The sequence below is a fragment of the Salinibacterium sp. ZJ450 genome, assembly GCF_011751885.2.
Classification (GTDB): Bacteria; Actinomycetota; Actinomycetes; order Actinomycetales; family Microbacteriaceae; genus Ruicaihuangia.
The window spans coordinates 1023343-1136957 of record NZ_CP061771.1 but is presented as its reverse complement, the minus strand read 5'-3'; the positions used below and the strand labels follow the sequence as shown (position 1 = coordinate 1136957).

Annotated in this window: 110 protein-coding genes, 1 pseudogene and 1 riboswitch (1 of these 112 running past the window's edge); of the genes and pseudogenes, 47 read left to right on the top strand and 64 right to left on the bottom strand. The window is 67.6% G+C overall.

Annotated elements, in window-relative coordinates; translation table 11 throughout:
* Positions 1-127 carry the final stretch of an SDR family oxidoreductase gene (locus HCT51_RS05435; RefSeq protein ID WP_166871083.1) on the top strand. Its footprint begins 746 nt before the window's first position, so the window shows 127 of its 873 coding nt (coding positions 747-873); its start codon lies off the left edge, out of view; its stop codon occupies positions 125-127.
* Between the two features lies 1 nt (position 128).
* The gene (locus tag HCT51_RS05430; RefSeq protein WP_166871080.1) at positions 129-395 is read left to right on the top strand and encodes a DUF7218 family protein; all 267 of its coding nucleotides are present in this window, start codon (positions 129-131) and stop codon (positions 393-395) included.
* A 33-nt stretch (positions 396-428) separates the two neighbouring features.
* Here HCT51_RS05430 and HCT51_RS05425 read toward each other — a convergent pair whose 3' ends face one another.
* Together HCT51_RS05425 and ku are read right to left on the bottom strand one after the other, a co-directional pair.
* Entirely contained in the window at positions 429-1142 is a 714-nt protein-coding gene (locus HCT51_RS05425) for a DUF6766 family protein (protein WP_370626932.1), read from the bottom strand.
* A 7-nt stretch (positions 1143-1149) separates the two neighbouring features.
* Positions 1150-2142, bottom strand: coding sequence for a non-homologous end joining protein Ku (ku, locus tag HCT51_RS05420; protein WP_166871076.1), 993 nt, complete (start codon positions 2140-2142; stop codon positions 1150-1152).
* 59 nt (positions 2143-2201) lie between these two features.
* Here ku and HCT51_RS05415 point away from each other — a divergent pair, with 59 nt between their 5' ends.
* The 4 genes from HCT51_RS05415 to HCT51_RS05400 all read left to right on the top strand — a co-directional run bounded on the left by HCT51_RS05415 (position 2202) and on the right by HCT51_RS05400 (position 7536).
* Positions 2202-4649 carry an ATP-dependent DNA ligase gene (locus HCT51_RS05415; RefSeq protein WP_166871072.1) on the top strand — a complete coding sequence of 816 codons (2448 nt, stop codon included), beginning with the start codon at positions 2202-2204 and terminating at the stop codon, positions 4647-4649.
* A gap of 3 nt (positions 4650-4652) precedes the next feature.
* On the top strand, positions 4653-4817 hold the full coding sequence (locus HCT51_RS05410) for a hypothetical protein (protein WP_166871068.1): 165 nt from the start codon (positions 4653-4655) through the stop codon (positions 4815-4817).
* Between the two features lie 111 nt (positions 4818-4928).
* On the top strand, positions 4929-5990 hold the full coding sequence (locus HCT51_RS05405) for an LLM class flavin-dependent oxidoreductase (RefSeq protein WP_166871064.1): 1062 nt from the start codon (positions 4929-4931) through the stop codon (positions 5988-5990).
* Positions 5991-6054: 64 nt separating this feature from the next.
* A complete protein-coding gene (locus HCT51_RS05400; RefSeq protein WP_166871060.1) occupies positions 6055-7536 on the top strand; it encodes a SulP family inorganic anion transporter in 1482 nt (493 codons plus the stop codon).
* A gap of 40 nt (positions 7537-7576) precedes the next feature.
* Here HCT51_RS05400 and HCT51_RS05395 read toward each other — a convergent pair whose 3' ends face one another.
* Positions 7577-8995: an aspartate ammonia-lyase gene (locus HCT51_RS05395; protein WP_191413775.1), complete on the bottom strand. Its 1419-nt coding sequence runs from the start codon at positions 8993-8995 to the stop codon at positions 7577-7579.
* 193 nt (positions 8996-9188) lie between these two features.
* Between HCT51_RS05395 and HCT51_RS05390 the strand changes: the two genes are divergently transcribed.
* Positions 9189-9650 carry a nucleoside deaminase gene (locus tag HCT51_RS05390; RefSeq protein WP_224760688.1) on the top strand — a complete coding sequence of 154 codons (462 nt, stop codon included), beginning with the start codon at positions 9189-9191 and terminating at the stop codon, positions 9648-9650.
* Positions 9651-9683: 33 nt separating this feature from the next.
* On the opposite strand, the gene HCT51_RS05385 is transcribed toward HCT51_RS05390, so the two are convergent.
* Positions 9684-10094, bottom strand: coding sequence for an ester cyclase (locus tag HCT51_RS05385; protein ID WP_224760687.1), 411 nt, complete (start codon positions 10092-10094; stop codon positions 9684-9686).
* A 229-nt stretch (positions 10095-10323) separates the two neighbouring features.
* Here HCT51_RS05385 and HCT51_RS05380 point away from each other — a divergent pair, with 229 nt between their 5' ends.
* Both HCT51_RS05380 and HCT51_RS05375 read left to right on the top strand, forming a co-directional pair.
* The gene (locus tag HCT51_RS05380) at positions 10324-10947 is read left to right on the top strand and encodes a DedA family protein (RefSeq protein WP_166871047.1); all 624 of its coding nucleotides are present in this window, start codon (positions 10324-10326) and stop codon (positions 10945-10947) included.
* A 90-nt stretch (positions 10948-11037) separates the two neighbouring features.
* Complete coding sequence (locus HCT51_RS05375; RefSeq protein ID WP_166871043.1) at positions 11038-11694, top strand: Rho termination factor N-terminal domain-containing protein; 657 nt, start codon at positions 11038-11040, stop codon at positions 11692-11694.
* A gap of 47 nt (positions 11695-11741) precedes the next feature.
* Here the strand turns inward: HCT51_RS05375 and HCT51_RS05370 are convergent, their stop codons facing one another.
* From HCT51_RS05370 to HCT51_RS05360, 3 genes are all read right to left on the bottom strand, one after another.
* Positions 11742-12161 carry a DUF1761 domain-containing protein gene (locus HCT51_RS05370; protein WP_166871040.1) on the bottom strand — a complete coding sequence of 140 codons (420 nt, stop codon included), beginning with the start codon at positions 12159-12161 and terminating at the stop codon, positions 11742-11744.
* 75 nt (positions 12162-12236) lie between these two features.
* Complete coding sequence (locus HCT51_RS05365; RefSeq protein ID WP_224760686.1) at positions 12237-14165, bottom strand: multicopper oxidase family protein; 1929 nt, start codon at positions 14163-14165, stop codon at positions 12237-12239.
* Positions 14166-14184: 19 nt separating this feature from the next.
* Positions 14185-14640, bottom strand: coding sequence for a DUF6220 domain-containing protein (locus tag HCT51_RS05360; protein ID WP_166871038.1), 456 nt, complete (start codon positions 14638-14640; stop codon positions 14185-14187).
* A gap of 258 nt (positions 14641-14898) precedes the next feature.
* On the opposite strand from HCT51_RS05360, the gene HCT51_RS05355 reads away from it, so the two are divergent.
* Both HCT51_RS05355 and HCT51_RS05350 read left to right on the top strand, forming a co-directional pair.
* Positions 14899-15369 carry a type II toxin-antitoxin system Phd/YefM family antitoxin gene (locus HCT51_RS05355; protein WP_166871035.1) on the top strand — a complete coding sequence of 157 codons (471 nt, stop codon included), beginning with the start codon at positions 14899-14901 and terminating at the stop codon, positions 15367-15369.
* Positions 15366-15638 (top strand): acylphosphatase, encoded by a 273-nt coding sequence (locus HCT51_RS05350; protein ID WP_166871032.1) that lies wholly within the window; start codon positions 15366-15368, stop codon positions 15636-15638. Before HCT51_RS05355 ends, HCT51_RS05350 begins: the two co-directional genes overlap by 4 nt.
* Before the next feature lie 2 nt (positions 15639-15640).
* On the opposite strand, the gene HCT51_RS05345 is transcribed toward HCT51_RS05350, so the two are convergent.
* Positions 15641-16054, bottom strand: coding sequence for a hypothetical protein (locus tag HCT51_RS05345; protein ID WP_166871030.1), 414 nt, complete (start codon positions 16052-16054; stop codon positions 15641-15643).
* Between the two features lie 106 nt (positions 16055-16160).
* Positions 16161-16562 carry a four-helix bundle copper-binding protein gene (locus HCT51_RS05340; RefSeq protein ID WP_166871027.1) on the bottom strand — a complete coding sequence of 134 codons (402 nt, stop codon included), beginning with the start codon at positions 16560-16562 and terminating at the stop codon, positions 16161-16163.
* A 156-nt stretch (positions 16563-16718) separates the two neighbouring features.
* Between HCT51_RS05340 and HCT51_RS05335 the strand changes: the two genes are divergently transcribed.
* The 4 genes from HCT51_RS05335 (at position 16719) to HCT51_RS05320 (ending at position 19239) form a co-directional block, all read left to right on the top strand.
* Positions 16719-16895 carry a hypothetical protein gene (locus HCT51_RS05335; RefSeq protein ID WP_166871025.1) on the top strand — a complete coding sequence of 59 codons (177 nt, stop codon included), beginning with the start codon at positions 16719-16721 and terminating at the stop codon, positions 16893-16895.
* 70 nt (positions 16896-16965) lie between these two features.
* Positions 16966-17517 (top strand): helix-turn-helix domain-containing protein, encoded by a 552-nt coding sequence (locus tag HCT51_RS05330; RefSeq protein ID WP_166871023.1) that lies wholly within the window; start codon positions 16966-16968, stop codon positions 17515-17517.
* A gap of 1 nt (position 17518) precedes the next feature.
* Positions 17519-18199 carry a hypothetical protein gene (locus HCT51_RS05325; protein WP_166871021.1) on the top strand — a complete coding sequence of 227 codons (681 nt, stop codon included), beginning with the start codon at positions 17519-17521 and terminating at the stop codon, positions 18197-18199.
* Between the two features lie 68 nt (positions 18200-18267).
* On the top strand, positions 18268-19239 hold the full coding sequence (locus HCT51_RS05320) for a CPBP family intramembrane glutamic endopeptidase (RefSeq protein WP_166871019.1): 972 nt from the start codon (positions 18268-18270) through the stop codon (positions 19237-19239).
* Here HCT51_RS05320 and HCT51_RS05315 read toward each other — a convergent pair.
* Together HCT51_RS05315 and HCT51_RS05310 are read right to left on the bottom strand one after the other, a co-directional pair.
* On the bottom strand, positions 19236-19799 hold the full coding sequence (locus HCT51_RS05315) for a GNAT family N-acetyltransferase (protein ID WP_166871016.1): 564 nt from the start codon (positions 19797-19799) through the stop codon (positions 19236-19238). The genes HCT51_RS05320 and HCT51_RS05315 overlap by 4 nt on opposite strands.
* A 304-nt stretch (positions 19800-20103) precedes the next feature.
* The gene (locus tag HCT51_RS05310; protein ID WP_166871015.1) at positions 20104-20445 is read right to left on the bottom strand and encodes a hypothetical protein; all 342 of its coding nucleotides are present in this window, start codon (positions 20443-20445) and stop codon (positions 20104-20106) included.
* A 372-nt stretch (positions 20446-20817) separates the two neighbouring features.
* On the opposite strand from HCT51_RS05310, the gene HCT51_RS05305 reads away from it, so the two are divergent.
* From HCT51_RS05305 to HCT51_RS05290, 4 genes are all read left to right on the top strand, one after another.
* Positions 20818-22464 carry a RecQ family ATP-dependent DNA helicase gene (locus tag HCT51_RS05305; RefSeq protein ID WP_166871013.1) on the top strand — a complete coding sequence of 549 codons (1647 nt, stop codon included), beginning with the start codon at positions 20818-20820 and terminating at the stop codon, positions 22462-22464.
* 72 nt (positions 22465-22536) lie between these two features.
* Positions 22537-22782: a hypothetical protein gene (locus HCT51_RS05300; RefSeq protein WP_166871011.1), complete on the top strand. Its 246-nt coding sequence runs from the start codon at positions 22537-22539 to the stop codon at positions 22780-22782.
* A 15-nt stretch (positions 22783-22797) separates the two neighbouring features.
* Positions 22798-23157, top strand: a complete 360-nt coding sequence (locus HCT51_RS05295; protein WP_166871009.1) for a hypothetical protein — start codon at positions 22798-22800, stop codon at positions 23155-23157.
* Between the two features lie 166 nt (positions 23158-23323).
* Positions 23324-23737 (top strand): four-helix bundle copper-binding protein, encoded by a 414-nt coding sequence (locus HCT51_RS05290; RefSeq protein WP_224760685.1) that lies wholly within the window; start codon positions 23324-23326, stop codon positions 23735-23737.
* A gap of 66 nt (positions 23738-23803) precedes the next feature.
* Here the strand turns inward: HCT51_RS05290 and HCT51_RS05285 are convergent, their stop codons facing one another.
* Positions 23804-24178: a hypothetical protein gene (locus tag HCT51_RS05285; protein WP_166871005.1), complete on the bottom strand. Its 375-nt coding sequence runs from the start codon at positions 24176-24178 to the stop codon at positions 23804-23806.
* 264 nt (positions 24179-24442) lie between these two features.
* Between HCT51_RS05285 and HCT51_RS05280 the strand changes: the two genes are divergently transcribed.
* Both HCT51_RS05280 and HCT51_RS05275 read left to right on the top strand, forming a co-directional pair.
* Positions 24443-28381: a Pls/PosA family non-ribosomal peptide synthetase gene (locus tag HCT51_RS05280; RefSeq protein WP_224760684.1), complete on the top strand. Its 3939-nt coding sequence runs from the start codon at positions 24443-24445 to the stop codon at positions 28379-28381.
* Positions 28378-29739 carry a M1 family metallopeptidase gene (locus tag HCT51_RS05275; RefSeq protein ID WP_224760683.1) on the top strand — a complete coding sequence of 454 codons (1362 nt, stop codon included), beginning with the start codon at positions 28378-28380 and terminating at the stop codon, positions 29737-29739. The genes HCT51_RS05280 and HCT51_RS05275 overlap by 4 nt, the downstream gene beginning before the upstream one ends.
* A gap of 34 nt (positions 29740-29773) precedes the next feature.
* Here the strand turns inward: HCT51_RS05275 and HCT51_RS05270 are convergent, their stop codons facing one another.
* From HCT51_RS05270 to HCT51_RS05260, 3 genes are all read right to left on the bottom strand, one after another.
* Positions 29774-30385 (bottom strand): 4'-phosphopantetheinyl transferase family protein, encoded by a 612-nt coding sequence (locus tag HCT51_RS05270; protein ID WP_166871003.1) that lies wholly within the window; start codon positions 30383-30385, stop codon positions 29774-29776.
* A 112-nt stretch (positions 30386-30497) separates the two neighbouring features.
* Positions 30498-31877 carry an FAD-binding oxidoreductase gene (locus HCT51_RS05265; RefSeq protein WP_166871001.1) on the bottom strand — a complete coding sequence of 460 codons (1380 nt, stop codon included), beginning with the start codon at positions 31875-31877 and terminating at the stop codon, positions 30498-30500.
* Positions 31878-32103: 226 nt separating this feature from the next.
* Entirely contained in the window at positions 32104-33732 is a 1629-nt protein-coding gene (locus HCT51_RS05260; protein ID WP_224760682.1) for an MDR family MFS transporter, read from the bottom strand.
* A gap of 9 nt (positions 33733-33741) precedes the next feature.
* Here HCT51_RS05260 and HCT51_RS05255 point away from each other — a divergent pair, with 9 nt between their 5' ends.
* Positions 33742-35832 carry a RecQ family ATP-dependent DNA helicase gene (locus HCT51_RS05255; RefSeq protein WP_166870999.1) on the top strand — a complete coding sequence of 697 codons (2091 nt, stop codon included), beginning with the start codon at positions 33742-33744 and terminating at the stop codon, positions 35830-35832.
* Positions 35833-35906: 74 nt separating this feature from the next.
* A complete protein-coding gene (locus HCT51_RS05250) occupies positions 35907-38048 on the top strand; it encodes a beta-glucosidase family protein (RefSeq protein ID WP_224760681.1) in 2142 nt (713 codons plus the stop codon).
* 186 nt (positions 38049-38234) lie between these two features.
* Here the strand turns inward: HCT51_RS05250 and HCT51_RS05245 are convergent, their stop codons facing one another.
* From HCT51_RS05245 to HCT51_RS05225, 5 genes are all read right to left on the bottom strand, one after another.
* A complete protein-coding gene (locus HCT51_RS05245) occupies positions 38235-39479 on the bottom strand; it encodes a M18 family aminopeptidase (RefSeq protein ID WP_166870997.1) in 1245 nt (414 codons plus the stop codon).
* Between the two features lie 45 nt (positions 39480-39524).
* Complete coding sequence (locus HCT51_RS05240) at positions 39525-40025, bottom strand: glutathione peroxidase (protein WP_166870995.1); 501 nt, start codon at positions 40023-40025, stop codon at positions 39525-39527.
* Between the two features lie 64 nt (positions 40026-40089).
* On the bottom strand, positions 40090-40461 hold the full coding sequence (locus tag HCT51_RS05235; RefSeq protein WP_166870993.1) for a VOC family protein: 372 nt from the start codon (positions 40459-40461) through the stop codon (positions 40090-40092).
* A gap of 52 nt (positions 40462-40513) precedes the next feature.
* Complete coding sequence (locus HCT51_RS05230) at positions 40514-41314, bottom strand: ABC transporter permease (RefSeq protein WP_166870992.1); 801 nt, start codon at positions 41312-41314, stop codon at positions 40514-40516.
* Positions 41311-42366 (bottom strand): ATP-binding cassette domain-containing protein, encoded by a 1056-nt coding sequence (locus HCT51_RS05225; RefSeq protein ID WP_224760680.1) that lies wholly within the window; start codon positions 42364-42366, stop codon positions 41311-41313. The genes HCT51_RS05230 and HCT51_RS05225 overlap by 4 nt, the downstream gene beginning before the upstream one ends.
* 61 nt (positions 42367-42427) lie before the next feature.
* Here HCT51_RS05225 and HCT51_RS05220 point away from each other — a divergent pair, with 61 nt between their 5' ends.
* Complete coding sequence (locus HCT51_RS05220; protein WP_166870990.1) at positions 42428-43405, top strand: helix-turn-helix transcriptional regulator; 978 nt, start codon at positions 42428-42430, stop codon at positions 43403-43405.
* A 9-nt stretch (positions 43406-43414) separates the two neighbouring features.
* Here HCT51_RS05220 and HCT51_RS05215 read toward each other — a convergent pair whose 3' ends face one another.
* The 5 genes from HCT51_RS05215 to HCT51_RS05195 all read right to left on the bottom strand — a co-directional run bounded on the left by HCT51_RS05215 (position 43415) and on the right by HCT51_RS05195 (position 49946).
* A complete protein-coding gene (locus HCT51_RS05215) occupies positions 43415-44086 on the bottom strand; it encodes a TMEM175 family protein (RefSeq protein ID WP_166870988.1) in 672 nt (223 codons plus the stop codon).
* 40 nt (positions 44087-44126) lie between these two features.
* Positions 44127-44417 (bottom strand): hypothetical protein, encoded by a 291-nt coding sequence (locus HCT51_RS05210; RefSeq protein ID WP_166870986.1) that lies wholly within the window; start codon positions 44415-44417, stop codon positions 44127-44129.
* A gap of 31 nt (positions 44418-44448) precedes the next feature.
* Positions 44449-45363: an AAA family ATPase gene (locus tag HCT51_RS05205; RefSeq protein WP_166870983.1), complete on the bottom strand. Its 915-nt coding sequence runs from the start codon at positions 45361-45363 to the stop codon at positions 44449-44451.
* A gap of 65 nt (positions 45364-45428) precedes the next feature.
* On the bottom strand, positions 45429-48887 hold the full coding sequence (locus HCT51_RS05200; RefSeq protein ID WP_166870982.1) for a TM0106 family RecB-like putative nuclease: 3459 nt from the start codon (positions 48885-48887) through the stop codon (positions 45429-45431).
* A 9-nt stretch (positions 48888-48896) separates the two neighbouring features.
* On the bottom strand, positions 48897-49946 hold the full coding sequence (locus HCT51_RS05195) for a Gfo/Idh/MocA family protein (protein ID WP_191413773.1): 1050 nt from the start codon (positions 49944-49946) through the stop codon (positions 48897-48899).
* 63 nt (positions 49947-50009) lie between these two features.
* Between HCT51_RS05195 and HCT51_RS05190 the strand changes: the two genes are divergently transcribed.
* Positions 50010-50294 (top strand): GNAT family N-acetyltransferase, encoded by a 285-nt coding sequence (locus HCT51_RS05190; RefSeq protein ID WP_166870980.1) that lies wholly within the window; start codon positions 50010-50012, stop codon positions 50292-50294.
* Between the two features lie 29 nt (positions 50295-50323).
* Positions 50324-53647, top strand: a complete 3324-nt coding sequence (locus tag HCT51_RS05185; RefSeq protein ID WP_166870978.1) for a DEAD/DEAH box helicase — start codon at positions 50324-50326, stop codon at positions 53645-53647.
* A 248-nt stretch (positions 53648-53895) separates the two neighbouring features.
* On the opposite strand, the gene HCT51_RS05180 is transcribed toward HCT51_RS05185, so the two are convergent.
* From HCT51_RS05180 to mftA, 12 genes are all read right to left on the bottom strand, one after another.
* Positions 53896-55383 (bottom strand): NAD-dependent succinate-semialdehyde dehydrogenase, encoded by a 1488-nt coding sequence (locus HCT51_RS05180; RefSeq protein WP_166870975.1) that lies wholly within the window; start codon positions 55381-55383, stop codon positions 53896-53898.
* 126 nt (positions 55384-55509) lie between these two features.
* The gene (mftF, locus tag HCT51_RS05175) at positions 55510-56880 is read right to left on the bottom strand and encodes a mycofactocin biosynthesis glycosyltransferase MftF (RefSeq protein WP_224760679.1); all 1371 of its coding nucleotides are present in this window, start codon (positions 56878-56880) and stop codon (positions 55510-55512) included.
* 20 nt (positions 56881-56900) lie between these two features.
* Complete coding sequence (gene mftE / locus HCT51_RS05170) at positions 56901-57641, bottom strand: mycofactocin biosynthesis peptidyl-dipeptidase MftE (RefSeq protein WP_166870971.1); 741 nt, start codon at positions 57639-57641, stop codon at positions 56901-56903.
* An 18-nt stretch (positions 57642-57659) separates the two neighbouring features.
* Positions 57660-58937 (bottom strand): pre-mycofactocin synthase MftD, encoded by a 1278-nt coding sequence (gene mftD, locus HCT51_RS05165; RefSeq protein ID WP_166871372.1) that lies wholly within the window; start codon positions 58935-58937, stop codon positions 57660-57662.
* A gap of 28 nt (positions 58938-58965) precedes the next feature.
* The gene (locus HCT51_RS05160) at positions 58966-59895 is read right to left on the bottom strand and encodes a vWA domain-containing protein (protein WP_166870969.1); all 930 of its coding nucleotides are present in this window, start codon (positions 59893-59895) and stop codon (positions 58966-58968) included.
* A 54-nt stretch (positions 59896-59949) separates the two neighbouring features.
* Entirely contained in the window at positions 59950-60894 is a 945-nt protein-coding gene (locus tag HCT51_RS05155; protein ID WP_166870967.1) for an AAA family ATPase, read from the bottom strand.
* 47 nt (positions 60895-60941) lie between these two features.
* A complete protein-coding gene (locus tag HCT51_RS05150) occupies positions 60942-61775 on the bottom strand; it encodes a mycofactocin-coupled SDR family oxidoreductase (protein WP_166870964.1) in 834 nt (277 codons plus the stop codon).
* 73 nt (positions 61776-61848) lie between these two features.
* Positions 61849-62682: a mycofactocin-coupled SDR family oxidoreductase gene (locus HCT51_RS05145; protein WP_166870962.1), complete on the bottom strand. Its 834-nt coding sequence runs from the start codon at positions 62680-62682 to the stop codon at positions 61849-61851.
* 36 nt (positions 62683-62718) lie between these two features.
* Positions 62719-63552, bottom strand: a complete 834-nt coding sequence (locus tag HCT51_RS05140; protein ID WP_166870960.1) for a mycofactocin-coupled SDR family oxidoreductase — start codon at positions 63550-63552, stop codon at positions 62719-62721.
* Positions 63553-63582: 30 nt separating this feature from the next.
* Entirely contained in the window at positions 63583-64821 is a 1239-nt protein-coding gene (gene mftC / locus HCT51_RS05135) for a mycofactocin radical SAM maturase (RefSeq protein WP_166870958.1), read from the bottom strand.
* Complete coding sequence (gene mftB, locus HCT51_RS05130; RefSeq protein ID WP_166870956.1) at positions 64818-65093, bottom strand: mycofactocin biosynthesis chaperone MftB; 276 nt, start codon at positions 65091-65093, stop codon at positions 64818-64820. Before mftB ends, mftC begins: the two co-directional genes overlap by 4 nt.
* A gap of 5 nt (positions 65094-65098) precedes the next feature.
* Positions 65099-65212 (bottom strand): mycofactocin precursor MftA, encoded by a 114-nt coding sequence (gene mftA, locus HCT51_RS05125; RefSeq protein ID WP_166870954.1) that lies wholly within the window; start codon positions 65210-65212, stop codon positions 65099-65101.
* Between the two features lie 93 nt (positions 65213-65305).
* On the opposite strand from mftA, the gene mftR reads away from it, so the two are divergent.
* The 3 genes from mftR (at position 65306) to HCT51_RS05110 (ending at position 67976) form a co-directional block, all read left to right on the top strand.
* The gene (gene mftR, locus HCT51_RS05120) at positions 65306-65932 is read left to right on the top strand and encodes a mycofactocin system transcriptional regulator (protein ID WP_166870952.1); all 627 of its coding nucleotides are present in this window, start codon (positions 65306-65308) and stop codon (positions 65930-65932) included.
* Complete coding sequence (gene mftG / locus HCT51_RS05115) at positions 65929-67455, top strand: mycofactocin dehydrogenase MftG (protein WP_166870950.1); 1527 nt, start codon at positions 65929-65931, stop codon at positions 67453-67455. Before mftR ends, mftG begins: the two co-directional genes overlap by 4 nt.
* A 161-nt stretch (positions 67456-67616) precedes the next feature.
* Positions 67617-67976, top strand: a complete 360-nt coding sequence (locus tag HCT51_RS05110; protein WP_166870948.1) for a YciI family protein — start codon at positions 67617-67619, stop codon at positions 67974-67976.
* Here the strand turns inward: HCT51_RS05110 and HCT51_RS05105 are convergent.
* The 6 genes from HCT51_RS05105 to HCT51_RS05080 all read right to left on the bottom strand — a co-directional run bounded on the left by HCT51_RS05105 (position 67973) and on the right by HCT51_RS05080 (position 74326).
* Positions 67973-69070 (bottom strand): DUF998 domain-containing protein, encoded by a 1098-nt coding sequence (locus HCT51_RS05105; RefSeq protein WP_166870946.1) that lies wholly within the window; start codon positions 69068-69070, stop codon positions 67973-67975. The two genes, HCT51_RS05110 and HCT51_RS05105, sit on opposite strands and share 4 nt — an antisense overlap.
* Positions 69071-69133: 63 nt before the next feature.
* Complete coding sequence (locus HCT51_RS05100) at positions 69134-69586, bottom strand: nucleoside deaminase (protein ID WP_166870944.1); 453 nt, start codon at positions 69584-69586, stop codon at positions 69134-69136.
* An 81-nt stretch (positions 69587-69667) separates the two neighbouring features.
* Positions 69668-70567 carry an ABC transporter permease gene (locus tag HCT51_RS05095; RefSeq protein WP_166870942.1) on the bottom strand — a complete coding sequence of 300 codons (900 nt, stop codon included), beginning with the start codon at positions 70565-70567 and terminating at the stop codon, positions 69668-69670.
* Entirely contained in the window at positions 70564-71625 is a 1062-nt protein-coding gene (locus tag HCT51_RS05090; RefSeq protein WP_166870940.1) for an ABC transporter permease, read from the bottom strand. Before HCT51_RS05090 ends, HCT51_RS05095 begins: the two co-directional genes overlap by 4 nt.
* Complete coding sequence (locus HCT51_RS05085) at positions 71622-73244, bottom strand: ABC transporter ATP-binding protein (protein ID WP_166871370.1); 1623 nt, start codon at positions 73242-73244, stop codon at positions 71622-71624. The genes HCT51_RS05090 and HCT51_RS05085 overlap by 4 nt, the downstream gene beginning before the upstream one ends.
* Before the next feature lie 8 nt (positions 73245-73252).
* Positions 73253-74326: a BMP family ABC transporter substrate-binding protein gene (locus HCT51_RS05080; protein WP_166870938.1), complete on the bottom strand. Its 1074-nt coding sequence runs from the start codon at positions 74324-74326 to the stop codon at positions 73253-73255.
* A gap of 159 nt (positions 74327-74485) precedes the next feature.
* Between HCT51_RS05080 and HCT51_RS19065 the strand changes: the two are divergent.
* The 3 genes and pseudogenes from HCT51_RS19065 to HCT51_RS05070 all read left to right on the top strand — a co-directional run.
* Positions 74486-74941 (top strand): annotated as a pseudogene (locus HCT51_RS19065) (RNase H family protein); the annotation flags it as partial.
* A 484-nt stretch (positions 74942-75425) separates the two neighbouring features.
* Positions 75426-75560 carry a hypothetical protein gene (locus HCT51_RS18840; protein WP_255523547.1) on the top strand — a complete coding sequence of 45 codons (135 nt, stop codon included), beginning with the start codon at positions 75426-75428 and terminating at the stop codon, positions 75558-75560.
* Between the two features lie 5 nt (positions 75561-75565).
* Positions 75566-76423: an SRPBCC domain-containing protein gene (locus HCT51_RS05070; RefSeq protein WP_166870934.1), complete on the top strand. Its 858-nt coding sequence runs from the start codon at positions 75566-75568 to the stop codon at positions 76421-76423.
* 4 nt (positions 76424-76427) lie between these two features.
* Here HCT51_RS05070 and HCT51_RS05065 read toward each other — a convergent pair whose 3' ends face one another.
* Both HCT51_RS05065 and HCT51_RS05060 read right to left on the bottom strand, forming a co-directional pair.
* Entirely contained in the window at positions 76428-77447 is a 1020-nt protein-coding gene (locus tag HCT51_RS05065) for an LLM class flavin-dependent oxidoreductase (protein ID WP_166870932.1), read from the bottom strand.
* A 46-nt stretch (positions 77448-77493) separates the two neighbouring features.
* Positions 77494-78138: a cob(I)yrinic acid a,c-diamide adenosyltransferase gene (locus tag HCT51_RS05060; RefSeq protein ID WP_166870930.1), complete on the bottom strand. Its 645-nt coding sequence runs from the start codon at positions 78136-78138 to the stop codon at positions 77494-77496.
* Positions 78139-78233: 95 nt separating this feature from the next.
* On the opposite strand from HCT51_RS05060, the gene HCT51_RS05055 reads away from it, so the two are divergent.
* Together HCT51_RS05055 and HCT51_RS05050 are read left to right on the top strand one after the other, a co-directional pair.
* Positions 78234-79898, top strand: a complete 1665-nt coding sequence (locus HCT51_RS05055) for a BCCT family transporter (protein ID WP_166870928.1) — start codon at positions 78234-78236, stop codon at positions 79896-79898.
* A gap of 300 nt (positions 79899-80198) precedes the next feature.
* Positions 80199-80765, top strand: a complete 567-nt coding sequence (locus HCT51_RS05050; protein WP_166870926.1) for an OsmC family protein — start codon at positions 80199-80201, stop codon at positions 80763-80765.
* 123 nt (positions 80766-80888) lie between these two features.
* On the opposite strand, the gene HCT51_RS05045 is transcribed toward HCT51_RS05050, so the two are convergent.
* Complete coding sequence (locus HCT51_RS05045; RefSeq protein WP_166870925.1) at positions 80889-81179, bottom strand: hypothetical protein; 291 nt, start codon at positions 81177-81179, stop codon at positions 80889-80891.
* Between the two features lie 176 nt (positions 81180-81355).
* On the opposite strand from HCT51_RS05045, the gene HCT51_RS05040 reads away from it, so the two are divergent.
* Positions 81356-82108 (top strand): hypothetical protein, encoded by a 753-nt coding sequence (locus tag HCT51_RS05040; RefSeq protein WP_166870923.1) that lies wholly within the window; start codon positions 81356-81358, stop codon positions 82106-82108.
* Between the two features lie 6 nt (positions 82109-82114).
* Here HCT51_RS05040 and HCT51_RS05035 read toward each other — a convergent pair whose 3' ends face one another.
* The 4 genes from HCT51_RS05035 to HCT51_RS05020 all read right to left on the bottom strand — a co-directional run bounded on the left by HCT51_RS05035 (position 82115) and on the right by HCT51_RS05020 (position 86456).
* The gene (locus HCT51_RS05035; protein ID WP_224760678.1) at positions 82115-82414 is read right to left on the bottom strand and encodes a hypothetical protein; all 300 of its coding nucleotides are present in this window, start codon (positions 82412-82414) and stop codon (positions 82115-82117) included.
* Positions 82411-83121: a DUF2306 domain-containing protein gene (locus tag HCT51_RS05030; RefSeq protein ID WP_166870921.1), complete on the bottom strand. Its 711-nt coding sequence runs from the start codon at positions 83119-83121 to the stop codon at positions 82411-82413. Before HCT51_RS05030 ends, HCT51_RS05035 begins: the two co-directional genes overlap by 4 nt.
* 119 nt (positions 83122-83240) lie before the next feature.
* The gene (locus HCT51_RS05025; protein WP_166870919.1) at positions 83241-86009 is read right to left on the bottom strand and encodes a winged helix-turn-helix domain-containing protein; all 2769 of its coding nucleotides are present in this window, start codon (positions 86007-86009) and stop codon (positions 83241-83243) included.
* Between the two features lie 36 nt (positions 86010-86045).
* On the bottom strand, positions 86046-86456 hold the full coding sequence (locus HCT51_RS05020) for a DUF7715 family protein (protein ID WP_166870917.1): 411 nt from the start codon (positions 86454-86456) through the stop codon (positions 86046-86048).
* A 265-nt stretch (positions 86457-86721) separates the two neighbouring features.
* A riboswitch (SAM riboswitch) is annotated at positions 86722-86836 on the top strand.
* Between the two features lie 29 nt (positions 86837-86865).
* On the opposite strand from HCT51_RS05020, the gene HCT51_RS05015 reads away from it, so the two are divergent.
* Positions 86866-87456: a hypothetical protein gene (locus HCT51_RS05015; protein WP_166870915.1), complete on the top strand. Its 591-nt coding sequence runs from the start codon at positions 86866-86868 to the stop codon at positions 87454-87456.
* Positions 87457-87559: 103 nt separating this feature from the next.
* On the opposite strand, the gene HCT51_RS05010 is transcribed toward HCT51_RS05015, so the two are convergent.
* On the bottom strand, positions 87560-88195 hold the full coding sequence (locus tag HCT51_RS05010; protein WP_166870913.1) for an alpha-hydroxy acid oxidase: 636 nt from the start codon (positions 88193-88195) through the stop codon (positions 87560-87562).
* A 24-nt stretch (positions 88196-88219) separates the two neighbouring features.
* On the opposite strand from HCT51_RS05010, the gene HCT51_RS05005 reads away from it, so the two are divergent.
* From HCT51_RS05005 to HCT51_RS04980, 6 genes are all read left to right on the top strand, one after another.
* Positions 88220-89413, top strand: a complete 1194-nt coding sequence (locus HCT51_RS05005) for an ROK family transcriptional regulator (protein ID WP_166870911.1) — start codon at positions 88220-88222, stop codon at positions 89411-89413.
* On the top strand, positions 89410-90360 hold the full coding sequence (locus HCT51_RS05000) for a carbohydrate ABC transporter permease (RefSeq protein ID WP_166870909.1): 951 nt from the start codon (positions 89410-89412) through the stop codon (positions 90358-90360). The genes HCT51_RS05005 and HCT51_RS05000 overlap by 4 nt, the downstream gene beginning before the upstream one ends.
* The gene (locus tag HCT51_RS04995) at positions 90353-91177 is read left to right on the top strand and encodes a carbohydrate ABC transporter permease (RefSeq protein ID WP_166870907.1); all 825 of its coding nucleotides are present in this window, start codon (positions 90353-90355) and stop codon (positions 91175-91177) included. Before HCT51_RS05000 ends, HCT51_RS04995 begins: the two co-directional genes overlap by 8 nt.
* 37 nt (positions 91178-91214) lie before the next feature.
* The gene (locus HCT51_RS04990) at positions 91215-92468 is read left to right on the top strand and encodes an ABC transporter substrate-binding protein (RefSeq protein ID WP_166870905.1); all 1254 of its coding nucleotides are present in this window, start codon (positions 91215-91217) and stop codon (positions 92466-92468) included.
* A gap of 72 nt (positions 92469-92540) precedes the next feature.
* Positions 92541-93644 carry a glycoside hydrolase family 15 protein gene (locus tag HCT51_RS04985; protein WP_166870904.1) on the top strand — a complete coding sequence of 368 codons (1104 nt, stop codon included), beginning with the start codon at positions 92541-92543 and terminating at the stop codon, positions 93642-93644.
* Positions 93641-95887 (top strand): glycoside hydrolase family 31 protein, encoded by a 2247-nt coding sequence (locus tag HCT51_RS04980; RefSeq protein WP_166870902.1) that lies wholly within the window; start codon positions 93641-93643, stop codon positions 95885-95887. Before HCT51_RS04985 ends, HCT51_RS04980 begins: the two co-directional genes overlap by 4 nt.
* Here HCT51_RS04980 and HCT51_RS04975 read toward each other — a convergent pair whose 3' ends face one another.
* From HCT51_RS04975 to HCT51_RS04955, 5 genes are all read right to left on the bottom strand, one after another.
* Entirely contained in the window at positions 95888-96265 is a 378-nt protein-coding gene (locus HCT51_RS04975; protein ID WP_166870900.1) for a DUF805 domain-containing protein, read from the bottom strand.
* 9 nt (positions 96266-96274) lie between these two features.
* Positions 96275-97522, bottom strand: a complete 1248-nt coding sequence (locus HCT51_RS04970; protein ID WP_166870898.1) for a hypothetical protein — start codon at positions 97520-97522, stop codon at positions 96275-96277.
* A gap of 68 nt (positions 97523-97590) precedes the next feature.
* Positions 97591-98043 (bottom strand): type II toxin-antitoxin system VapC family toxin, encoded by a 453-nt coding sequence (locus tag HCT51_RS04965; protein WP_166870896.1) that lies wholly within the window; start codon positions 98041-98043, stop codon positions 97591-97593.
* Positions 98040-98285 carry a FitA-like ribbon-helix-helix domain-containing protein gene (locus HCT51_RS04960; RefSeq protein WP_166870894.1) on the bottom strand — a complete coding sequence of 82 codons (246 nt, stop codon included), beginning with the start codon at positions 98283-98285 and terminating at the stop codon, positions 98040-98042. Before HCT51_RS04960 ends, HCT51_RS04965 begins: the two co-directional genes overlap by 4 nt.
* Positions 98286-98421: 136 nt before the next feature.
* Positions 98422-99630 carry an aminotransferase class I/II-fold pyridoxal phosphate-dependent enzyme gene (locus HCT51_RS04955; RefSeq protein WP_166871368.1) on the bottom strand — a complete coding sequence of 403 codons (1209 nt, stop codon included), beginning with the start codon at positions 99628-99630 and terminating at the stop codon, positions 98422-98424.
* Between the two features lie 594 nt (positions 99631-100224).
* On the opposite strand from HCT51_RS04955, the gene HCT51_RS04950 reads away from it, so the two are divergent.
* Positions 100225-100485 carry a hypothetical protein gene (locus HCT51_RS04950; protein ID WP_166870892.1) on the top strand — a complete coding sequence of 87 codons (261 nt, stop codon included), beginning with the start codon at positions 100225-100227 and terminating at the stop codon, positions 100483-100485.
* Between the two features lie 80 nt (positions 100486-100565).
* On the opposite strand, the gene HCT51_RS04945 is transcribed toward HCT51_RS04950, so the two are convergent.
* Complete coding sequence (locus HCT51_RS04945) at positions 100566-101432, bottom strand: G5 domain-containing protein (protein WP_224760677.1); 867 nt, start codon at positions 101430-101432, stop codon at positions 100566-100568.
* A 133-nt stretch (positions 101433-101565) separates the two neighbouring features.
* Positions 101566-102693 carry a glycosyltransferase gene (locus tag HCT51_RS04940; protein WP_166870890.1) on the bottom strand — a complete coding sequence of 376 codons (1128 nt, stop codon included), beginning with the start codon at positions 102691-102693 and terminating at the stop codon, positions 101566-101568.
* A 155-nt stretch (positions 102694-102848) separates the two neighbouring features.
* Here HCT51_RS04940 and HCT51_RS04935 point away from each other — a divergent pair, with 155 nt between their 5' ends.
* Positions 102849-103442: a flavin reductase family protein gene (locus tag HCT51_RS04935; RefSeq protein WP_166870888.1), complete on the top strand. Its 594-nt coding sequence runs from the start codon at positions 102849-102851 to the stop codon at positions 103440-103442.
* A 65-nt stretch (positions 103443-103507) separates the two neighbouring features.
* Here HCT51_RS04935 and HCT51_RS04930 read toward each other — a convergent pair whose 3' ends face one another.
* Together HCT51_RS04930 and HCT51_RS04925 are read right to left on the bottom strand one after the other, a co-directional pair.
* Positions 103508-103891: a YciI family protein gene (locus HCT51_RS04930; protein ID WP_166870885.1), complete on the bottom strand. Its 384-nt coding sequence runs from the start codon at positions 103889-103891 to the stop codon at positions 103508-103510.
* 8 nt (positions 103892-103899) lie between these two features.
* Positions 103900-104550 carry a dihydrofolate reductase family protein gene (locus HCT51_RS04925; RefSeq protein ID WP_166870883.1) on the bottom strand — a complete coding sequence of 217 codons (651 nt, stop codon included), beginning with the start codon at positions 104548-104550 and terminating at the stop codon, positions 103900-103902.
* A gap of 274 nt (positions 104551-104824) precedes the next feature.
* Between HCT51_RS04925 and HCT51_RS04920 the strand changes: the two genes are divergently transcribed.
* The 3 genes from HCT51_RS04920 to HCT51_RS04910 all read left to right on the top strand — a co-directional run bounded on the left by HCT51_RS04920 (position 104825) and on the right by HCT51_RS04910 (position 109247).
* The gene (locus HCT51_RS04920; protein ID WP_224760676.1) at positions 104825-106933 is read left to right on the top strand and encodes a nuclease-related domain-containing DEAD/DEAH box helicase; all 2109 of its coding nucleotides are present in this window, start codon (positions 104825-104827) and stop codon (positions 106931-106933) included.
* A 101-nt stretch (positions 106934-107034) separates the two neighbouring features.
* The gene (locus tag HCT51_RS04915; RefSeq protein WP_166870881.1) at positions 107035-108480 is read left to right on the top strand and encodes an NAD-dependent succinate-semialdehyde dehydrogenase; all 1446 of its coding nucleotides are present in this window, start codon (positions 107035-107037) and stop codon (positions 108478-108480) included.
* A gap of 77 nt (positions 108481-108557) precedes the next feature.
* The gene (locus HCT51_RS04910) at positions 108558-109247 is read left to right on the top strand and encodes a FadR/GntR family transcriptional regulator (protein ID WP_166870879.1); all 690 of its coding nucleotides are present in this window, start codon (positions 108558-108560) and stop codon (positions 109245-109247) included.
* Positions 109248-109313: 66 nt separating this feature from the next.
* On the opposite strand, the gene HCT51_RS04905 is transcribed toward HCT51_RS04910, so the two are convergent.
* The 4 genes from HCT51_RS04905 to HCT51_RS04890 form a co-directional block, all read right to left on the bottom strand.
* Entirely contained in the window at positions 109314-110312 is a 999-nt protein-coding gene (locus HCT51_RS04905) for a DUF2804 domain-containing protein (protein ID WP_166870877.1), read from the bottom strand.
* A gap of 20 nt (positions 110313-110332) precedes the next feature.
* Positions 110333-111184, bottom strand: a complete 852-nt coding sequence (locus HCT51_RS04900; RefSeq protein ID WP_208322628.1) for a carbohydrate ABC transporter permease — start codon at positions 111182-111184, stop codon at positions 110333-110335.
* Complete coding sequence (locus HCT51_RS04895) at positions 111181-112038, bottom strand: carbohydrate ABC transporter permease (RefSeq protein ID WP_208322629.1); 858 nt, start codon at positions 112036-112038, stop codon at positions 111181-111183. The genes HCT51_RS04900 and HCT51_RS04895 overlap by 4 nt, the downstream gene beginning before the upstream one ends.
* A 149-nt stretch (positions 112039-112187) precedes the next feature.
* Entirely contained in the window at positions 112188-113555 is a 1368-nt protein-coding gene (locus HCT51_RS04890; RefSeq protein ID WP_224760675.1) for an ABC transporter substrate-binding protein, read from the bottom strand.
* Positions 113556-113615: the final 60 nt, after the last annotated feature.

Sequence of the window (113615 nt, the reverse complement as noted above, 5' to 3'; positions counted from 1 at the left end):
GGACACCCCGCTCGGCCGGGCGGGTCAGCCGGCGGAGTTGGCGCCGGCCTACGTGTACCTCGCCAGCGACGCCGCGAGCTACGTGTCGGGCGCCGTGTTGCCGGTCACCGGCGGAAAGGGGTTGTGACATGCCACGCGGAAAAGACTCCCGACTGAAGGATCCCGAACTCTATGAGGAGTTGCGCGACGACGGCGCTTCGAAGGAGAAGGCCGCGCGAATCTCCAACGCGGCGGCGAAGCAGGGCAGGTCGAAGGTCGGCCAGAAGGGCGGCGAGTCCGGCTCGTACGACGACTGGACGGTCGACGACCTGAAGAAGCGTGCCAAGGAGCTGGGGCTGAGCGGCTATTCGAAGCTCACGAAGAGCGAGCTGGTCGACAAGCTGCGCAACCACTGAGTGGCCCAGACCCTCGATCGGCGGTTGTTCGGGTCAGCCGCTGATCGAGCTTTGCGAGTGCGGTGCGCCGACCGGTTTCGGCTCGGCCGATCCGCGCTGCCGCAGGTAGATCGAGAACGCCACCATGCATCCGACCGCGAGGAACTCGGATTGCCAGTTTTGCAGCGTGCGATTCCAGAACTCGGGCTGCAGCAGGTACTCCGCCCAGCCGATCGTCGGCTGCGCGTGCTGCAGCTGCTCGTCGTTGTAGACCACCACCCCGGCCACCGATTGGGCAAGCCAGGACAGCAGGAAGATGCTGCCCATCACCAGCGCGAGTGAATTGGACAGCAGCCAACGCCGCCCGCCCTCGACCTTGGCCCAGCGGGGAGAGTCGGGGCGCGCATAGCGGCCGACGAGCTGTTCCTGATCCGATTCGGCGCCCTCCTCTCCCGGCTTCTTGGACTCCGGGGAGCCTCGCTGCACGAGCCAGACCGTGCCGAGGATGAAGAGCAGGACCTGCAGGAACTCCGACTGCCAGTTCTCGGCGACATCGACGACATAGGCCGACGAGGTGACGTAGTCGAGCAGCCCGACCGCGGGCTGAGAATGGTCGAGCTGCTCGGCGTTGTACAGCGCCTGCCCGGGGTGAACGCCTGCCCGGTCAGCGCCAGCACGAAGATGACGCCGAAGAAGATGCTGAGTCCGTGACCACGGAACGCCCGTGGCATCCCGCTCACCACGACACGAACCCGCATGGTGCGCCACCTTCCGCTCAGGCGGTCTTCTTGGGCTTTCGCGTGCTGGTGGGCTTCGCGCCGGTGGGCTTCGCGCCGGTGGTCTTCGTGGCGGTGGTCTTCTTCGCTGCCGGGGTCTTCTTCGCGGGGGCCCGGCTGCGCGTGGAACGGCTGGGCGCTTCACCCTTCGAGTCCGCGACATCCGTGTCCGCGTCATCCGGCACCGCTGTGGTCTTCTTGCCTTTGTCTACGCGGTTCTTATCGACGCTGCGGCGCAGCGCCTCCATCAGGTCGAGCACCTCGCCGCCCTCGCGCTCCGGGGTCTCGCCGAAGGTCTCCTCGGTGCTGAGCGCGTCGCCCTTCTCCAGTTTGGCCTCGATCAGCTGCTTCAGCTCTACCTGGTACTCGTCGGTGAACTGGCTCGGGTCGAAATCCGAGGCGAACGAGTCGACCAGCGCCGCGGACATCTGCAGCTCCTTGTCCGACACCTTCACCTGCTCGTCGAGCGACGGGAACGCCGCCTGCCGCACCTCGTCGTTCCAGAGCAGCGACTGCAGCATGAGCACGTCGCCGCGCACCCGCAGGGCGCCCAGCCGGGTCTTCTGCCGCAGCGAGAAGTTCACGATGGCGGTGCGGTCAGTCTCCTCGAGGGTCTGCCGCAGCAGGGCGTACGCCTTCAGCGACTTCGAATCCGGCTCGAGGTAGTAGCTGCGGTCGAACATGATCGGGTCGAGCTGGTCGCTCGGCACAAACTCGACCACGTCGATCTCGCGGCTGCGTTCCACCGGCAGCGCGGCGAGATCCTCGTCGGTGAGCACCACGGTGCGGTCGCCGTCGTCGTAGGCCTTGTCAATGTTCTCGTAGTTCACGACCTTGCCGCAGATCTCGCACTTGCGTTGGTAGCGGATGCGGCCGCCGTCCTTGTCGTGCACCTGGTGCAGCGAAATGTCGTGGTCTTCGGTCGCGCTGTATAGCTTGACGGGCACGTTCACGAGACCGAACGTGATGGCGCCCTTCCAGATCGCTCTCATGACCCCATCATTCCGATAAACCCGGCGATTCTCACCCCTGTTCGGGGTACATTGTGGGCATGGCGGGCAAGGGAGAGTACGTCACGGTGGAGGGGCATCGGCTGAAGCTGACCAGCCTCGACCGAGTGATGTACCCCGAGACGGGAACGACGAAGGCGGAGGTACTCGACTACCTCGCGCGGATCGCCCCGGTGATGCTGCCGCACGTTCGCGACCGGCCGGCCACCCGCAAGCGCTGGGTGCACGGGGTGGGAACACCGGATGCCCCCGGTCAGGTGTTCTTCCAGAAGAACCTGGACGAGGGCACCCCCGCCTGGGTAACCCGGCGGGAGATCCAGCACTCCGACGGCCCGAAGAGCTACCCGCTGGTGAACAACCTGGCCACCCTCACCTGGCTCGGTCAGATCGGCGCGCTCGAGATCCACGTGCCGCAGTGGCGGTTCGGGCCCAAGGGCGCGCAGCGCAATCCGGACCGGCTGGTGCTCGACCTCGACCCCGGCGAGGGCGTCGGGTTGGCCGAGTGCGCCGAGGTGGCGAGGCTTGCCCGCACCATTCTTACCGGCATGGGGCTTGACCCGATGCCGGTAACCAGCGGCAGCAAGGGCATCCACCTGTATGCCGCCCTCGATGGTAAGCAGAGCAGTGATGAGGTGTCCGCGGTCGCCCATGAACTGGCCCGTGCCCTGGAGGCCGATCACCCCGACCTGATCGTCAGCGACATGAAGAAGACGCTCCGCACCGGCAAGGTGCTGGTCGACTGGAGCCAGAACAACGGCAACAAGACCACGATCGCGCCGTACTCGCTGCGCGGCCGGATGCGCCCGACGGTGGCCGCTCCGCGCACCTGGCGGGAGCTGGCGTCGAAGAACCTGCGGCATCTGGAGTTCCACGAAGTGTTGCAGCGGGTGGCGGAGAAGGGCGACCCGCTGGCCGATCTGTCGGCCGGGCATCTGGAGAAACCGGACAGGCTGGCCAAGTACCGGGGCATGCGCGACGCCGCGCGAACACCCGAACCGGTGCCGAGTCATCCGGCTCCGACATCCGACGGCCGCAGTTTCGTGATCCAGGAGCACCACGCCCGGCGGCTGCACTACGACTTCCGGCTCGAGAACGACGGGGTGCTGGTGAGCTGGGCGGTGCCGAAGGGGATTCCGACGACACCGAACCGCAACAACCTGGCGGTGCAGACCGAGGACCACCCGTTGGAGTACGGCGAGTTCGAGGGAACCATTCCGGCCGGGGAATATGGCGCGGGAGAGGTGACGATCTGGGACAGCGGCACCTACGACTTGGAGAAGTGGCGCGAGAACGAAGAGGTGATCGTGATCCTGCACGGTCGCCCCGACGGCGGGTTGGCCGAGCCGGTGCGGGTGGCGCTGATCCACACCAACGACAACAACTGGCTGCTGCACCGGATGAAGGACCAGCGGGAGGGGCACTGGTCGCGCAACTCGAAGGCACACACCCATGAAATTCAGGATGCCAGTGCTGCCGAGCGCAGCGAAGTGCCGGAAACTCGTGGGCGCCGGACGTCGAGTCCTGAGTTTCGCGAGTCAGCGAAGTACACCGCGATGCTCGCCACTCAGGGCACCGAGGCAGCCGTGCACGATGACGCGGACTGGGCCTTCGAGATGAAGTGGGACGGCATCCGCGCCCTCGCCTACGTCAGCGGCGGCGGCATCCGATTGATCTCACGCAATGGCAACGACCTGACCGACACGTACCCCGATCTTGCCGAGCTCGCCGACCGGGTGCGGGGCGATGCCGTGCTCGACGGCGAGATCGTCGCCCTCAACGGGCGCGGCCGACCCGACTTCGGACGTCTTCAGGAACGGATGAACCTGGCGCGCCCTGGCGACGTTCAGAAGGCAGCGCGCAAGACGCCGGTGCAGTTCATGGTGTTCGACGTGCTGGAGGTAGACGGCGCCCCGGTCGTCACGCGCAGCTACGAAGAGCGGCGCGACCGGCTGGCCGGCATCCTGACCCCGGCCGGTCGCATCCACCTTCCCCCGGCGTTCGAGGGAAACCTCGAGGCGGCGATGCAGAGCAGCCGGGAGTTGGCGTTGGAAGGGGTGATGGCGAAGCAACGGGACAGCCAGTACGTCGGCCGACGCTCCCGCGCCTGGATCAAGATCAAGCATCACCTCACCCAGGAGGTGATCATCGCCGGCTGGCGCCCGGGTCAGGGCCGGCGATCCGGCGGGGTCGGCTCGCTGCTGCTGGCCGTGCCGGAGGACGGCAGGCTGCGCTATGTCGGCCGGGTCGGCACCGGCTTCCGCGAGCGTGACCTCGACGAGATGCAGGCCAGGTTCGCGCGGATCGGCCGCAAGACGAGTCCGATGACGGATGTCCCGGCGCTCGACGCCCGCGACGCGCACTGGCTCACTCCCCGGTTCGTGGGAGAGGTCGAGTTCACCGAATGGACCAGCGTCGGTCGCCTGCGCCAGCCCACCTGGCGCGGCTGGCGCCCGGACAAGAACCCCACCGATGTAGTGAAAGAAGGCTGAGCGATGAGCAACATCACCGAGTACGAGCCAGACCCGGAGGACGAACGCGAGGTCGACCTGGAAGTCGAGGGCGGCGAACCCACCGCTCCCCCGACCCTCGATCCCGACGAACGAGTCGAGGCGGAAGAAGAGCGCGACGTGGCGCTCGACGACGACCGACCGGCGTAGCCGCGAATAAATCGGCATCGCTCATGCGTCAGTTGACGGTGCGAGGGAATACTGCGCCCACACGACGGGGTTGGGCTTCATGGCCACCCTCCCCCTCGTGAATGAGACACCATGACCGCGCACCACCCCTTCGAGTTCGGAATCGCCAGCTTCGGCGAACTCACCAGTTCACCGGATCGGGGAACACCGACCGCGAAGGAACGCCTCGACCAGGTGCTGGAGGCGGCCGTGCTCGCCGACACGGCGGGCATCGACTTCCTCGGCATAGGCGAGCACCATCGGGCGGACTACGCGGTGTCGTCCCCCGCCATGGTGCTGGCCGCCGTGGCCGCGCAGACCAGCCGCATCCGGCTGAGCAGCGCCGTCTCGGTGCTGTCCACCCTGGACCCGGTGCGCCTGTATGAGGACTTCGCGACCCTCGACCTGATGTCGAGCGGACGTGCCGAGATCATCGCCGGACGCGGGGTCTTCGTCGACTCGTTCCCGCTGTACGGCTACAATCTGACCGACTACGAGGCACTGTTCGAAGAAAAGCTCGACCTGCTGCTCGAGGTGAACCGCCACGAGAACGTCACCTGGCAGGGATCGTTCCGGGCGCCGCTGCACGATGCGCCGGTGATGCCACGCGCCCAGCAGCCCGAGATCCCGGTGTGGCTCGGCGTGGGCGGCACGCCGGCGAGCGTGGTGCGCGCCGCCGTGCGCGGGCTGCCGGTGATGTTTGCCGGCATCGGCGGCGACCCGCGCGGTTTTGCCCGGTTGGCTCAGCTGCACGCCGCGGCGGGCGAGCAGTCGGGACATCCGGCCGGCAGCCTCGCGGTCGGGATGACCGGGCACTTCTTCGTGGCCGAGAACTCCCAGGACGCCAAGGCGGAGTTTGCCGAGCAGTACTCCCGGTACTGGGCGGAGAACACGCCACGCTCGGTGGTGATGACCGAGGAGCACTACGAGTTCGCCACCGGCCCGACCGGTGCGCTGCTCGTCGGCAGCCCCGCCGAGGTGGCCGAGAAGATTCTCTCGCAGCACGAGGCCATCGGCCACGAGCGCTTCATGGCGCAGTTCATCGGCAACATGCCCACCCCCAGGCTGCTGCGCTCGATCGAGCTGCTCGCCGGCGAGGTGATGCCGATCGTGCGGCGCGAGCTCGGGATCGAAGCATCGCCGACCGCTGGCTAACCGGCGGCGGCACTACCGAGCACGAGCTAACACCGAGCACGAGTCGCCTCGTACTGTTGACCGGGTGACTGCACCTCCGGCCCCGCCCACCGTCCTTGCCACCCTGCGCAACCCGCGGGCGTTCAGCACCGAGGTGCTCGCCGGAATCGTCACCACCCTGGCGCTGATCCCCGAGGTGATCTCGTTCTCGGTGATCGCTGGGGTGGATCCGCGGGTGAGCCTCGTGGCATCCGTGGTGCTGGCGATCTCGATGTCGATCCTGGGCGGGCGGCCGGCGATGATCACCGCCGCGGCCGGCGCCGTCGCGCTGGTGGTTGCCCCACTGGTCAGAGACCACGGGGTCGAGTATCTGCTGCCGGCCGTGGTGTTGGCGGGGCTGATTCAGATTCTGTTCGGCGTCACCGGGCTGGCCCGGATCATGCGCTTCATTCCCCGCTCGGTGATGATCGGGTTCGTCAACGCCCTCGGCATCCTGATCTTCGTGGCGCAGGTGCCGCACCTGCTGGGCGTGCCGTGGCTGGTGTATCCCCTGTTCGCTATCACCGCGCTGATCGTGCTGGTGCTGCCGCGCTTCACCACCGCGGTGCCGGCGCCGCTGGTCGCGATCATCGTGGCCACCGTGATCACCGCCGTCGCGCACCTCGCGGTGCCGACGGTGGGCGATCAGGGCGACCTGTCGGGCGGACTGCCCGGGTTGACCACCCTGCTGGTTCCCCTGGACGCCAGCACGCTCGGCATCATCTGGCCGACCGCGCTCAGCGTCGCGTTCGTTGGCCTGATGGAGACCCTGCTGACCGCAAAACTAGTCGACGACATCACCGACACCCGGTCGAACAAGAGCCGAGAATCCTGGGCGCTCGGGGTGTCGAACATCCTGGCCGGCTTCTACGGCGGCATCGCCGGATGCGCGATGATCGGCCAAACCGTGGTGAACGTGAAGCTCGGCCGGGCTCGCACCCGCCTGTCGACGCTGGTCGCCGGCCTGTTCCTGCTGCTGCTGGTCACCGTACTGAGCCAGGTGATGGCGATGATCCCGATGGCGGCACTCGCGGCGGTGATGATGATCGTCGCCGTGAAGACCGTCAACTGGCACAGCGTCACGCCGGCCACCCTGAAACGGATGCCGCTGCCCGAGACCCTGGTCATGCTCACGACGGTCACGGTAGTCGTCGCCACCGACAACCTGGCCATCGGGGTGGCGATCGGCGCGGTGCTGGCCATCCTGCTGTTCGCCCGCCGGGTCGCGCACGTGCTGCGGGTCGACCGCACGGTCAGCGCAGACGACACGCGGGTGGCCTACACGGTCACCGGCCCGTTGTTCTTCGGCAGCAGCAACGACCTGGTGGAACAGTTCTCCTACGGCATCGACCCGGCCGAGGTGACCGTGGACTTCACCGGCGCGCAGATCTGGGACGCCTCAACGGTGGCCGCGCTCGACTCGGTGCGGACCAAGTACATCGAGCACGGGGCATCCGTCTCATTCACCGGCCTCGACGAACGAAGCACCGCGCTGCACGGTCGGCTCTCCGGCTACCTCGGCAGCTGAGTGGCCGCCCCGCTACATCTTGGGCGCTACATCTTGGGCGCTACATCTTGGGGAGGATGATTGCGCCGGTGTGCGGCACCAGTCCAGACAGCCGCTCGGGCGAGAGCACCTTCTCGACCTCTTCCTGCGTCATCAGGCCGGCCTCGATCACCAGTTCCGCGATCGACGCGTTGGTGGTGAGCGCGGCGTGCGCGAGGGTCGCGGATGCCGCGTAGCCGATGTACGGGGTCAGTGCGGTGACCACGCCCACGCTGGACTCCACCTGCCGGGCCAGCCGGTCGGTGTTGGCGGTGATGCCGTCGATGCAGTTGACCCGCAGGGTGCGGCAGGCGTTCGTCATCCACGCCAGCGACTGCATCATGCTCGCCGCAATCACGGGCTCGAAGGCGTTCAGCTGGAGCTGGCCGGCTTCCGAGGCGGCTGTGATCGTGGCATCCGCACCAATGACGCTGAACGCGACCTGGTTCACCACCTCGGGGATCACCGGGTTCACCTTGCCGGGCATGATCGATGATCCGGCCTGACGCTTGGGCAGGTTGATCTCACCGATGCCCGCCTGCGGGCCGCTGGAGAGCAGGCGCAGGTCGTTGCAGATCTTCGACAGCTTGACCGCAGAGCGCTTCAGCGTGCCGCTCAGCGTCATGAACACGCCGGTGTCGCTGGTGGCCTCGATCAGGTCGCTTGCGGTGACGAAGTCGAGCCCGCTGATCTCGCTGAGGTGGCGGCGCACGGTCTCGGCGTAGCGCTTGTCGGCGGTGATGCCGGTTCCGATGGCGGTCGCGCCGAGGTTGATCTCGGACAGGAACGGGATGACCTCGCGCAGCCGGTCGTAGTCTTCGGTGAGCGTGGTGGCGAAGCCGTGGAACTCCTGGCCGAGCGTCATCGGCACGGCATCCTGCAACTGGGTGCGACCGATCTTCAGGATGTCGTTGAACTCGACCGCCTTCCTTGCGAACGCCCCGGTGAGGGCGCGCAGTTCGGCGAGCTGGCGCTGCAGCGACAGGATCATGGCGAGCTTGATCGACGTCGGGTACACGTCGTTCGTGGACTGGCTGCGGTTGACGTCGTCGTTCGGGTTCAAGTACTCGTACTCGCCGCGACCATGACCCATCAGCTCGAGGGCCCGGTTGGTGATGATCTCGTTGGCGCACATGTTGGTGCTGGTGCCGGCACCGCCCTGGATCACACCGACCACGAACTGGTCGTGCAGGTGACCGTCGATGATCTCCTGGCAGACCTGGTCGATGATGTCGGCCTTGTCCGCCTCGAGCACGCCGATCTCTTTGTTCGCGCGGGCGGCCGCCTGCTTGACCATGGCCATCGCCTTGATCAGGTTGGGGTGGTTGCTGATGGCGCGGCGGGTGATCGGGAAGTTCTCCAGCGCGCGGGCGGTGTGGATGCCCCAGTACACATCGGCCGGGATCTGCATCGAGCCGAGCGAGTCTGTGTCGGTTCGCATCGGGATGGCGTCATCCTTCAGTCGATCCGTTGCACCCTCCGGACCTGTGGTTTTCACAAGGCTCTCGTCGGGTTGCAGTGTTTGTTCATCGAACGCTTGTGGCATTGCAGTCATAGTCTCGGCTCCTTCACCTGGAACCAGTCTAGGTCGACCATCAGGTGACGCGGCAGGGCCCGCGCGCTACTGTCGGAGCGTGACTCAATATCTGGAGCGTGCGATTCACTTGGCAACGTCGAACGTCGCTGACGGCGGCGGTCCGTTCGCGGCGGTCCTGGTCGCCGCGAACGGTCAGGTGTTCGAGGGAGTGAACCGGGTAACGCTCGACAACGACCCCACCGCTCACGCCGAAGTGGTGGCGATCCGCACCGCCTGCCAGGCGCTGGGCACCTTCGATCTCACCGGCGCGACCCTCTACAGCAGCTGCGAACCGTGCCCGCTGTGTTTAAGCGCCGCGCTCTGGGCACGGATCGATCGGGTGCAGTTCGCGGCCGACCGACGCGACGCGGCCGCGGCCGGGTTCGACGACGCCGCCTTCTATGCGGTGTTCGAGCAGCATCCGTCTCACTGGGCGATGCCGGTGACCCAGGCGCCGACGCCCGCCAGCGATGAACCGTTCGCCGCGTGGGCCGCCGCCGAGAACCGCGTGGAGTACTAGCGAGCCGAAGCGGCGGCGGCGGGATCAGCCCGCTCAGGACGGCGAGTCCGGCAGCAGGCCAAGCTGTCCCAGGAATTCCATCTGGTCGAAATAGAAGTGGTGCGCCGTAACCAGCCCGTTTTCGACGCGTGCGATATCACAGCTTCTCATCCTGATCTGCTTGCCGGTCGCCGGCATGCTCTCCCCCGACGGCAACTGCAATGGTCCCGTGTGCGTCCCCGTGAGGTAGCCCTCGTCGATAGCCACGTCGCCGGCTTCATACTTCCGCGTGTAGTCATAGGCGAGGTCCGGAAACGCTTCCCCGAACTGCAACAGGTACGTGCCAATTGCGTCGCGCCCCGAGACCTCGCCCTCATCGGGCGTGATCGCGACCGCGTCCACGGCGTAGCACGCTGCCAACGTCGCGGAGTCTTTAGCCGTCACGGCCGCGGTCAAACGGTCCATGACCTCCCGTGCCTCTCCCATGGTGACCTCCCGTTCACATGCGGCCGACGAGTGCGGTCCGGCCGCTTTGGCTTCACGTCACATCGGCGTGGCGTGGCTCCAGTAGACGCCGGGGCTACGCAGGTGTCAATGACGGCTAACCGCGGCAAAACCGCAATCCACTGGCGCCCACCGACGGAATCTTGGTGACCACCGCCTGTTGTTCATTTTGCTTCGGTATCCATGTGCCATGGATGAGTTGGCGGCCTTCGTCGTGAGCCTCGCCGAGTCACCGTGGATGTACGGGTTGGTACTGGTACTGACCGTCGCCGACGCCTTCCTGGTGGTGTTGCCGAGCGAGACGCTGGTGGTCGCGCTGGCGGCGCTGTCCGCAGCGGCGGGGTCTCCGGAGATCGTGTTGCTGGTCCTCACCGCGGCGATCGGGGCGATGCTCGGCGACGTTCTCTGCTACCTGATCGGACGCCGGATCGGGGTCACCCGCTTTCGATGGATGCGCGGCCCGCGGATTGCGGCCGGGATTCACTGGGCGCAGAACGCGCTGGATCGTCGGGCGGCGGTGCTGATCCTCACCGCCCGGTACGTGCCGTTCGCGCGCATCGCCGTGAACCTCACCGCGGGCGCCATGCGGTTTCCGCTGAAGCGTTACCTTCCGCTGACCGTGATCGCCGGAACCGGATGGGCGCTCTACAACACGTCGGTCGGGGCGCTGTTCGGGTCGTGGCTGCCGGACAACCCGGTACTCGCGGTCGTGCTGTCTGTGGTCACGGCGATCACGCTCGGCGTGACCATCGACTATGTCGCGGCGCGCATCGCCGACCGCCGGAAGCCCGCCACGCCACCCGAACGAGGGTGATCGCGGCGGCGAAGCGGCGGACCGAAATAAGAGAGAATTGGTCGTAAGTGTGCGTTCCCGGCCGGGGGCGATGTTATGAGGAGTTCGTTGGTGTTCTGGAACCTGTTGAAGCGCAAGAAGAAGACGACCATTGTGGACGCGGCAGCGACCGAGACTTACTCGGAGGAAATCGAGACCGAGGCCCCCGTCGTGGAGGCTCTCGTCGAGGAGGCTCCGATCGTCGAGGCTCCGGCTGCTGAGCCCAAGGCAACGAAGGCCCCGGTCAAGAAGGCTCCGGCTCCGAAGGCACCGGCGAAGGCCAATGCCGGCGCGACCGCCAAGACCGCGGCAACGAAGGCTCCGGCTCCGAAGGCTCCTGCAACCAAGGCTCCCGTTGCGAAGGCACCGGCATCAAAGGCTCCCGCAGCCAAGGCTGCCGCAGCCAAGGCTCCTGCGGCCAAGGCGCCGGCTGTGAAGGCTCCTGCCGCTAAGGCTCCCGCGGCGAAGGCTCCGACTGCCAAGGCGCCGGCTGTGAAGGCCCCCGCCGCTAAGGCTCCCGCGGCGAAGGCTCCGACTGCCAAGGCACCCGCAGCGAAGGCTCCCGCGGCGAAGGTCGCCGCTGAGGCTCCGGTCGCCGCCGCTACCGCTGCTCCCGCCGCGACCGGCACCGTCGCCGAACTGCGCGAGCAGGCTAAGGCGCTCGGTCTGACCGGCTACTCCAAGCTCACCAAGACCCAGCTCGTGGAGCTCATCGCCGCATCGAAGTAGGTGCGCAGCACCCCGGACCGCGACATCCGTTCGGTATCGGCGCCGTATTAGGCGGCGCTGATGCCGAACAGTCCGATGATCAGTGCCATCACCAGGACCGTGACCAGTTCGTGGGCGATGTTCAGCAGGGTGAGCTTCCATGGACGGTTTTCGAACGCGTCGTGCGTGATGAACCGGGCGGCCGTGAAGCCTGCCCACAGGATCAGCGCGGTGAGCACGGTGTTGCCAAGGAAATTGCCGCCGTAGAACTCCTGCGCGATCGCCGCTGACCCGGCGAGCACCCAGGCGCTGACAAAGCTGACGATCACCGTGACGACGATCGCGGTGACCGCGTTGGCGGGCGCCTCAACGCGGGCGGCCTTCTGCCACCAGGTTCCGAACACTGGGCGGGCGTACCAGATCGATCCGACCACCATGGTGGAGATCGTTGCGACGATGACTGCCCAGTAGTTGATCTCAGGAATCATGGTGGGTCCCTTTCAGTGAAGTGACGTTCAGTCACGTGGTGATCGGATTGTAGACCCGAACTGCCACGCCGCTGGTCACTCTGGCTGGTTGCCCGCCGGCCCGCCGTGCTCGAACGGGCTGGCCACTCCCGCGTACGCCAGGTGCAGCAGCATCCCTTCTGCCGCGTGATCGAGGTTGTGGCAGTGGTCCATCCAGATGCCGGGGTTGTCGGCGCGTAGCGCCACCTCCCACACCTCGCCGGGCTGGACATCGAAGGTGTCGAGCCAGAGCGGCGATCCGGTCGGTGCGACGCCGTTGCGGGAGAGCACCAGCACGTGATGGCCGTGCGGATGCATCGGATGGGTGTCTGTGCCGCGGTTCACCACGGTGAGGTGCACCAAGTCGCCTTCGCTCACTTCGGTGGCCGGGATCAGCGGGTACACCGCGCCGTTGACGGTGTAGCCGAAGCCGGGCAGGCCGTTCATGAAGCGCATGGCGCGGTCGAGCACGAGGGTGTCGGTGACGTCGTATGGCCCGTCCATGTCGGATGTCGCGGCCGGGGTGCCGTACGTGAAGAGGTCGAGCTCGGGAAGCCCCGACGGCACGTCGGCGAGCGCCCGGCCACCGGGGGCGATCAGGTCGAGACCGATCTCCGGCGCGCTGGTCGTCCGCAGCGCCACCGCTGAGTCCGGCATGGTCAGCTGCACGTCGTAGCGGCCACCGGCAGGGATTCGGAGTGCCTGGTCCGCGACATCCGTTGGCCCACTGAGATCGCGGCCGTCGACGGCGACGACCCGGAACGGCGCTCCGGCCACGGTGAACCAGCGTGGCACCTGGTCGGTGTTGATCAGGCGCAGTCGCACCGGCTGACCCGGCACCACCTCCATAGTGTCGCGTTGGTCGCTGCCGCCGAGGAGGGTGGTCTCGCCGAAGGTGTGCAGCGGCAGGGTGAGGTCCACCTGCGCTGGGGCCGCAACCGGCAGCACCACCAGCGTGCCGTATAGCCCGCGGCGCACGCCCTCTGCGGAGTGCTGGTGGGTGTGGTACCAGTACGTGCCAGTGTCTTCTGCCACGAAACGGTAGGTGAATGATCTCCCGGGCAGCACGGCATTCTGCGTGACGCCGGCCACGCCGTCCTCACCGTTCGGCACGTCGACGCCGTGCCAGTGCACCGTGACCCCGCCCTCGATGTCGCGGTTGCGCAGTTCCACCTCGACGGTGTCGCCCTGGTGCACCACGATCGGCTGGCCGGGCACCGAGCCGTAGCTCCAGACATCCAGCGACGCCCCGGACGGCAGCTGCACCCGCTGCTGCTGCGCCTCCAGGGTGACGCGAACCGGGTTCTCGGTTTGGGCGGTCCGGATATCGGCGACGGAGACGGATGCCTCGGGCTCGACGGGTGCGGCGGCAATACCGTGCCCGTGGCTGGCGCTGGCCGCGGTCACCCCGGCCGCGGTGCCGAGCCAGCCGTACCCGGCGGATGCCAGCAGCGCCAGGACGGCGAGCGCGGCGAGGCCTCCGATCGTGCGCGGCGGCCGGTCAGAGAGCACCGCGGCGGTGATGGCGATGAGCAGCACCAGAAGCACCAGAACGCTGAGGGCGGCGAACAGGGTGAGCGGGTAGCCGGTGATGAGGGTCGTCACGACGCCGACGGCGGAGCCGTACCCGGCGGCCAACAGTGCGGTGGCTACCCGGGCCGGCGGAACAGACACCGGGCGGCGTCGAGTCCGGCGCACCAGCGGCGGCACCGCGATGACCAGGGCGACCAGTGCGGTGAGGGCGGCAACCGGCAGCGCCAGTAGCGCCTTCTCCTCGATGAACCACCAGCCGGCCTCCCGCACGGCGATGACGATCAGGATGCGGCCGACGACGGTCAGGGTCCCCAGCAGAGCGAAGCCGAGGGTCAGGCGTGGGCCCCATCGGCTGGCGGAGTTGCGGGCGACGACAATGCCGGAGGCCAGCCAGAGCGCGGCCCCGACGACGCAGAGTGCGAGGTCGAGGCCGAGCAGTGACTGGTGTGACATGGGTGGGACTAGTGCAGGGTCATCGCGTGACGGGAGTGACGTCGCGCTCCCTGTCCACTGTGGCGCTGCCGGTGGCGATCAGGCGACGCGCCCGCTGGATCAGCATGTAGCTGACCACGAACGCCGCAAGTCCCACGATGGCGTGGAAGCCCAGCATGATCGACGCAGCGACGGGAATTTCTCCGCCCCCCTCCGCGCCGGTGACCGCCCCGGTGATTATGAACAGCACGGTCTGGAACAGGATGAGCGCCAGCGGCACGACGGACAGCCCGATGGTGCGCCCGCCCGCCCGGGCAAGCGCGGCACCGATGATGACCAGCAGCGCGAGGATCGGCAGCACGAAGCGGCCGTTCATTCCATGCAGGAAGAACCCTTCCTCGACGTCGGTGGAGAAGACGGCGTACGCCGCGAAGTAGAACTGCACGGTGAGCGAGATGATCAACAGGATGGTGAGAACGAGAAACAGCTTGCGCATGACAGTGACTCCCGAGTTTGGTCACCGGTCGAGGGTGTGACCGCGACGATCGCCGGAGACCGCGCCTCCCCCACCAGTGGGTCTCGACGCACAGTACCCCTAAATGGGGTGAAGCACTATCCCCCGATTTCCGGAATGTCAATCCCTGACCGCCGATGTTAGGAAGTCTCACAGCATTCACCGGCGGTCGCCCTTGAGACCAGCCGGGGGCGGGCGTACCGTCAGCATCAGACATCCCGCCGGTGAGAGGAGTCTCTCGTGTACTACTCCGATGACAGCGATCAGCTGCCGCCGCTGCCGGACTGCGGTCCGCGTGACGGACGGCACGGTGTCGACTGCGACGAGAGCTATGACCCGTACCCCGAGACACGGATGGGGGTCGGCTCCGTGAACGCTCTCACCGTGAGCATGGAAGACGCCCGCCTGCATTTGACCGCGCTGGTGGGTCGGGTGGAGCAGGGTGACCAGGTGATCATCACGCGCGACGGCATCCCTGTCGCCCGCCTGGTGTCGGTCGTTCCGACGGCGGGGAGTGAACCAGGCGACTTTTCCGCGGTGGAACCGGTCACCGCCGTGCCCGCCATGCCAGCGCTTGGCCGCCACAAACCGAAGGAGCCCAGCATCTACATCGATCACGGCGCTCATCTGCTCGAACTCCCGGACGGCGGCCCCCGTGATGGGCGGCATGGGGTCGACCGCGACAGAGGCTTCACGCCGTCTGACTCGTGAGCATCCGCAAGCACGCCGTCGTGCACGGACGGGTGCAGGGCGTCGGCTTCCGGTACGCCGCGCAGGATGAAGCCGTCCGTCTGGGCCTCACCGGGTACGTGCGCAACCGGTCGGATGGCGCGGTGGAGGCCGAGATCGAGGGAGACGCGGCATCCGTCACCCGGCTGCTGGACTGGCTGCACGACGGCCCACCCGGCGCGCACGTCAAGAAGGTCACGGTGACCGACGTGGACCCGCACGGGAGCACCGAATTTCGCATCACCTGGTGACATCAGGCGTAGGCATCGGGTGGGATCCACCGCACGCCACGGCGGTGGCTCAGCAGCAGCCCGCGCAGACGGACGTGCTGCGCGGTGCAGGAATCGCTGATCGCGCGGGCCCACTCGATGTCGATCGGCGTCAGTATCTCGCTCGCGTGACGTTCAATCACGACGATGACGGATGCCGCGTCGAGCACGTCAACGGCTTCGTGGATGCTCTCCACCACCGTGGTCAGTTGCGCGGTTGGGCGTTCCGGTCGGTCGAGCGGAATCAGCATCGGCAACTGGATCTCTTCCTCGTCGAGGAAGAGGAACCACAGTTGCCGGCTGATGGCGCGACCGACGAGGTCGCCGACGCGCTGTTCGATCAGCGCGTCGCTTGTCAGGGGCTCGAAGGTGGTGTCCTCGTATCTGGGTGGCTTCATGTCGCCCAGACTGCGCGTCATCCGGTCAGGTCTGGTCAGATTCCTCGCGCCTGTGGAGAGTTCCCGCCTGTGCATAAGCCGGAGCTCGGCACCCCCGCACGCGGCCTCACTCCAGGTCTTCGAGCAGGTCGCGGCACGCCTGCTGGCAGCGGCGGCACGCTTCGCCGCAGATGCGACAGTGCTCGTGCATGTCGGCGTGGCTCTCGCATTCGTCCGCGCAGGTGGAGCACGCGGTGATGCACCCGGCGAGCGCGGCGGCCAGCAGGTTGCTGTCGGGGGCGGTCTGTCGGGTCAGCACCTTGCCGGTAGCGGCGCAGATGTCGGCGCAGTCGAGGTCGGTGCGGATACAGCGCACCAGATCGGCGACCATCTCTTCGCCGAGGCAGGCGTCGGCGCAGGCCGTGCAGGCGGCGGCGCACTCGAAGCATGCGTCGATCGCGGTCGCTAGCGCCGCGGCATCCGCCACTTCTTGAGGATTCGCATCGAGCATGTCTCTGGTGACGGTCATGGCTCTTCTCCATCCGAATCGGCGGAGCGCGCGTCGCTGCACTGCTCCGGCGTGATTCCACGGTACGCCGCGGCCTGCCACTGGTCGAGCGCCGTCCGTCGGTCGAGACCCTCACCAGTGATTGCCGAAGCACCCACTCGCGGTTATCGTGACGCCATGGACGACAGAGACAATCCCGACAATCCGTCGCTGGTGCCCGACCTGGACGACGAGCTCGACGCCGAGCCCGACACCACCGACTTCGACGCCGAGCAGGACAAGCGCGCCGACCAGCCCGGCGGAGCTCTGTCGCCCGGCACCACCGCGACGGGGAGCCCGACCGGACGGGCTTGATGCGTCGATCGAGCCTGTTTATAACGGATGCTTGACAAGACCGTTATCGATAGTGATAACGTTCTCAATTATGAGATCAAAACCACTGGCGAAGGCCGACGTCCTGCTGCATCCGCAGCGCATGGCGATCCTGCGCGCGCTCGGAACGGACTCTCGCACGACGAAGGAGTTGGCCGCGGCCCTGCCGACACTGCCGCAGGCCACCCTGTACCGGCACCTCAACTCCCTGCTTGAGGCAGGTCTCGTCGAGGTCGTCGAGCAGCACCAGGTTCGGGGCGCGGTGGAGCGCACCTACGCCATGGCTCGCAGCGCCGCCGTCCTGACTGCCGAGGATCTCGCGAACGCAACCCGCGAAGATCACTTCCGGTACTTCGCCACCTTCGTGGCCAGCCTGCTCGGTGAATACGGGCACTACCTTGAGCGCCCGGAGATCGACCTGGTCGCCGACGGGGTGGGCGCCCGCGAGTACGTGCTCAACCTGACCGACAGCGAACTGCTCGAACTGCTCGCCGAGATCCGCGCCGCGCTCAATGCGCGCGTCGACAACAAACGCACCGCCGACCGCACGCCTCGCCTCATCGGAACCGTCACGATGCCGGTTGACCGCCCGAACGGAGCCTGACGTGACCGACCTCGCTGCCCTCGCCACGCGCACCCGGATGACCGTACCGCTCATGCTGATCGCGCCGCTCATCGCCGCCGCAGTGCTGATCGCCGTCATCGGCTCCCCGCAATGGCTGCCGCTCGCCCTCGGCGCTGCCGGCTGGATGCTCGCGCTGGTGCTGCGGCAGCCGGTCGCCCTGATCGCCATGAAACTGGCTGGCAAGGACCGGGCGATGACCATCGTCGGCTGGTTCTCCGGTCCGGCGGAAGAGCTCGTCCGCCTGGCGCTGGTCCTCCTCGCCATTGACACCCTCGACGACGTCCTGTGGGCCGGCTGGGGTTGGGCCGCCATCGAGGTGCTGTTCATCGTCGTCAACATGTTCGTGCTCGCCAGCATGATGACAAAGGATGACCCGAAGTCGCTTGAGGCCCAACAGGCGCTGCGCGACCTCGGCATGACCGAGCCGCAGAACGGATTCTGGGGAGCGCTCGAGCGCGTGAGCGCCACCGCGCTTCACCTCGGCTTCACGCTGCTGCTGTTCGCCTCACCCTGGCTCGTGCTGGTCACCCTGCCCGTGCACTCGGTGATCAACATGAGCGCCGTGCGGTTCGGGAAGACCCACCTGGCCGCGACCGAGATCGTGCTGGTCGTCGTCGGTGCCGTTGCACTCGGCGCCGGCCTCGCGCTCACCGTTCTATAAACCTCCCGAATCCGCACTCCTCGTCACCCTCAAGCGCACCCGCACCTCCTACCCAGAAGGACATCCCCATGACGAACCTTTCTTCAGCGCGGCCGAAAACCCGGCGAATGCACCCGATCGCCCTCTTCCTGCTGCTCTCGCTTGGGCTCGCCTGGCTCATCGCGTCGCCGCTCTGGCTGAGCGGCCAGGGCCTGGCCACCCCCGGCGCGTTGCCCCTGCTCGTCGTGATGATGTTCGTGCCGGCCATTGCCGCCCGGGTCACCGAATGGCTGCTGCCAAGCGGCGAGCGCTTCGCCCGACTCACCACACTCCGCCCGCGCCGTCCGTTCCGCCGGATGCTGCCATACATCGTCATCGCCTGGCTCGGCCCGATCCTGCTGACCGTCGCCGCGCTCGGAGTCGCCGCCGCCCTCGGTGTGTTCCAGGTTGACCTCGTCGGCTTCAGCGGACTCGCCGCGTACCTCGACACCCTTCCCGGCGACCAGCCCATCCCGGCCCAGACGCTGGCCGTCGTGCAGATGGCAGCGCTGCTCGTGGCCCCGCTGATCAATGTCATTCCCGCGCTCGGTGAGGAACTCGGCTGGCGCGGCTGGCTGCAGCCCCGCCTGGCCGACCGCTTCGGGCAGTGGGGCGCCGCGCTGCTCACCGGGGTGATCTGGGGGCTCTGGCATGCGCCGGTGATCCTGCTCGGCTACAACTACCCGGGTTACCCCGCGGTGGCCGCCCTCGTCTTCATGATCGTCGCCTGCATCCTGATGTCGGTGCTGTTCGGCTGGGTGAGCGATGCCTCGGGAACCGTCTGGATGGCCGCCCTCGCCCACGGCTTCATCAACGGCGCGGGCGGTCTCGGTGCCCTCATCGTCGCCGCCGGCCACCAGATCGACCCTGCGGCGACCGGCGTGCTCGGCTACACCGGCTGGCTAGTGATGGCAGCGCTCATCGCCATCCTGGTGGTGACCCGGCAGTTCCCGGTCAGGGCCCGCCAGTCAGCGTCGCACGCGGCGCTGCAAGCACCGCTGCCGGCCGTCGCGAGCGACTAACGCGCCAGGAACTCGCGCGCCAGAATCGCGTACACGCCGGTATCGGCCCACTCGCCTTTGAACCGCAGGTCCTCCACGAAGCGCGCCTCCTCACGCATCCCGAGCCGTCGGCACAGCGCCACCGAGGGGTCGTTCCGCGGGTCGAGCTCGGCGACCACCCGATGCAGCCGCATCACCCGGAACGCGACATCCAGCATCGCGGATGCCGCCTCGCTGGCGTAACCCTGCCCCTGGTGGTCGGGGTGCAGGCTCCAGCCAATCTCAGCGCTCTGGTTGGCGACGCTCTTGATGGTGAAGTAGAGATCGCCGAGCACGCGACGGTCGCTGCGGCGTTCCACCGCCAGCTGCAGGTAGTCGCTGTCCTGCTCCAGGCGGCTGTGCTGCGACCACTCCGCGACCTTCGCGACCACCGTGGCGTGGTCGCGGGGCTCGTACAGCATGTAGCGGCAGACATCTTCGCGGGATTGGTAGGAATGCACCACGTCGACGTCCTGGTCGGTGAGCATCCGCAGGCTGACCCGGTCGGCCTCCAGTGGCGCGCTGAACTCGTACGGGATCACCGCGCTACCCCGGCTGTTGTCATGGCGAGGAGCCTATCGCCCCGGTCAGAGCCCTTATCGGACGGGCGGGGGCAGAGGTAGCCAGCCTGAAGCATCGTTGGGGCCCGTCGGTATGTGCCTGGGCAGAGGCGGCCAGCCGGAAGCGCCGTGCGCGCTGGCTGGTGCGCCGCCCCACGATGTATTACACAACGCGCAGTGGAGCATGCCATCGGACGTGCGCATGTGAGCTTCATAGTTCTCACACATCGGACATTCGGTCATTTCGTAGGCCACTGTTGTGATGCCCTTCTCTGCGTGTGCGTCGTTAGCGGTTTCGGGTGGCCTTCACCATTCCCGGCAGGACACCCACGAGAAAGCACAGGCCAGCGATCATCAGCGCGGTGGGGAACATTGTGAACATTGCGTCGATACCGCCAGCGGCCGTTGATGCGACTTGCGGGTCCGAGAGCCCGGATACCCGCATGCCAAGGCCCAGTGCAATCGCCGCGGTGGGAAACGCCACCCCGATGAAGACGGCGCCCGGCTTCTTCCGGATCAGCCCGATGTAGATTAGCCCGATACTGACAGCGCAAATGATGGGAACCAGGAACACGAGGATCATGGTCCCTGCCGCTGCTGCGAACGACTGTGTCAACATCTCGATCATTCTTGCGCTCCCACGTTTGGCAGCGTCCTTCGGAAGCCGAAAGCGCTTCACGTACCGTATCGCTTGCGCGAAAAGCGCACGATTCCCCGTCCGGGTGCCACTGAAGTTCGTGCGGCCGACCGGAAATGACGGAGGCGGCGCCAGCGAGTGGGCGCCTGCGGAGGACATGCGGCGACACGCCGTCCAAAAGTGACACGACACGCCGGGGTGTTCGCAGCATGCCCTCCGGAACGCACGCTTCAGGGCGGCCCACGAGCATCCGTCGCGCGCCGTGGGTCCTACTCGCCCCAGCGAGCGACCGTCCACACGGTTGTCCAGCACCTTGACGCCCTCCCCGACCGCCGATCACACTGAGGCGGCGAGAGGAGCGCCATGACGGATGTCGCGGACCGTGTCAGCCAAGCTGTCAGCCAAGCCGCCCAGCGCGCCTTCGGCTGGCCGGGTCTTCGCCCCGGCCAGCTCGACGCCATCGAAGCGCTCCTGAACCACACCGACGTGCTCGCGGTGATGCCCACCGGCTACGGCAAGTCCGCCATCTACCAACTCGCCGGGCTGCTGAACGACGGGCCAACCCTCGTCGTCTCCCCGCTCATCGCCCTGCAGAACGATCAGGTGGCGGGGCTGAATGACGCGCCCGATGCGCCGGACGCCGTCGCGGTCAACTCCGGCAACAGCGACGGGGAGAACGACGACGCCTGGCAGCGCTACGAAGCGGGCGACGCCGAGTTCCTGTTGCTCTCCCCCGAGCAACTGGCGAAACCCGAGGTCATCCAGCGCCTGCGCAGCAAGCGGCCCACCCTGTTCGTGGTCGACGAGGCGCACTGCGTGTCGTCGTGGGGTCACGACTTCCGGCCCGACTATCTGCGCCTCGGCGAGGTGATCGACCAGCTCGGACACCCGACCGTCTGCGCCCTCACCGCCACCGGATCCGCACCGGTGCGTGACGAGATCGTCGACCGCCTGCACCTGCGCCAGCCGCTTGTGCTCACCCGCGGCTTCGACCGCCCGAACCTGCGGCTCGAGGTTCAGCGGCATTCCGATGACCGGGAGAGACGCGACGCCGTGATCGAGCAGGTGCTGGCGCTGCCGAAACCGGGGCTGCTCTACGTCTCGACGCGCCGAGACTCGGAACGGTATGCGACCGCGTTGAGCGAGCGTGGGCTCGCGGCATCCGCCTATCACGCCGGTCTTCGCTCCAGTCTGCGCGAGCAGGTGCACGAGGCGTTCCTCGACGACCGGCTCGACGTGGTGGTGGCGACCAGCGCCTTCGGCATGGGCATCGACAAGCGGAACGTGCGCTTCGTGGTGCACGCCGCCATCACCGAGTCGCTCGACGCCTACTACCAGGAGATCGGCCGCGCCGGCCGCGCCGCCGCACCCGCCACCACCACGCTGCACTACCGGCAGGAAGATCTCGGACTGCGCAGCTTCTTCGCCTCCGGAGCCCCCGACCCCGCCGACCTCGCCCGCGTATTCGCCACACTCGCGGCATCCGATTCGCCGATGAAACTGGCCGACCTCGCCAGCCGGCTCGACCTCGGCACGCGACGTGCCAGCAGCCTGGTCAATCTGCTGCAGGAGGCGGATGTCGCCAACTCCGGTCGACGCGGAGTGCGGGCCACCGCCCGCATCGAGCCGCAACGCGCCGCCGAACGCGCCCTCGAGGCCGCCGAGTCGCGGGAACGGATCGAGCAGTCCCGCCTGGCCATGATGCGCAATTACGCCGAGACTCTCGGATGTCGCCGACAGTTCCTGCTCGGATACTTCGGTGAGCACCTGGACGAGCCGTGCGGCAACTGCGACACCTGCGCCTCGGGCAGAGCGGCCGAGTTCGATGACCCGGACTCGATCGCCGCCGAGCCGTTCCCGCTGCAGGCAGCGGTGAGACACCCCGACTGGGGTGACGGTGTGGTCATGCGAAACGAAGACGACCGGGTCACCGTGTTCTTCGAACAGGAGGGCTACAAGGTGCTCTCCCGGCGCGCGATCGAGAAGCACGATCTGCTGCGGGTGCGGTAGCTGAGCGTCTGCCGGAAACCTGGCGCGGTGGGCGGGCGGCGCGTTTAGCGTTGCCTCAAAGAGGAGGGAACCATGAGCGACACCGATAAGAACCAACCCGACGGGGTCACCGATACCGGCCCAACCGCACCGGAAGAACCGCAGCCGCCGGCTCCCGAGGAACCACAGCCATTGGCGCCCAACGAGCCGCAGCCCCACGCACCGGATGAACCGCAGCCACTCGTGCCGGATGAACCCACAGTCCCTCTGGACGACGCCCACTCTGCCAGCAGGGAGCTGACCGAGGACGAGAAGGACCGCCGCGACCGGCACAACTGAGACGAGGAGCTGACAATGACCGATCGCAATGACGACGGCGCCGCGGCAGACGGCACCATCCACCAGAGGGACGGCGACGACATCAGTCCCAGCGACGACATCGTCGACATCGAGATCGAGGATGACGAGGACGTCACCGCGTACGACGCAGAAGGCAACGACTACTTCGTCGAAGACGACATCGTCAACGAGGCGGCCGTGCTCCCCGACGACATCGACCTCGACGATGCCGATCTCACAAACATCGACCTCGACACCGATCTTGACGACACCGAACTCGACACCGTCGTCCCCGAAGACATCACCTTCGAAGACACCGACCTCGACAACACCGATCTTGAGAACACCGACGACGCCGGACGAACCGCCGACTGACGATCTCGCGCACTCGGCCGCCCACGCCGACGCTGACCACCGCGATTGTCCCCCTGACAATCGCGGTGGTCGGAGGTAGCATCCGAGAGGGTGGGGGTGCCGTATCGACGCGTCAGCACCAGCTGGCGCGCGGCAACTCCGGGCTGGATGACATCACATGATGAACATGACCATGCAGATGATGGAGATGCACCAGAAGGACATGCCGATGCAGGGCATGGACATGTCGGTGATGCAGGAGTGTATCGAAGCCTGTTCGGCCGCCGAGCAGGCATGCAGCATGTGCGCCGGCATGATGAGCGGCGCCGACATGTCGATGTGCGTGAACATGTGCATGAACACGGCAGACGTCACCAACACGATGATGCGGATGATGATGCGCCCGAACGGCATGCACATGGCGAGCTTCTCGTCGATGATGCAAGCCACGATGGACATGTGCACCGCCGCCGCTGACGAGTGCATGAAGTTCGCCGAGATGCACGACGACGCCCGAATGTGCGCCGAAGTCTGCCGTCAGTGCGCGATGGCCTGCCAGAAGATGATGGACGCCATGAAAGGCATGATGCCCGCCAGCTAGCGCCCGGATCTCACTCCGCAGAATCTGTCGCCGATCCCGGATCGGCAGACCCTAGCTTCGAGTTGCCTACAGCTTGAAGACGCTGACTCGCGCGCTGCCCACGGCGAGCGCGTTGTACAGCGTGTGCAACGCCACCGGCTGACCCGGCGTGACCGTGGCGGTGAGGTCTTCGTGATTCCACAGCCAGACGGTGCCGCCGCCGTTGAGCGCGCCGTCGGTGACTGTGCCGTCGTTGACCACGCCGTCAAGCAGGTCGATGGCGATCCAGCCGTCGGATGTCGCGTGCCGCACGATCGCGTCGGCCCACTTGCTCGGAGTCGCCGCCACCACTGCCCGCTGAATGCTCTGCATCGTGTGACCGGCCCCCTGGTTGACGCACGCGCTGCCACCTTCGGCGTGGTTGCACTGCATGGTGTGAACCACTCGCGTGAGATTCGTCATCCTGACCTCCTTTACGATGCCGCTGCAATTACTGCTGCTGACGGGCGACGCCGATATGGCGTTTCAAGGAGTGTAGGTTTCTCGGGCCGGGGCGTCATCTTGGGCTGTCACATTGTGAAACACAAGCACGGAGCGGTTCTCAACTCCGCTCCGAGCGGGCCTTTCCCGCGTTCGCAGAGCGGCCCTCGGTTTACCCGCCGTAAACTTGTTGCCGATATTCTCCGCGCGGTAGCCACCACCTCGCGGGGCGACAGGAGATGCGCAGTGACGGTTACAACAACGAAGGCCTTACTGCTCTCCTCGGACCGCACTCCGCCGGAGCGCACCCTGATCGACGTGCTGCGGGCAACCGCGCGCTCGCATCCGCAGGCCTCGGCGCTGGCCGACACGATGGGCTCCCTGAGCTACCGCGAACTGTTGCGCGAGGTCAACGCCTCGGCCGCCAGGCTCAGCCTCGCCGGCGTCCGCCGCGGTGACCGTGTCGGCATCCGCATTCCGTCCGGGACGCGCACGCTGTACATCTCGATCCTCGCTGTCATGGCGGCGGGGGGCAGTTACGTGCCGGTCGACGCCGATGACCCGGAAGAGCGCGCGGACCTGGTGTTCCGGGAGGGCGGTGTGGTGGGCGTGATCGGCGCCGACGGCCTGCTCACCGTGTACGGTGACCGCGCCCCCGCCGAACTTGATGATCGGGAACCGCCGGCCAGCGGCATCCCGAATCTCGGCTCCCCGACCGGCAGCATGCCGATGGTGGGCACCGTCGAACCCGATGACGACGCCTGGGTGATCTTCACCTCCGGCTCGACCGGTGTGCCCAAGGGGGTATCGGTGTCCCATCGCTCGGCCGCGGCGTTCGTCGACGCCGAGGCACGCATGTTCCTGCAGGATGATCCGATCGGACCGGGCGACCGGGTTCTCGCGGGACTGTCCGTGGCCTTCGACGCCTCGTGCGAGGAGATGTGGCTGGCCTGGCGCCACGGCGCCTGCCTGGTTCCCGCGCCGCGTTCCTTGGTGCGCTCCGGCGTCGACCTCGGCCCGTGGCTGATCGCCCACAGCATCACCATCGTCTCCACCGTGCCGACCCTCGCCGCGCTGTGGCCGCCGGAGTCGCTGGAGCTGGTGCGCCTGCTGATCTTCGGTGGCGAGGCCTGCCCGCCCGAACTCGCCGCCCGCCTCGCGGTCGAGGGCCGCGAAGTGTGGAACACGTACGGCCCCACCGAGGCCACCGTGGTGGCCTGCGGCGCGAAACTGACCGGCGAATCCCCGGTGCGGATCGGCTTGCCGCTTGATGGCTGGGATCTGGCCGTGGTGGATGCCGAGGGCAACCCGGTCGGCGAAGGCGAGGTCGGCGAGCTGATCATCGGCGGCGTGGGACTTGCCCGCTACCTGGATCCGGCGAAGGATGCCGAGAAGTATGCGCCGATGCCGACGCTCGGGTGGACGCGCGCCTACCGGTCCGGCGACCTGGTGCGCTTCGAGTCGGAGGGGCTGATCTTCCAAGGCCGCGCCGACGACCAGATCAAGCTCGGCGGCCGCCGCATCGAACTCGGCGAGATCGATGCCGCCCTCAGCCAATTGCCCGGCGTCGCCGGCGGCGCCACCGTGGTGCAGACCACTCCGGCCGGCAACAAGATCCTGGTCGGATACATCGCCCCGATCGATCCGACCGCCCCGTTCGACACGGATGCCGCGATGACCCGGCTGCGGGAGGAACTGCCCGCCTCGAACGTGCCGCTGCTCGCGCTCGTCGACTCGCTGCCGACCCGCACCTCGGGCAAGGTCGACCGGGCCGCCCTGCCCTGGCCTCTGCCGAACCTGACCGTGGACGCGGCAGCACTGACCCCCACCGCCGGGTGGATCGCCGAGCACTGGACCAACATCCTGGGCATGCCGGTCACCTCACCGGATGACGACTTCTTCGGCCACGGCGGCGGCTCACTGACCGCCGCCCAGCTGATCTCCGCGATCCGAGCCCGGGTTCCGGAAGCCCGGGTCACCGACATCTACGACCACCCGAGGATCGGCGCGCTGGCCGCTGAGCTCGACTCCCGCGTGCCGAGCGACGCCCGCGAGCCGCGCACGGTCACCCCGACCGGACGCGGCACCCAGCTCGCGCAGACCCTGCTCGGCATCCCGCTGCACGTGCTCGTCGGCCTGCGCTGGACCATCTACCTGCTGACCGCGAACAACGTGCTCGCGCTGGTGAGCCCGATGCCGTGGGTGCCCACCGTGTCATGGTGGTGGCTGATCGCCGGGTTCCTGCTGTTCGTCACGCCGTTCGGACGGATGGGGATCGCCGTGGTGGCCGCCCGGCTGCTGCTACGCGGTGTCACCGAGGGAACCTACCCGCGCGGAGGCAGCGTGCACCTGCGACTCTGGCTGGCCGAACAAGTGGCGCAGCTGGCGGGCGCGGCGAACCTCGCGGGCGCCCCGTGGATCAGCTACTACGCACGAGCCCTGGGCGCGAAGATCGGCCCAGACGTCGCGCTGCACTCCCTACCGCCGATCACCGGCATGCTGAAGATCGGCGCAGGTGCCTCGATCGAACCGGAGGTCGACCTGTCGGGCTACTGGATCGACGGCGACCTGCTGCGCCTCGGCGCCATCGGCATCGGCGCCGAAGCCACCGTCGGGGCGCGCAGCATCCTGCTGCCCGGCACACGCGTCGGCAAGGGATCCGAGATCGCCGCCGGCTCCGCGGTGCACGCCAGGGTCCCGGCCGGGCAGCTCTGGGCCGGGTCACCGGCCGAGCGCACCGGCAAGGCCAAACACGACTGGCCCCAGCAGCGCCCGCCGCGCGGCAGCCGCTGGGTGCCCGTGTTCGGCCTCAGCTCGATCTTGCTCGCCGCGCTCCCCGCGGTCAGCGTGGTGCTCGGTGCGTTGGTCGTCGGAGCCGGCATCCAGGGTTCGGCCACCCTCGGCGAGGCGGCCCTGCGCGCGCTGGTCTGGCTTCCGGTGGCCGTCGCGGTTGCCGGTGTCGCCTACGCGCTGCTGGTCGTGATCGTGGTGCGGCTGCTCGGCATCGGCCTCCGACCCGGCCACTACCCGGTGCGCAGCAGGGTGGGTTGGCAGGTCTGGGGCACCGAACGGCTGCTGGATGCTGCCCGCACCCTGCTCTTCCCGTTCTACGCGAGCCTGTTCACGCCGACCTGGTTGCGGTTACTCGGGGCGAAGGTCGGCCGTAACGTGGAGGTGTCCACGGTGTTGCTGGTGCCGAGCCTGACCACGATCAACGACCATGCGTTCCTCGCCGACGACACCATGATCGGCTCGTACGAGCTCGGGCACGGCTGGCTGCGCATTGGCGCGGTAAAGGTCGGCCGGCGTGCGTTCCTCGGCAACTCCGGCATGACTGCGCCCGGTCGGTCGGTGCCGAAGAACGGCCTGGTCGCGGTGCTGTCGGCCACCCCGCGCAAGGCCAAGTCTGGGTCGTCCTGGCTCGGCAACCCTCCGGTGCGGTTGCGGCGCGCGGTCGCTGAGTTCGACGAGACGCGCACCTTCGACCCGCCCCGCCGCCTGAAGCTGGCCAGGCTGTTGTGGGAGTTGTGCCGGTTCGTCCCCGTGGTTGTCACCACCGCGATCGGCCTCGGCGTGCTGGTGGTGCTCGAGTGGATGCTCGCCGAATGGGGTGCCTGGTGGGCGATTGCCCTGTCCGGCGCGGTGATGCTCGCCGCCGGGGCGGTGGCCGCCGGTATCACCACTGCCGCGAAATGGCTGCTCGTCGGTCGCATTGCGGCCCGCGAGCATCCGCTCTGGTCGTCGTTCATCTGGCGCAACGAGGTGTCGGACACCTTCGTTGAGATGGTGGCGGCCCCGTGGTTCGCGGTGCCGGCGACCGGCACCCCGGCGCTCGCCTGGTGGCTGCGCTCGCTTGGCGCGAAGATCGGCCGTGGCGTCTGGTGCGAGTCGTACTGGCTGCCCGAGGCCGACCTGGTGCGACTCGGCGACGGCGCCACCGTGAACCGCGGCTGCGTCGTGCAGACCCACCTGTTCCATGACCGGGTGATGCAGCTCGACACCGTGGAGATCGACACAGGCGGCACCCTCGGCCCGCAAAGCGTGATCCTGCCGGCCGCCGCGATCGGCGCCGGCGCCACCGTCGGACCGGCCTCACTGGTGATGCGCGGCGAGTTCGTGCCCGACTCCACCCGCTGGGCAGGCAACCCGATCGCACCCTGGGCCGACCCGGAGTCCCGGGCGTGACAGACTCGACGACCGTGAAAGCGCTCAACTCCTCTGCCGGTCCGACCGCCGTCGACCCGTACGTGCCTGGCAGCGGAAACCGCGGATATTCGGTGCGTCACTACGACCTCGACATTGACTACCGGGTGGCGAACAACCGGTTCATCGGCATCGCCACGATCAGCGCGGATGCCTCGGAGCGACTCGAGACGTTCACCCTCGACCTGGTCGGCCTGGTCGCGGCGAAGGTGTCGGTGAACGGCCAGCGCGCCGCCCGGTTCCTGGACGTATCCGGCAAACTGACCATCACACCGGCGAGGCCCATCGACGCGGGCGCAGCGTTCACGGTGACCGTGCGGTACTCGGGGTCGCCCGGCCCACGCCGCAGCCCGTGGGGCGACGTCGGCTGGGAAGAGCTGTCGGAGGGGGTGCTCGTCGCCAGCCAGCCGAACGGGGCACCCACCTGGTTCCCGTGCAACGACCGGCCGGCCGACAAGTCCACCTACCGCATCGCCGTGACGGCGGAGACGCCGTACCGGGTGATCGCGAACGGCAAGCTCGTGGCATCCCGAGTCAAGGCCAGCCGCACCCAGTGGGTATACGAGGTGACCGAGCCGATGGCGCCCTACCTGGCGACCGTGCAGATCGGGTACTACTCGGCGCACCCGTTGACGACCGCCCCGCTCGGCCAGGTGCCGATGAAGGCGTGGATCCCCGCCGACCTGGCACCGGAGTTCGCATCCGACTTCGCCGATCAGCCGGCGATGATGGCCACCTTCGAGCGCATGTTCGGCCCGTACCCGTTCCCCGACTACACCGTGGTGGTGACCGACGACGACCTGGAGATCCCACTCGAGGCGCACGGCATGTCGATCTTCGGACGCAACCACGTCGACGGGCTGAAGGGCGAGTACCGGCTGGTCGCGCACGAACTGGCGCACTCCTGGTTCGGCAACAGCCTCACCGCCGCATCGTGGCAGCACATCTGGCTGCATGAGGGGTTCGCCTGCTACGCCGAATGGTTGTGGGCAGAGGACTCCGGCCGGTGGAGCGCGCACCGCCTGGCCACGCACTACTGGACGAAGCTGAGCACGCTGCGCCAGGACATCTTGCTTGGCGATCCCGGCCCCGAGCTGATGTTCGATGACCGGGTGTACAAACGCGGCGCGCTCACCCTGCACGCGCTGCGGCTGACGATGGGCGACGACGCGTTCTTCGCCATGCTGCGCGCCTGGACCGTGCGACATCGCCACGGCACCGTCACCACCGAGCAGTTCATGGAGCACGCCGCGGGGTTCACCGCGCGGCCGCTGGCGCGGCTGTTCCGGGCCTGGCTGTTTGACCGTTCGCTGCCGCGGCTGCCGCGTGGGCATGTGTGACTGGCGGCCGACGCTGACCAACCGGCGGGCGTGACTAGCGGGCGACCTGCACCGTGACCGGCGTCGTGCTGAGAAGCGCGACGGCCGCCAGCACGCCCGCCGCGAGCGGGAACACGCTGATCTGCGGCGGTTCGCGCAGCGCAAGCTGATCCGGCCAGGCGGCGAGCGCGACCGCTCCGCGGGCGGAGACCGTCAGCTCGAGTGCGGCGTGGTCGATGGTCAGGCCCTGCCCGGTGGCCTTCAGCACCGCTTCCTTCGCGGTCCAGAGCAGGGTGCGCCGCTCGGCCCGCTCGGCGTCGGGCAGCCGCAGCAGCGCGGCCTGCTCGCGGGGATGCAGGTCGATCGGGGCGCGCGCCACCCGGTCAACCCGTTCGATATCGAGGCCCAGCGGCGCGACATCCGTCACCGCCACCGCTTCCAGACCCACGGTGCGACTGAGACTGGCCTGCAGCGGCGAGCCGGCGGCCGTTCGCGGCGCGGCCACCTGCGGCTTGCCGTGCTGGGCGCTGCCGCAGCGTGCGCAGTGCACGGTGAGCTGTACCGCGGATGCCGGCACCCCGGCGAACGCCGCCACCGAGTCGACCAGCAGTTCGTGGTCGCGGGTATCCGCGTGACGCAGGGCGACGCGGATGACGGGGACGGGCATGCCATCCATTGTGCCGCGCCCGGCTGGGCTGGTGCCGGTGCCGGTGCCGGTGCCCGAACCGGGCGGGCCGTCAGGCGTCAGCCGTCAGGCGTCAGGCGTCAGGCGTCAGGCGTCAGGCGTCGGGGAGCTTCTTTCCGGGGTTGAGCAGTCCGGCAGGGTCGAGTGCCCGTTTGATCGCCCACTGCGCGTCGAGCACGTCTGGGCCGAGTTCCTGCCTCGCCTGTTCTCGTTTCAGCACGCCGATGCCGTGCTCGCCCGTCGTGGTGCCGCCCAGGGACAGGGCCAGGTCGATGATGCGGCCGTATGCCTCGATGGCGAGGTCCACGCCAGCCCGGTCGGCAGGGTCGTAGCAGACGACCGGATGCAGGTTTCCGTCGCCGAGGTGACCGCCGGTCGCGATGGCGATGCCCAGTTCGTCGCTGAGCAGCCGGATGCCGCGCAGCAGCGCGGGCAGCTGCGAGCGGGGCACGGCGACGTCCTCGTTCAGGCTCGCCCCCTTCACCGCGCGCACCGCGGCGTGCAACAGCCGCCGGGCGGCCATCACGTGCCCGAGCGACTCCTGGTCGTGCGCGATCTCGACCAGGGTGGCGCCGTGCTCGGTGGCGATCGCCGCGTAGGCGTCGGCATCCGCGTCTGCGCGTCCGGTCGCGTCGGACTGCAGCAGCAGCACCCCTTCGGCAGTTTGCGGCAGAACGGATGTCGCGTCGTACGCGGTGATCGCCGCGACGCAGCCCCGGTCGAGGTACTCGAGCACGCTCGGGCGTCGGGCGCCTGCCATGATCGCGTCGGCGGCGGCGAGCGCGGCCGCCTCGGTGGGGAATGCGGCGAGCACTCCGCTGGAGGGGCCGGGTTTCGGCAGCAGCGCGACGGTGACCTCGGTGATGATGCCGAGGGTGCCCTCCGACCCCACGAACAGCGAGGTGAGATCCAGCCCTGCGACGCCCTTGACCGTACGGTGACCGGTGCGCAGCACCCGGCCGTCGGCGAGCACCACGGTCAGCTGCCGCACGAAGTCCCCGGTCACCCCGTACTTGACGCATCGCATGCCGCCGGCGTTGGTGGCGACGTTGCCGCCGATGGTGGAGGTCTCGTAGGAGCCCGGGTCGGGCGGGTAGAACAGTCCCGCGGCATCCGCTGCCCTGTCCAAATCGATCGTGAGCACGCCCGCCTGCACGGTGGCCACCTGGTCGGCGGTGTCGACCTCGAGGATGCGGGTCATCCGCTCGGTGGATAGCAGCAGCGCGCCGGCACTGGCGTTCGCGGCTCCGGCGAGCCCGGTGCGGGCGCCCTGCGGCACGATCGGCACGCCGTGTGCGGCGGCGGCGATGACCACCGCGGCCACCTGCTCGGTGCTGGTCGGCAGCGCGACCGCGAGCGGTTCACCGATCGCCGTGCCGTCCGAGCGGTCCCGCAGGTACTCGGTGGCCGCGTCGCCGGTGAGTATCTGATCGGAATCGAGGGTTTGCGCGAGATCGTGGAGGAAGTCGGTCACGGGTACTAGTCTGCTGCGTTCCGGAGGTCGGCGTTTGAGCCACCCTGTCGGGATTGAGCCACTCTGCCGCGCCGGTGAGGGCGTTTGAGCCTCCCTGCTGCGGGGCGTGAGGGCGTTTGAGCCACCCTGTCGGGATTGAGCCAGCGCGCGGTGGCTCAATCGCGACAAGCTGGATCAGACGCGGCCTGGGCTATCCGGCGGGGGCCTCCGGCTGCCCGGCTCACGGCTAGGCGACCCCAGCCTCCGCGGACCCCACCTCTCGGGCCCCAGCCCCCGGCACCCCGGCTCCCGGCGACTCGGAGAGCGGGATCTCCTGGATGAAGAATGCGAGCACGAACGCGACAGCCACGATCGGCACCCCGATCAGGAACACCGGCGGAAGCGCTACCGCGAACGCGTGCGCGATGGCCTCCCTCGCACCGGCCGGAAGCGCCCGCAGCACCGCGGGGCTGAGCGCGTTGATGTCGCGCACCGGCGCCCCAGCACCCGAGGGCAACTGCTCGGCGAGCCGGGAGATGAAGATCGACCCGAACAGCGAGATGCCGAAGGTCGCGGCGATCTGGCGGAAGTAGTTCGTCGTCGACGTTCCGGTGCCCATCACCGCGCGCGGCAGACTGTTCTGCACGATCAGCACCAGATTCTGCATCATGCAGCCGACGCCGAGACCGATCACCAGCATCCCGAGTGCGGTAAACCAGTACGGCGTGCTGTCCGAGATGCGGGACAGCAGCAGCAGGCCGGTGGCGAGGATAACCGGGCCGATGATCGGGTACACCTTGTACCGCCCGGTTCGCGAGATCAGCTGCCCGGTGCCGATCGACGCAATCAGCATGCCCGCCGTCATCGGCAGCATCATCAGCCCGGATGCGGTGGCGCTCACCCCGTTGACCATCTGCAGGAACGTCGGCAGGTAGGCGATCGTCGAGAACATGGCGATGCCGACGGCCATGCCGATCAGGGTCGACAGGGTGAAGTTGCGGTTGCGGAACAGCGCCAGCGGCATGATCGGTTCGGCCGCCCGGCGTTCGACCAGCACGAACAGCACAGCGGCCACGAGCGCAGTGCCGCCCAGGCCGATGATCACCGGGCTGTTCCAGCCGTAGGTCATGCCACCCCAACTGGTCAGCAGAATGATGGCGGTGCTTGCGACGGCCAGCAGCACCGTGCCCACGTAGTCCAACCTGACCCTGCGGGGCTCCGGGCGCGGGGTGTGCAGCGAGGTCATGATCACCGCGATGGCGAGCGCGCCGATCGGCAGGTTGATGTAGAAGATCCAGCGCCAATCCCAGTTGTCGGTGATGAACCCGCCCAGCAGCGGACCGCTCACCGAGGCCACCCCGAACGCTGCACCGATCAATCCCATGTAGCGGCCGCGGTCCCGCGGCGAGACCACGTCGCCGAGGATCGCCTGCGCGCCGATGAACAGGCCGCCACCGCCGATGCCCTGCAGCGCGCGGAACACGATCAGCTGGGTCATGTCCTGAGCCAGCCCCGAGAGCACCGAGCCGAGCAGGAAGATGCCGATCGCGATTAAGAACACGTACTTGCGGCCGAACAGGTCGCCGAGCTTGCCGTAGATCGGCAGGCCAATGGTCGCCGCCAGAATGTACGCGGTGATCACCCACGAGATGTGCTGCAGCCCGTTCAGGTCTCCGACAATGGTGGGCAATGCCGTGGCGACGATGGTCTGATCCAGAGCGGCGAGCAGCACGGCGAGGATCAGGCCGAGGAAGGTCAACCGGAGCTGTCGCTTCGAGAGTTCTGCGGTTGGCACGGCGGCCACCTTCGATGACACGGATTCCAGTATGCGCAGCCGCACCCCGCGCGTCGAGGGGATGTCGGCTGTTCCTGTCAAGCTGTAAGGATGACCGACACCCGTGCTGACGCCCTCGACATCCTGCGAACCCTGGTTGGCTCGGATGCCGCAGACTTTCACGACGGCCAGTTCGAGGCCATCCAGACCCTCGTCGACGATCGCCGGCGGGCGTTGGTGGTGCAGCGCACCGGCTGGGGCAAGTCGGCGGTGTACTTCGTGGCAACGCTGCTGTTGCGACGGCGCGGCGCCGGCCCGACCATCCTGGTCTCGCCGCTGCTTGCGCTGATGCGTGACCAGGTGGCGGCAGCCGCCCGGGCCGGTGTGCGCGCCGTGTCGATCAACTCGTCGAACTCGCACGAGTGGTCCGACGTGCTCACCCGGTTGCAGCGCGACGAGGTCGACGTGCTGCTGGTGTCGCCGGAGCGGCTGAACAACCCGTCGTTCCGCGACGAGCAGCTGCCCGCGCTGATCGAGCGGGTGGGGCTGCTGGTGGTCGACGAGGCGCACTGCATCTCGGACTGGGGCCACGACTTCCGGCCCGACTACCGCCGGCTGCGCGACCTGATCGGCCAACTGCCGGCCGGCGTTCCGGTACTCGCCACCACGGCCACGGCGAATAGCCGTGTGGTGACGGATGTCGCGGAGCAGCTCGGCACGGACTCGACAAGTACCGACGGGACGGGTGTCACCACCATCCGCGGCCCGCTCGCCCGCGCCTCGCTGCGGCTGGGGGTACTGCGGCTGCCGAACTCCGGGCAACGGCTGGCCTGGCTGCTCAGCCACCTCGGCGACCTGCCGGGCAGCGGCATCATCTACGCGCTCACCGTGTCGGCCGCCGAAGACACCGCCCGGCTGTTGCGCGACGCCGGTCACGCGGTGCGGGCGTACACCGGGCAGACCGACCCGGCCGAGCGGGAGCAGCTCGAGCAGCAGCTGAAGACCAACGAGGTGAAGGCGCTCGTCGCCACCAGCGCCCTCGGTATGGGCTTCGACAAACCCGACCTCGGCTTCGTGCTGCACCTGGGCGCGCCCTCCTCCCCCGTCGCCTACTACCAGCAGGTGGGCCGCGCCGGTCGCGCCACCGACAACGCCGACGTGCTGCTGCTGCCCGGTGTCGAAGACGAGGCGATCTGGCAGTACTTCGCCACCGCGTCGATGCCCGACGAACGCCGCGCCACCGCGGTGATCAGCGCGCTCGGCAGCGAGCCGATCTCCACGCCCGCTCTTGAGGCACTCGTTGACCTGCGCCGCACCCCGCTGGAGCTGCTGCTCAAGGTGCTCGACGTCGACGGCGCGGTGCGCCGGGTCAAGGGCGGCTGGGTCGCCACCGGCGAACCGTGGGTGTACGACGCGGAACGCTACACCCGCATCGCCGCCGCCCGGGCCGCCGAGCAGCAGGCGATGCTCGACTACGAAACGACCGGCGGATGTCGCATGGAGTTTCTGCAGCGCGCCCTCGATGACGACACCGCGGTGCCGTGCGGACGCTGCGACAACTGCGCCGGCTCCTGGTTCCCTCGGGAGGTTCAGTCGGATGCGGCGGCCACCGCGGCGAAGTCACTCGACCGGGTCGGCGTGGTGATCGACCCGCGCGCCCAGTGGCCGGTGGGAACCTCGCTCGGCGTGCGCGGCAACATCCCGCCGGCCGAACGGCTGCGGCCCGGCCGGGCGCTTGCCCGGTTGAGCGACCTGGGTTGGGGCGGGCCGTTGCGGGCACTGTTCGCACCGGGGGCGGAGGATGCTCCGGCAAGCGCCGCGCTGATCGACGGCTGCGTGCGGGTGCTGGCCGAATGGGACTGGCAGGCACGCCCGGCCGCCGTGGTGAGCATGCCATCGCGGCGACATCCGTTACTCGTCGAATCCGTCGCCCGCGGCCTCGCCAGCGCCGGACGGCTGCCCTACGTCGGCGCGCTCGAGCTGGTCGACGGTGGACCGCGCGGTGAACCGGGCGGCAACAGCGCCTACCGGCTCTCCTCGGTGTGGGGTCGTTTCGCGGTGCCGTTCGAGCTGCCGGCGGGACCCGTGCTGCTGGTCGACGACCTGGTCGACAGCCGGTGGACCCTCACCGTGGCCGGCCGGCTGCTGCGCCAGGCCGGCGCCGGCGCCGTGCTGCCGTTCGCCCTCGCTCAGCAGGGGTAATCGTCGGCTGGTTTGAAGCCTGAGCCCGTACTATGACCACGACCTGAGCAAGCTCCCAACGAAGGAGAGTCACTGTGTCGGATGCCTCATTCCCCTGGCAGGATGCCGCGTTGTCACCTCGTGAACGGGCCGAGAAGCTTGTTCAGGCGATGTCGCTGGAGCAGAAGATCGCCCAGCTGCATGGCGCGATGGAGACCATCGACATCTACGCGTTGTCCGCACAGGCGGCGGAGTCCGCGGAGGCGATGGAGCAGCTTGCCGCGCAGATCCAGGTGCAGCGTCACGTGGCGGCGATCGAGGAACTCGGCATCCCCCGGTTCCGGATCACCAACGGTCCCGTCGGGGTCGGAATGGGCGACGGAACGCCAAGCCCGCCGGCCACCTCCCTGCCGATGACCATCGGCCTCGCCGCCGGTTTCGACCCCCCGTTGGCATACGCATACGGCGGCATCATCGGCTCGGAAACCGCGACGCTGGGCCAGCACGTGCTGGAGGGCCCCGGCCTGTGCCTGCACCGCACCACCATCGCCGGCCGGAACTTCGAGTACTTCTCCGAGGACCCCTACCTCTCCGGCGTGATGGGGGTGGCCGTGACCACGGCCATTCAAGCGCATAGTGTGATCGCGATGGCCAAGCACTACGTGCTGAACGACCAGGAGTACGAACGGTTCCGCACCAGTGTCGAGGTCGACGAGCATGTGATGCGGGAGCTCTACCTGCTGCCGTTCGAGATGGTGGTCAAAGACGCCGAGCTCGCCGCGGTGATGAGCGCCTACAACCGGGTGCGCGGCGTGTATGCCACCGAGTACCGGTACGCACTCACCGACATCCTGCGCACCGAGTGGGGCTTCGACGGCTACGTCCAATCCGACTTCTGGTCCACCCGTTCCGCGGCACCGTCACTGAACGCGGGCCTCGACCACGAGATGCCCGACGCCAAGTGGCTCAACGCATCGAACATCGAAGCCGCCCTGAGCGACACCAGCCTCGAGATCGAGACCGTCGATCGGGCCCTGGTGCGCCGGTATACCCAGATGTTCCGCTTCGGTCAGTTCGACCGACCTTACGAGCCCGGCCAGATCGACGCGGCAGCGCACGGCGCGATCGCGCGGACGATCGGGGCGCAAATGGCCGTGCTGCTCAAGAACGACAACGGGCTGCTGCCGCTGGATCCTCACGCCGGCGGCTCCATCGTGATCATCGGGCAGTCGAGCTTCGTGGATGACGCCTGCCTGGGCGGCGGCGGATCCTCGAAGGTGATCCCGCTGTACACCGTTACGCCGCTGGACGGCATGCAGGACGTGCTGACCGACCTCGGCTCGCCCGCGGTGCTGACGAAGGTGACCGTCGCCAACGACCTCGCCAACCTGGATGCCGCCAAAAAGGCGGCCGCCGACGCCGACGTGGTGGTGCTGATGGCGGGCCTGGTGGCCACCGAGGGCGCCGACCAGCCCGACGCGAACATGGTGCACGATCAGAACCGGATGCTCACCGAACTGCTCGGCATCAACCCGACCACGGTCGTGGTGCTCAAGGACAGCAACCCCGTGCTCATGCCGTGGATCGACCAGGCGCCGGCGGTGCTGGAGGTGTGGAACCAGGGCGCCGAAGACGGACATGTGGTCGCCGACCTGCTCTTCGGGGCCGTGAATCCCTCCGGCAAGGTGCCGACGTCGTATCCCCGATCCGAGGATGACACGCTTCAGGCCGGTCATCCGGAACGGTACCCCGGCACCGACGAGGGTGACGGTTACCCGGTGATCCGCTACTCCGAGGGGCTGGAGATGGGATACCGCTGGTTCCAGGCGCAAGGCATCCAGCCGCTGTTTGGCTTCGGGTTCGGCCTGTCCTACACCAGCTTCGACCTCGCCGACGTCTCAATCGATGCGCCCGACAGCGTGAACGCACCGGTCACCGTGACCGCGTCACTGACCAACACCGGGGCGACCGCGGGCGCCGAGGTGGTGCAGGTCTACCTCGGGATCCCCGCGCCGGGACAACCGCCCAAGCGACTGGTCGGATTCCAGAAGGTGTTCCTCAAGGCTGGCGAGTCACAGCGGGTGACGATCACGATCGACCCGGATGCCACGCATCATCCGTTCGCGGTGTGGGACTACGGCGCCCGCAGCTTCCGGCCGGTGCGCGGCGAGTACACCGTCTTCGTGGGCACCTCCGCGGACGACACGCCCCACACCGGCACCATCAGCTCGTCGTGAGCTGAGGGGTAGCTCGAGCCCGGCCGCCAACGTGAACGCTGCGAAAACGGCCGAGCGCCGCCGCCGCGGCGGGCGCGGTCGGCCGTTTTCGCGGCGCTCACCGCCGAAGGCCCGCCGGGACGGCCGCGCTCGGCCGTTTTGGGCGCGCTCGAAGGCGCCGCGCAGCTTGGCGCGGCGAAACCGCGGCTACACGCCGGCGAAGAACGCGTCGACCGCCGCGCCCAGCGCGGCCAGGTCTCCGGTGTGCGCCAGCTCGCGAGCCGAGTGCATCGAGAGCAGCGGCACCCCGACATCCACGGTGCGGATGCCGAGCCGGGTGGCGGTGAGCGGTCCGATCGTGGAACCGCACGGGATGGTGTTGTTCGACACGAACTCCTGCGTCGCCACGCCCGCCTCGGTGCAGGCTCGCGCCCATAGGGCGGCGCCGTGCGCGTCGGTGGCGTAGCGCTGGTTCGCGTTGATCTTCAGCAGCGGACCGGAGCCGAGCATCGGCGTGTTCTCGGGGTCGTGCCGCTCCGGGTAGTTGGGGTGGATGCCGTGCCCGGCGTCGGCCGACACGCACCAGGAGTCGGCGTACGCCTGCAGCCGCTGCCGTTCGGTGCCGCCAGACAGTCGGGTGAGGATGTCGGAGAGGAACGGGCCGCTCGCGCCGGAGCGCGACGCGGAGCCCAGCTCTTCGTGGTCGAACGCGGCCAGCACACTGGTGTGCGCGGCATCCTGCGGCGCTTCCAGAAGCGCGGTGAGGCCGGCGAACACCGACGACAGGTTGTCCATCCGGCCGGCGGCGAACAGCTCGTCGTTCTGCCCGAAGCGGCGCGGCGGCTGCGTGTCGGCGGTGAGGATGTCGTAGCCCACCACGTCGTGCGCGCTGACGCCGGCGGCATCCGCCAGTGTGGCGATCAGGTCGCCCTGGGTGCCGACACCGAAGACCGGCGCGGTGTGCCGCTGCTTGTCGAGGGTGAGGCCATCGTTGTTCACCCCACGGTCGAGGTGGATCGCCAGCTGCGGGATGCGCAGGAACGGCCCGGTGCGGGTGAGGTGCTCGCGGCCGTCACGGGTGACGAGGCGGCCGGCGAGTTCGAGTTCGCGGTCGAGCCAGGAGTTCAGCAACGGCCCGCCGTACACCTCGACGCCGGCCTGCAGCCAGCCCTGCCGGCGCAGGGTGGGCTTCGGCTTCAGCTTGAAGCCCGGCGAGTCGGTGTGCGCGCCGAGCACACGGAACGGCGTGGTGGGGGTGGCGTCGCCCGGCCGCACCCAGGCGATCACGGCGCCGTCGCGCAGCACGTAGCCGCGGCTCGGGGCATCCCACTCGGCGGACTCCTGCTGCCGGCTGAATCCGGCCTCGTCCAACCGCCGCGCCACCTCGGCGGCCGCGTGGTACGACGACGGAGAGGCGGAGATGAAGGCGGCGAAGTCGTCGATAAAGTCCATCCCCCTATCCAACCAGCCCCCGAGGGCCCGTCGTTTCGCGGGAGGCTAGCGCGGCAGCAGCTGCTCGATCGCCGCGACGACGACCTCGTCGGTGGGCTTGGTCTTCGACCGGAAGCGGTGCGTCACCGTGCCATCGGCTGCAACGAGGAACTTCTCGAAGTTCCACGCCACGTCGCCGGCCTCGGCCGCGGCATCCTGAGCCTGCACCAGCTGGTCGTACAGCGGGTGCCGGTCGTCGCCGTTCACGTCGATCTTGGCGAACACCGGGAACTCGACGCCGTAGCTGGTGCGGCAGAACTCCTGGATCTCCTCGTTCGAGCCGGGCTCTTGCCCCTTGAACTGGTTGCACGGGAAGCCGAGCACCTGCAGGCCGCGATCGCCGTAGGTGCGCTGCAGCTCCTGCAGGTCGTCGTACTGCGGCGTGAACCCGCACTTCGAGGCCACGTTGACGACGAGGATGACCTTGCCCTTGTGCTCTTCGAGGGTGGTCTGCTCGCCGCTGGCGGTTTCGATCAGAACGTCATATGGCAGGTAAGTGTTCGTCATGTCTTGAGACTAGACCCGACTGCTGAACGTTCCGGATGTCGCAGCCGCAGGTTTCGCGGAGGGCTCAGTCGCGCGCCGGAATCTGCTGCAACGCCCAACTGTTGCCGTCGGGGTCCTCGAAGTAGACGAAGCGGCCCCAGTCCTGCTCATCCACCTCGCTGGCGTCGACCCCCTTCTCGACCAGCAGGGCGCGGGCGGCATCCGCGTCGGCGATGACCATCTGGATGCCCTTCACGGTTCCCGGCGCCATCGTGGTCATGTTGGTGTCGAGCACGATCGAGCAGGCCGACCCCGGCGGGGTGAGCTGGATGAAGCGCAGCTCGTCGCTGACCGGGATGTCGTAGTCGGCGTTGAAGCCGATCTTGTCCACGTAGAACTCCTTGGCGCGATCGAGGTCGCTGACCGGTACCGCGAGGAGTTCGATCTTCATGTCCATCGTTGTCGTCCTTTCGGTGTGGTGAGTTGGTGCGGTGAGTCGGTGTGGTGAATTAGCGGCTCTTCTTGATGCCGCGGATGCCGAGCGCGAGCCCGATCAGGGCCAGCAGCAGCGCGGCCACAAAGCCCCAGAGCACCGCGGGGGCTAGGAGGTCGCCGGCGAACAGCGCGCGTTCCGCGGCGACGACGTAGCTGAGCGGGTTGAACCCTGCTGCGACCTGCATCCAGTGTGGGCCGTTGGCCAGGGGCAGCAGCATCCCGGACAGGATCATCAGCGGGAAGATTGTGGCTTGCTGCACGGCCCAGAACATCCAGTCGCGGTTGCGGCTGGCAAGCGCCAGCGTGTAGCTGAGAGCGCCGAAGCCGAGTCCGAACAGCGCGAGCAGCACCAGCCCGATCAGCATTCCTGCCGGATTCACGGTGAACCCGAACGGGATGGTCACCAGAGCGATCACCGCGGCCTGCACCATGATCGGCGCCATCTCCTTGAGCGATCGGCCGATCAGCAGCGACGCGCGAGAGATCGGTGCCACCAGGGTGCGCTCGTGCGACCCGGTCTGCATCTCGTACAGCAGGTTCGACCCGGTGACGCCGGTGCCGAACAGGGCGATCATCACCAGGATGCCGGGGACAAACCACTGCAGCGTCTCCGCTGGCGGCAGGTCGGACCCGCCGATCAGCAGGGGCCCGAACAGTCCGAGGAAGACCAGCGGCTGCAGCAGGCTGAAGATCAATGAGAACGGGTCGCGGCGCACCGGGCGGAGCTCGCGCACGAACACGTTCCAGGTGTCGCGCGCCGGGTTCAGGCGGCCGACCGACTCGTCGACGGGAATGGGGGCGGGTGAGGTGCTCATCGGGTGGCTCGCTCTTCTTCGTAGGTCTCTTGGGTTTCGACATCTCCGGCACGGGTTTTTACAGGCTCAACCGGCGATGATGTGGTGTCGGCCTCCTCGCGCAGGCTGCGGCCGGTGAGCGCGAGGAAGACGTCGTCGAGGGTGGGCTGCCGCAGCTCGGCGGTGACGACGACGAGTCCGGACGCATCGAGCTCGCGCAGCACGGGAGGAAGCACTCGCTCGCCGTGGTGCACGGTCAGCTCTACCGTGCGGCCCTGCACCGTGGGCTCGGATCGGGCTACCCGGCCGGTCACGGCGCTGGCGTCCGCGGCATCCGTTTCGGAATCGAACCCGAGGGTGATCACGTCACCGGCCAATGTGGTCTTCAGCGCCGGGGCGGTGTCGTCGGCGATGACGCGGCCGTGGTCCATCACGAGGATCCGCTCGGCGAAGTGGTCGGCCTCCTCGAGGTAATGCGTGGTGACGAAGATCGTGGTGCCGCGGGCGCGTCGCAGGTCGATGATGTGCTGCCACAGGTTGGCGCGGCTTTGCGGGTCAAGCCCGGTGGACGGTTCGTCGAGGAACAGCAGTTGCGGCGAGTGCATCAGTCCCATCGCGATGTCGAGGCGGCGGCGCTGCCCGCCCGAGAGCGCGAGCACGTTGCGTTTGGCGAGGGAACCCAGTCCGAGCGATTCGATCAGCTCGTCGGCTCGCTTCGCCGTGGCGGCGCGGGTCATGCCGTAGAAGGCGCCCTGGCTGAGCAGCTCGTCGCGCACCCGCTGGTAGTGGCCGGCGCTGTTGCCCTGGCCGATGTAGCCGATGCGTCGGCGCACCTCGGCGGGCTGCTTCTGGGTGTCGAAGCCGGCGACTACGGCGGTGCCTGCGGTGGGTGGTAGCAGGGTGGTGAGCATGCGCAGGCTGGTGGTCTTGCCCGCACCGTTCGGACCGAGAAAGGCGACCAGTTCGCCGCGCTCGACATCCAGATTGAGGTCGGTGACCGCATCCACCCGGTTCTTCTTGACCGTGAACTGTTTGGTGAGTCCACGGGCCTGGATCATGGTGTCTGTCGTCATGACGGCCATGATTCTCGGGCATTAGGTCAGTTTTCGTCCTGATTGCGAGGAAACTGGGGTCATGGCGGAAAAAACTTCCCGAGTGCTCGCCCTCCTCACCCTCCTGCAGACCCACCGGCAGTGGCCCGGCCCGGAACTGGCGGAGCGGCTCGAGGTGACCGAACGCACCCTGCGGCGCGACATCGAACGGCTGCGGGAGCTCGGCTACCGGGTGGAAGCGACCCGCGGCGCCGCGGGCGGCTACCGGCTGGAGGCCGGTTCGGCGTTGCCGCCGCTGCTGTTCACCGACGAGGAGGCGGTGACGATGGCGATCGGATTGCGGGTGGCGGCGACGCAGGGACTCGTCGACGGGGCGCACACCACGCTGAGCGCTCTGGCCAAGTTCGAGCAGGTACTGCCGTCCGCGCTGCGGCAGCGGGTGAACGCGCTGGCCGGCTTCGTGCAGCCGACCACCCCGCGCGGCACCCCGGTGTCGCAGGAGCTGCTCGGCCAGCTCGCCCTCGCCTGCCGCGACCGGGAGCGGATCCGGTTCCATTACACGGCAGCCGGCGGCACGGAGTCCGACCGGGTTGTCGAACCGAACACGCTGGTGGCGGCGGAACGCAACTGGTTCCTGGTCTGCTGGGACCTGCAGCGGGCGGACTGGCGCACCTTGCGGGTCGACCGGATGGCGCGGTTCTTCGGCACCCGCGTGCACTTCTCGTCGCGCGAGCTGCCCGCCGCCGACGCTGCCGAGTTCGTGCAGGCCGCGGTGTCATCCGTGCGGCAGCGGCACGCGGCATCCGTGATTCTGGACATGCCGCTGGATGCGGTGCAGGCGTATTTCGGGCCGTGGGCGCGGGGCGCGACGGCGCTGTCTGACCGGCGCACGGAGTGGCCGATCGGCGGCGACAGCTACGAGGTGATGATGTCGGCGCTGCTCTGGATTCCGGCGGATGTGGCGTACACGATCTCGGGATCCGACGAGTTCCTGGCGTTCGTGCGCACGGCAAACGAACAACTCGCTCGCGCGGCGGAGCGACCACTCGTTCAGGGCTGACGCGGGCTGTCAGGGCCCGGCCTGGCCGGACTGGATGGCGCGGATGGCCAGCCGGCCCGACAGCGGGCCGATCAGCAGCAGCGACGCCCAGCTCAGTTTGCCGGCATCCGCTCCCCACAACAGGGCGATCGGCACGGATGCGAGGAACACCAGCGGGGTCGTCAGCTGGTCGATCAGCAAGATCCGGTTCTCGCGCCGCCCGCGCGGCCTGATCTCCAGTCCCTTGCGCCGGGCGATCTGGAACATCAGCGTCTGCGCGACCGACACGGCCGCGAGGTTGACCGCGTAGAACACCGTGGGCAGCGCGAAGCCGGCCGTCTCCGGGTCGCTGATGCCCTGGGTAGTGAACGGCACGAGCACGACCAGCGCCACCGCCACCAGATTCGCGGTGGTGGTTGCCGGGTCCAGGGCCGACAGGCGCTGCACCAGCCGAACGTTCACCCGCCAGAACACCGCGATCACCAGGAAGCTGAGGGCGAACCCGGCGAGCTGGTAGAACAGGCCGCTGGCTGCGAGCGAGGACAGGTCATGCCAGGCGTCGGGTTCGGGCACGTCGACGTTCACGATCAGCAGGGTGATCGCGACGGCGTAGATCGCATCATAGAAGCCGAGCCCCCGATCGAACTCGCTGGTCTTGCGGGCCAGCACCCCGTCGCGGCCAGCCCGGTTGTCGTCGGTCACCGTCCCAGACTGGTCCAGTGCCGCAGCGGCGGCAATGGGGTCAGCCGAGCGGCTCCCAGCGGCCACCCACCCGTTGGGTCACCGACCACCGGCGGGGTTCGGCGACCGCCGAGACCGCGCTGACCACGGCGTCACCGATCTGGGTGGCGAGATCGGCGGCCTCGGCCTCGAAACGCACGGTGATGCGGGGCTCTCCGGCCACGATGCTGATGTCGGATGCCTCGACGACCGTGAGTTCGGCGGCGGCATCCGCCGCGGTCGGCAGCACGGAGTCGGGGGCCGTGCCCGCCCGGAGGGAACCGATGGCGATGGTGACGCGGAACGAAGGCACCTGTCGATGCTAGACGCGGATGCGGGAGTGCTCAGAGGTCTCGCGGCGGGAAGTGCACCTCCACCGCGGTGTGCCGGGCCAGCACCGGTGCCGGCTGCAGCACCTCGATGATCACGAGTCCCGGCGCGCGGGCGAGTTGGGTGAGTAGCCAGTCGGGGTCGACCCCGGAGTACCGGTCGTGGGCAGTGCCCAGCTCGGTGGGGGTGCCGAACAGCGGGTCAGCCTCGTCGAGGATCAGCACGGCGTCGCGCTGCTCCGCCTCATCGAACAGGCGGGTCAGGTTGCGTTCGGTGGCCTCGACGTACTCGCTGACCACCTCGCGCAGGTTGACCCGGATCGTCGGGCGGTCGAGTTCGCGCGCGACGGAGGCGACCGCCGATCGCTTCTCCTCGATGTCCGTGCCGCTGAAGACCGCGATCGAGCCGGGTGTCAGCGACACCACGTCGTACAGGGTTGACGCCACGGACAGGCGTTCGGCGGCATCCACCGTGAACGTGGCGCACACCGCGAACGACAGCCTCAGGGGCGTGTTCGCGGCGAGCCAGAGCCGGGTGAGGTCGTCGATGTCGAGCGGGGTGACCCGCACTTGCACCTGCATGCGCTCCCCGCCGACCATGACGGACAGCACCGGCTGCCGTTCCACCACCGCGCGCACGTTGCCGTATGCGCGGTGACTGGCCGCCGAGGTGTCGGCATCATCGGCGGGAAACACGCTGATCAGGTAATACAACTGGGCGATGAGCCGGCTGAGTCCGCGGGGCTCGCTGCCCTCGTGGAAGCCGAGCAGCTCCTCACGGTAGAGGAACAGGTTGGCCGACACGCCGCTCACCGAGGTGTGCGCGACCGCCGGATGCTGGGCGGTGACCTGCTGGCCCGGCGCGAGCGTGTCGCGGAGCGCTAGCGTGGTGGCGGCGATGGCCTGACCGTAGTTGGCGAGTGCGGGCATGATGGCTCCTCGACTGGTTGCCGATGACGCTACTCCCCCGCCGCGGACCGGTCGAGAGGCTGCGGTTACGCGTCCAGTTTCGCGGCGACCGGGGCCGGTTCGACCAGGGTGATGAACGCGCAGAGGTCGGCGAGGGTGTGCACGTTGTGCGGCAGGTACTCGGTGATGCCCGGGGAGTAGACCAGGAACGCCGCCCACTGTGCCCGCGAGATGGCGACGTTCAACCGGTTCGGCATCAGCAGGAACTCCAGGCCGCGCGGCACGTCGTCGGCGGATGACGCGCACATCGACACGATCGCGACGGCCGCTTCGCGCCCCTGGAACTTGTCGACGGTGCCGACCGGTACCCGGCCCAGGCCCGCCGAACGCAGGCGCTCATGGATGAGCCCCACCTGCGCGTTGTACGGGGCGACCACGATCACATCTTCCGGGGCGAGCGGGCGGATGTCGCCGCCTTCCGACCAGTCGCGGCCGAGGGCGGAGCGCACCAGCTCGACGACGGCGTCTGCCTCCTCGTCGCTGGAGGTTGAGTTGCCGGCGTGCGGTACGGCGACCGGGTGCACTCCCGGCTCGATGCCGTCAAGGTGACGGTCGGAGTGGTGCGAGCGCAGCTTGTCCTCGTAGGACAGCGCGGAGACCGGGGCGCAGACCGCGGGGTGCATGCGCCAGCTGGTGGCGAGGAAGTAGCCGAGCTCCGGCGGCAGCACTCTGTGCCCGTCGGTGAGCCAGCCGAGCGCCGAGACGTCGACGGGTTCCGGGTGGGTGCCCTGGCTGACCTGCGGCAGTTGCTGCGGGTCTCCGAGCAGCAGCAGGCGCTTCGCGGCGACGGCCGCGGCGATCGTACTGGCCAGGGAGTACTGCCCGGCCTCGTCGATCACCAGCAGGTCGAGGTGGCTGCGGGGCACCCGGCCGGCGTGGCTGAAGTCCCAGGCGGTACCGCCCAGCACGAAGCCGCCGGACTGCTGGGCGAACGGGCCGATCGTGGTGCCATCGAGCGGGGTCCACGGCACCGGGTGGTCGCCGTCGCCGTTCTTCGGTTTCTTGCCGACGAGGCTGGGGTCAAGCCCGGCGTCGAGCACCCCACGCAGCATGTTCTCGACCGCGGCGTGCGACTGGGCGACCACGCCCACTTTCCAGCCGTGGTTCGCGACGAGGTCGGCGATCACCCGGGAGCCGGTGTAGGTCTTGCCAGTGCCCGGAGGGCCCTGCACGGCGAGGTAGGACCGGTCGAGGCTGAGCAGGTCGTCGCGGATGCTGTCGCTGATCGAGCCGCCGTTCGCGGAGCCGGCAGTGCGGGCGGAGTCGCCTGTGCCGGTCGAGCGGGTGCTGCGCGGGGGCACCCGGCGCAGGATGTCGAACGCCGCATCCGGCAGCGGCTCCGGCCAGGAGCTCAGCACCCGGCGACCCCACTCGGAGATGGCCTCCACCTGCGTGCCGGCGTTCGGCGGTTGCGCCGGAGTGAGTGCCATCGGCAGCGCCTGATGTTGCGGCGCGTCGGCCTCGAGTTTCTCTTCGATGATGAAGATCGACTCGTCGATGATGTCGAGCACCGTCGTCTTGTTGTGCGTCGTGCGCGCGCCCGGCTCGCTGCTCGGGGTGATCGGCGGGAATGGCGGGTCGTAGAGCACGTATGGGCTGGAGCCCACGCCGATCTTGCTGCCGGGGGCCAGTGTTCCGGTGACGCTGAGGATGCGTCTGGCCAGCTTCTGTCGACCGGAGAGGTGCCAGTCCTCCACCACGACCGGCGGCTGGTCGATGACCAGCACGTCGCGGGTGTCGGCCCAGTCGCTCACCGGGGCGCGGAGGCGGGTGAAGTGGTCCCACCAGAAGGACTTCTGTTCGCGGCGGTGGTAGTCGATCGCGGCGGACGCGAGCGCGAGCGCGGTGTGGTCGGCGCTGCGTTCGGCGGGCGGCACCTCGGCGAGCAGCGCGGTGAGTTCCACGTAGACCGGGTCGGGATCGCGCAGCGGCACCGGGATCGGCAGCTCAGCGGGCACGGCCAGGTCAACGGCGTTCTCGGCGGCGCGGGCCAGCAGCCAGTCGCGCAGCCGCAGGGTGGAGACGCAGTCGTAGGTGTTGTAGCTGGCGATGTCGTCGAGCACCAGCTGCGCGGCATCCGTCTCTCCGGCGGCAAACAGCTCTCGGGAGTGCACGTACTCGGTGATCGAGTCGGCCGCGTTGGCGACGCCGTGCCGTTCGTCGTCACCCATGTACAGCGGCTCGAGCTTTTTCAGCGAGTAGCTGCGAGTGCCGATGCGCAAGCCTTGCCGCACCACCGGATACAGATCGACCAGCACGTGGTTGCGCAGCAGGTCGTCAACGGCCTCCTCGCCCACCCCGTGCCGGGCGGCGATGCTCAGCAGGTGGGTGCGCTCGTATGAGGCGTAGTGGTAGATGTGCATGCCCGGATACCGGGTACGGCGCTCGTCGACGTACGCGAGGAAGTCGAGCAGCGCCTGCCGTTCCTCGGCCAGGTCGTGCGCCCAGAACGCGCGGAACGTCTCGTCCGGTTCGACCAGTCCGAACAGGTAGTCCAGGCCCCAGACTGTTTTGGTCGGCGCAGCGCCCTCCTGGTACAGCGGGTCGCCCTCGAAGTCGAAGAAGACGTCGCCGGGATCGGGTTGCGGCAGCGCGGTGAGCGCGGCCGGTTCCACCACCTCGAAATCGAGCCAGCCGCCGATCTGCAGCCTGGCCTGGGCGCGCAAACCGGTGAGCGCGGCATCCGACATTCCGGTGATCGGCCCGGCAGCCTCGGCGAGCTGGTCGATGGTGGCGATGCCGGCGGCGTTCAGCTTGGCCCGCTGGGTGCGTCGCATTCCGGCGACGAGCAGCACGTCGCGGTGCAGCTCCACCTGCTCGGTGCAGGCTGCGCACCGACCGCACGCCTCATACCGAGGATCGGCCCACGCGGCGGCGACACCCTCCTCGACCCGCTCGTCGACCATCGCCTCGAGTCGGGCGCGGCGCTTGCGATACACCGGCAGGATGTCGCGCAACCGGTGCTCGCTGGTACGGCCGTCGCCGAGCAGCAGATACACCGTCTCCCCCGTGGGGATGCCGAGCTGCTGTAGTTGCTCGCTATATGCCGCGAGCTGCATCAACGCCGTGACCTTGGCGCGGCGGGCCAGTTTGGTGTCGTACACCTCGTAGCCGCCGTCGGCTCCGCGCAGGATGAAGTCGGCGTAGCCGAGGAACCGGCCGTCGAAAAAGGTGGCCTGGTAGAGGGCGTCTGCGCCGCCGCGCAGGGCGCGCTCGGTCTCGGCCGCGGCCGCGGCGAGCTGGGTGACCTCGGGCCGTTCGGTGAATTCGACCACGGTGCGGGTGAGCTTGAACTGCTCGAGGGTGCGTTGTTCGTGCACGTCGCCGAGCGCCGCGGTGCGCCGCAACATCTCGTCTTCCGGCTCCTCGACCGCGTCGATGCGGCCGAGTTTGGCGTCGAGCCGTCGCATCAACGCCCACTCGCAGGTGGCCGCGGCGGTGAGGTCGCTCGCGCTGTAGATGACGCGGTTCTCAAGCAGGAACATGGCTAGAGGCTAGCGGGGGCCTCCGACATTGCCGGTGTGAATCCGCTCGATCAGGCCGATCACGGTGGCCGAGTCGCGCGGATCGACCGGGAGCGGCGCACCGCGCAACAGCGCGTCGGCGAGCAGGGCGTAGAAGGTGTCGTACTGGCCGCGCACCGCGGGCACTTTCTGCAGCGCCCCGTCCAGGCCCAGAACTCCCCAGGCGGATTCCGGCTCCACCCCGTAGTCGGGGTCGGATGGCCGGGCACCGGCCGACAGTGCGGGCTCTTGCGAGTCCAGTCCCCATTTCGTGTATGCCGATTCTGTGCCGAGCAGGTGGAAACGCGGCCCGGCCTGGGCGGCCCACGCCGTCGCCCACAGTCTGGAGCGCACCCCCGACTCGTGCAGCAGCGACACGAAGTCGTCGTCGTCGGCGGCGCCGTTGGGGCGGCGCGTGGAAATCTCGGCGTGTACCTCTGCCACCGGGCCGAACAGGTGCAGCGCCTGGTCGATGAGGTGCGGTCCGATGTCATAGAGCACGCCGCCGCCCTGCGCGGTCGTAGCCTCCCCCTTCCACGCCTTCGCGACGGTGGGCTTCCAACGGTCAAACCGCGATTCGAAGGTGTGCACGGTGCCCAGCGCGCCGGATGCCATCAGCTCCTTCACGGTGAGGAAGTCACCGTCCCACCGCCGGTTCTGGAAGGGCGCAAGCGGAAGGCCGAGCCGCTCGGCCTTCTCGATCAGGTCGATCGCGTCTCGCTCGGTGACCGCCATCGGCTTGTCCATCACCAGGGCGAGCCCGGCGTCGAGGGCGGCGTGGCCGAGTTCCACGTGTGTGGGAGTCGGCGTGCCGATCACCGCGAGATCGAGGTCGAGCTCGAAGAGTTCCTCTGGCGTCGCGACGATCCGCGCACCGGGGTACATCGTGCTCGCCTGCTTGGCACGTTCCGGGTTGGCCGTGACGATCGCATCAAGCGAATAGTCGTCGTTCGCCGCGATGAACGGTGCGTGGAAGATCTGACCCGACAGGCCGAATCCGATGACGCCCGCCCGAATGGGCCGACCGGTCAGCGCGCTCACGTGAGTCTCCTAGCTTCTCTGCCTTCCCAGATTGTGACACGCGGGCGGCGATACGCTGGACCAATGGCCAAGGAATTCACCAACGAAACCGACGCGCGCCGCTACGCCTACCACCTCGATGGCGAGCTGGTCGGCGTGCTCGACTACGCGCTCACCGCCGACGCGATCTCCTTCACCCGTTCGTTCACCGCGCCGAAGCATCGCGGCAAGGGGTTCGCCGGCGAGCTCGTGGAGTTCGCGGTGAACGACGTCGAGCAGTCGGGCGACCGCCGGGTCATCCCCATGTGCTGGTACGTGGGCCAGTGGTTCGATGACAACCCGGAGCGCGCAGGCCTGCTCAGCCGCTAGGCGATCCGCCCGCGTGAGATCATGGAGCCATGCCGGCTGACACGCTTCCTCTGGTGGCGGCGGTCGACATCATCCGCCTGGTCGGCAAGGACGCCTACGAGCGCGCCCGCCCCTACGCCAAGGGTGGCGCGGTGTCGGCGCTGCACTGGAATCCCGCCGATGGCCAGCTGTTCAGCGAGGTGCAGGGCACCGGGCCACGCCCGTATCGCTGCCGCATCGAGCTGATCCCGGCGGGCAAGGGCTTCAGCCGCCCGACCACCGGCGACTGCAGCTGCCCGATGACCTTCGACTGCAAGCATGTGGCCGCCACCCTGCTCGCCAGCAACACCGAGCACCTGCGCCAAGACCAGGATGTCCCGGCCACCCTGCAGGCCACCCAGGCTGCCACCCGCGACCAGCCGGCCTGGAAATCGGCGCTCGACGCATTGACCGGGGCGCCGGGGGCCACCGCCGCCGACCAGACCACGGCGATGGGTCTGCAGTTCGAGCTGCGGGAACAGACGCCCCGCTCCCGGGACCGCTGGCGCGGCGCCACCGCCCGGCCGGCCACCGCCGCCAGCCGCGGCGAGCTCCGGCTCGGCATCCGCCCGGCGATGCAGAGCGCCGCAGGCAACTGGGTCAAGGGCAACCTCACCTGGGGCAGCTTCGGCTACCAGGTGAACCGCCTCAACCTGAACCCCGAGCACCACCGGGTGTTCTCCGAACTGCTTGCCCTGCAGCGGGCGCAACGCGGCACCTACCTCGGCCAGGACGCCGAATGGCTCTACCTCGACGATTTCCCGAGCCCGCTGCTCTGGAACGTGCTCGACGAAGCCCGGCGGCTCGACATTCCGTTCCTCAGCAGCAAGAAGGGCGGCACCGTCACACTCGGCGAGCACGCCGCGGTGAGCCTCGATGCGGTGCGCGACGCACCAGACTCCGACCTACATCTGACTGCCCTCCTCACCATCGACGGGCATCGTCACCCGCCGGAGACCGCCGGCGCCATCGCCGATCACGGGGTGTACTGCTACTCCTTCCAGCCGACCCTCGCGATCACCCTCGCACCGACCACCGACACGCTCACCGACGAGCACCGCCGGCTGCTCGGACATCCGGGAGCGGTCGTGATCCCCAGCGCCGACGTGCCAGAGTTCCTGAGCGACTACTTCCCCACCCTGCGCCGACGGGTCAGCATCGCGAGCTCCGACGCGTCGGTGCAGCTGCCCGAGCTGCTGCCGCCCACCCTCGTGCTCACCGCCCAGTTCGCCCCGAAGCACACGCTGAAGCTGCAGTGGCACTGGCAGTACGAGACCGGGCGGATTCCGCTCGACGGCGCTCCCGGCGGTGGCCTCAGCACCGGCCGCGGCACGGCGGCGGCCGACGACCCGGACCGAGATCCCGACACCGAGCGCGAGCTGCTGGCCGCCGCCGAGCAGGTGCTGCAACGGCCGCTCGAACCGGCGACCACTCTCAAGGGCATCGATGCCGCCGAATTCGCCGACCGCAGCCTGCCGACCCTTGAGGCGCTGGACGGCATCCGGGTCGACATCCTCGGCGAGAAGCCCGACTACCGCGAGCTGACCGAGCCGCCGAAGCTCACCGTGAGCACCGTCGAGACCGACCAGCGCGACTGGTTCGACCTCGGCGTGATCGTCACCATCAAGGACAAGAAGATCCCGTTCGGGCCGTTGTTCGCGGCGCTCTCCCGGGGCAAGCCCAAGTTGCTGCTGACCGATGGCAGCTACCTGTCGTTGAAGCAGCCGGTGTTCGACCAGCTGCGCGAGCTGCTCGCCGAAGCCGAGACGCTGGACGAGTGGGACACCGGCGTGCGGATCAGTCGCTACCAGGCGAGCCTGTGGTCCGATTTCGAGGATCTCGCCGATGAGACCGACGAAGCGGTGGGCTGGCGGTCGGCGGTGAGCGGTCTGCGGGACCTAACGAGCATCGACCCCACTCCCCTGCCCGCGACGGTGAACGCCGAGCTGCGGCCGTACCAGCAGGAGGGCTTCCACTGGCTCGCGTTCCTCTGGCAGCACGGCCTCGGCGGCATCCTCGCCGATGACATGGGCCTTGGCAAGACCCTGCAGGCCCTCGCGCTGGTCGCCCACGCGCGCCAGGTGGGTGGCGACATCCGCCCGTTCCTCGTCGTGGCGCCGACCTCGGTGGTGTCGAACTGGGTGAGCGAGGCGGGGCGCTTCACGCCGGAACTCACGGTTGCCGCCATCACAGCCACCGAGGCGAAGAGTCGGATGTCGCTGGCCGACGCCACCCGCGGCGCCGACCTGGTGGTCACCTCGTATGCGCTGTTCCGGCTGGATTTCGAGAAGTATCAGGCGCTCGGTTGGGCGGGACTGATCCTCGACGAGGCGCAGTTCGTGAAGAACCGCACCGCCCGCGTGCACATCTGCGCCCGCGAGCTGTCCACCCCGTTCAAGCTGGCGATCACCGGCACTCCGATGGAGAACACGCTGCTGGAGCTGCACGCGCTGCTGGCGATTGTGGCGCCGGGACTGTTTCCGTCGGCCAGTCGCTTTGCCGAGGAGTACCAGCGGCCGATCGAGGGGGTCGGCAGCCCGGCGCAACTGGCCAAGTTGCGTCGCCGCATCCGCCCGTTGATGATGCGGCGCACCAAGGAGCTGGTGGCATCCGATCTGCCCGCCAAGCAGGAGCAAGTGCTGCCGATCGACCTCGAGCCGCGGCACCGCAAGCTGTACGACACGTTCCTGCAGCGGGAACGGCAGAAGCTGCTCGGGCTGATCGACGACCTCGACAAGAACCGGTTCATCGTGTTCCGTTCGCTGACCCTGTTGCGGATGCTCAGCCTCGACGCGTCGCTGATCGACGAGAAGTACGCGTCGGTGCCCTCCAGCAAGCTCGACGCGCTGTTCGAGCAGCTGGAGGATGTGCTCGCCGAGGGGCACCGGGCGCTGATCTTCAGCCAGTTCACCTCATTCCTCGGCAAGGCGGCGGCACGGTTCGAGGCGCAGGGCATCCCCTACGCGTACCTGGACGGGTCGACCACCCGGCGGGCCGAGGTGATCAACGGGTTCAAGGATGGCGCGGCGCCGGTATTCCTGATCAGCCTGAAGGCCGGCGGCTTCGGCCTGAACCTGACCGAGGCCGACTATGTGTTCCTGCTCGACCCCTGGTGGAACCCGGCGACCGAGGCGCAGGCGGTGGACCGCACCCACCGGATCGGGCAGACCCAGAACGTGATGGTCTACCGGATGGTCGCCACCGGCACCATCGAGGAGAAGGTGATGGCGCTGAAGGAGCGCAAGGCGCGCCTGTTCGACTCGGTGATGGATGACGACGCCACCTTCAGCTCCACCCTGACCGCGGACGATATCCGCGCGCTGCTGGAGCCGTAAGCGCGCGAGATGAGGCGTGAGCGCTCGCGTAAGGTGCGCGCGGTCGAGTGAGGTCTGGAGAACGGCCCTTCCCACGCGTCAGGAACAACCAAACGCCAGACCTCAGCAGCCGGGCCTCACGCGAACGAGTAGGGCTCACGCGTGAGGTCTGGCAATCGGTTCTTCCCGGAGGTCGGGAAGGACTAAACGCCAGACCTCAGCACACCGCGTTCGAACCTGTCGAGGCCGACCCGCGCAGCACTCGCGACCTACTTGTACGGGTTCGGGGTCAGGGTGTACTTGGTTTCCAGGTACTCGTGGATGCCCTCGGCACCGCCCTCGCGGCCGAGGCCGGACTGCTTGACTCCGCCGAACGGGGCGGCCGCGTTGGAGACGACGCCCACGTTCAGGCCCATCATGCCGGTGTCGATCTGGTCGATCAGCCGCTGCCCACGCTTGAAGTCCTCGGTGAACACGTAGCCGACCAGCCCGTATTCGGAGTCGTTCGCGATCCGGATGGCGTCGGCCTCGTCGCTGAACCGGATGATCGAGACCACCGGGCCGAAGATCTCCTCGACCTTGATCGCCATGCCGTCGCCGACCCGGTCGAGCACTGTCGGTTCGAAGAAGCTGCCCGGACCCTCGATCGCCGAGCCACCGGCGAGCAGTTCCGCACCCTTGGCGACCGCGTCATCCACCAGGCGCGTGGTGTTGGTCACCGCCTTGCCGTCGATCAGCGGGCCGATCGTGACGCCCTCTTCCGTGCCACGGCCGATCTTCATCGCCTTCACCCGCTCGGCCAGCCGCGCCGCGAACTCGTCGGCGATGCTGTCCTGCACGATGAACCGGTTCGCGGCGGTGCAGGCCTGGCCGATGTTGCGGAACTTCGCAATCATCGCCCCGTCCAGCGCCTTGTCCAGGTCGGCGTCCTCAAACACGACGAACGGGGCGTTGCCGCCGAGTTCCATCGAGGTGCGCAGCACATTGTCCGCGGCCTGCTTGAGCAGCGCCACCCCGACCGGGGTCGAGCCGGTGAAGGACACCTTGCGCAGCCGCGGGTCGGCCATCAGCGTCTCGGACAGCTTGCCGGTGGCGGTGGTGGTGATCACGTTCACCACACCCTTGGGCAGTCCGGCCTCCTCCAGCAGCGCCACTAGCGCCAGGGTGGTCAGCGGGGTCAGCGTCGCGGGCTTGATCACCACGGTGCAGCCGGCGGCGAGTGCCGGGCCGAGCTTGCGGGTGGCCATCGCCAGCGGGAAGTTCCACGGGGTGATCAGGTACACCGGTCCCACGGGGCGCTGGGTCACGATCATCGTGCCGGTGCCCTCGGGGTTAGTGCCGTAGCGCCCGGCGATTCGCACGGCCTCCTCGCTGAACCAGCGCAGGAACTCGCCGCCGTAGGCGACCTCGCCGCGGGCCTCGGCGAGCGGCTTGCCCATCTCGAGGGTCATCAGCAGCGCGAAGTCCTCCTTGCGCTCCTGCAGGAGATCGAACGCTTTGCGCAGGATCTCCCCGCGCACCCGGGGCGGGGTGGCCGCCCACTCTGTCTGGGTCGCCGCGGCGGCATCCAGTGCCCGAACCCCGTCGGCGACCGACGCGTCGGCGATCGTGCGGATCACCTCACCGGTGGCCGGGTCGGACACGTCGATGGTCTTGCCGTCCTCGGCGTCGACCCATGCGCCGCCGATGAACAGCTGGTTCGGAACCGACTCGAGCAGCGCTGCTTCGGTGATCAGTTGGGTGTCGATAGTCGTCATGTCAGTAATCGTAGGCCCCGCGCTCGCGCACCCCTGCCGCCACCGGCGGCTCTTTCGTCGGTTCTCCAATTCATGAGGGGTGAAAAACGGGCTGACAACAGTAGCGCAAGAAGGGTGACTGCCCAGTCAACGCCGACTCCGCACATCCGGCAGTAGGGCTTTCGCCGATCTCCCCCGCACAGCCCCCAGCCATACTCCCGTCCCATACGCCAGATCGTCCAGTCGTCGGGCAACGCCGAAGCGAACTGGATCGAGTGCCGAGTCGGTGCGTCGATGTTCCACCACGGCATCAGCGATTGCCGCGGCGAGGACAGCGCGTCGGAGACGTTTCGAGAACAGGCAGCCAACAACCGTCATAGGCCACCAATGCCTCAGCAGCAATTCCCCGGTCTGGGCAAGAGCGCTCACGAGCCCACTGCCGGTGAGCCACAGACCAAGCCGCATCGGATGGCTGCTGCGCCCGAGCTTCGACGCGATTCGCACCGCCGTTATCGCCGAAATGGCACCGGCCACCGGCAGCGACCAGCGCCGTTGCGCCAGCAGTGCGAGCACAGCTGCGACGCTCCACGCTGAGAGCACCGCGGGGGCCACGTTGTGGCCGTGCCGCAGCGCGAGGGAATGCGCGCCCGTACCGTAAAACGTCTTGCGCGCGAGCCAGTCGCCGATCCGCACCCGGTGTTCGTGCTGTGCCTGCACCGCCGGTTCGTAGCGGACGCGCCAGCCGCGGCCTGCAAGCCGCCAGACCAGGTCAACGTCTTCAGCGACTCGCATGTCGTCGCTGAACCCGCCATCGAGAGCCTCGACTCGGGCGAGCAGGCACGCAGCGGGCAGCCAGGACACCGGAGCACGGGGACGCACGATGCTCGGATAACGGCCGAGGTCCAGGGAAGATCGCGCCTCCTCATACTGGCTCACCCAGCCGGCTCTGCCGTGCTCGACTAGGCCGGCTATGCGCGGGGCGACCAAGGCCACGGCCGGGTCTGCGAAGTGCCGAGCGAGCATCGGAATCGTGTTCGGGTCCACCACCATGTCAGAGTCGATGAAGGCGACGTACTCGCTGCTGACCAACCGGAGGCCAGCATTGCGCGCGCCGGCTGGCCCGACGTTGATCGGCAGCCGCACGAGCCGGGCTCCGTGCCTGCCGACCACATGAGCGATGTCGTCGCGGCGCAGCGACTGGTCATCGACAACGATCACCTCGATGCCCGATCCGAGGCTGCCCAGCAACCGGTCGAGGGCGGCTGGGCGATCCCGGGCAGGCACGACGACGGTGACTGACGCATCCGCCGCGGCGGGCAGCGCGGCCAGAACCGGGTCGGCCATGCCGTTCTCGAGGAGCCGATCGGCAAGCCGCTCGGTGGTGTCGTCGGTGACACGAAGGATGCCGCCCACAAGCAGCCTGCGGGCGACCTCGGACAGGTACACCACTCGCGTCGGGGCGCCGCCGACCAGCACGCGCCCGTCGTCCTTGACCCGCACCCGGTGGTTCAGTCGCACGCTGAATCCGCGCGGCAGCGTCACGAGACCGACCCGGCGGATGCCTCGACCATGGGGTGCGCCAGACGGCTGCGGTCGTCCGGAGCCCGGCTCTCGACGCTCTGTTGGGCGCGGGAGACCATCGCGTGAAACAGCGTTTCGCCCTCCGCTGCGCTTGCTCCAGTCGGATCACCAAGAACACCGGATGGGGAAACGGAGCGAACGCCGCCCCGGGTCAACTCGGGCATCAGGACGCTGAGCGGTGACGTGTTACCTGGGGTGGCTCGGGACATCACCACGCTGTGCGGGGCGAGATACAGCATCAGAGAGGTTTCAGTGCGTCCGGCATGGGCGTCGGCGCCGGACAGCGCGCACGATGTCCAGGCGATGTCGTGCTGCTCGGCGCTCAGTTGTGCCACCGCGGAGGCGAGGGTGGCAACGTTGCCACCGTGCCCGTTGATCAGCACGATGCGGCCGGCCCACCTCGACAGCGAGCGCACCAGCTCGATCAGCAGCATCCGAAGCGCTGTCTGCCCGATCGAGACGGTGCCTGGGAACGCCTCGTGCTCACCGCTTGCTCCGTACGCGATCGTGGGGGCGACGACGGTCGACTGATCGGGGGCCAGCAGGTCGGCGACTTCGCACGCGACCGCCCTCGCGATCACGCAATCGGTGTCGACCGGCAGGTGTGGGCCGTGCTGCTCGGTTGATCCGACCGGCACCAGAACGAGCGGCCGTGTCGAAAGCGACATCCACGTTGACTGTGCGAGTTGTATCGCCATCTGAAACATGCCCTTCCACTACTGCGCTGTCTCTGCGGCACCAGGAACCTGCGCCGCACCAGAAATGGTCGGGCGCGACCGCTTCACGGCAGGCTCCACCAGGAGCGAGTCGCCGGAGACCTGTCCGCCGAGCACTCGAGTGAATCCCTGCGGGATGGAGAGGTCTTCGGGCACGAGGTCGTGAATGGAGGCGCGTCCGAGCCCCATCAGGGCCGAGTCGATCCCACCGCGCAGGATGTCGAGCACGTTCTCGACGCCCGCCTGCCCGTTCGCTGCCAGCCCCCAGAGGTACGCCCGGCCGATCATCACGGCTCGAGCGCCGAGCGCGACCGCCTTCACCACATCGCTGCCGCGACGGATGCCGCCATCCAACAACACCTCGACCTGCTCCCCCACCGCCTTGACGACCGAGGGGAGCACACGGATCGTGGCCGGCGTGCTGTCCAGATTGTTGCCGCCATGGTTCGACACCGAGATGGCGGTCACCCCCGCGTCGACGGCCCGCTTCGCATCATCGACCCGGGTGATGCCTTTCAGCATGAACGGGCCACCCCATTGCTCGCGCAGCCATCCCACGTCGTCCCAGGTGGCCGGCGGGGTTTGCATCCACTCGCCGTATGCCCCGAAGAATGTGGGTGACGGTTCTCCTGGCAGGTCCAGGTTCGGCGCGGTCAGATCAGGCAGACGGCCCGATCGCACGTAGTCGAGCAACCACTGCGGGCGGACTATTGCCGACGGCGCGAATCGCATCATAGCCTTCAGATTCAGGCGTTCCGGGATGGCTGGGCTCCCCCAGTCGCGCCCGGTTGAGAACGACCAGTCCAGGGTTGCGATCAGACCCTTCGCACCTGCGGCCCGCGCGCGGTCCATTCGGTGCAGCATGTCGTCGCGGGTGCCCGTCCAATACACCTGGAAGAACGTCTGAGGGTTGGCGGCCACGACGTCTTCGATCGCCCTGCTCGCAAACGAACTCAGCCCCATCACCGTGCCTCGATTGGCGGCCGCCCGCGCGACCGCGACTTCGCCCTCCGGATACACGGCCTGCACTCCGGTGGGCGAGATGATTACCGGCAGTGAGATCTGCTGGCCCATCACCTCGGTCGAAAGTTCGCGAGTCGCCGGTACGTGCGCGACGTGCGGCGCGAAGCCGAGCTCGCTGAAGGCCCGAATGTTGTCGCGGTACGTCACGCCCTTCTCGGACCCGGCGACCAGCGCTTTGTACACGGGAAGCGGCAGCCTCTTACGTGCGCGGCGCTGCGCCTCGGCGACCGTCTCGAACCACGGGTTCTGGAACATCATCGTCTCCTCACGATTCTCAGCTCTCTCAGCTGCGGAACAGCTCGCTCAGCGCGGGCGCCACGTCGCGGTGACTCCGCATCAGGTGCAGCGAACCATGCCCGAGGCGTGCCAGTTCTCGGCCGAGTTCAATGTCTTTCTCGCCGCTTATGTCGAGCAGCACATCCAGCCGCGGCAGCCGTGCTGCGTATGGCCTCGGGTCGGGGCCGGCGTTGTGTACGCAGTCGGAGAGCAGGAGCACCCTGGCCTCGCGGGCCGGTACTCGTTCCAGCTGCTTGGCCGCGATTTCCAGCGGGAAAGCCACGTTGGTCAGGCCACGGGCCGGGATGCGCAGCATCGACTCCAGCAGGTCCATGGGTTGCACCTCCTGGCCGAGCGGCAGCAGGATCGCGGCATCCGACCAGAATGCGATCACCGCCAAGGCGTCCCGGTGCAGTTCCGCGGCGAGCGCGCCGACGGTCGCCGCGGCGGTCTGCACTCGCTCGCCCTTCATCGATCCCGAGACGTCGACGGCGAGCACGACGGAGCGCCTGGTTCGCACCCGCTCGCGCACGATGATGTCCTCGTCGTCGGGCACCGGCCGTTCCGCCAGCATCTCGATGCTGGCGTCGAGGTCGATCTCGTCGGAGCCGCCGCGGTAGGGCAGGCTGGCCAGGTCGCCGACACCGCGATGTGACGAGGAATCGGTGCGGGGCCGCGGCACCGAGAGCCGCGCGGCAATCTGCCGGGCGCGCGCCCGCACGAGCGGGTCAACGCTGGCTTGCTCATCGGGTGTCAGCAAGCGCGCCTCGTCGTCGGTGAACCCGGTTTCGGTGGTGCCCGGACGCTTCGGCGCCGCGCCGGTCCGCGGCGACGGTCGCGCGCGCATCGCGGTGCCGCCCTTACCGGGGACCGCCTCGAACACCACGGGTTCCTCCTCCAGCTGCTTCGGGGTGCGCCTGAGCGGCCTGGTTGACATCTGACGCGGTGTTGTCGACTCGCGTCTCAGGGGCGTGTCCGCCTCGACGGCTCTTCACCCCGGAGCCGCCTGCGCCGGTTCGAGGATGAAGTGGTCCTCCCAGATCTCCCGCAGCACATGCTCGGGCGTCGACTCGACGGCGTCGTCGAGGTGGATGCGACCGGACAGCGCGACCACCATGGCGTCGTATGCGAGTTCCCGGTAACCCTTGTCATCCGGTGACTCCACGCCGCGCAGTTCGGCGAGTTCTCGGGCGACCAGCACCAAATCGATCGCGCCGCGGACACTGCTGCCCTGTCGGATGTCGGGGTGTCGTCGAGTCGCGCGGGTGACCGCCACAGCGTCCGCGATCAGCTGCTCGCCGAGGGCACCGGTTGCTGCGCGGAGCGCGACGATCCCGCGCTCTGCCTCGGCATCCTGGTAGCCGATCGAAAGGCGGTTCAGGCGGTCGTGCACGCTGGTGGAGAGTCGGGAGGTTCCCACGTTGTCGTACGGATTCATCGACGCGATCACCCGGAACGTGGGTGCTGCCTTGATAGTGCCCACACGCGGGATGGTGAGCGACCGGTCGGCCATCGCGGTGAGCAGGGTGTTCAGGGTGTCTTCTGGGGCGCGGTTGAATTCCTCGATATAGAGGAACCCGCCCGTGCGCATTGCCTCGGTCAGCGGACCGGCGACGAAGTTGTCTGCACTGTAGTCCTCGCGCAACACCCGAGCCGGGTTGTGGTGGCCGACGAGCTTGGTCGGAGTGAGATCGGCATTGCCCTCAACAAACAGCAGCGGGATGCCCCATTCCTCGGTGATGGCTTTCAACATCGTGGTCTTGCTGGTGCCCGGCGGGCCTTCCAGCACGATGTCGCGACCGGCGGCGACGGCCGCGAGCGTGAGTTCAAGCTCACGCTCGCGGCCGACGAGGTGCGCCGCCACCCGGCGTCTGTTGTCTGCGAGGTTGTGGGTAGTCACTGGATTCTCCTCGAGGGTGGTCGCCGTGTCAGTCATGCGGCTGGCGCTCCTTCACCGGGTTGTTGTTGACGCCTGGTAGATCACTACTTGACGAACGCGCCGGCGTCGACCGGCAGTGGGACGCCGGTGATGTACCGGGCCTCCTCGGATGCGAGGAACAGGACGGCGTTGCTGATGTCCAGTGCCTCTACCCACGGGATCGGGAGGGCGTTCATCTGGATCGCTGCCTCACCCATGTCCTCCTTGGTCGGGTTCTCGAGGTCGGGCCGGAAGAGCCGGTAGGTGGCGTCGTTGGCGATCATCGGCGTGTCCACCGTGGTGGGGTGAATCGAGTTGACCCTGATCATGTCCGGCGCGAGCTCGAGGGCGAGGGTGCGCATCAGGCCGACCACCCCATGCTTGGCCGACACATAATGGGCGATGTTCGGGTACCCGAACAGGCCGGCGTCCGAACTCGTGAGGATGATCGAGCCGCCGCGTCCGCTCGACTTGAGATGCGGGATGGTCGCCTTGCAGGTGCGCCAGACGCCGGCGAGGTTCACGTCCAGCATGTCCATGAAGATCTCATCGCTGAGTTCCTCGGACGGGGCCATCTGCGTTGAGATGCCGGCGTTGGCGGAGACGATGTCGAGTCGTCCCAGTTGGGCGACGCCGTCATCGACCGCCTTCTTCACCTGGTCGTAGTCGCGCACGTCGGCCTTGGTGGCGATGATGCGCCGGTCAAGCGCCTCCACCTGCCGTACGGTCTCCGCCAGGTCTTCCTCCGTCGCCGCGGCATACGGTGCGCCTGGCACTTCCTCCATGACATCGATGCCGATGATGTCGGCGCCTTCCTGAGCCAGCCGGATCGCGTGGCTTCGCCCCTGCCCTCGCGCCGCTCCAGTGATGAATGCGACCTTGCCGTCTAAACGTCCCATTGCGTGCTCCTTAGTTTCGTTTGTCGTTACTTGGTTGGTTTGTTACGGGTGATGTCGTTCCTGCGCCGTCGCGCTACTTGGTGGTGGCGCCGGCGTCCACCGGCAGCATCACGCCGGTGATGTACCTGGCTTCGTCCGAAGCGAGGAACAGCACGGCATTGCTGATGTCGACCGGGTCGACCCACGGCACGGGCAGCGCGTTCATCGCGGTAGACGCCTCGGCGAACTCGTCCTGGGTGGGGTTCTCAAGGTCCGGCCGGAACAGCTTGTACAGCGTCTCGTTCTGGATCATGTCGGTGTCCACCGAGGTCGGGTGCACGGTGTTGACGCGGATCATGTCCGGGGCAAGCTCCAGCGCGAGCGTGCGCATCAGGCCGACGACGCCGTGCTTGGATGCCACGTAGTGGGCGAAGTTCTGGAACCCCTTGATCCCGGCGGTCGAGCTCGTGAGGGTGATCGAGCCGCCGTTGCCTCCTGCCTTGAGGTGCGGAATCGCCGCCTTGCAGGTGCGCCAGACTCCAGCGAGGTTCACGTTGAGGGTGTCCATGAATATCTCGTCGCTGAGCTCCTCGGCCTTGCCCGCGAGGGTGAAGATGCCGGCGTTGGCCGCGACGATGTCCAGTCGACCGAGCTGAGCCACCCCGTCGTCCACTGCTTCCCTCAGCTGGCCAAAATCGCGCACATCGGCCTTCGTGGCGATGATGCGGCGGTCGAGGGCCTCGATCTGCCGGACGGTCTCGGCGAGGTCCTCTTCGGTGGCCGACGCATACGGTGCGCCGGGGATCTCATCCATCACGTCGATGCCGATGATGTCGGCACCCTCCTGAGCAAGCCGCAGCGCGTGGCTCCGACCCTGCCCTCGTGCCGCACCGGTGACGAACGCCACCTTGCCATCCAAACGTCCCATGACGTCCTCCTCTTTTCGGTTGACGCTTGCTTGTGGCTACTTGATGACCGCGCCGGCGTCCACCGGCAGGGCGACTCCGGTGATGTACCTGGCCTCGTCCGAGGCGAGGTAGAGCACCGCATTGCTGATGTCCACCGACTCGACCCACGGGATCGGCAGCGCGTTCATGCTCTGCGAGGCTGGTGCGAAGTCGTCACGGGTCGGGTGTTCGAGGTCGGGCCGGAACAGCTTCATGGTCGCCTCGTTCATGATCATGGGCGTGTCGACCTGGGTGGGGTGGATCGAATTGACCCTGATCATGTCGGGGGCGAGTTCCAGCGCCAGCGTGCGCATCAGACCGACGACGCCGTGCTTGGCCGCCACATAATGCGAAACGTTTTGGTAGGCCTGCAGCCCGGCGGCGGAACTGGTGAGGATGATCGACCCGCCGCGACCACCCGCCTTGATGTGTGGGATCGCCGCCTTGGCAGTCCGCCAGACTCCCGCGAGATTGACGTCAAGCATGTCCATGAACTGCTCTTCGGTCAGATCCTCGGCGCGGGTGGGCACCGAGCCGATACCCGCGTTGGCTTCAACGATGTCGAGGCGCCCCAGCTGGGCAACCCCGTCATCCACAGCCTTCTTCAGCTGGCCGTAATCACGGACGTCAGCCTTCGTGGCAATAATGCGACGGTCGAGGGCCTCGACCTGCCGCACCGTTTCGGCGAGGTCCTCTTCGGTGGCACCGCTGTATGGGATATTCGGCTGGTCCTCGCACACGTCAATGGCGATGATGTCAGCGCCCTCCTGGGCGAGCCGGATCGCGTGGCTGCGGCCTTGGCCACGTGCTGCTCCGGTGATGAATGCGACCTTGCCGTCTACACGCCCCATTGCGTGCTCCCTTCGGTGTTCTTGATTTCTCTAGAGGTTCAGGCTGAACCCCGCGAGTGGATCTTCTGCGCACGCGCTCACCGGAGGCCGTTCCACTGGCCGCATGCTGAGCGTCAGCGGCACTTTCGTGGTCGTGCGCGGGCGCGGCGGTGACGTGCGGTGCGAGTGGTCGACTGAGGATCTCGGCGTGGCGTCGGCGTCGCGAGCAAGCAGCGCCTGCTCGCCGTAGCCCTGCACGCATTCCGGGTCAGGGCCGTCGAGCGGCAACCCGGTGAAGAATTTCGCCGCCATGCAACCACCCCGGCACGTGTCGAAGAACGCGCAGGAGGAACAGGAGCCGCCAGTTTGCGGGTTGCGCAGTCGGGTGAACAGCTCGGAATTGCGCCACACGTCGGCGAAGCCGCCCGGTGAGCGAACGTTGCCCGCAAGGAACTCGTCGTGGATGGCGAACGGGCATGCGTACACATCGCCGATCGGGTCGATCAGGCAGACAACACGGCCCGCCCCACACAGGTTCAGACCGGGCAGCGACTCGCCGTATGCAGAGAGATGGAAGAAGGAGTCGCCGGTGAGCACGTCGTCACCGTGCGCCACCAGCCAGTCGTAGAGCTCCCGCTGCTGACCCTGCGTCGGGTGCAGTTCGTCCCAGACGTCGGCCCCGCGACCGGACGGGCGCAACCGGGTGAGGCGCAGTTGGGCACTGAACCGGTCGGCGATCGCCTTGAACTCATCGAGTTGTCCGATGTTCTGGCGGGTGCAGACCACGGAGATCTTGAAGCCGGTGAACCCGGCGTCGGCGAGGTTCTGCATCGCTCGCAGCGCGGTGTCATACGAGCCGGGGCCGCGCACATGGTCGTTGACCTCGGCGGTTGCGCCGTCGAGCGAGATCTGCACGTCGACGTAGTCGCTGGTGGCTAAGCGGGTGGCGACATCCGGTGTGATCTTGACGCCGTTGGTCGAGAACTTCACCCCGACATGATGAGCGGTGGCATAGTCGACCAGTTCCCAGAAGTCAGGGCGTACGGTCGGCTCGCCGCCGCCGATGTTCACATAGAACACCTGCATGCGCTCCAGTTCGTCGATCACGGCCTTGCACTCGTCGGTGCTGAGCTCGCGCGAATCGCGGCGGCCCGAGCTTGAGAGGCAATGCACGCAGGAGAGGTTGCATGCGTAGGTGAGTTCCCAGGTGAGGCAAATGGGCGCGTCCAGCCCGTACTCGAATAGGTCGACCAGGCGGGTGGGGGCTGGCGGGGTGTCGAGAATCGTCATGACGCCCTCTCAATGACCATCGAGGATGTCGCAAGGGTGCCAAGCGCACGCTGGTACCGCGGCAGCTCGGTGTCGGTGACCCCGGCCGACATGCAGGCGTCACGGGCGGTCGCCGACACAGCGAGGGACTGCACCACTGCCAGCAGGGTGCGGTCTTTCAAGAACGACAGCTTGCGAGTTCCGAAGTGGTACAGCAGGGCTCCGAATGGCTCCGGCCGAACCGACACCTGCGGGTGAAGCTGCCACGGACAATCCAAATCGACGGTGTGCATGGCGTTCAGTACACGCCGCACATGCCGTCGATCGAAACTTCTTCTACCAGCGGATCAGCCTCGATGAGGTCGTCGACCTCGGTCGAATCCGCGGGCACGGGGTGAACATTGCGATTCATGGGATGCTCCTCATGTCGATCCGACTTCTTCGGCGGTCGCGCTGTTCCGAGTCATACTAGTGGCACCCAGTGCCAATTTGGAAGAGTCGCCCAATGGAGTTCACGGAACCGACCGACGTGCGCAATGCAGCACACCACGGTCGAGCGCGCTCGACATCCAAGGCTGAACTCAGCCATGTCGGGCTGGAATTGTTCATCGAGCGGGGCTTCGATCACACCACGGTGGACGACATCGCGGCGGCGGCGGGCATCGGCCGCCGCACTTTCTTCCGGTACTTCCCCTCTAAAAATGATCTGCCGTGGGGCGACTTTGACGTGATGCTCGACGGCATGCGCCGACACTTTGCCGCGCTGCCCGACGAGGCGTCCCTAGTGGACGCGCTGCGGCAGGCGGTGATGGAGTTCAACCGCCTTCCGGACGCGGAGGTGCCATACCACCGGCAGCGCATGGAGCTGCTTCTGCGGGTGCCCACCCTGCTGGCACATTCGACGCTGCGGTACGAATCGTGGCGGCAAGTGGTCGCCGAATATGTGGCCCGGCGCCTCGACCTGCCGCCGGAGAGCCTGCAGCCACAGACAATCGCGCGGGTCTGCCTCGGCATCGCGCTCTCCGCATACGACCTGTGGCTCCAAGACGAGCACGCCGATCTGCTCGCCTTGATCGACGCCGGCTTTCTCACAATGGAGGGGTTGTTCGTGCCCCCTGCGTCCGACCGGTGACCGTCTACGACGTGATCGTGATCGGAGCGGGCGGCGCAGGCGCTCCGCTCGCCGCGCGACTGTCAGAGGATCCGGACCGCACCGTGCTGCTGCTTGAGGCAGGTCCCACGCCGAGCGGAACCGATGACTTCCCGGCGGAGCTGCTCGACGCGCGCTCGCTGCGCGGCGCAGTGCCCGGACATCCCCACGTCTGGAACTTCCGGGCGGATCTCACCGGTGACCGGCCGTACACCGTCGCCAGAGGACGCGTGCTCGGCGGCTCCACCTCGGTGAATGGCGGGTACTTCGTGCGCGCCCGCCGCGAGGATTTCGATCGATGGTCTGCCGGCGGCGCCAATGAATGGAGCAGCGAGCGGGTCCTTCCGGTCTGGCGCCGGCTGGAAACCGACCTGCAGTACGGTGACACGCCGGTGCACGGTGGGTCAGGTCCGATGCTCGTGTCTCGGCCATCGCTCGACCATCCCGCCAGCGTGGCGTTCGCCGCTGCCGCCAAGGAACTCGGCTATCCGGAAGAGGCGGACAAGAACGCCGACGGTGCACCTGGCTACGGCCCGGTTCCCATGAACGTGACGGACGGGATGCGGTGGAACACCGGTATCGCGTACGTGAACCCGGTACGGCATCGCCCCAATCTGACCGTCCGCGGCCTGACCTCGGTGCGCCGTGTGGTGATGCGGGGACAGCGAGCCGTCGGCGTCGAGGTTGACAGTCTCGGCGACATCTCCGTCATCCACGGCGGGGAGGTGGTGCTCGCGGCAGGAGCAGTGACCTCGCCACACCTGCTATTGCTCTCGGGGATCGGCCCTGCCGACCAGCTGCGCCGCCACGGCATCAAAGTGGTGCAGGCCCTGCCGGGCGTGGGCTCGGAATTCAGCGACCACCCCAACGTGCCGCTGGCGTGGACGCCCGTGCCGGAGCTGCAGGGGTCGGCGACGCAGACAATGACGATGAGCCTGAACCTGACGTCCGAGGATTCCGAGCTGCCGGGTGACCTGGAGATTCTGCAATTCGTCACGCCGATGAGCGGGCTGCTGGGACTGCGCGAGCAGACGCGCGACCTGGCGTTTCTGGCATCCGTCCAGTCCGTCCGATCGCACGGGACGATCAGCCTGAAGTCGGCCGATCCGCGGATGCCACCGCGGATTCGCTACAACTACCTCGCAGACGAGGTGGACCGACGACGGATGCGTGAGGTGGTCCGGGCCGCGGCGGCATTGCTTGCAACGCCGGCGTTCCTTCGTCTGGTGAAGCACGGGCCGATCGATAACGCGACGCTCCACGATGATGCGCACCTGGATGGGTGGCTGCGCCGACACCTCACCACGGCGATGCATCTCAGCAGCAGCGCGAGGTTCGGGCCCGGTGAGGATCCGGCTTCGGTGGTCGATCAGTATGGACGGGTGTACGGGGTGACCGGACTGCGGGTGGCCGACACGTCAATCCTGCCGTCGGCGCCGCTGCGCGGGCCCGCCGCCACAGCCGTGCTCATCGGAGAACTGGTGGCGGAATTCATGCGGCGCTAGCGTGACGCGGGGAGGTGAGGTCTCCAAATCGGTCCTTCCAGTGCCGCGGGAGGAGCGAACAGGGGGTGACCCCTCCGGCCCAGATCGGTAGCGTAGGCCTGACGGGCCCATCCGAACGGGCAACCCCTTCGGATCGGGCAGAGCACCGCCCGGGAGTGACGATGAAGTTCATGCTGCTGGTGTTCGGCGAACCCCACGAGCTGCACCTGAAGTCGACGGAATGGATCGAACGGATGGCGGGGTTCATGGTGCGCTTCGACGATGAGCTCGCCGAGCACGGCGAACTGGTCTACTCCGAGGTGCTGGAGCCGGCGACATCCGCCAGTCTGGTCGAATGGGTGGACGGGTCAACGCGAGTGGGCCGTGGCGCGTTCAACCGGGCGGATCGCCCGCTCGCCCGGTACTGGGTGGTGCTGGTGCCGAACGAGGGCCGCGCGCTCGAGCTGGCGTCGAGCCTGGCGGCGGTGCTGGAGAGTGCCGTGGAGGTGCGGCAGGTGATGGAGCAGTCCACGGTGCCCTAAACAGGTGCCGACGCCTGGTCGCCGTTGTCGGCGAGCGCCGCGCCCACGTTGCGGGTGAACAGGATCAGCCAGACGAACACCAGCGCGCCGGAGATCAGCTCGAATCCGGTGAGGTTGTAGTAGCCGACGGGGAAGAACAGCACCGTTGCGATGGTGAGCGCCACCAGCACCGCGGTGGTCACCGCGAAGAAGGCGGCGTGGAATCCCGGGATCAGAAACCGGATGCCCAGCACCAGCGCGAAGAAGATCACCACCATGCCGGTGGCGAAGATGTTGTGCGTGATTTCGGACAGGCTCACTGGCACCAGGGCGACGCCGATGAGGCAGACGCCGATCGCCACGAGCGCCCAGCGCAGCGCCGCGATCCGCCAGCGCTTATAGTGCGGATGCCGCCTGGCCCAGCCGTCGAGGTCGGTGGCGAGATAGTCGGCGAGGGTGGTGATCACCACCCCCGAGATCACCATGGTGAGGTTGAACGCCGTCGGGGACAGCCCGTCGCCGGCACCCAGCGAGCTGAAGTTGTATTGCCACCAGTTCGCATCGTTGGCGGTGAGCATGCTCGTGAGAGCCCCGCTGATCAGGAACACGGCGAGCAGCGTCGACAGCGTGTAGGTGGTGATGCCGGATGCCGAGAGGTACACGAAGTACCCGAACGCGGCCACCACGATCCCGGTGCTGAGGCTCGCCGTCCAGGCGTCCAGGGTGAGGCCGAGGAACGCCCCCTGCAGCTGCGAGAACACCACGAGGGTAAGTAGCAGCACGATCGCCGCGTGCGTGAACGCCAGCGCCACGATGTCGAGGACCAGCCGCGGCAACGCCACCGTGCGGCGCCACGCATTGGCGGGGTTGCGGAAAGACAGCGTGTACGACACCACGAACGCGGCCAGCGCGACGCCGACGCCGGTGATCGCCGCGACCAGTCCCACCGATCCCGTGCCGAACAGCGCAGCGGGCTGGCCGTTGAACACGATCACGCCGACCAGCGCGCCGACCAGCAGCGCAATCGCCGCCGCGAGCAGCGCGCGGGATTCGACGGTGACCGCACCGGAATGCGCCCCAGGGCGGGCGCCGGTCCCTCGGCTGAACGCTGGCACGGGGCCAGTCTTTCAGAGCGGACGTATCTGCCGCTCAAACGGTTTCAGGCTCGGCCGGTGGCATCACTCCTCGCCGATGTCCTCGTTCCACAGCTCCGGGTTCTTCTCGATGAACTCGGTCATCATCGCCACGCACTCCGGGTCGTTCAGCACGGTGACCTGCACGCCGCGCTGCCGCAGGTAGTCCTCACCGCCGTAGAACGTGCTGTTCTCGCCGATGATCACCCGCGGGATGCCGTACAGCAGGATGGCGCCGGTGCACATGTCGCACGGCGACAGGGTGGTGACCATCGTGGCGCGGGCGTACACGCTCGCCGGCAGCCGGCCGGCGTTCTCGAGACAGTTGGTCTCGCCGTGGTGGATGGCGCTGCCCGACTGCACCCGCCGGTTGTGCCCGACCGCGATCACCTCGTCGTCCACGATCAGGGCGGCGCCGATCGGGATGCCGCCCTCGGCCAGGCCCACCTTGGCCTCGGCGAGCGCCGGCGCCAGCTTCTCGGAATCGGTGAGGGCCATCAGGGTCTCCATTCGGGTTGGTCAGGATTGGTCGAGATTGGTCTGAATTATCGGATGCCGCGATCATCGGATGCCGCGCGCCTACGCCCGCCGATACGGAGTGAGATACGCGCCCGGGTACCGCACGCCGCGGCCTCCGATCACCAGGGCGGCGATCACCACCAAGTACGGGAAGGCGATCAGCAACTCGTTCGGCACCTGGCTGAACAGCGGGGTGATCGCCAGCTGCAGCTGCAGCGCATCGGCGACCCCGAACAGCAGCGCGCCGGCCACCACCGGCCACACCTTCCAGCGGCCGAAGATCACCAGGGCGATGCAGATCCAGCCGCGTCCGCTAACGATGTCCAGGGTGAAGCTGCCGAGCAGCGACACGGTGAGGAACGATCCGCCGACCGCCATGAGCGCGCCGCCGATCATCAGCGCGGCATACCGGGTACCCGCGACCGGAATGCCCGCGGCATCCGCTGCCTCCGGGTTCTCGCCGACGGCGTTCAACCGCAGCCCGAACCCGCTGGAGCGCAGCACCCACCAGAGCGCGGGCGCCAGCAGCAGGAAGCCGACGTAAGTCAGCGGGTACTGCGCGAACACCCCGCTGCCCGGGAACAGTCGATCGAACTTCTCGGTAGTGGTCTGGGTGCCGGTGGAGAACAGTAGCCGGTTGGTGAAGTCGCAGGCGGCGACCAGCAGCAGGGTGGTGCCGATGCCGGCCACGTGCTGGTTCACGCCGAGCGTCACGGTGAGCACCCCCATCAGCGCCCCGGCCAGCACCCCCGCCAGGATCGCGGCGAGCAGCGCCATCCACACCGAGCCGGTGGTCGCGGCGATGAAGAACCCGACGAAGGCGCCGGCGTACATGGTGCCTTCGATTCCTAGATTCAGGATACCGGTGCGCTCGTTCACGACGGCGCCGAGCGCCGCCCAGACCAGCGGGGTGGCGATGGTGAACGTCGCGGCGATCACCGCGATCAGCGGGAAGTTCATCGGCGCCGCCTTTGGCCGAGCACCAGCCGGTAGCGGCGCAACGCCATCACGGACACCACGGCCAGCAGCAGCGTGGAGCTGACGATGGCGCCCATCTGGGTGGGCAGCTGCAGGACGATCGACGCGTTCTGCGCGCCGACGGCGATGTCGCCGAGCAGCAACGCCACCAGCAGCACGCCACCGGCGGTCAGGGCACCGAGCGACGCCACCACCACCCCGGTGTAGCCGTAGCCGCTGGCGACGCTCGCGGTGAGTTGGTGCTGCACGCCGAGCACCTGGCTGGCGCCGCCGAGCCCGGCCACCGCACCCGAGACGAGGGCGCTGCGCCACTGCAGGGTGGACACCCGGATGCCGCTGAAGGCTGCGGCATTCGGCGATTGTCCTGCCGCGCGCAGCCGAAGCCCGAGCGGCGTGTACGACATCACGATCCAGGTGACGGCGACCAGCACGATCGCGATCACCAGCCCCCAGTGCACCCGAGACCCCGGCACCACAGCCGGCAGGTCGTAGCCGGGGCCGTAACGGTCGGAGTCGGGAAACCCGGTGGCCGAGTTGCGCCACGGGCCGTTCAGCAGTCCCTGGATCAGCAGCAGCGCGACCGGGTTCAGCAGCAGTGTCGTCACCACCTCGTCGATGCCCACCGTGCGTCTCAGCCAGGCCGGCAGCAGCGCCCAGAGCAGCCCGCCGGCAGCCCCGGCGGCGAGCGCCAGCGGCAGGGCGATCACGGCGGGCAGGTCGGGCAGGTACAGGCCCGGGATGCTGGCCGCCACGGCTCCGGCGAGGAACTGGCCTTCCGCGCCGATGTTGTAGTAGCCGACTCGGAATGCGATCGCCACGGACAGGCCGGTGAAGATCAGCGGGGTCGCCGCCAGCAGCACTTCACCGATGCCGCCCGCGGTGGTGAGCGGGGTGAGGGTGTACCGTTCGTACGCCGCGAGCGGGTTCGCGCCGGCCAGCCGGATCGGCCCGGCGGTGATCGCGAGGGTCAGCAGCACGGCCAGCAGCACCGCGGCCGGGGCCAGCCACCGGGACTCGCGGGCGCGCAGCATCAGTTTCATGCGCCTCCCCCGGTCATCAGCAGGCCGAGCCGTTCCCGGGTGGCGTCGGCGGCGGCCAGCTCGCCGACGATCTGGCCGGAGAGGATCACCACGATCCGGTCGCACACGCCGATCAGTTCGTCGAGGTCCTCGGAGATCAGCAGCACCCCGGCGCCGTCATCGCGCAGCGCGCGCAGTTGCGAGTAGACGTACTCGCAGGCCGCGACATCCAGCCCGCGCGTCGGTTGCGAGGCCACCAGCGCCCGCGGGTTGCGGGCGATTGCCCGCGCCAACAGCACTTTCTGCATGTTGCCTCCGGAGAGGCTGCGGATCGGGTCGCGGGCGTTGGCGCGGATGTCGAAGCGGTCCATCAACGCGCGCACGTGCTCGCGCACCCGGCGGCGGTCGAGGAACGGTCCGCGGCGGAAGCGGTCGAGGTCTTCGAGCACCAGGTTCTGCTCGACGGTGAGGCTCGGGATGACGCTGCCCCTGCGGTCTTCGGTGAGCCGGCCGAGTCCGGCGCTGATGCGCGCGGTGACGTCGAGGTGGGTGATGTCGGTGGCGCCGACCCGCACGGTTCCGCTGCTGGCGGCGATCCTGCCGCAGAGCACCTGCATCAGTTCGGTCTGCCCGTTGCCCGAGACGCCGGCGACCCCGACGATCTCGCCGGAGGCCACCGTCACGCTCAGCCCGTCGAGCACCGGTTTGCCGGAGCCGGCGAGGGTGAGGTGCTCGATGGCGAGCGATGGCGGGGCGGTGAGCGGCCGCGGCTCGGGCGGCTCCGCGGCGGTGGTCTGCTGCGCGCCGTTGGTCTGCAGCGCGGCCGGCGTGTTCAGCCCGATCGAGGTGCCGAGTGCCTCGGCCGTCACCTCGTCGCTGGTCTGCGCGACATCCGCCCCCACCATGATCGCGGCGATCTGCCGCGGTTGCAGTCCTGCCGCCGACACGGATGCCACGACCTTGCCGCGACGCAGGATGCTGATGTGCTCGGCGATGGCCACCACTTCGTGCAGCTTGTGCGAGATGAAGATGACGCCCATGCCCTCGGCGGTCAGCCGGCGGATGGCGTCGAACAGCAGCTCGACGTCGTGCGGCACCAGCACCGCGGTGGGCTCGTCGAGGATCAGCAGGCGGCAGTCGTGGAACAGCGCCTTCACGATCTCGACCCGCTGCCGCTCCCCCACCGACAGGGTCTCGACGATGGCGTCGGGGTTGATGGCGACGCCGATGCGTGCCGCCGCCGCGAGCACGCGCTCCCGGGCGGCGTCCCGGCTGATGCGCCCGAGGCCGACCCCGACGAGCATGAGGTTCTCGGTGACGGTCATCGTGCCGACCAGCGAGAACTCCTGGGTGACCATGCCGATGCCGGCGGCGATCGCATCGGACGGTGAGGTGATCCGGGTCGGCCGCCCGTCGATGCGGATCTCGCCGGCGTCGGGCTGGCTGAGCCCGTAGAGGATGCGGGTGAGCGTGCTCTTGCCCGCCCCGTTCTCGCCGAGCAGCGCATGCACTTCGCCGCGCGCCACGGCCAGGTCGATCGCGTCGTTGGCGACGACCGGCCCGAACGTCTTGGTGATGCCGACCAGTTCGGCCAGGGCCGTGGTGGGGGCGGTGTCGGTGGATACCGCCCCCACGGGCATGTCGGTCACTACTGCCCGACGGTGGTCGAGCCCGCCGGAGCTTCCTCGTTGATCGGCGTCTCGAAGGTGCCGTCGAGCACCTCCTGTTCGCGCGCCTCGACGGTGGTGAGCAGGTCGGCGGGGATCTCGAACGCGGTGTTCTCGTTGATCGGCGCCAGTTCGCTGCCGCCGTTCACCATGAACGAGTACTCCGCCAGGTTGCTGGCCTCGTAGCTGCCATCCACCACGGCTTTGACCACCGCGTCTACGGTCGGTCGCATGTTCCACAGCAGCGAGGTCACCACGTACTCGGGCGCCTGATCCTGCTGGTCGACCATCATGCCGAACACCGGCAGGCTGTGCTCGGCCGCTGCGGCGATGACGCCGTCGCGTTCGGCGAACAGCACGTCGGCGCCGCCGGCGATGGCTGCCTCCGCAGCCTGCTTGGCGGTGGCGGGATCGAAGAACGAGTTGATGAACGACACAGTGACCGTGGCGGTCGGGTTGGTCTGCTTCACGCCCTCGATGAACCCGTTCACGATGCGGTTGACCTCGGGGATCGGCATGGCGGCGACGACCCCGATCGTGCCGCTGGTGGTCAGGCCTCCGCCGAGCATGCCGGCCAGGTAGGCGGGATCCTGCATCCAGTTATCGAAGACGCTGAAGTTGGGTGCCTGCTCCTCACCGCCAGAGCCGAACGCGAACGCGGTGTCGGGGAACTCGGCGGCAACAGCCCGCACGGCCTCTTCGGCGGCGAACGCGTCACCGATGATGATGTCGGGATCCTGGCTGCCGATGATGTCGCGCAGCGCGCGTTCCATCTCGTCGGCGGTGTGCAGGTTGTCGACGTAGTCGTACTGGATGTCGCCGTCGTCTTCGGCGGCCTGCAGGGCGTTGTGGATGGCGCCGTCCCACGGTTCCTCGAGCGGCGTGGCGAAGGCGCCGAACACGGTGGGGACCTCGCTGTCGCCACCGTTAGTGGCGGCCGGCTCGTCGCCGGTGGTGCCGCCGCAGCCGGCGAGGATCAGGGCCGCTGCGGTGGCGAGCCCGGCGCCTGCCAGCGCGCGGCGGATGAAGGGTTGGGTGGTGCTTGAGCGCATCATGGTGGCCTCACTCTTGATCAAGGTGGTGCGGGGTTGGCGCTAATTACGACGATAGGCACGCGTGTCGCCGCTGACCAGCGGTCAACCGTCCCGATTGCGGAACAATGCGCCGATCGTGTGCCCGGATACGATTGCGGTGTCCCCCATGGAAAGGCCCGCATGACAATCGTTGCTGCCGCTGACGGCTCCGCCCTCGGCAACCCCGGACCCGCAGGCTGGGCCTGGTACGTCGATGATGGCTGCTGGGGGGCCGGCGGCTGGAAGCACGCCACCAACAACCAGGGCGAGCTGAAGGCGGTGCTCGAGCTGTTCAAGGCCACCGCCCACCTCGATGACGACCTGCTCGTGCTCTGCGACAGCCAGTACGTGATCAACGCGGTGACCAAGTGGATGCGCGGTTGGAAGGCCAAGGGATGGCGCAAGGGCGACGGCAAGCCGGTGCTCAACCTCGAACTGCTCAAGGAGCTCGATGAGGCCATCGCCGGCCGGCAGTACCGCTTCGAATGGGTAAAGGGCCACGTCGGCCACGTGCTGAACGAGGCCGCTGACGCCCGCGCCCGCGCTGTGGCCGAGGCGTACCAGCGGGGCCTCACAATTCCGAGCGGACCGGGCTGGAACACATCCACCGACGTGGGCGTCACCGTGACACCTCGCGCGGTCACCACCGCCGCCCCGTCCGCCTCGGCCGCGATCTCCGAGATCGTGATGGAACCCGAGACGCTGGCGGATGTCGAAGCCCTCGTGCCCGCGGCGGTGGAGGCCGACGAGCCGGCGCTGTTCGACTTCGACGGGGATGTCGAGCCGGACGAGTGGCACACCATCAGCCTCTCGCTGACCACCGAGGAGCACACCCGGCTGCAGCAGCGGGCCCGCCTCGACGGCGTCACCGTAGAGGAACTGCTGCGCAGCCTGATCTAGCTCCGGCATCAAATCTGGCGCTCGTCGCAGCCGAAAACGACTCGGCGCCCCCGCCATAACGGGGGCACCGAGTCGTCTAGTGGTGTGGGGAGCCCTGATGGGAGCCCTGCCAGGCCAGCGCGGAACTCAGCGGTTGGCGGACGTCAGATCCGCGGCATCCTGAACCGCCGGAGCCGAGCCCGTGGCGAGCTTCGACGACGAGGCAGACACGCTGGACCGGCTGTTGCACAAGCTGTTGGCGTCGGATGTCGCGGAGCAGGCGGCGCGCGCTGACGGGCAGCCGGGTGCCACACCCGCGCCGCCCGGCGTAACCTGAACTGCATGGCCACTCTGACCGAGACCAACGGACGGCAGACGCTGACGATCCAGCGCCGGTTCATGCACTCGGCAGAGAAGCTGTGGTCGTACGTGGTCCATCCCCAGAAGCTGAGCCAGTGGTATCCGGCGCAGATCGTGGAGTTCGAGCCCGCTGTGGGCACGGACATCCGGTTCGACTACGGAGACGACTTCACCAGCACAGGACGGGTGACCGAACTGGCACCCGGCACCCGACTGGCCTTCACGGAGACATCGCCGGAAGAAATGTCACGGGAGAGTGACAACTCGATCACGATCGAGGTGCAGCCGGATGACGGCGGCAGCCTGCTGACCTTCATCCACGAGTTCGATGACCGTCCGGCCGCGGCAGCCTATGCGGACGGCTGGGACACCTGCCTTGAGGTGCTCGGCGACCTGCTCGACGGGCTGCCGGCGCGCGAGGCGTCACCCTCGATCGAGCGCTACGAGGACTATGTGAAGGAGTTCGGGCTCGACCGGCCGACGATCGGCCACGACACCCTGCGGGTCGAACGACAGCTGATGTTGCAGTCACCCGAGAAGGTGTGGCGGGTGCTGCATCCGACCACTCTTGAGCAGCTGGCGCCGGGCCGGCTCGGTCCGGGCCAGATCAGCGGCCGCGTCGACGGCGAGTGGGTGGAGATCGAGCTCGCGAACGGCGGAAGCCTGCGCTGGGAGGTGCAGACCGGCCCCGGCGGCGCGCGCATCGTGCTCACCCACACCGGGATCGGCAATCAGGTCGACGACCTGCGGATCCGCTGGCACGACCACATCGAGCGTCTGGTGCAGAAGGTGATCGCGGCGCCGGATGAAGAGTCTGGCGACACCGCCGCCACGTCGTGAGTCGTTACCGCCAGCCGAGTGCCGGGGCGACGTACTTGACCACGCTCTCCAGCAGCTTGGCGTTGTAGTCGACACCCAGCTGGTTCGGCACGGTGATTAGCAGGGTGTCCGCGGCCTCGACCGCGGCATCCAGAGCCAGCTGTTCGACCAGCGCGTCGGGCTCGCCGATGTAGCTCTTGCCGAAGCGGGCGAGGGTGCCTTCGAGCTGGCCGACCTGGTCCTTGCCCTCGACCTGGGCGCGCAGGCCGAAGTAGTGCCGGTCTTCGTCGGTGACCAGCGGGATGATGCTGCGGCTCACCGAGACGCGCGGCGTCCAGGTGTGGCCGGCCTCGGTCCAGGTGTCGCGGAACACCTGGATCTGCTCGGCCTGCAGGTCGCTGAACTGTTCGCCGGTGTCTTCGGTGAGCAGGGTGGAACTCATCAGGTTCATGCCCTGTTCGGCGGTCCACTTGGCGGTGGCTCGGGTGCCGGAGCCCCACCAGATGCGGTCGCGCAGCCCCGGCGAGTGCGGCTCGATGGCGAGCGCGCCGGAGTGCCCGGTCATCCGCGGGTTGGCGGCGACGACGCCGGCGCCCTCGATCGCCTGCAGGAAGATCTGGGTCTTGGTGCGGGCGTCATCGGCGTCGGTGTGACCCTCCGCTGGAACGTAGCCGAAGGCCTCGTAGCCGTTCATGGCGTGCTCGGGTGATCCCCGGCTGACGCCGAGCTGCAGCCTGCCGCCGCTGATCAGGTCGGCGGCCGCGGCCTCTTCAGCCATGTATAGAGGATTTTCGTAACGCATGTCGATCACGCCGGTGCCGATTTCGATGCGGCTGGTGCGGGCGCCCATCGCTGCGAGCAGCGGGAACGGGGAGGCCAGTTGCGGGGCGAAGTGGTGCACGCGCACGAAGGCGCCGTCGACACCGACCTCCTCGGCGGCGACCGCCAGCTCGATCGACTGCAGCAGCGCATCTTGTGCGGTGCGCACCAGCGACCCGGGTACGTCTTGGTAATGGCCGAAGGAGAGGAATCCGATGCGCTTCACACCCGGTGCAGCGTCTCAGGTGGTCGAAGTATTCCGAGACGGTTAGCTACGGGGTCGGCAGGTCGTCGGCATCCGTCGCTTCGGGCTCCTGCTCCATCGCCACGTACGAGGCCTCGGGCTGCCAGTATGAGTCGCCGTGCTCCACGTTGGCGCTGCGGGCCAGTACGAACAGCAGCGTGGACAGTCGATTCAGGTAGCGGGCGGTGAGCACGTTAACCGACTGCCGGTGCTGCTGCCACGCGATCCAGGTCATCCGCTCCGCCCGCCGCACCACCGCGCGGGCGTGGAACAGGCTCGCGGCGGCGACGGTGCCTCCGGGCAGCACCCGGCCGCTGAGGTCGGAAGCGTTCTGCCCGTAGTACTCGATCGCGCGTTCCAACCGCACCAGGTGGGCGTCGTGGATGCGCGCCACCGCGGGCTCCGGATCATCGAACGGCGCCGCGAGGTCGGCGCCGAGGTCGTACAGGTCGTTCTGCACGCTGGCCAGCGTGGAGTTCACGTCGATCGCGAAGCCGCTCACCGCCATCGACAGGCTGATCGCCGCATTGGCCTCTTCGCAGTCTTGCCAGGCAGCCACCCGGGAATCCCATTTGGGCAGGTCGCCATGACGCCCGAAATCGGTGCGTCCGTTGTCTCCCTCACGCGAGTTGTAGACCAGTTCGGTCGGCTCGACTTCATCGGCGTCAGCCATAGCGGCCACTCTAGTCATCCCTCTCACCGCGGGGGTAGCGTTGCGTGAATCGGGTTCTCACACGGGGTGCCCCCGACAGGTCGACGGAGATCATCATGTCGAACGACGCCACGAAAGCCCTGCCCACCGCATCGGGGAAGGGGTGGGAAAGCGTCGACAAGACCGTGTTCGGCGTGGCCGCCAGCATCATCGTGGTGCTCTGCATACTCGGCGTGGTGTTCACGCAGCAGGTAGGCGACGGGGCAGCGGTCGCTCTCGCTTGGATCACCTCCAACCTCGGCTGGCTGTTCATTCTCGGCTCGACCGGTTTCGTGGTGTTCGCCATCGTGTTGGCGTTCGGCCGGTACGGCAGCATCCCGCTCTCCCGCGAGGGTGAGAAAGCCGAGTTCTCCACGCTGTCCTGGGTGTCGATGATGTTCAGCGCCGGGATGGGCATCGGCCTGATGTTCTTCGGCGTGTACGAGCCGGTCACGCACCTGGAGTCGCCTCCCCCATTCGTCGGTGCCGAACCCGGCAGCGCGGAGGCGGCCAGCACCGCCATGGCATACACGTTCTTCCACTGGGGGCTGCACCCGTGGGCCATCTACTCCGTGGTGGGCCTGGCGCTGGCGTACTCCACCTTCCGGATGGGCCGCGGCAACCTGATGAGCGCACCGTTCCAGGCGATCCTCGGTGAGGACCGTATCGTGCGGCGCGGATGGGGCAAACCCATCGACATCCTCGCCATCATCTGCACCAAGTTCGGCTCCGCGACATCCCTCGGCCTCGGCGCCCTGCAGATCGCCGCCGGAATCTCGCTGCTGGCCACCGGCGAATTCTCCGATGATCCGGGCACGCTGCTGCCGATCCTGGTCATCTGCGTGCTCACCGTGGGCGTGGTGTTCTCGGCGGCGAGCGGGGTGTCGAAGGGCATCAAGTGGCTGAGCAACACCAACATGGTGCTCTCCGCAGTGCTGATCACCTTCGTCTTCGTCGCCGGCCCCACCGTGTTCATCCTCGACCTGCTGCCGGAATCGATCGGCGCATACTTCAGCACCATCATCCCGATGAGCTTCCAGTCTGCGGTGTTCGGCGGCGGCGACTGGCTGGCCAGCTGGACCATCTTCTACTGGGCCTGGTGGATCTCCTGGACCCCGTTCGTGGGCAACTTCATCGCCCGCATCTCGCGCGGACGCACCATCCGCGAGTTCGTGCTCGGCGTGCTGCTGGTGCCCACCGGGGTGAGCATGCTCTGGTTCACCGTGTTCGGCGGGGCCGGCATCAACCTGCAGGTGAACGGCGTCGACATCGCCGGCACCGGCAACGAGGCGGCCGCCTTCTTCGCGACCCTGCAGCAGTACCCGTTCTTCATCGGCACCTCCTTGATCGTGATGGTGCTGACCGCGGTGTTCTTTGTGAGCGGGGCGGATGCCGGATCCCTCGTGCTCGGCACGCTGTCCACCCGCGGCAGCAACCATCCGTGGAAACCGCTGGTGATCCTCTGGGCGGTGCTCACCGGCGCCGTGGCCGCGGTGCTGCTGTTCGTGGGCGGGCTGGGCGCGCTGCAGACCTTCACGATCCTCGCGGCCAGTCCGTTCGTGATCATCATGATCGGGTTGTGCGTGTCGCTCTACGTCGACCTGCGCCGCGACCCGCTGCGCCGGCGCCGTCTCGGCCCGGTTCGCAGCGCCACGGAGGTGCAAGCCAACGTGCCGTTCACTCGGCCGGTCGAGGTGCAGGAGGGTCCGGATCCGGATGTCGGGACTGCGGGTTCGGCGTAGGCGGGCGGCTCTGCTGGGAGTGATCCGTCCGCGCGAGCTCGCCCTCGCCCTCGTGGTGGTCAGTGCGGTTGAGCCAGCCTGTCGCGGTTGAGCCACCGCGCGGTGGCTCAATCCCGACAAACTGGATCAGTCGCGCAGTCTCAACCCGCGGCGGGTCTGGCCGCAAGCACGACTTTCGCCATACGTCGAGCGGATTACCTCCCGTTTCGCCCTGTTACGTCATGTGCGCCCGAGCCTCGACGCATCCGCTGATCCTTCCTACGGTGGGTGCACTCATCCCCCGATGGAAGGACCGACACCATGTCACTGACCGCCACCGCAGCACTCACCGCCGCCGCCGCGCCCATAGTCACTGCTGACGAGCGCGCAACCCGACTTATCGATGCAGGAACCACGTGGACCGAACGGGTCACCGCCAGCCCCGCTAGCGCCCAATTGACCTACAAGGTCGGCGGGCAGGGCGAGGGGGCCGTCGCCTCCCGGATCTCCGCCGGCACGCACGAATTCTTCGTCGACGAGCCGGCCGGCTTGGCCGGCGATGACATCGCAGCCAGCCCGGTCGAGATCGCCCTCGGCGCCCTGATCTCCTGCCAGATCGTGGTCTACAGGCTGTACGCGCAGAACCTCGGCATCGAGATCGACTCGATCACCGCTCAGGCCGAGGGTGACCTCGATGTGCACGGGCTGTTCGGCCTAAACGACAGCGTGCGCCCCGGCTTCTCCGACGTGCGCCTGACCATCAACGTCACCGGGCCGGAGAGCGATGACCGCTACGAGGAACTGCACCGCGTCGTCGACGCGCACTGCCCGGTGCTCGACCTGTTCGCGAACGCGACGCCGGTGAGCGTGACTCTGGTGGCAAACTGACCTGATCCCGTTTGTCGCGGTTGAGCCACCGCGCGGTGGCTCAAGCGCGACAACCTGGCTCAATCGCGAACCGGATGTCGCAAGCGACGGGTGGCACCGCGCAACGGGCGTCGCGGCTTCATGTCATCCGCCGAGCTCCACGACATCCACCGTCTCAGCGATCTGCGTGCGCGGAGTGCCGACGATCGGCGCCCGTCCGGATGCCCAGAACTCCTCGAGCCGCGCCAGCAAGGCTTTCGCCTGCTCCACGCTGCCCAGCTCAAGGTCGACGAGCACGATCGTGGGCTCGTCGATCGGGCGGTGCACCCAGTAGCGGATGACGCCGGATCCTTTGCGATCCATCGGATCGCTGTCGAAGTTTTCCTTCCAGCTGTCGAAATCTGAAACCGACAGGTAAGCACGCAGGACAGCCATGGTGTCTCCAATGAGCGACCGAGGGTGGGTGTTCGCTCAGGCTACGCCCGCCCGCAGTCCGGCGGATAGGGGGCGGTCGCGGCATCTGGTGCGCGATCCGTGCGCCCCCTCATACACCCAGACGCTGCCCTGCGGCATCCCTATCCTGAGGTTCTGCCCCGCGAAATACTGAAGTCATGAAACCGATTGAGGCTGTCGGCACGGCAGTGGCCGCATTCGTCGGCGTGGCCGCGGGCTACTGTGCGGCGAGATGGGCACGGTACGGCAACCCGGTACGCCAGCCGCCGGACCCGGTACTCGACAAGGTGATTCCCCACCCGGAGGTCGACGAATGGCACCAGATCGCCATCGACGCCCCCGCGGCCATCGCGTTCTCGGTCGCCCGCGACATCGACCTGTGGCAGTCGCCACCGATCCGCGCGATTCTCTGGCTCCGCGCGATCCCGGCGATGCTCGGCGGGGAGCCGTTCCGGATGCCGAAAGTGCGCGGCCTCGTCGCCGAAACGGAGGGACTCGGCTGGCAGATTCTGGACTGGGACCCGGGCCACCGGCTCGTGCTCGGCGCATACACCCAGCCGTGGCGCAGCACCGTGAAGTTCGAATCACTCCCCCTCGACCAGTTCGCCGCGTTCAACGAACCGGGATACGCCAAGATCGCGGTGACTATCGAGGCCCAACCGACCGGTCCAGACAGCTGCCTGCTGGTCACCCGCACCCGCGTCGGCACCACGGACGCCGAGGCGCGGCGCCGGTTCCGGCTCTATTGGGGTCCCATCTCGGCGGGAATCGTGACGATCCGGTATCTCGCCCTTCCAATGATCAAGCGGCGGGCCGAGCAGCGGGTGGCCGAGGAGGCCAGCGGGCGAACGGATGCCGACACGCGGTCGCCGGTGGAACGCGCCATCGCGGAGGGCAGCGCCGAATCCTGACCGGCGCTACCGCACCCCGCCGTGGCCGCGGCCACCGCCACCACGGCCACCGCCTCCGCCTCCGCCTCCGCCGATCACATTCACCGACACCAGCGTCATCCCCAGGTCGCGCACCTTGCCGAGCAATCCGTGCAGCGCCGCCTGGTCGGTGACCGGGCCCGACAGGGCGGTGGTCCCGTCGCCATCGCGGGTGATGCTCAAGCCTTCGAACCACTCGGCCCAACGTTCATCGAGGTGCCCGTCGAGCCGAATCTCATAGCGCAGCTGCCCGTCGCGGTCGGCGGCCGCCCGGTTCGAGCCGGTCATCGCGCCGCCACCCGCCCGCGCGCTCGAGCAGTCGCCGGGCTCGTCAACCGCCGCCGGATCGCCCACTCGGCCACTGCGAGGTTGATCACCCAGCCGGCCAGGTGCATCAACGCGGTAGTGGTCTCGGTGAGTGGGCCCAGCACCAGCGGGCCGATCGTCAGGGTGAACACCTGCGTGCCTGCACCGAGTCCGATGGCGTAGGCCCGCGTCATCCACGCCCGGTGAGTCATGATTGCGCGCTTCCGGATGGCGAGCAGGCCGAGCACCAGCGAGGCCAGCATGGCCGAACCCAATATGAGCCGGAACACCACGAGCAGCTCGCCGGTTCCCTCCGGGTGAGCGTAGAACACGGTCATCCAGAGCGCCGACCCTGCGGCGAGAATCCCGGCAGGGAAGACGAGAACACGTCCGGCGATGCGGTGCCAGCGGGCGGGACGGCGCCGCAGCCCCGGCGCGAACTGCATCGCCCCCAGCACCGAGAACACGGTGACGCTGACGATGTGGATCACGATCGGCAGCGGCGACGCGTCGGCCCGCGGGTTGTTCGGCAACGTAGCCGCGCCGCCGCCCAGCTCCACCAGCCGGAGCGAGCCCATCACCACCGGAATCAGGGCCAGCACGATCAGCCCCGCGGGCACCAGCCATCCGGGTCTGCTCCGGCGCTTCGGCTGCGCGGCCGTCAGAGTGGACGACGACGTGATGCTCATCTGCTGCTCCTGTCCGAGTCGATCGAGAACCCTGCTCGACCGTCAGTCAGAAGCTACGGAGCCGTGTGGTGACTCGTCATCACCACAGGTGGTGATCTTCGCCCGCGTTCACCGCGCGATCACCGCTTGGCCAGCAGGTTCAGCTGCTCGGCACGGCGGATCGCCGCCCGCCGGTTGGTCACCTCGAGCTTGCGGAAGATGTTCTTGGTGTGAGTGCGCACCGTGTTCAGCGACACCACCAGTTCCCGGGCGATGTCCGGGCCGCTCAACTCGGTGCCGAGCAGCCGGAGCACGTGCAGTTCCCGTTCGCTCAACGGCTCGGCCAGCGGTTCCGCCGATGTGGCGCCCGGCGCCTCGACCGCGTCGACCTCGCCGAGCGCGGCCTGCAGCCGACGCACGTAGGCCGGCGACAGCCCGCGCCTGGCCGCTTCGTTAAGCAGCGTCACCATCGCTGCGCCCTCATTCGCGAACAGGCGGACGTAACCCTCCGGCGCGGCCTGGGTCAACGCCCGCCGCAGCGGCACCATGGCCTGCGTGAGTTGGCCCTGTGCCTCCAGCGCGAGAGCCTGCAGCATCAGAATCTCGGTGACGCTTCCGGTACGGCCGCCCGCTTCCGCGGCGGGCAACAGACGATCGAGCATGGCCATGGTGTTCCGGATGTCGCTCTCCCCCGTGCGCGCGCGACGCTGGGCGATCAGCAGACGGGCCAAGGTGAGGTGCTCGTACTCGCGCAGATAGCTGACGTCATCGGTGGCGGCGAGCCCGTGTTCGCGGGCCCAGCCGAGGGCGTCCGCGAGCTTGCCTTGAGTGATCCAAATCCGGGCCCGCATCGCCGGAATCGGCCGCACCTCGGGGAAGAAGCCGCGCAGAAACAGCCGGTCGGCCTCGCCCAGCAGGTCGGCCACGGCATCCGGATCCCCTTCGACCTGCCTGAGCAGAGCCATCGCGACGAAGCGTCGATACCGGGTTTCCTTGAGGGACGCGCCCTCGCCGAGCGTGCTGCTGAGCTGCAGGTGTGAGGCTGCGGCATCCAGGTCGTCGCGTTCGATGTGCAGCTCGGCGAGCCCGGCATGCAGTCCGGGAAGTGCGACGGCGCCCGCGACATCCTGCGCTGCCGCCGAGGTCAACGCCTGCTGATAAAGCCGGCGCGCCTCGTTCAGCCTGCCTTGCGCCACGCACATGTCGGCTCGGATCAGCGTGCCGCTCAGTACGTCGGCCAGGTATCCGGCGGAGCGCAGGTCGGCCATCGCCTCGGAGAATGCTGGCAGCGCCGCAGTCAGATCACCGCGCGCCCACGACGCCAGCCCGAGCATTCCCCCCGCCGAGCCGCGCGCCAGATGATCACCGGGCTCGGCCAGTTCGAGCGCGCGCCCGGCCTGCTCGGCGGTTCCCGTGACATCGCCGAGCGCCTGCGCCAGCGCCGAGCGGTACATCGCGATCGTCACGGGCAGGCCGCGCAGTTCGTCCTCGTTCGACGGGGTGGCGGGTGCTTCGGCGGCGGCGGCAACCGTCGCTTCCTGACCGCGGTCGGTCGCGCCGGGCGCCGCGGCGAGCGCGCTCTCGGCGGCTGCCAGCCAAGGCTCGACATCCTCGAGCGCTCCCGACGCGAGCCGCGAGTAGGCGAAGTACACGCTGAGCACAGGCTTCTGCCGGATGACGTCCTCTGGCAGCGCGTTCAGCCAGCCGAGCAATGTCGCCTCCTGCCGGTCGCGGCGGATTGCGGGCACTGCCCACTCCATCAGGGTCGCCGCCCGGTCGAAGTCCTCGGCCGCCAGCGCGTGCTTTACCGCATCGTTGACCAGGTCGTTGCGTGCGTACCAGTCGCTGGCGAGCCGATGCAGGGCGCGCACCCGGTCGCGGTCCTGCTGCAGCAGGCGGGCGCGCAGAACGTCCGCGAACAGGTGGTGGTAGCGGTACCACTCGCGGCGGTCATCGAGCGGGATGACGAACAGGTTGTCCCGCTCCAGCGCCTCGAGCATGCCGGCACCGTCGGGCTGCCCCGTGACCGCCTCGCACAGCGCACCGGTCAGCCGATCGAGCACTGCGGAGTGCAACAGGAAGGTGCGCACCTGCTCGGGCTGGCGCTGCAGCACCTCTTCGACCAGGTAGTCGATGACGAAGCGGTTACTGCCGGTGAACGCATCGATGAAGCCGCGGATGTCGCTGCGCTCCCGCATCGACAGGGCGGCCAACTGCAGGCCGGCGATCCAGCCCTCGGTGCGGGTGTCCAGTGCGACGACGTCGTCCGCCGACAGGCTGAGTCCCATTTCGGTGAGGAATGCGGCGGCCTCGTCGGGGGTGAAGCGCAGGTCGGCGGCACGCAGTTCGGTCAGCTCGCCGCGGCCCCGCATCCTGGCCAGCGGAAACGGCGGGTCGGCCCGGCTGCCGATGGCCAGGTGCAGGTTCGACGGACAATGCTCAACCAGGAACGCGACGGCGTCACGCGCCGGCCCCGCCTCGATCGTGTGAAAGTCGTCGAGCACCAGGACGATCTCGACCGTCGACTGGGCCACCTCGTTGATGAGAGTCGTCAGGGCCGCCTCAACCGGCATCCCTTGCCGGGCCTCCGAGTTGAGACCGTCTGAGGGGATTCCGTCGGCGCCGTGCACGGCGGCGAGCAGATAAGTCAGGAAGCGCGCTGGGTCGCTGTCGCCTTCGTCGAGCGACAGCCAGGCGACGCGCGTGTCCGGCTCGTGCTGCCGGAGGCTCTCGATCCAGTCGGCGAGCACGGTGGTCTTGCCGAAGCCGGCGGGGGCCGAGACGAGCGTGAGCTTGCGGCCGGCGCGCAGGCCGTCGCTCAACCGCTCGACCAGCCTCGGCCGGGAAACCGCCTGTGGTCGAGGTGCAGGGATGAAGAGCTTCGTGGCCAGGACCACCGGCGTCGGCATTGCTCCATCATAGAGATCCGACGATGTTTCGCGGCGTCACTTTCCCCCGGCGATCGGCACCACCCGCCTCAACTGCACCACGTCGAGGCGTCGCTCTACAATCGTGTTCACCGACCATTGGGCGGCGAGGCTCAACATCTTCGCGGCGTGTTCCTCCACCGACATCGTGAGGCAGCACGCGCACCAGCCCTTCTCCGCGAAGCACGAGCGCAGCGCCGACTCGAAGTCGCGTTCGGTGAATCCGGCGAGCTCGCGCACCATCGCCGTGGTCGTATAGCCGTCCGAGTGCAGGCCGGAGAAGGCCCGGCCGCAGAGGCAGGGTCCGTCGACTTGTCGCCGGCTGTACTCGCAGGCATCGACCATCCAGACCAGCTCGCCGTCGACGCAGTCGGTGCCGTCGCTCCGGCGGGCGCCCTGGGTCAGCCGTGTGGCCACTAGTGCTTTCATCAGTGTCTCCTTCGTGTCGGGACCGCGGTCGCGGTCAACTCCCGGCACGAGAGGTGTTCGATATGAGCAGGTTAGATCGGGCCACCGACATCGGCTTGCGATATCCGAGGACCCCCGGTTTCATGAAGGCCAGTTCTTCTTAGGTCCGTTGAAAGCAACCCGTCCCAAATATGTACACAAATTTGTACAAGAATCGGGACTCCGCGCACAGCGATGATTACGGTGTGGTCGCCGATGTCGGTGGTCGACCGTAGTCTGATTTCACGTTCAAGAGCGACAGCCAGAGGTACCTGGCCGGCTGTCCGGCAACCCCGTCCATCGACTGGGGTGCCCCAGGGGAAGAACGGGTCCGCGGCATCCGTCTCGGGCAAGTCGATGGAGGGCGAACGCCTTCCGAAAGGGGCATCACATGCCTGCCGAACACCACAACCCCGCCGCGATCACGGTCACGATCGACGAGTACCTGGCCGCTCCGGAACTGTATCCAGAGGTGGATGTCATCGCCGGGCAGATGGGCACGGTTCCCCGCCTCGAACCATCCCCCGCCGACCTGTGGGGCAGCATTCCAGAAGAGCGCCGGGTGGCGTGGAGCAAGGTCTTCGTGGATTTCAAACCGGTCTGGATCGGTGCTGCCGCCACGGTTGGGACCTACTCGGCGGTTCACCGCGGGAGCTACACGACCATCAGCCGTTGGGTGCCGGTCGCGCACGCCTTCGAGGCGGTCGGCTTCACCCCGGAGCGTTACTACACGCTGCGGCTCTGCCTGCGGGAAGGCCATCTGAAAGAGCCGCACCCGCTGATCCGGGAGGTTCCGCAGAAAAGCGGACCGGGCAGCATCACCCTTCGCGCCGCCGATTGGGCGATCTGGCCTCAGCTCGTCGACGCGGGCATGACTCCACTGCGCACCACGGATTGGGTGCTCGCACAAGGCACACGGGGACTGCCCGACGGTTGGACGATCGATGGCGACGGACGCTTGAGCACGTCAACGGACGAATGATGTGCGGATGCCGCTCCCGCGCAGCTTGAGGCCAGCGGCGGCTCCCTAGGGCGAACGGCCGGTGAGATACCCGCTCACCGGCCGTTCGCGATCGCCGTACCGGTCAGGACACCAGTCGCACCGCCTGGCGCATTCCCTGCTGCTCGAGCAGCCGCACGTGATCCGGGTACAGGTCGGCGATCTTATTCACGCCGAGCAACTTCATGGTGCGCACGATCTCCGATTCGAGGATCTCGACCGTCTTAACCACGCCCTCTTCGCCGGCGGCCATCAGTCCGCACAGGTAGGCGCGACCGATCCAGGCGAACTTCGCGCCGAGGGCGATGGATGCCACAATGTCGGCGCCGTTCATGATGCCCGTGTCGATCATCACCTCGGTCTGCTCGCCGACCGCGTCGACCACCTCGGGCAGCAGACGCAGTGGGATCGGTGCCCGGTCAAGCTGACGTCCGCCGTGGTTCGAGACGATCAGGCCGTCGGGGCCGAAGTCGACGGAGCGCTTGGCGTCGTCGAGGGTTTGGATGCCCTTGATCACCATCGGCCCGCCCCAGGCTTCACGCTTCCACTTGAGGTCTTCGAAGGTGGCGCTGGGGTCGTAGAGGTTCGCGACGACGTCGGCGACGACACCGGCGTTCTCGTCGGCCGCGAAGGCGAACTTCAGCGGCTCGGTTATGAGGAAGTTGAACCACACTCCGTCGCCGCCTATTGACGTACGCCAGAACTTCGTTTTAGACTTCATTTAGTTCTAAACAAAGGGGTCGGAGTGGCACAGCCAAACGCGCGCACAGACGTCACGCGATCGGCGATTCTCGCTCAGATCGGCGCCCAGGGCCCCACGTCCCGAGCCGAGCTGGCCCGGGCCCTTCTCGTTTCCCCCGCGCTGATCACCCAGCTGTGCAAACAGCTCATCGCTGATGGCCTGCTCAGCGAACTCGAGTACAGCCCCTCCCAAGGCGGCCGGCCCGCCCGGCTGCTCGGCCTGCAAGCGGACGCCGGCACCGCGATCGGCGTCAAGGTCGCCGCCGACCACCTCACCATTGTCGAGGTCGGCCTCGACGGTGCCGTCACCCGTTCGGCAACCGAACCCTTCGACGCCGCCGATAGCGACGCCATCCCGAACCTCGCTCAGGCACTCGAACGCTTCATCGACGGCAGCGCGGCCGCAGCCCTGCTGGGTATCGGCATTGGGGTGCCCGGCAGCGTCGAGAGGCAGGCCGACGGAATTGTCGATTCCACCCAGCTCGGCTGGTCCCGGATGCCGGTCGGGCCTTCGCTCCGCCGGGCTCTCGGCGTGCCGGTGCTAGTCGAGAACAACGTGAACGCCCTCGCCGTGGCCGAAACCCTGCACGGTCAGGCGCGCGGCTTCTCCGACGCGCTCGTGGTCACCATCGGAACCGGCATCGGCGCCGGCATCGTGACCGACGGTGTCGTGCTGCGCGGCCACCGCGGCGGCGCCGGCGAGATCGGACACATCCCCGTTTCTGAAGACGGGCCGCGCTGTCAGTGCGGGGCGAACGGATGCCTCGAAGCGAACATCGGCCAGGACGCTCTCGTCGCCCAGGCCCGCGCCACGAATGTGATCGGACCGGGGGCGGGCATCGCCGACCTGAGGCTGCTTGCCGACCGCGGCGATATCGGCGCCCGCGAGATCTTTGCCGACGCCGGCCGACTGCTTGGTCGGGCCCTCGCCGGAGTGGTCAACACCGTCGACCCCGAGATTCTGATCGTGCTGGGTGAGGGCGCCGAGTCGTGGGCGCACTGGTCCGAGAGCTTCGAGAAGGCGTTCCGCGGACAGCTGATGCCGAGCAGGCGCGAGCTGCCGATCGCGGTCGAGAGCTGGCAGGACGACCGCTGGGCGCAGGGCGCCGCCAGCCTCGTGCTGGCGACCCCATTCGACGCCCAAGGCCTCGCCGGGGATCAAGGTCAGCTCGTGCGCGACCGGTTGGCGGCGCGATGACCCAGACCGCTGTCATCGCCGAGCCCACGGCGCCCGCGACATCCGCCCCTCCTAAGCCGGGCAAAAGAAAGCGCGCGAAACGCTGGCGCTACGCCGGCACCGTGTTGCTGTTCCTGCTGCCGAGCGCGATTCCGCTCGCCCTGTTCACCCTGTACCCGATGGTGGGCGCGTTCTGGGTGAGCCTGCACCAGTGGAACCTGCTGTCACCGATGCAATGGGTCGGCTTCCAGAACTACCTCGATCTGCTCGGCGATCCGAGAACCCTCCGGGCCTTCGGGAACACGCTGTACTACCTGCTCGGATACCTGCCGCTCGTCTACGTCGGCGGTCTGCTGCTAGCACTCGCCCTGAACGCGAAGATCGCGGGGCGCAATCTGCTGCGCGGCTTCTACTTCCTTCCCGTGGTAACCAGCTGGATCGTCGTTGCCCTGATGTGGCGCTGGCTGCTCAATCCGACCGTGGGTGTCGTGAATCAGGCCCTCGCGTGGGTCGGCGTCGACGGCCCGGGCTGGTGGACCGACCCGGCCTGGGCAATGCCCTCGATCATCCTCGCCTCGGTGTGGAAGGACCTCGGCTTCGTGATGATCATCCTGCTCGCTGGGCTGCAGGCTATTCCGCAGGACCTCAATGAGGCTGCCACCGTCGACGGTGCCGGCTGGTGGCGGCGGCTGGTCAGCATCACCCTGCCGATGCTCTCGCCCTCCACCTTCTTCGTCGTGGTCATCTCGCTGATCAACGGCTTCCAGGTGTTCGATCAGGCCTATGCGATGACCGGCGGCGGCCCGGCCGGCGCCACCGAGGTGGTGGTGATGCGGGTGTACGACCTCACGTTCCGCTATGGCTCGGCCGGCGAGGCATCCGCCCTGTCCTGGATGCTGTTCGCCGTCGTGCTGGGGATCACCGTCGTGCAGATTCGGGCCCAGAAGAAGTGGGTGAACTATGCATAGTCGCGGTTCTCGACTGCGCGCCGTCACCCTCACCCTGCTCGTGGCGCTGGGCGCGGTCGCCATGTTCTTCCCGTTCCTCTGGACGCTGAGCACATCGTTGTCGCCGGGCGCCGGGCTGTCAGCGACACCCGACCTCATTCCGAGCGACCCGTCGCTTGCCGCCTACACCGAGCTGTTCTCGAACACGCCGTTCGCCCAGGTGGTACTCAACTCGCTGGGACTGGCGGTGTCGGTGACGCTGTTGCAACTGGTCACCAGCGCAATGGCCGCCTACGCGTTCAGCCGGCTGCCGTTCCGCGGCAACAATTTGGTGTTCGCCCTGTACCTCGCGACGATGATGATCCCGATCCAGGTGCTCATCGTGCCGCTGTTCGTGCAGATGCGCGACCTCGGCCTGATCAACACGCACCTCGGCGTCATTCTCCCCAGCGTGGCCAGCGCATTCGGGGTGTTCCTGCTGCGCCAGGCGATGAACGCGGTGCCGCGCGAGCTCGACGAGGCGGCGACCATCGACGGCGCCGGGCACTTCCGGATTTTTGGCACCATCGTGCTGCCGCTGATCGGACCCTCGCTCGCCACCCTCACCGTGTTCGCGTTCATGAGCAGCTGGAACAGCTTCCTCTGGCCGCTGATCATCCTGCGCGACCCCGAGCTTCAGACCCTGCCCATCGCCCTCGCCGGACTCCAGGGGCAGTACACCACCCAGTGGGACGTGATGATGGCCGGCTCGGTCATCAGCGTGCTTCCCATGCTCGCGATCTACCTGTTCGCCCAGAAGTACGTCGTTCAGGGCGTCGCAAGTTCCGGCATCAAGTGACCCCGCACCACCCCCATCGAAGGAGATAGGAATCACCATGAATCGCACAGCATTGACAACGGGTGTCGGCATCGCCGCCGCGCTCGGCCTCGTCCTCACCGGGTGCTCCGGCACCGCCGACGCCGGTAACAGCGACGGCGATGGAATCACCATCACCTACTCGAACTTCATCTCAAACGACGGCAACGAAGAGAACCTGCAGACGATCATCGACGCGTTCGAAGCTGAAAACGCTGGCATCACCGTCGACGTGAGCACGCTGCCCTACGCCGACTATTTCACAACACTGCAGACCGACCTCGCCGGCGGCACCGTGGCCGACGTGTTCGACATTGAGTTTGCCAACTACGCCGCCTACCAGGAGAGCGGCGTGCTCGCCGAACTCAAGGATGTCGACACCAGTGCCTACCAGGACTCGCTCGCCGAGGCCTATCAGACCGACGGCACCCAGTACGCGCTGCCGAGCTCGTTCTCGAACGTGGTGTTGTTCTACAACACGGATCTGTTCGACGCCGCGGGCCTTGAGTACCCGACCGCCGACTGGACCTGGGCTGACGAACAGCAGGCCGGCAAGGCGCTGACGGATGCCGCGGCGGGCGTCTGGGGTGACTACCAGCCGATCAGCTACCACGAGTACTACAAAGCCGTCGCCCAGGCCGGCGGCGACGTGCTCACCGACGACGGCACCAAGGTCGCATTCAACTCGCCCGAGGGCATCAAGGCGGCCGAGTGGCTGGTCGGCAAGAGCGGCATCACCATGCCGACGCCCGAGCAGGGCGCCGGAACCCCCGACTTCGACAGCGGCCTGTTCGTCGACGGCAAGCTCGCCATGTGGCACACCGGCATCTGGATGTTCGGCACCCTCGCCGACACGGCGTTCGAATGGGACATCGCGGTCGAACCGGGCGACACCCAGCAGGCCAGCGCCATGTTCTCGAACGCCGTCGCCGTCTCGTCCGGCAGCAAGAACATCGAGGCCGCGCAGAAGTTCGCCGAGTTTCTGACCAGCTCGGAGACCATGGTCGACGTGCGACTCGACAGCGGCTGGGAACTGCCGCCGATCTCCGACGAGACCAAGCTCCACTCGTACCTGACCAAGGGCGCACCCGAGAACCGTCAGGCCGTTTTCGACTCCCTCGACGGTGTTGCGCTCTCCCCGTCCATCGGCGCCAACCAGGCCGAGATGCAGGACATCATCAGCGAAGAGCTCACCGAGGCGACCGCCGGACGGAAGACCGTCGAAGACGCACTCGCCTCCGCCGAGGAACGCGTGAACGCGCTGCTCGGCTAACTCCCCGAGTGGGGCGGGCCAACACCCGCCCCACTCCCTCCCGTTGCCCACCCTGCGTCGAATCAAGGATTCATGGCCACCACCTCCACCGCGCTCGGCGAGCTTCTCGAACACTCGCGCTCGCTCATCCGCTCGCTGCAGCATCCGTCCGGCGCGTATCCCGCCAGCCCCACGTTCTCCGCCTACCGCGGCTACTCCTGGTTCCGTGACGGAGCCTTCATCGCCGACGGCATGTCGGCGGTCGGTGAAGTGGCGTCGGCGAGCGCCTTCCACGACTGGTGCGCCGCGACCGTACTGCGCCACGCCGGGCGGATCGAACGCATCATCGCGGCGGCCGACGCGGGCACCCCGCTGCCGGATAACGAGATGCTGCCGACCCGGTTCACCCTCGACGGCGAGATCGGCACCGACGACTGGTGGGACTTCCAGCTCGACGGCTACGGCACCTGGCTGTGGGCCGTCACCGCACACGCTGACCGGCACGGTCTCACTCAGGAGCGGTGGGCGGATGCCGCGACTCTTGTCGTCCGCTACCTGATCAGCTCGTGGTCACGCCCCTGCTTCGACTGGTGGGAAGAGCACGTGGAGCAGGTCCACGGTTCCACCCTGGGCTGCGTCATCGGTGGGCTCGAGGCCGCAGTGGCACACCAGCTGGTCGACGGTGAGCTTGGCGCGCAGGCTGCGGCTGCGGCATCCGCGGCTCGCGTCTTTCTGGAAAACCGGCTGGTCGCCGATGGCCACGTGGTGAAGTGGCTGGGCAGTTCCGCCGTCGACGGCAGCCTGAGCGCCCTGGTTGGGCCGATGGCAGTGCTTGATCCGAGTTCGGGCCTCGCCCGGCAGACGGTCGCTGCCGTCGAACGCGAGCTGTGTGTCGACGGTGGCGTGCACCGCTTTCTCGGTGACACGTTCTTCGGCGGGGGCCAGTGGCCGCTGCTCTCGTGCTTTCTTGGGCTGGCGCAGCTCGCGATCGGCGAGCGCGGTAAGGCGCAGCGAATGCTCGACTGGGCGGTCTCGACCGTCACCGCCGACGGCTCACTGCCCGAGCAGGTGAGCCGACACCTGCTCGATCCCGAGTTCGAGCAGGAATGGATTGACCGGTGGGGAACCGTGGCGACCCCGCTGTTATGGAGCCACGCAATGGTGCTGCGGTTGGCAGCGGAAATGGGTGAAGCATGATCCGGCATCGACCACATGGTTCGGGACATCCGTACGCCGACGACACGGAGCAGCGCTTGCCGGTGCTGCCGGTGGCGGGTGAGGAGTTGAGGCTGGGCGTGCGCACCTCGGGCGACGTTGACCGGGTCTCGCTTGAGCTGGTGACCACGGCATCCGATCCCCGCACCGACTTCGTTGAGTTGCAGCCGGTCGTACGCTCGTCACGCGGCCAGTCCGTCGACGGCGGCCACCTCGCCGGCGCCCAGGCGAGACTGGCGCGCAGCCAAGGCGGCTGGGAGACGGTGCTCTCCCCCGACGCCGTGCCCGCGGGCGGCACCCTGCGCTACCGGTTCAGCGCGCACCGCGCCGACGGCGTCGAGCGCACGCGCTGGTTCGAGTGCTCGGTGGCCGGATGGGAGGCGGCGGATGACGCCATCGTCGCCGACCCGACCACAACTGTTGTGCCCGGCAGCGTCTCCGTGCTGCGTGACGCCGACCGCATCACCCGGGTGCGATTCGCCCTGCCGCTCGCGCCCGGCGAGCACGTCACCGGATTCGGCGAGCGCTTCGACGCCCTCGACCACCGCGGCAGCACCCTCGACTCGATGGTCTTCGAGCAGTACAAGAGCCAGGGCGAGCACCGCCGCACCTACCTGCCGATGCCGTTCGGCCACGTGGTCGGCGGCGACGGCTGGGGCTTCCACGTGCGCACCTCGCGTCGCGTCTGGTTCGATATCGGCGCATCCACCCCCGATCGGCTCTGGATCGAGGCCGAGACCGATGCCCCGGCCGGCGCCGACGCGATCTCGCTCGGCATTTACCGGGGAGCACCGCACGAGGTGCTCGCCGCCTTCCTCGACGAGGTCGGTCGCCCGACCGAGCTGCCGGACTGGGTATTCCGGCTCTGGGCCAGCAGCAACGAGTGGAACACGCAGGCCGAGGTCGAGAAGCAGGTGCGGCTGCACGCCGAGCACGACATCCCGGTCGGCTCGGTGGTGATCGAGGCGTGGAGCGACGAATCGAGCTTCACCATCTTCCGCGACGCCCAGTATCAGGTGCGGGAGGACGGTGGGCCGATGCGGCTGGCCGACTTCACCTTCCCCGCCGACGGAGCCTGGCCAGACCCGAAGGGCATGGTCGACACACTGCACGAGCAGGGCGTGAAACTGCACTTGTGGCAGATTCCGCTGATCAAGATGCGTCCGCACCCGACCGGGCAGGCGAGAGCGGATGCCGCGGCCGCGATGCGCGAGAACGTGCTGATCCGCGAGCGCACGCCCGACGGCGGGGTGCGTCCGTACCGGAACCGCGGCTGGTGGTTCCCCCTCGGGCTGATGCCTGACCTCACCGACGAGCGCGCCGCGGACTGGTGGACGGCGAAACGCCGCTACCTGGTCGAGGAGGTCGGTATCGACGGTTTCAAGACCGACGGCGGCGAGCACGCCTGGGGCGATGACCTCGTCTACCTCGACGGGCGCTCCGGTGCGGCCGGCAACAACACGTATCCGGTCGCGTACGCCGCCGCCTACGGCCGCCTGCTCGAGTCGTGCGGCAAGGCTCCGGTGACCTTCAGCCGGGCCGGCTTCACCGGGTCACAGGCGCACGGCGCGTTCTGGGCCGGCGACGAGAACTCCACCTGGGAGGCGTTCCGCTGGTCGATGCTGGCCGGGCTCAGCGCCGCCGCGAGCGGCATCGTCTATTGGGGTTGGGATGTCGCGGGCTTCTCCGGCCCGGCGCCGGACGCCGAGCTGTACCTGCGGGCGATGGCGGCCTCGGTGTTCGTGCCGATCATGCAGTACCACTCGGAGTTCAACCACCACCGCACCCCCTCGCGGGACCGCACCCCGTGGAACATCGCGGAACTGACCGGGGACGCTTCGGTCATCCCATCGGTGCGCGCGCTGGTGCAGCTGCGCGAACGACTGGTGCCGTACATCGCCGCATCGGCGCACGCGACGCTCGCCAGCGGCAAGCCGCTGATGCGTCCGCTGTACTTCGAGCACCCGGACGACCCGCTGGTGTGGGAGCACCCGGTGCAGTGGCTCCTCGGCGACGATCTGCTGGTGGCCCCGGTGCTCGAGCCCGACGTCGAGGCATGGCCGGTGTACCTGCCTGCCGGGTCATGGGTGGACGCCTGGACCGGGGCACCGGTCGACGGTGGTCAAGTCGTCAAGGCCGAGGCACCCCGTGACCGGGTACCGGTGTTCGCGCGAGCGCATGCCTGGGCCGAGCTCGTCGCCGTGTTCCAGCCGGAGGACGCTTAGTCAGCGCTCGATCGGTGGTGCGACGGCCGCGCCGTTGGATGAGGGTGCGAGCGTGGGCAGCGACGGCTGACAGAACATAACGATCAGGATGATCCAGCCGACCACCGGCACCAGGACGATGAACAGCCAGCCCCAGTGGCGACCGGAGTCGCGCAGGCGACGCACGCTGACCGCCAGCGAGGGCAGGAAGACGACCAGCGACCACAGGGAGTTCGCGGTGCTCGTGTCGCCCCACGTCGTCACGGGATCGATGAAGTTCGTCAGCATCGAGACGAGAGTGGTGAACAGTGTCCAGTACCAGAACTCCGACCGGCTCGCGTATCCACGGAAGTTGACGTAATTCGCAAAACCGCTCGCAATTGCCTGACCAAAGTTCATGTACACAGCCTAGGGGTCCACTTCCACGAGCTCGACATCGAACTGGCTGGCGAGGGCGCGGTGACGATCGCGCCAGCCCGTGCCGGGCTGCAGCCGCGGCACGACGAGCGCTGCCCGGCACGCGGTGGGGTCGAGCGGCGGCTGCTGCCCGGCAAACAACGGGTGCAGCGGCGTGGCCGAGCGGATGTAGTGCCGATAGAGCACCGCCTGGGCGATGCCGTGCCGGTAGTACCTGCCGACGCCACCACCCGCGGGCGCTTTCAGCTCCAGCGCCCAAGGAGTGCTGCCGTCACGGAGGAGGGCGTCGAGGAAGCGCCGCGAGGTGCCACCCGATTCGCCCCATTGGGTGGGGATCTGGGCGCCCCAGTTGACCACGGCATCCGGTCGCACCGACTGCAGGGTGGCGCCATCCGCCACGACGACCGGCACCGCGCCCCGCAGGATCCGCGACTCCAGCGTGTGCTCGTCGGCGTCCGGCGCTGTGGTGCCGTACCCGGTCCACGACGTGGCGAACCGTGCCAGCACCTGAGCCGCCGTGTCCAGCGAGTCGGCGGTGAACTCGATCCGTGCCATGGCACCCGTCACCGTGAGCCAGGTGAGGCGGTGATCGCTGAGGTCTCCGAAGCGGCCGAGCTCTCCGACATCCAGCCATCCGCCGTGGGCGTCCGCGGAGCCGACGCGCAGCCCTTCGAGTCGAAGCGACCACTGCGGCCAGCCGATCAGGTCTGGGTAGGCGCGAAGTGACGGGTGCCCGACCCGGCTGATCAGGTCGACGATCAGCGGCGGTGGGGCCTCGCCGAGTCGGGTGAGCTCGGGCAGCCAGGAGACCGCACTCGCGCAGGCGGAGAAGTCCGGTGCACCGTCCTCCACCTCGGTGAGGGTGCCGTCCGCGGCATCCGTCAGCAGCCGAATCCGCGTGCTGCCGGTGAAGGTGTCCCGAAGCGTGCAGAGCGCGTCGATCGCCTCGCGATGTGATGGCGCCCCGTTGTTGCCGATCAGCACGGTGACCCGCTCGGGGAGTTCACCGTCGGCGAGGGTCAGGTCGAGCAGATCGAGCAGGGCGCCGATCTTGGTCTTCACCGAGTACTCGGCTCCGACAGCGACCGCCGGCTCGCCGTTGAGCGTGCAGCGGATGACCTCGCTGCTGATCGAGTTGCGCCGGTCACGTTCGGAGATCGGGTTGGCGTTGGGCACCGAGGCCAGCAGTGCCATCATCCGGTCGTGCGTGAGCTTGGTGCGCACACCGTCCACCAGCAACCATCTCCTCGTCGCTCACCGGTCGGCAGAACGCTCATCGCAGCATCCGCGCGTTGTGTGAATTGCAGTCATCTACTTGGGGACGAGTGCGTGAGCGGGATGTTTCGCGGCAGTCTAGGAAACGTGTTGACGACCGGCACACCGGTGTCGGCGAAGTCCTTCACGTTCCGGGTGGCCAGCGTGGCGCGATGAATGAACGTGATACTCGCGATCTGTGCATCCGGAACGGAGATCGGCCGTCCTCTCTCACGGGATGCAACAAGGGCACCGTAGCGATCGGCAGCAGCACCGTCGAAGACGAGTAGTCGATCGGCTATCTCGCCGAACAGGGCGTCTGCGCGGGCTGCCAAGTCCTTGCGGCGCGTGCCATGCGGCAGCCGTTCGAGCCCATATCGGATCTCTGCACGAGTGATCACCGTTGTGAACAAGTCAGTGCCCGAAACGGTAGCGAGCCACGGGTCAAGCACTGACGAGTCGGCCGATATGAGCGCAGAGAACACATTCGTGTCGAGCACAATCATTGCGGGAGTTCGATCTCACGCTGCCCAGCCGCGCTGCGGTCGGGCAGTTCTAGAGTGACATCAGCGCCAGAGAAATGACGACGGATGCTCGCGGCAAGGTCGGTCGGTTCGGTGTCCTGGGCGACCGCGGCCGCGAGTACCGCCCTGGCCTCTGCCTCCATGGATCGGCCATTCCGGGCAGCACGCTCCCGAAGCTTCGCCTGCACAACGGGGTCAAGATTTCGCACGGTAAGAATGCCCACTTTCGACCACCTCCTCCTCATGGATATCGCGCGCATGCATTGCATGCACGGTGACTGATGATCGAAAGCCCTAATCGGATATGTCACTCACGTGTGCCGTAGCCAGGCGCAGTCTGTCCGACGGATGAAACCGCCCTCAGCTGGCCGGAGTCGTCTCGGCCGCCCGCGCGAAGGCGGCCGCGAACCGGGGGATGCTCTGCTCGATGGTCTGCATCGTGGGCGTCAGTGAGACGCGGAAGAAGCCCGGTGTTTCGAACATCCGCCCCGGAAGCACGAGGACGCCCTCGCGGGCCAGGGCCGCGATGAACGCCGCGTCGTCCTCAAGCGGCGATTTTGGGAACAGGTAGAAGGTGCCTTCAGGCACCCTGACTCGGTAACCGATTGACCGGAGCGCCTCGACCATGACGTCGCGCTTGCGTTGGAACAGCGGGATGTCGAAGGTTAGCGTCTCGAGGCGCGGCAGCGCGTGCTGCATCGAACTGTTGGGGAAGAGCCAACCGCCGCACATCTGCAGGGCCTCGATTGCATCCCGTATCCCTTCGCGTTCTGGCATGGCCGGCGACGGTGCGAGGTACCCGATTCGCTCGCCAGGTGAGAGCAGCGTCTTGCCGTAGCTGTAGGCGAGGAAGCTCCACGGGTAGAACTCCACGGGGCTGCGGAAGCGTGCCCCGTCGAAGACGATGCGGTTATATGCCTCGTCGGAGATGAGGAAGATGCGGCGCCCGTTGCGCTCCGACGCCTCCTCAAGGAGGGCCGCCAGGCGCTGCAGCGTCTCGACCGGGTAGATCCTGCCGGTCGGGTTGTTCGGGCTATTGACAATGACGATGCGAGTGCGGGGTGTGATGGCCGACGCGATCGCGTCCAGGTCGAGATCAAACGTCTCCCGGTTGACCGACACCTTGACCGGGACGAGACCGGCTTCCAGGATGGTGCCCTCATAGAAGAACCACGGTGGGAGGCTGTAGACGACCTCGTCGCCGGGATCGCCGACGACCTTCAGCGCGACCGAGATCGCCGCGAAACCGCCAGTCGTGAGATGAACGTCCTTCGGCTCGAACGGAAGGCCGAGATAGCGTCGCAGGGAGTCGGTCGCGGCCTGGACCGCCTGCGCGTCGCCCAGGTTGTAGGCGAACCACAGCTCGTGCTGGGGGATCAGCGATTCGCGCAGGATCTCGACGTAGGCATCCGACGGCGGGTCGTGCGGATCGCCGAAGGTGAAGTCGAGCACCCCGGGTTGATGTCGCCGCTCCTGATAGCTGGACAGCCGGTAATAGTCGTACAGCAACTTGAACGGCGTGGCGCCGGCAACGGTCGTGACCCGGTTGGACTTGAACTGGCCATCCATCACGCGGCTCCTTGGACGTCTGGGCGGGCCCGTCGAGCCGGCTCCCGGCGCCACGGTACTCCCCCAACTGGGAGCGTTCAATGGTCACGCTCGGGCCTTCAATTGACTTCCGCACGGCTAGCTGACTGGCTGGTAACCGGAGCCCGCAAGGGTGTGTCACTGCCGCGTGACATCGTGCACAAGGGACCGTGTGCCGTAGTTCGTAATGTCGCGACGGATGCCGCGAAAAAAGTGTTGCGCCTGGGGCAGAAACCCCGCTACGGTGATCCCTTGTACGCCCTATGACGAAAGGAGCCCAGCGTGATTAATCAGGACATTGCAATCGCAATCCCCGCCACCGCCGGCTTCGTCGGCGTCTTCATCGCCTGACCGGGCAGCAGTTCCCACCGGTCCAGACGGTGGTGACGCTTTCGAAGCCCGACCAGACAGCCTCAGCAGGAGTTTGCATTCCGCTGGCTTAGGTCATTCACCCCGCGCGTGACGCGAACAATCGCGTCACCCATTTGCTGCTTCTTGCGGCCACCCCTCTATTCGCGACCCCGGAACGCGCTTTGAAACGCCCGGATTCGCGACGACAAAGGAATCACCACCATCATGAAAACTCAACAGGTGACCGCTCCCGGTCGCCATGATCACCCGCCTCAATCCAACCCTCCGACGCAAGCTGTGCGCCGGGTGGGACCGCTCGACCGAGCCGCAATGCACCTTGGCCTTGCGCTCATCCGGTGGGGTCGGCGCCCAACTAAGGTCGAGCCGCGTCAGCCAACCGTGAACGCCGAAACCATCGAAGCCCGCCAGCAGATGGAGCAGGTTCGTGATAGCTACCAGGTCATGAACATGACCCGGTTGCGGTGAGAATTTGACGAGCTGCGGATGCCGCCGCCGAACCACAGTTAGGTGGCGGCATCCGTCTGCCTTCAAGCAATGCTGACGACTTAGTCGCAGGCGATCCCGTCGCCGTCGCGATCCAGGTCGTAGATGTCGCTTCCAACCACGCGCACCGGCCCCGCGACGTACGCAGGTCCGTTCCCACTGCCCCCGGCGCAGTCCACATCGGACGAAACGGGCACACACGCATCCGCGTAGTTCGAATCACAACCGCCACCCGCGGGCGGCGCAGGGGCAGGAGCTGGAGCCGGAGCTGGAGCAGGAGCGGGAGCCGGAGGAGCCGGCTTGGGAGCAGGAGGCGCCGCCACGACAACCTTTGTGCCCTGAGTCGTGACTTCAGCGGTCGGCGTCACTGCGATGGTCTCACTCACAAGCCGACGCGAAGTCTCAACTCCGTCCGTGGATGTCACGCGGTACGTCGTCAGCTTCTGACCGTCGACACCGGCGGTCGTGACCGACGTCACTCCCGAGAGCACGTTTCCGTCCTGGACGGTGACTCGTTCGAATGGAATGGCCGAGGTCTCGACCACATCTTCCTCAGTCACAACTGGCTCAGGCGTTGGGGTTGGCGTCGGCGCGGCCTTCTTCTTGGCCGGAGCTTCCGCAGCCACTTGAGCGGGCGCGGCATCCTGAGCAGGCAGAGTCATCGCAGTTGCCGAGGAACCAATCAGCACGATAGCGACGCCCGCGCCAAGCACGGCTAGCGCGCCTCGCCGGGATGACACCCGCAAGCGCTTCGCGGAGCCTTTGGCCAGCGCGATGAGCCCGACGATGATGACCGCGAGACCGGCGATCAACAGCATCCACCAGAATGCGCCGGATGCGATGAGCGCCACCGTGAGCACCGCAATGACAATGCTCGCGACTTTGTGGCCGACAACCCACGCGCGAACCCTCGATATGACTGCCGACACGGCACGCCCCTCCACAGATCAGGAATTAGACCCGAGCGGTAGCCATGCGGCGATTTTCGAGCTGCTTCAGCTTGGCGGCGCCATCAGCGAGGCGATATCCCCCGATCGGGGCGCTTCTCATCACCTCTCGCACTCACGCCGGCGCGCCATCCGCCATCAGCACATCAGCCGCCGCTGCCGCGCCATCCCGAGCCCGAACGAGAGCTCCCAGCCGAGCCGCATTGCCCCGGTAGCGGTCCAGATCCGCCAGCATGTGCTCGATTGTGGTGCGGATGTCGTTGACCGGGGCGTTCTTCGGCAGCGTCCGGGCGGCGTTCCGATCGCTCAATGCACGGGCGATCACCGGTTGGTCGAAGAACGGGTTCATCGGCATGATGAGCTGCGGCAGGTCATGCGCCAGCGCCAGCATCGTCGTGGCGTGACCGCCGTGACTGACCATCAAGGACGCGGTCGGCATCACCTGAGCGTGTGGCAGGAACCGGTGCACCTCCGCGTTCAGCGGCGCCGTGAGAGCGGCCGGGTCGATGGCCGGTCCAGTGGTTACAACAGCGCGCACAGCCAGCCCGTCGACCGTGTCGAGGATGCGCTGCAGCGCCTCCGCCTGACGGCTGATGTAGGTGGTGCTCAGGCTGACGAGAACGAGCGGGTCGCCGCTGTTGTCGGCGCCTTCACCCAGCATCGCGGCACCGCCAACCGCAGCCGACAGCACCGGCCCGGTGTAGAGGATTCGCCGGGATGCGCCGTGGTCAATCTCTTTGAGCGTCGCCGCGATGATGTGCTCGGCGGAGCGGTAGAGCGCCGCCGGGTCGAATCGCCTCAGCCGGGCGTTCAGCCCGAGCGGCCCGCGGACGAACGTCTTGAAAGTGGCGCTGTAGAGCGTGTGAACGAGCAGCGAATATGGGATGCCGGCGCGTGCGGCGCCGGCCATCGCTCCAAACAGCAGGCTGTCAATGACGACAAGGTCGGTCGGCGTCCGTGCGACGGACTCAACCAGATCGTTGCCCATCCCCCGGTCGGTGAAGACACCGGCGTACCGCATCGCGGCGGCGGTCATGCCCCCCGCGTGGGCTTCGGTCACCGACCACAGTCGCGCGTGCCGGAATTCTTCGGCAGTGAACCCGGCACCCGTCAATGCTTCCCGTTGGCTGGGGTGCCCCAGGAAACGCACGGCATGTCCGCGCCTTGCCAGTTCGGTTGCGATCCCGAGCGCCGGCGGCACGTTGCCGCCGCCATCCCAGGTGACGAACAACACGCTGCCCATGGGTCAAGCGGACCTCATTCGTCGCCGCGGCGTCAATGGGGGCCGGCGTCACGAACGGTAACAACTCACACAAGAACTCAAAACTGACCAAATATGGACATCAACCCGCGCTTCATCGCGTCGGTGCCTCCGTCCGTCAGAGCAAGGATCCGCTCATGCCGCAGCACTCCTCGCCTGGTCGACAGTCTCCCGTTGGCGCGCTTCAGGCTGCCGACCGCAGCACCCTGAACGGCTTCTTGTCCCTGACACCGGACGAGTTCAAGCACGCGTTCCGCAATCACGCGGCGGGCGTCTCGGTGGTCACCGCCGACGATGGCTCTGGCCCGGTGGGTCTCACCGCCACGTCGGTCTTCTCGGTGAGCATCGAGCCGCTGCTGGTGTTCTCAGTGTCAGACCTGTCATCCAGCGCACCGGTCATCAAGTCCGCCGACACCGTGGTCGTGCACCTGCTCGGGTCCGCCCAGCTGGACATCGCGAAGCTCTGCGCCACCAGCGGCATTGATCGATTTGCCGACACCGGGAAGTGGTCGCGACTAGTCACCGGCGAACCACTCTTCCACGACGCCGACGTGTGGATCCGCGGTCGGGTGATCAACCGGATGACGGCGGGCAGTTCGACGGTCATCGCGGTTCATGCCCTGCAGACCAACGTGGGCACGAATAGACCGGAGGCGGAACCGTCGAGCCCGCTCGTTTATCACAACCGCAATTGGCACGAGCTCGGCGAGAAGTCGCGCATCCGCTCATAAAGAAAAGAGCATGTTTCCTGCCTGGCATGAGTCAGGACGACATCCAACCGATGCTGCGTGACGCGTCAGTCGTTGGGCATCGAGCGGCGGTCGCCCACCGCACGGTCGGCGAGCGGGAAGGCAAGCGCACCGGCGCTCACCCACCATTCCATCACGTCGTAGGCGAGCCGACCGGCCGCAACGGACGGGTCGCCGTCAGACAGTCGTGCGGCCTCGGCTGGGTCGCAGGCGAGGATCGACATTCCGCGATACGACGGGTCGCTCTGCTGGTCGAACGGCCCGTTCACGACGAGCACGCCCTGCCGCCCCAGCTCCGCGCGGTAGGCGAGGTGGCGAGCCTGAAGCGCGTGGACGTCCTCGTCCGACATCTCCGGCGCATCGGCCGGCCGCCGCAGCACGACGACCGTATAAACGTCGAACGCGTCAGGGATGTTGGGATCGCGCGGCATGCACTGCTTCAAACACTCGCTCGGGTGAATGTCACATGCGTGACCCCGCTCGGCGAGGACGTGGCCTCGACCTCGTAGCCCTTCTCGAGACCCTCCAGCCCATCCCAGAGGCGTTCGCCTCGGCCAAGCAGGATCGGCACGACCACCGTGTGCAGGTGATCAACGAGCCCGGCCGCAAGGAAGTCGCGGATCATGCTGGGCCCGCCACCCAGGCGGACGTCCTGGCCACCCGCAGCTTCGCGAGCCGTTTCCAGCGCTTGGGCAGGCGGAGCGTCGATGAAATGGAACGTCGTGCCGCCTTCCATCTCGATCGACGGGCGCGGGTGATGGGTGAGGACGAAGACCGGTGTGTGAAACGGCGGGTTGGCACCCCACCACCCCTTCCACTCCGGGTCCTCGTGCCATTCAGGCGGCCCGAACTTGCGGGCGCCCATGATCTCGGCCCCAATCCCCAAATCGAATTGGCGGGCGAACGCGTCGTCGATGCCCCCGCTGCCACCGGGCTGGCCCCCGAACATCTCCCGGCCATATCGGGTCGCGATCATCCATTCGTGCAACCTGTCACCGGCGTGGCCGAACGGTGTTTCGAGGCTCTGACCTTCACCGGTGGCGAACCCGTCGAGCGAGATGGAGAAGTTCTGGACTCGTGCGAGAGACATCGTTCGACTCCTTCTGTGGACGACCTTCGTCAGACCAGTTCGGTCATGGAGCCCATGATGGCCGATAGCGGAGCGTCGGCGCTAGGGCGCCGCGCCCGCCTGGCGGCGCGATCGAAGCAGCCAAGTAATGCGCCCTCTACTGGGGTCCAGAGCAGCAGTTGCGGTGACTGGATCAAAGTCGGCTAGAAGCAAGCCTGGCGGCACTCGTCGCCGCATTGGTCGACGACCACTCCATGCCCTGCCACAATGAACCTGAACCACACTCACCGGGGGAATGAGCATGTCGGCAGGGGAATCAGCGCGGCTTGAGGGCGAGCGACAGCTCGCGCTCGCGGCGGCACACGAACGCGAGGCGATCGCGTCACGCTCGAAGGCAGGCAACTTCATGGCCGCAGCCGAATCCGAGAAGCGCATCGCGCGACTATTAGCGCCACTCACCGCACACGGGCACTTCCTGCTGCCCGACCGGCAGTGGCCAGGCAGCCGCCGTGCTCAGGTCGATCTCGTCGTGGTTGGGCCGAGCGGGGTCTTCATCGTCGACACGAAGTGGTGGAAGGACGTCATGGTTGCCGGCGGCCGCGTCTTTCGCGACCAGGACGACGTCACCGACGAGTTCGAAGGACTGGCCGATCTGGCTTACGGCACCGAAGCGGCACTCGCGGCGGTTGGCCTCGCGCCCGGTGAAGTCAAGTCGGTCGTCGTGCTCGCCGGCCGGAAGGGCATCCAGGAGTCCGTCGGTTCGGTAGATGTCGTCGGTGAGGCCGACATCGTGCGCTACATCGTGCGGCGCGGACATCGGATGACGGAGAGCCAGGTCAGCACAGTGCTCGGCGCGGCCCTGCAACACTTCCCCGTTGTCGGAGCCCCAGCGCCCGTGGCCGCAGTCGTGCGTGAACCAGTGCTTGAAGCCGCTCCCAGCCATATCGACGTCGACTCCCTCATGACCGAGCAAGAGGTCAACGACGTGCTGCTCGAGGGACTGCTCGCCGAACCGATCGAGGAATGGATGGCGTTCCTGCATCCCGACCAGGCAAAGCTCGTGCGCCGCAGCTTCAACGGCCCCGCCCGCATCCGTGGCGCAGCAGGCACCGGCAAGACCGTAGTCGGCCTGCACCGTGCCGCCTACCTGGCCCGGGCGAAACCCGACGGCAAGATCCTGTTCACCACGTTCATCCGCACGCTGCCGGACGTGATGCGCAACGCGCTCGAGCGCATGGCACCGGAGGTCGTCGACCGAGTGGAGTTCCGGGGCGTGTACGAGTTCGCCGGCTCGGTGCTGAGCGAGCGTGGCATCAACTCCAAGCTGGACAGCAAGCGGATGAAGACCGCCTGGTGGGACGCCTGGCGCGCGGCATCCGCTCCTCTCAAGCTCATCGACTCGAAGCCCGACTATTGGGAAGAGGAGATCACGCACGTCATCAAGGGGCGTGGGCTGACCCAGTTCGAGCAGTATGCCGACAGCGCCCGGATCGGACGCAAGCGCCGACTCACCATCGACCAGCGCCGGTCCGTCTGGGCGCTGTACCGCGAGTACGAGCAGCAGCTGGAGAAGCAGGGCGTGCACGACTTCGCCGACCGGATCCTGGCGACGGAGCGCACGCTGCGGGAACAGCCGCTCGAGGGGTACTCCGCCGTTATTGTGGACGAGGCACAGGACCTGTCGTGCGCGATGGTGCGGATGCTGCGGTCACTCGTCGGCGACGAACCGGACGCTTTCACCCTGATCGGTGACGGCCAGCAGACCATCTACCCGGGCGGCTACACCCTCGCCGAGGCCGGTATCTCTTTGGCCGGACGCGGTGTCGTGCTGAACGTCAACTACCGCAACACCGCCGAGATCTTGCAGGCCGCCGCCCGAATCGTCGACGGCGACGAGTTCACCGACATCGAGGGCGCCGACCAGCTTGGTGATGGCACGCAACGAGTGTCGCGGCACGGCAGTCCCCCGGTGTTCGCGCGATTCACGACAGACGCTGCGCACGACGAGGCGCTTGTTGCGCACGTCAGGTCCGTCACGCGGGAGGTGGGAACCGGGATTGGGGATGTCGCGGTGCTCTGCCGCACGAACGCGGGAGTCGCAGCAGCAACGCGCGCCCTCGCGACCGCTTCGCTGCCGACCGTGCCGCTGAAGGACTATGCCGGCGTCCCTGTCGAAGCGGTGAAGGTCGGCACCATCAAGCGCGCAAAGGGGCTCGAGTTCAAGCAGGTGCTGCTGCCGCGGGTCGACGAGTCGCTGCTGTCTCCGTCCGCGGTGCGTGACCCGGACGGGTCCGAGTCACTGCTCGAACGACACGAGCGCGACCGACGGGAGTTGTACGTCGGCATAACACGCGCCCGGGACGGCGTCTGGGTCGGGTCGGTCGACTCGAGCACGTCGACATGAGGCAGAAGTGATTTCGTGACGCCTGCACGAATGTGCACCTGTTTCGGGTTGCTAAGGCGGCGCACCCATGATTATTGCTAACGATTATCGAGAGGACTGTCATGGGCGTCAGGAACAACCAGCTGCTGATCGGCGGCGAATGGCGAGATGCATCTGACGGGGGCACCTTCGAGATTTCGAACCCCGCAACAGAGACGATCGTCGCGACTGCTGCCCGTGCCACGGACGAAGACTTGTTGGCGGCTATTGAGTGCGCCGACGCTGCCTTCGACGGATGGCGCCGCACGACCGGCTGGCAGCGTTCGGAGCTGCTCCGCGCCGCCGCCGCGAACATCCGCTCGGAGCGCGACGAGATCGCGCGACTCCTGACGATTGAGCAGGGCAAGCCGCTAGCCCAGTCCCTCGCCGAGGTCGACAGCTGCGTCGAGCAGTTCGAGTGGTTCGCGGACGAGGCGCGCCGGATCTACGGCCGACTGGTCGACAGTGTGGTGCCCGGCGTGCGAATCCAGGTGCGACGCGAACCCGTTGGCCCTGTTGCCGCGTTCACTCCGTGGAACTTCCCGATCATGCTGGCTGCGCGCAAGCTCGCGCCCGCCCTTGCCGCGGGATGCACGATCATCGTGAAGCCTGCCAGCGAGGCGCCGTCCTCGTGTCTCGCCATGGTCCGCGCCATCGCCGACGCCGGCTTTCCTTCCGGGGTTATCGGCGTCGTCACCGGGCAGGCCGGACACATCAGCGACGTCCTCGTCGGTGACGTGCGCATCCGCAAGGTCAGCCTCACCGGGTCGACGGCGGTCGGCACCTCCGTCATCAAGCGCGCGGCCGACACCATCACCAACGTCTCGATGGAACTCGGCGGCCACGGCCCCGTCATCATCGCCGACGATGTCGACGTTGCCGCTGTCGCCCAGAAGTGCGTGACCACGAAGTTCCGCAACGGCGGCCAGGTATGTGTCGCCCCGACACGGTTCTACGTGCACGAGTCGATCGTCGACGCATTCAGCGATGCCTTCGTTGAGGCGGCCGGTCGCGTCGTGCTCGGCGACGGACTCGACGCGACCACCGACATGGGACCCTTGGCCAGCGGCAAGCGCATCGACGAGGTCGATGCCCTCGTGCGGGACGCGATGGATGACGGCGCGACGCGCCTCCTCGGAGGCCGTCGCAGCGAGTCCCACACGACGGGGCACTTCTATCTGCCCACCGTTCTGCGTGATGTTCCCGAGACGTCCCGTGTGATGCAGGAGGAGCCGTTTGGCCCCATCGCGCTCATCAACCCGGTGGCCGATATGGACGAAGCGGTACGGCGTGCCAACAGCACCGAATTCGGTCTGGCGGCCTACGCTTTCACCACATCACTTGACACTGCACAGCGACTCAGCGAGGAGATCGAGGCGGGGATGGTCGGCATCAACAGTCTGTTCGTCAGTACCGCTGTCGCGCCGTTCTCCGGCGTCAAGAGCAGCGGTATGGGCGCCGAGAACGGCACCGAGGCCATGGATGCGTATCTCACCGTGAAAACGGTGGTGACCGGATTCGAGAGCTGAGGATGCCGCCACAGGAGACATCAACGTCGCCGCCCAACGGCCCGCGCGTGTATCGTGGCGCCCCGAAAGCCTCAAGCGTGCTCGCGGAGGATCTTCGTGCCGACATCATCCGATCGCGGCTGAGGGAAGGCGATCCGTACCTGAGCGAACAGGACATCATCGCCAGATCCGGCATGGCGCGAGGTACGGTGCGTGAGACTCTGCGCCTGCTCGAGGCAGACGGCATCATCGTCACTCGACGCGGGCCGCACGGTGGCGTCCGCATCGCAAAGCCAAACGTCTCCGGATCGACTCGATCGATCGCGATGATGCTCGCCATGTCACAGTCACCCCTGCGCGACCTCTTCGCCCTCCGGCGGATGCTCGAGCGCGAAGCGGCCGCCCTCGCTGCGGTCCACGCGACTGACGAGCAGATCGAGCAGCTGCGCGCCCTGTCGTCCTACGAATATGCGCCGCTCGGCGACACGATGACGTTTCACACGGTGCTCGCGGAGGCGTGCTCGAACGACTTCTACGCGGTCACGCTCGACATCGTGCACGCCCTCGCGGCCTGGCACACCCCTCAGGAACCGATCACCGCAGACGTCCTCCACCTCGCCGAACTTGCCCACCAGAAGATCGCCGACCGCATCGCGGCCCGCGATCCCGAAGGCGCCGCGGCGGCAATGGACCGGCACATCGCGGGGTTCGAGGACGAGATGAGGAAGGCGGGCCGGCTCGACGAGCCGGTCATTCGGGCGGACGCGTGGGGCGCGCAAACGCACTAAGTGGCGCTCAGCGCCCGCAAGCAGGACTGAGCGCCACCTAGCAACACCTAGCAGCACCGGGGTGCTTCACCAGCGGCGGTGCACCTCTTCAGCCCAACCGAAGACGTCCGCAACGCGGTAAACGGTGCCATCCGGAGTCGTCACATGCCCCTCATACGTGCCGAAAGCCTGATCCTCACGGCTCATCGGGAAGGAACGCTTCCCCGGCGCGTGCCGGTTGTACTCGGGAGTGAAGACGAGCTCGACACCCGCGCCGCTGAACCGCCACGGTCGCATGAAGTCCGCGGGGTCGTAGTCAATCTGCACGTCCTCGCTGATCTTGTAGACGCGACCATCGATGCGGATCGAGTTCTCGGTGGATGGAGTGCCGTCGGTCCACTTCGCGCCGAACTGCAGCCCGATCTCGTGTCCGTCGACGACGCCATGTCCGCAGCACCAGTTCCAGAGCACTTCGAACGGCCAGATGCCGCGCCCGTGGTCGAGCGCGGCCAGGGCGGTTTCCGGATCGAGCACTTCACGCTGGCCGTCGCGCTCGATCCAGCCCTCACAATGCAGGCTGTTGTCCTTGCGGGTGTACTGGAAGCATTTGTCGCTCCACGGCACGACCACCGCCATCGACTCATGGGTCTCCGGGATCAGTACTCGGATGTCGGCACGGAGGTGCTCGCCTTCGTACTGGATGCGCGTCGACTCGACGCCAGGGGTGATGGTCACGTTGATCCGCTTCCCCCGCCAGGTCACGACCTCACGGCCGGAGCTCTCGGGAAAGTTCACCGGAGCTGGCGGAAACCAGCGCGCCTCGACGTCGCCCGTGGTCGACCCCGCCGCCCGGTCGAGGTGGAACGAGGCCGACGACGTCCGATAGTCGGCGTGACCGATACTGAAGGCGAACACCGACTGGGGCGTGGAGATTGCCCAGTACTCGAACCGCTTCACGCGTCCCCAACGCTTAACGTTCGTCCTGATCAGCGGAGTCCGGGTCCACCCGACAGCCTCGGGATTGAGCCGCCCGTTCGGGAGGCACAGGTCAACGGGCTGCGTGATCTCGATTTCGCGCTTGGGCACGGCAACGACAGTGCGCGGGCTCATCCCTTGGTCGCCCCCTCGGCCATGCCCTGGATCAGCCAACGCTGGCAGAGCAGGACGAACAGGATGATCGGCAGTACAGAGAGCGTGCCGGCCGCGGTCAGCATTCCCCACATTCCGCCGCTCTCGACGTCGACCGCCATGCTCTGAATCGCCACCGGAATGGTGGTCGCATCACGGCTGGTCAAGATGAGCGCGAAGAGCAGTTCCTCCCACGCCATCATCACCGCGAAGATGAGGGTCGACACGAGCGATGGAGCGACGATGGGGAGGATGATCCGGAAGAACGTACCGAGCCGGCTTGCGCCGTCCACCATCGCTGATTCCTCAAGTTCCTTCGGCAGTGCCACGTAGAACGAACGCATGAGCCACATCACGTACGGCACGAGGAACGATGCGTAAGCAATAACCAGCGTCATGTGCAGGTCGGTGACGTTGAGGTTGCGCGCGACGAGGAACATCGGCACGGCAAGCGCAATCGGCGGTACACCGCGTGTCGCGAGGATGAGCGAGCCGATGAGCCCTCCGCCCTTGATCCGGAGACGCGACAGCGCGTACCCGGCCATGGCGCCGACGACGACCGAGAGGAACCCGGCACCGACCGCGACAAGCGCCGTGTTGAGCATCTTGCGCGGGATGTCGTAAGTGTTGAGCTTCTCGTAGTTCTGAAGGGTGAACTCCGCGAAGAACGTCGGCGGGACGGTGAAGATGTCGCGCGGAAGCTTGAACGAGGTGAGCACCATGAACACCACGGGCGCGATGAACAGTGCGCACACCACGATGGAGGCGATGATGCGCACCCTGTTCGCGGTCTGACGTTTGGTGCGACGGGCAATGATCGTGGTGCTCAAAACTTTTCCTCCAGCTTGCGGGTCGTGCGGAGGAACACGACCATGAGAAGCATCGTGATCACGAGAACGATGATGGCCATCGCCGAGGACTCGGCGAAGTGCAACGACCGGAACGCCTCCTCGTAGATGTACAGGTTGACGACGTTGGTGGCCTGGCCCGGGCCGCCTCGTGTCGAGGCGAGCACGATGTCGAACATCTTCACGGCACCGAGCCAGCGAACGATGAACGTTGCCGCGATGATCGGCGTGAGCAACGGCAATGACACGTGCCAGAGCTTGCGTACCCAGCTGGCACCGTCCATCTCGGCGGCTTCCATCACATCTTTTGGCAAGCTCAAGAGCGCTGCCGACGCGATGAGCACGATGAACGGTGTCCACCGCCACGTGTCGATGATGACCACGGTGACCATCGCCATGCCGGGGTCACCCAGCCAGTCGACCGGCGGGAATCCGAAGATCCCGATGAACCAGTTCGTGACGCCCCACAGCGGATCGAGGAGGAGCTTCCAGATCCCGCCCGCGACCACCGGAGCGACCGCGAGCGGGACCAGGAAGAGGGAACGGATGATTCCACGACCACGCCATTCGGCGTTGATGAGATAGGCGATGCCGAAGCCGAGAACCATCTGCAGCGGCAGCGCCGTCACCAGGTAGACGCCGGTGACAACAAGCGAGTTGAGAAACTTCTCGTCTTGGAACGCTGCTACATAGTGATCGAACCCGACCCACGCCCCCGGAGCGAACGTCGCCAGGTTCAGCTCCGAAAAGCTGATCACCAACGTGTACGCGATGGGGTAGCCGAGCAGCGCGATCATCAGGAGGATCGCGGGTGTGACGAATGTCCACCGTTGCACGGCATCCGCAAAACGGTGTTTCGTCAGCCGTGGCTTGCGTCGCGCGCCAGGCCTACTCGGTGTTCCCTGTGTGCTCGGTGTGCTCGGTGTGCGCGTCTCGCTCGGAGTGCGCGTCTCGGTCTGGGTCGTGGTAGTCATCATGTGTTGGATCAGCCGACGAGGTCGGTGATCTCCTTCGTCATCTTGTTGACGGCCTCATCGGCCGGCATGTTTCCTGGAATCACTTCACCGGTGTAGTCGGCGAGGATCTGCTGCACCGCATCGGACTCGACGAGGCGCGGACGCCACATCTCACCGTCTTCGACGGCGCGCCATGCGACGTCGAGGGCGTAGTAGACCGGTTCCAGCCAGTCGGTGGGCGCATCGGCCTCGAGCGTGGAGACGCGCGCGGGGAAGACACCGAGGTTCTCGACCTGCCAGGCCTCGCCCTTCTTCGACGTCATCCACTGCACAAACGTCCACGCCGCCTCGAGGTTCTCGGACTTCTTGTTCAGCGCCAGCGACCAAACACCGCGGTGGGCACCGGGGGTCTCTGTCCCGTGCGGAAGCGTGGTGATACCAACCTGATCGGCGGTGAGAGTGGTCGTGGTCGGGTCCACGGCAGAACCGCGGTAGACCGATCCCCAGTTGAACATCGTGGCGATCTTGCCCTGGCGGAATCCCTCGAGCGGCTCGGTGAACTGCCAGCTCTTTGCACCGGGGGGCGCGAAGTCGAGGAGGCTGGCGTGAATCTTGAGCGCCTCGACGGCCTTCTTGCCCAACTCGGGCTCGCCGTCCTCGTTCAGGATGGCGCCTCCGTTGGAGTCCATGATGGTCTGCCAGATGGTCGGCGTGAGGCTATCGCGCACGAAGTAGGTGCCCACTCCCCACGCGTCAGTCGCGCCGTCGCCGTCGAGGTCCTGGACCAGCGCGGGCATCATCTGCATGAACTCGTCCCAGGTCGTGTTCTCGTCCGGGTAGTCCAGCCCGGCGGCGTCGAAGTGCGACTTGTTGTAGAGCATCATCAGCATGTTGGAGCGGGCGGGAACGCCGTACTGCACGCCGTCCCATTCCCCGGCAGCCAGCGGCGCACTGTAGAAGTCATCCCAGTCGTAGTCCTCGAAGGTCCACTCGTCGACCTCCCCCTGAAGGTCGACGAGACCGCCGGTCGACGCCATCTGGGGAATCCAGTTGTCGTCGGCCATGACCACGTCGTAGGCCGGGCGCGTGCCCGACAACTCGAGCATGTTCTTGGCGAGCTGGTCGTTGTAGGGCACGCCATCGATCGTGACCTTGATGTTGGGGAATTCCTTCTGGAACTCCGGAACGAGCTGGTCCTGCCATTGGCTGGCGTAGGCGTCGTTCGAGAGAAGGGTGATCTCTACCGGTTCGTCGGCTGTGCCGAGCCCACCAGCAGAAGGCGCATCACTGGTGGATGCGCAACCGGCGAGGATCAGGGAGGCGGCCGCAACGGTCGCGCCTGCTGCGAGCAGTGCTCGCCGTCGACGTCCGAGGTGCCAGCGGCTGTGTTGCATCATTGCACTCACTTTCTTAGGGAGGGTGGTTCTGGGCTTAGAAAAACCAAGCCCACGGTATGA

Bases quoted from the DNA above. Each gene is read 5' to 3' on its own strand.
- HCT51_RS05020 (WP_166870917.1), bottom strand. From the start codon at position 86,456: ATGAAAGCACTAGTGGCCACACGGCTGACCCAGGGCGCCCGCCGGAGC.
- HCT51_RS05060 (WP_166870930.1), bottom strand. From the start codon at position 78,138: ATGGCTGACGCCGATGAAGTCGAGCCGACCGAACTGGTCTACAACTCG.
- HCT51_RS05395 (WP_191413775.1), bottom strand. From the start codon at position 8,995: ATGCGAACCGACACAGACTCGCTCGGCTCGATGCAGATCCCGGCCGAT.
- HCT51_RS05095 (WP_166870942.1), bottom strand. From the start codon at position 70,567: ATGAACTTCCCGCTGATCGCGGTGATCGCCGCGACGTTCACCATCGCC.
- HCT51_RS05310 (WP_166871015.1), bottom strand. From the start codon at position 20,445: ATGATCGAGATGTTGACACAGTCGTTCGCAGCAGCGGCAGGGACCATG.
- HCT51_RS05205 (WP_166870983.1), bottom strand. From the start codon at position 45,363: ATGCCCGCACTCGCCAACTACGGTCAGGCCATCGCCGCCACCACGCTA.
- HCT51_RS05430 (WP_166871080.1), top strand. From the start codon at position 129: ATGCCACGCGGAAAAGACTCCCGACTGAAGGATCCCGAACTCTATGAG.
- HCT51_RS04930 (WP_166870885.1), bottom strand. From the start codon at position 103,891: ATGCCGCGCGATCCCAACATCCCTGACGCGTTCGACGTTTATACGGTC.
- HCT51_RS05230 (WP_166870992.1), bottom strand. From the start codon at position 41,314: ATGAGCACCTCACCCGCCCCCATTCCCGTCGACGAGTCGGTCGGCCGC.
- HCT51_RS05180 (WP_166870975.1), bottom strand. From the start codon at position 55,383: ATGACGACTATCGACACCCAACTGATCACCGAAGCAGCGCTGCTCGAG.
- HCT51_RS05015 (WP_166870915.1), top strand. From the start codon at position 86,866: ATGCCTGCCGAACACCACAACCCCGCCGCGATCACGGTCACGATCGAC.
- HCT51_RS04995 (WP_166870907.1), top strand. From the start codon at position 90,353: ATGCATAGTCGCGGTTCTCGACTGCGCGCCGTCACCCTCACCCTGCTC.
- HCT51_RS05220 (WP_166870990.1), top strand. From the start codon at position 42,428: ATGGCGGAAAAAACTTCCCGAGTGCTCGCCCTCCTCACCCTCCTGCAG.
- HCT51_RS05320 (WP_166871019.1), top strand. From the start codon at position 18,268: ATGACGAACCTTTCTTCAGCGCGGCCGAAAACCCGGCGAATGCACCCG.
- HCT51_RS05300 (WP_166871011.1), top strand. From the start codon at position 22,537: ATGAGCGACACCGATAAGAACCAACCCGACGGGGTCACCGATACCGGC.
- HCT51_RS05370 (WP_166871040.1), bottom strand. From the start codon at position 12,161: ATGATTCCTGAGATCAACTACTGGGCAGTCATCGTCGCAACGATCTCC.
- HCT51_RS05410 (WP_166871068.1), top strand. From the start codon at position 4,653: ATGAGCAACATCACCGAGTACGAGCCAGACCCGGAGGACGAACGCGAG.
- HCT51_RS04980 (WP_166870902.1), top strand. From the start codon at position 93,641: ATGATCCGGCATCGACCACATGGTTCGGGACATCCGTACGCCGACGAC.
- HCT51_RS04955 (WP_166871368.1), bottom strand. From the start codon at position 99,630: ATGGATGGCCAGTTCAAGTCCAACCGGGTCACGACCGTTGCCGGCGCC.
- HCT51_RS05155 (WP_166870967.1), bottom strand. From the start codon at position 60,894: ATGACTGACACGGCGACCACCCTCGAGGAGAATCCAGTGACTACCCAC.
- HCT51_RS05090 (WP_166870940.1), bottom strand. From the start codon at position 71,625: ATGAAACTGATGCTGCGCGCCCGCGAGTCCCGGTGGCTGGCCCCGGCC.
- HCT51_RS05010 (WP_166870913.1), bottom strand. From the start codon at position 88,195: ATGAAGTCTAAAACGAAGTTCTGGCGTACGTCAATAGGCGGCGACGGA.
- HCT51_RS05030 (WP_166870921.1), bottom strand. From the start codon at position 83,121: ATGAGCATCACGTCGTCGTCCACTCTGACGGCCGCGCAGCCGAAGCGC.
- HCT51_RS05140 (WP_166870960.1), bottom strand. From the start codon at position 63,552: ATGGGGCGTGTAGACGGCAAGGTCGCATTCATCACCGGAGCAGCACGT.
- mftB (WP_166870956.1), bottom strand. From the start codon at position 65,093: ATGCACACCGTCGATTTGGATTGTCCGTGGCAGCTTCACCCGCAGGTG.
- HCT51_RS04965 (WP_166870896.1), bottom strand. From the start codon at position 98,043: ATGATTGTGCTCGACACGAATGTGTTCTCTGCGCTCATATCGGCCGAC.
- HCT51_RS05335 (WP_166871025.1), top strand. From the start codon at position 16,719: ATGGACGACAGAGACAATCCCGACAATCCGTCGCTGGTGCCCGACCTG.
- HCT51_RS05245 (WP_166870997.1), bottom strand. From the start codon at position 39,479: ATGGACTTTATCGACGACTTCGCCGCCTTCATCTCCGCCTCTCCGTCG.
- mftE (WP_166870971.1), bottom strand. From the start codon at position 57,641: ATGGCGATACAACTCGCACAGTCAACGTGGATGTCGCTTTCGACACGG.
- HCT51_RS05235 (WP_166870993.1), bottom strand. From the start codon at position 40,461: ATGGACATGAAGATCGAACTCCTCGCGGTACCGGTCAGCGACCTCGAT.
- HCT51_RS04940 (WP_166870890.1), bottom strand. From the start codon at position 102,693: ATGGGCAGCGTGTTGTTCGTCACCTGGGATGGCGGCGGCAACGTGCCG.
- HCT51_RS04915 (WP_166870881.1), top strand. From the start codon at position 107,035: ATGGGCGTCAGGAACAACCAGCTGCTGATCGGCGGCGAATGGCGAGAT.
- HCT51_RS05100 (WP_166870944.1), bottom strand. From the start codon at position 69,586: ATGGCCCTCACCGATTCCGAGAAGCTGGCGCCGGCGCTCGCCGAGGCC.
- HCT51_RS04950 (WP_166870892.1), top strand. From the start codon at position 100,225: ATGAAAACTCAACAGGTGACCGCTCCCGGTCGCCATGATCACCCGCCT.
- HCT51_RS05330 (WP_166871023.1), top strand. From the start codon at position 16,966: ATGAGATCAAAACCACTGGCGAAGGCCGACGTCCTGCTGCATCCGCAG.
- mftD (WP_166871372.1), bottom strand. From the start codon at position 58,937: ATGTTCCAGAACCCGTGGTTCGAGACGGTCGCCGAGGCGCAGCGCCGC.
- HCT51_RS05000 (WP_166870909.1), top strand. From the start codon at position 89,410: ATGACCCAGACCGCTGTCATCGCCGAGCCCACGGCGCCCGCGACATCC.
- HCT51_RS05200 (WP_166870982.1), bottom strand. From the start codon at position 48,887: ATGTTCCTGCTTGAGAACCGCGTCATCTACAGCGCGAGCGACCTCACC.
- HCT51_RS05160 (WP_166870969.1), bottom strand. From the start codon at position 59,895: ATGTCAACCAGGCCGCTCAGGCGCACCCCGAAGCAGCTGGAGGAGGAA.
- HCT51_RS04975 (WP_166870900.1), bottom strand. From the start codon at position 96,265: ATGAACTTTGGTCAGGCAATTGCGAGCGGTTTTGCGAATTACGTCAAC.
- HCT51_RS05295 (WP_166871009.1), top strand. From the start codon at position 22,798: ATGACCGATCGCAATGACGACGGCGCCGCGGCAGACGGCACCATCCAC.
- HCT51_RS05190 (WP_166870980.1), top strand. From the start codon at position 50,010: ATGGCCAAGGAATTCACCAACGAAACCGACGCGCGCCGCTACGCCTAC.
- HCT51_RS05340 (WP_166871027.1), bottom strand. From the start codon at position 16,562: ATGACCGTCACCAGAGACATGCTCGATGCGAATCCTCAAGAAGTGGCG.
- HCT51_RS05240 (WP_166870995.1), bottom strand. From the start codon at position 40,025: ATGACGAACACTTACCTGCCATATGACGTTCTGATCGAAACCGCCAGC.
- mftR (WP_166870952.1), top strand. From the start codon at position 65,306: ATGGAGTTCACGGAACCGACCGACGTGCGCAATGCAGCACACCACGGT.
- HCT51_RS05085 (WP_166871370.1), bottom strand. From the start codon at position 73,244: ATGCCCGTGGGGGCGGTATCCACCGACACCGCCCCCACCACGGCCCTG.
- HCT51_RS04920 (WP_224760676.1), top strand. From the start codon at position 104,825: ATGAGCATGTCGGCAGGGGAATCAGCGCGGCTTGAGGGCGAGCGACAG.
- HCT51_RS05405 (WP_166871064.1), top strand. From the start codon at position 4,929: ATGACCGCGCACCACCCCTTCGAGTTCGGAATCGCCAGCTTCGGCGAA.
- HCT51_RS05255 (WP_166870999.1), top strand. From the start codon at position 33,742: ATGACCGACACCCGTGCTGACGCCCTCGACATCCTGCGAACCCTGGTT.
- HCT51_RS05270 (WP_166871003.1), bottom strand. From the start codon at position 30,385: ATGCCCGTCCCCGTCATCCGCGTCGCCCTGCGTCACGCGGATACCCGC.
- mftA (WP_166870954.1), bottom strand. From the start codon at position 65,212: ATGAATCGCAATGTTCACCCCGTGCCCGCGGATTCGACCGAGGTCGAC.
- HCT51_RS05055 (WP_166870928.1), top strand. From the start codon at position 78,234: ATGTCGAACGACGCCACGAAAGCCCTGCCCACCGCATCGGGGAAGGGG.
- HCT51_RS05285 (WP_166871005.1), bottom strand. From the start codon at position 24,178: ATGACGAATCTCACGCGAGTGGTTCACACCATGCAGTGCAACCACGCC.
- HCT51_RS05035 (WP_224760678.1), bottom strand. From the start codon at position 82,414: ATGACCGGCTCGAACCGGGCGGCCGCCGACCGCGACGGGCAGCTGCGC.
- HCT51_RS05415 (WP_166871072.1), top strand. From the start codon at position 2,202: ATGGCGGGCAAGGGAGAGTACGTCACGGTGGAGGGGCATCGGCTGAAG.
- HCT51_RS05150 (WP_166870964.1), bottom strand. From the start codon at position 61,775: ATGGGACGTTTAGACGGCAAGGTCGCATTCATCACTGGAGCGGCGCGA.
- HCT51_RS05045 (WP_166870925.1), bottom strand. From the start codon at position 81,179: ATGGCTGTCCTGCGTGCTTACCTGTCGGTTTCAGATTTCGACAGCTGG.
- mftC (WP_166870958.1), bottom strand. From the start codon at position 64,821: ATGACGATTCTCGACACCCCGCCAGCCCCCACCCGCCTGGTCGACCTA.
- HCT51_RS05110 (WP_166870948.1), top strand. From the start codon at position 67,617: ATGAAGTTCATGCTGCTGGTGTTCGGCGAACCCCACGAGCTGCACCTG.
- ku (WP_166871076.1), bottom strand. From the start codon at position 2,142: ATGAGAGCGATCTGGAAGGGCGCCATCACGTTCGGTCTCGTGAACGTG.
- HCT51_RS05225 (WP_224760680.1), bottom strand. From the start codon at position 42,366: ATGACGACAGACACCATGATCCAGGCCCGTGGACTCACCAAACAGTTC.
- HCT51_RS05040 (WP_166870923.1), top strand. From the start codon at position 81,356: ATGAAACCGATTGAGGCTGTCGGCACGGCAGTGGCCGCATTCGTCGGC.
- HCT51_RS05345 (WP_166871030.1), bottom strand. From the start codon at position 16,054: ATGAAGCCACCCAGATACGAGGACACCACCTTCGAGCCCCTGACAAGC.
- HCT51_RS04935 (WP_166870888.1), top strand. From the start codon at position 102,849: ATGCCGCAGCACTCCTCGCCTGGTCGACAGTCTCCCGTTGGCGCGCTT.
- HCT51_RS04985 (WP_166870904.1), top strand. From the start codon at position 92,541: ATGGCCACCACCTCCACCGCGCTCGGCGAGCTTCTCGAACACTCGCGC.
- HCT51_RS05360 (WP_166871038.1), bottom strand. From the start codon at position 14,640: ATGCGCAAGCTGTTTCTCGTTCTCACCATCCTGTTGATCATCTCGCTC.
- HCT51_RS04890 (WP_224760675.1), bottom strand. From the start codon at position 113,555: ATGATGCAACACAGCCGCTGGCACCTCGGACGTCGACGGCGAGCACTG.
- HCT51_RS05080 (WP_166870938.1), bottom strand. From the start codon at position 74,326: ATGATGCGCTCAAGCACCACCCAACCCTTCATCCGCCGCGCGCTGGCA.
- HCT51_RS05145 (WP_166870962.1), bottom strand. From the start codon at position 62,682: ATGGGACGTTTGGATGGCAAGGTGGCGTTCGTCACCGGTGCGGCACGA.
- HCT51_RS04990 (WP_166870905.1), top strand. From the start codon at position 91,215: ATGAATCGCACAGCATTGACAACGGGTGTCGGCATCGCCGCCGCGCTC.
- HCT51_RS05050 (WP_166870926.1), top strand. From the start codon at position 80,199: ATGTCACTGACCGCCACCGCAGCACTCACCGCCGCCGCCGCGCCCATA.
- HCT51_RS05385 (WP_224760687.1), bottom strand. From the start codon at position 10,094: ATGGACCGTTTGACCGCGGCCGTGACGGCTAAAGACTCCGCGACGTTG.
- HCT51_RS05380 (WP_166871047.1), top strand. From the start codon at position 10,324: ATGGATGAGTTGGCGGCCTTCGTCGTGAGCCTCGCCGAGTCACCGTGG.
- HCT51_RS05305 (WP_166871013.1), top strand. From the start codon at position 20,818: ATGACGGATGTCGCGGACCGTGTCAGCCAAGCTGTCAGCCAAGCCGCC.
- HCT51_RS05365 (WP_224760686.1), bottom strand. From the start codon at position 14,165: ATGTCACACCAGTCACTGCTCGGCCTCGACCTCGCACTCTGCGTCGTC.
- HCT51_RS05185 (WP_166870978.1), top strand. From the start codon at position 50,324: ATGCCGGCTGACACGCTTCCTCTGGTGGCGGCGGTCGACATCATCCGC.
- HCT51_RS04925 (WP_166870883.1), bottom strand. From the start codon at position 104,550: ATGTCTCTCGCACGAGTCCAGAACTTCTCCATCTCGCTCGACGGGTTC.
- HCT51_RS05290 (WP_224760685.1), top strand. From the start codon at position 23,324: ATGACCATGCAGATGATGGAGATGCACCAGAAGGACATGCCGATGCAG.
- HCT51_RS05025 (WP_166870919.1), bottom strand. From the start codon at position 86,009: ATGCCGACGCCGGTGGTCCTGGCCACGAAGCTCTTCATCCCTGCACCT.
- HCT51_RS05070 (WP_166870934.1), top strand. From the start codon at position 75,566: ATGGCCACTCTGACCGAGACCAACGGACGGCAGACGCTGACGATCCAG.